89 protein-coding genes and 2 tRNA genes are annotated in these 84972 nt (G+C 67.7%); 33 read left to right on the forward strand and 58 right to left on the reverse strand.

The features are described from left to right. Positions 1–234: 234 nt before the first annotated feature. The 41 genes from LRF89_RS06515 to LRF89_RS06715 all read right to left on the reverse strand — a co-directional run bounded on the left by LRF89_RS06515 (position 235) and on the right by LRF89_RS06715 (position 46192). Entirely contained in the window at positions 235–870 is a 636-nt protein-coding gene (locus LRF89_RS06515; protein ID WP_443134960.1) for an outer membrane beta-barrel protein, read from the reverse strand. A 454-nt stretch (positions 871–1324) separates the two neighbouring features. Continuing rightward, a complete protein-coding gene (locus LRF89_RS06520) occupies positions 1325–16462 on the reverse strand; it encodes an N-6 DNA methylase (protein WP_238636783.1) in 15138 nt (5045 codons plus the stop codon). A gap of 2 nt (positions 16463–16464) precedes the next feature. Then, entirely contained in the window at positions 16465–18234 is a 1770-nt protein-coding gene (locus LRF89_RS06525; protein ID WP_238636784.1) for a hypothetical protein, read from the reverse strand. A gap of 12 nt (positions 18235–18246) precedes the next feature. Continuing rightward, positions 18247–19101: a hypothetical protein gene (locus tag LRF89_RS06530; protein ID WP_238636785.1), complete on the reverse strand. Its 855-nt coding sequence runs from the start codon at positions 19099–19101 to the stop codon at positions 18247–18249. Then, positions 19098–19724 carry a hypothetical protein gene (locus LRF89_RS06535; protein WP_238636786.1) on the reverse strand — a complete coding sequence of 209 codons (627 nt, stop codon included), beginning with the start codon at positions 19722–19724 and terminating at the stop codon, positions 19098–19100. The genes LRF89_RS06530 and LRF89_RS06535 overlap by 4 nt, the downstream gene beginning before the upstream one ends. Before the next feature lie 78 nt (positions 19725–19802). Further along, positions 19803–21530 (reverse strand): phage tail tip fiber protein, encoded by a 1728-nt coding sequence (locus LRF89_RS06540; RefSeq protein WP_238636787.1) that lies wholly within the window; start codon positions 21528–21530, stop codon positions 19803–19805. Then, on the reverse strand, positions 21527–23422 hold the full coding sequence (locus tag LRF89_RS06545) for a hypothetical protein (RefSeq protein ID WP_238636788.1): 1896 nt from the start codon (positions 23420–23422) through the stop codon (positions 21527–21529). The genes LRF89_RS06540 and LRF89_RS06545 overlap by 4 nt, the downstream gene beginning before the upstream one ends. 11 nt (positions 23423–23433) lie before the next feature. Next, positions 23434–23979 (reverse strand): hypothetical protein, encoded by a 546-nt coding sequence (locus LRF89_RS06550; protein ID WP_238636789.1) that lies wholly within the window; start codon positions 23977–23979, stop codon positions 23434–23436. Between the two features lie 12 nt (positions 23980–23991). Next, positions 23992–24441 (reverse strand): hypothetical protein, encoded by a 450-nt coding sequence (locus tag LRF89_RS06555; protein WP_238636790.1) that lies wholly within the window; start codon positions 24439–24441, stop codon positions 23992–23994. Then, positions 24441–25964, reverse strand: a complete 1524-nt coding sequence (locus tag LRF89_RS06560; protein ID WP_238636791.1) for an FN3 domain-containing metallophosphoesterase family protein — start codon at positions 25962–25964, stop codon at positions 24441–24443. Before LRF89_RS06560 ends, LRF89_RS06555 begins: the two co-directional genes overlap by 1 nt. A 2-nt stretch (positions 25965–25966) precedes the next feature. After that, positions 25967–27139, reverse strand: coding sequence for a fibronectin type III domain-containing protein (locus LRF89_RS06565; protein WP_238636792.1), 1173 nt, complete (start codon positions 27137–27139; stop codon positions 25967–25969). A gap of 107 nt (positions 27140–27246) precedes the next feature. Continuing rightward, the gene (locus LRF89_RS06570) at positions 27247–27516 is read right to left on the reverse strand and encodes a hypothetical protein (protein WP_238636793.1); all 270 of its coding nucleotides are present in this window, start codon (positions 27514–27516) and stop codon (positions 27247–27249) included. 2 nt (positions 27517–27518) lie between these two features. Further along, the gene (locus tag LRF89_RS06575; protein ID WP_238636794.1) at positions 27519–27887 is read right to left on the reverse strand and encodes a phage tail fiber protein; all 369 of its coding nucleotides are present in this window, start codon (positions 27885–27887) and stop codon (positions 27519–27521) included. Positions 27888–27899: 12 nt separating this feature from the next. Continuing rightward, complete coding sequence (locus tag LRF89_RS06580; protein ID WP_238636795.1) at positions 27900–28565, reverse strand: phage adaptor protein; 666 nt, start codon at positions 28563–28565, stop codon at positions 27900–27902. Beyond that, the gene (locus LRF89_RS06585) at positions 28558–29235 is read right to left on the reverse strand and encodes a phage adaptor protein (RefSeq protein WP_238636796.1); all 678 of its coding nucleotides are present in this window, start codon (positions 29233–29235) and stop codon (positions 28558–28560) included. The genes LRF89_RS06580 and LRF89_RS06585 overlap by 8 nt, the downstream gene beginning before the upstream one ends. A gap of 4 nt (positions 29236–29239) precedes the next feature. Continuing rightward, positions 29240–29629 carry a hypothetical protein gene (locus LRF89_RS06590; protein ID WP_238636797.1) on the reverse strand — a complete coding sequence of 130 codons (390 nt, stop codon included), beginning with the start codon at positions 29627–29629 and terminating at the stop codon, positions 29240–29242. Between the two features lie 48 nt (positions 29630–29677). After that, positions 29678–30079: a hypothetical protein gene (locus LRF89_RS06595; RefSeq protein WP_238636798.1), complete on the reverse strand. Its 402-nt coding sequence runs from the start codon at positions 30077–30079 to the stop codon at positions 29678–29680. Between the two features lie 60 nt (positions 30080–30139). Further along, positions 30140–31384: a N4-gp56 family major capsid protein gene (locus LRF89_RS06600; protein ID WP_238636799.1), complete on the reverse strand. Its 1245-nt coding sequence runs from the start codon at positions 31382–31384 to the stop codon at positions 30140–30142. Positions 31385–31402: 18 nt separating this feature from the next. Beyond that, entirely contained in the window at positions 31403–32494 is a 1092-nt protein-coding gene (locus tag LRF89_RS06605; protein ID WP_238636800.1) for a hypothetical protein, read from the reverse strand. A gap of 117 nt (positions 32495–32611) precedes the next feature. Further along, positions 32612–34759 carry a portal protein gene (locus tag LRF89_RS06610; protein ID WP_238636801.1) on the reverse strand — a complete coding sequence of 716 codons (2148 nt, stop codon included), beginning with the start codon at positions 34757–34759 and terminating at the stop codon, positions 32612–32614. Between the two features lie 6 nt (positions 34760–34765). Beyond that, a complete protein-coding gene (locus LRF89_RS06615; RefSeq protein ID WP_238636802.1) occupies positions 34766–36211 on the reverse strand; it encodes a terminase large subunit domain-containing protein in 1446 nt (481 codons plus the stop codon). Then, positions 36180–36773: a terminase small subunit gene (locus tag LRF89_RS06620; RefSeq protein WP_238636803.1), complete on the reverse strand. Its 594-nt coding sequence runs from the start codon at positions 36771–36773 to the stop codon at positions 36180–36182. The genes LRF89_RS06615 and LRF89_RS06620 overlap by 32 nt, the downstream gene beginning before the upstream one ends. A gap of 47 nt (positions 36774–36820) precedes the next feature. Further along, positions 36821–37180 (reverse strand): hypothetical protein, encoded by a 360-nt coding sequence (locus tag LRF89_RS06625; RefSeq protein WP_238636804.1) that lies wholly within the window; start codon positions 37178–37180, stop codon positions 36821–36823. Continuing rightward, positions 37177–37764 (reverse strand): hypothetical protein, encoded by a 588-nt coding sequence (locus LRF89_RS06630; RefSeq protein ID WP_238636805.1) that lies wholly within the window; start codon positions 37762–37764, stop codon positions 37177–37179. The genes LRF89_RS06625 and LRF89_RS06630 overlap by 4 nt, the downstream gene beginning before the upstream one ends. Beyond that, the gene (locus LRF89_RS06635) at positions 37757–38008 is read right to left on the reverse strand and encodes a hypothetical protein (protein WP_238636806.1); all 252 of its coding nucleotides are present in this window, start codon (positions 38006–38008) and stop codon (positions 37757–37759) included. Before LRF89_RS06635 ends, LRF89_RS06630 begins: the two co-directional genes overlap by 8 nt. Continuing rightward, positions 38005–38499 carry a transglycosylase SLT domain-containing protein gene (locus tag LRF89_RS06640; protein WP_238636807.1) on the reverse strand — a complete coding sequence of 165 codons (495 nt, stop codon included), beginning with the start codon at positions 38497–38499 and terminating at the stop codon, positions 38005–38007. The genes LRF89_RS06635 and LRF89_RS06640 overlap by 4 nt, the downstream gene beginning before the upstream one ends. Positions 38500–38600: 101 nt before the next feature. Then, the gene (locus LRF89_RS06645) at positions 38601–39170 is read right to left on the reverse strand and encodes a hypothetical protein (protein ID WP_201169691.1); all 570 of its coding nucleotides are present in this window, start codon (positions 39168–39170) and stop codon (positions 38601–38603) included. Further along, complete coding sequence (locus LRF89_RS06650) at positions 39167–39556, reverse strand: hypothetical protein (protein ID WP_201169692.1); 390 nt, start codon at positions 39554–39556, stop codon at positions 39167–39169. Before LRF89_RS06650 ends, LRF89_RS06645 begins: the two co-directional genes overlap by 4 nt. Beyond that, entirely contained in the window at positions 39553–39768 is a 216-nt protein-coding gene (locus LRF89_RS06655; RefSeq protein ID WP_201169693.1) for a hypothetical protein, read from the reverse strand. Before LRF89_RS06655 ends, LRF89_RS06650 begins: the two co-directional genes overlap by 4 nt. Continuing rightward, the gene (locus tag LRF89_RS06660) at positions 39768–40130 is read right to left on the reverse strand and encodes a nuclease domain-containing protein (RefSeq protein WP_238634737.1); all 363 of its coding nucleotides are present in this window, start codon (positions 40128–40130) and stop codon (positions 39768–39770) included. Before LRF89_RS06660 ends, LRF89_RS06655 begins: the two co-directional genes overlap by 1 nt. Continuing rightward, positions 40130–40576 (reverse strand): hypothetical protein, encoded by a 447-nt coding sequence (locus LRF89_RS06665; RefSeq protein WP_238634736.1) that lies wholly within the window; start codon positions 40574–40576, stop codon positions 40130–40132. Before LRF89_RS06665 ends, LRF89_RS06660 begins: the two co-directional genes overlap by 1 nt. Continuing rightward, a complete protein-coding gene (locus LRF89_RS06670; protein ID WP_238634735.1) occupies positions 40573–40764 on the reverse strand; it encodes a hypothetical protein in 192 nt (63 codons plus the stop codon). Before LRF89_RS06670 ends, LRF89_RS06665 begins: the two co-directional genes overlap by 4 nt. Before the next feature lie 5 nt (positions 40765–40769). Further along, on the reverse strand, positions 40770–41222 hold the full coding sequence (locus LRF89_RS06675; RefSeq protein WP_238636808.1) for a hypothetical protein: 453 nt from the start codon (positions 41220–41222) through the stop codon (positions 40770–40772). Between the two features lie 114 nt (positions 41223–41336). Then, a complete protein-coding gene (locus tag LRF89_RS06680; protein WP_201169703.1) occupies positions 41337–41837 on the reverse strand; it encodes a hypothetical protein in 501 nt (166 codons plus the stop codon). Beyond that, positions 41834–42133, reverse strand: a complete 300-nt coding sequence (locus LRF89_RS06685) for a hypothetical protein (RefSeq protein ID WP_238634733.1) — start codon at positions 42131–42133, stop codon at positions 41834–41836. Before LRF89_RS06685 ends, LRF89_RS06680 begins: the two co-directional genes overlap by 4 nt. Further along, positions 42130–42510 carry a hypothetical protein gene (locus LRF89_RS06690; RefSeq protein WP_201169709.1) on the reverse strand — a complete coding sequence of 127 codons (381 nt, stop codon included), beginning with the start codon at positions 42508–42510 and terminating at the stop codon, positions 42130–42132. The genes LRF89_RS06685 and LRF89_RS06690 overlap by 4 nt, the downstream gene beginning before the upstream one ends. Further along, positions 42507–42821: a hypothetical protein gene (locus LRF89_RS06695; RefSeq protein WP_238634731.1), complete on the reverse strand. Its 315-nt coding sequence runs from the start codon at positions 42819–42821 to the stop codon at positions 42507–42509. Before LRF89_RS06695 ends, LRF89_RS06690 begins: the two co-directional genes overlap by 4 nt. Continuing rightward, positions 42818–43723, reverse strand: coding sequence for a toprim domain-containing protein (locus tag LRF89_RS06700; RefSeq protein ID WP_201169711.1), 906 nt, complete (start codon positions 43721–43723; stop codon positions 42818–42820). The genes LRF89_RS06695 and LRF89_RS06700 overlap by 4 nt, the downstream gene beginning before the upstream one ends. Continuing rightward, on the reverse strand, positions 43720–45255 hold the full coding sequence (locus tag LRF89_RS06705) for a DEAD/DEAH box helicase (RefSeq protein ID WP_238636809.1): 1536 nt from the start codon (positions 45253–45255) through the stop codon (positions 43720–43722). Before LRF89_RS06705 ends, LRF89_RS06700 begins: the two co-directional genes overlap by 4 nt. Further along, entirely contained in the window at positions 45249–45788 is a 540-nt protein-coding gene (locus LRF89_RS06710; protein WP_238636810.1) for a hypothetical protein, read from the reverse strand. The genes LRF89_RS06705 and LRF89_RS06710 overlap by 7 nt, the downstream gene beginning before the upstream one ends. 185 nt (positions 45789–45973) lie before the next feature. Then, positions 45974–46192: a YdaS family helix-turn-helix protein gene (locus LRF89_RS06715; protein WP_238634728.1), complete on the reverse strand. Its 219-nt coding sequence runs from the start codon at positions 46190–46192 to the stop codon at positions 45974–45976. A gap of 301 nt (positions 46193–46493) precedes the next feature. Here LRF89_RS06715 and LRF89_RS06720 point away from each other — a divergent pair, with 301 nt between their 5' ends. The 16 genes from LRF89_RS06720 (at position 46494) to LRF89_RS06795 (ending at position 54467) form a co-directional block, all read left to right on the forward strand. Continuing rightward, positions 46494–47060: a LexA family protein gene (locus LRF89_RS06720; protein ID WP_238634727.1), complete on the forward strand. Its 567-nt coding sequence runs from the start codon at positions 46494–46496 to the stop codon at positions 47058–47060. A 197-nt stretch (positions 47061–47257) separates the two neighbouring features. After that, complete coding sequence (locus tag LRF89_RS06725) at positions 47258–47569, forward strand: hypothetical protein (protein WP_238636811.1); 312 nt, start codon at positions 47258–47260, stop codon at positions 47567–47569. A 78-nt stretch (positions 47570–47647) separates the two neighbouring features. Then, on the forward strand, positions 47648–47872 hold the full coding sequence (locus LRF89_RS06730; RefSeq protein ID WP_238636812.1) for a hypothetical protein: 225 nt from the start codon (positions 47648–47650) through the stop codon (positions 47870–47872). Continuing rightward, complete coding sequence (locus LRF89_RS06735) at positions 47869–48006, forward strand: hypothetical protein (protein ID WP_238636813.1); 138 nt, start codon at positions 47869–47871, stop codon at positions 48004–48006. Before LRF89_RS06730 ends, LRF89_RS06735 begins: the two co-directional genes overlap by 4 nt. Further along, entirely contained in the window at positions 48003–48305 is a 303-nt protein-coding gene (locus LRF89_RS06740; protein WP_201169728.1) for a hypothetical protein, read from the forward strand. Before LRF89_RS06735 ends, LRF89_RS06740 begins: the two co-directional genes overlap by 4 nt. Next, complete coding sequence (locus LRF89_RS06745) at positions 48302–49102, forward strand: ERF family protein (protein ID WP_238636814.1); 801 nt, start codon at positions 48302–48304, stop codon at positions 49100–49102. Before LRF89_RS06740 ends, LRF89_RS06745 begins: the two co-directional genes overlap by 4 nt. After that, positions 49099–49809: a YqaJ viral recombinase family protein gene (locus LRF89_RS06750; protein ID WP_238636815.1), complete on the forward strand. Its 711-nt coding sequence runs from the start codon at positions 49099–49101 to the stop codon at positions 49807–49809. Before LRF89_RS06745 ends, LRF89_RS06750 begins: the two co-directional genes overlap by 4 nt. Continuing rightward, entirely contained in the window at positions 49809–50531 is a 723-nt protein-coding gene (locus tag LRF89_RS06755; protein ID WP_238636826.1) for a putative quorum-sensing-regulated virulence factor, read from the forward strand. The genes LRF89_RS06750 and LRF89_RS06755 overlap by 1 nt, the downstream gene beginning before the upstream one ends. Positions 50532–50543: 12 nt before the next feature. Further along, positions 50544–51578: a DUF1351 domain-containing protein gene (locus LRF89_RS06760; protein WP_238636816.1), complete on the forward strand. Its 1035-nt coding sequence runs from the start codon at positions 50544–50546 to the stop codon at positions 51576–51578. Further along, positions 51575–51907, forward strand: a complete 333-nt coding sequence (locus LRF89_RS06765) for a hypothetical protein (RefSeq protein ID WP_201169739.1) — start codon at positions 51575–51577, stop codon at positions 51905–51907. The genes LRF89_RS06760 and LRF89_RS06765 overlap by 4 nt, the downstream gene beginning before the upstream one ends. Before the next feature lie 14 nt (positions 51908–51921). Further along, positions 51922–52404: a single-stranded DNA-binding protein gene (ssb, locus tag LRF89_RS06770; protein WP_238636817.1), complete on the forward strand. Its 483-nt coding sequence runs from the start codon at positions 51922–51924 to the stop codon at positions 52402–52404. 26 nt (positions 52405–52430) lie between these two features. Next, complete coding sequence (gene dut / locus LRF89_RS06775) at positions 52431–52883, forward strand: dUTP diphosphatase (RefSeq protein ID WP_338018513.1); 453 nt, start codon at positions 52431–52433, stop codon at positions 52881–52883. Continuing rightward, entirely contained in the window at positions 52880–53017 is a 138-nt protein-coding gene (locus tag LRF89_RS06780; RefSeq protein WP_238636819.1) for a hypothetical protein, read from the forward strand. The genes dut and LRF89_RS06780 overlap by 4 nt, the downstream gene beginning before the upstream one ends. 219 nt (positions 53018–53236) lie before the next feature. Further along, the gene (thyA, locus tag LRF89_RS06785) at positions 53237–54055 is read left to right on the forward strand and encodes a thymidylate synthase (RefSeq protein ID WP_238636820.1); all 819 of its coding nucleotides are present in this window, start codon (positions 53237–53239) and stop codon (positions 54053–54055) included. Positions 54056–54057: 2 nt separating this feature from the next. Further along, positions 54058–54285, forward strand: coding sequence for a hypothetical protein (locus LRF89_RS06790; RefSeq protein WP_238636821.1), 228 nt, complete (start codon positions 54058–54060; stop codon positions 54283–54285). Beyond that, positions 54282–54467: a helix-turn-helix transcriptional regulator gene (locus tag LRF89_RS06795; protein ID WP_201169749.1), complete on the forward strand. Its 186-nt coding sequence runs from the start codon at positions 54282–54284 to the stop codon at positions 54465–54467. The genes LRF89_RS06790 and LRF89_RS06795 overlap by 4 nt, the downstream gene beginning before the upstream one ends. Here the strand turns inward: LRF89_RS06795 and LRF89_RS06800 are convergent. Beyond that, entirely contained in the window at positions 54464–55435 is a 972-nt protein-coding gene (locus tag LRF89_RS06800; RefSeq protein ID WP_201169751.1) for an integrase, read from the reverse strand. The genes LRF89_RS06795 and LRF89_RS06800 overlap by 4 nt on opposite strands. Positions 55436–55547: 112 nt before the next feature. Continuing rightward, positions 55548–55624, reverse strand: a tRNA-Met gene (locus LRF89_RS06805). Positions 55625–55809: 185 nt separating this feature from the next. On the opposite strand from LRF89_RS06805, the gene LRF89_RS06810 reads away from it, so the two are divergent. Continuing rightward, entirely contained in the window at positions 55810–56157 is a 348-nt protein-coding gene (locus LRF89_RS06810; protein WP_201169752.1) for an HPF/RaiA family ribosome-associated protein, read from the forward strand. Between the two features lie 63 nt (positions 56158–56220). Here the strand turns inward: LRF89_RS06810 and ychF are convergent, their stop codons facing one another. From ychF to LRF89_RS06850, 8 genes are all read right to left on the reverse strand, one after another. Continuing rightward, a complete protein-coding gene (ychF, locus tag LRF89_RS06815; protein WP_238636822.1) occupies positions 56221–57312 on the reverse strand; it encodes a redox-regulated ATPase YchF in 1092 nt (363 codons plus the stop codon). A 68-nt stretch (positions 57313–57380) separates the two neighbouring features. Continuing rightward, on the reverse strand, positions 57381–57965 hold the full coding sequence (gene pth, locus LRF89_RS06820; protein ID WP_201169756.1) for an aminoacyl-tRNA hydrolase: 585 nt from the start codon (positions 57963–57965) through the stop codon (positions 57381–57383). A gap of 7 nt (positions 57966–57972) precedes the next feature. Then, the gene (locus LRF89_RS06825; RefSeq protein ID WP_201169758.1) at positions 57973–58602 is read right to left on the reverse strand and encodes a 50S ribosomal protein L25/general stress protein Ctc; all 630 of its coding nucleotides are present in this window, start codon (positions 58600–58602) and stop codon (positions 57973–57975) included. Between the two features lie 25 nt (positions 58603–58627). Next, positions 58628–59566: a ribose-phosphate diphosphokinase gene (locus LRF89_RS06830; RefSeq protein ID WP_201169835.1), complete on the reverse strand. Its 939-nt coding sequence runs from the start codon at positions 59564–59566 to the stop codon at positions 58628–58630. A gap of 57 nt (positions 59567–59623) precedes the next feature. Beyond that, positions 59624–59698: transfer RNA gene (locus LRF89_RS06835), tRNA-Gln, on the reverse strand. Positions 59699–59710: 12 nt separating this feature from the next. Next, positions 59711–60577, reverse strand: coding sequence for a 4-(cytidine 5'-diphospho)-2-C-methyl-D-erythritol kinase (ispE, locus tag LRF89_RS06840; RefSeq protein ID WP_201169760.1), 867 nt, complete (start codon positions 60575–60577; stop codon positions 59711–59713). Beyond that, positions 60570–61181: a lipoprotein insertase outer membrane protein LolB gene (gene lolB / locus LRF89_RS06845; RefSeq protein ID WP_201169761.1), complete on the reverse strand. Its 612-nt coding sequence runs from the start codon at positions 61179–61181 to the stop codon at positions 60570–60572. The genes ispE and lolB overlap by 8 nt, the downstream gene beginning before the upstream one ends. Further along, positions 61171–62562 (reverse strand): tetratricopeptide repeat protein, encoded by a 1392-nt coding sequence (locus LRF89_RS06850; RefSeq protein ID WP_238636823.1) that lies wholly within the window; start codon positions 62560–62562, stop codon positions 61171–61173. The genes lolB and LRF89_RS06850 overlap by 11 nt, the downstream gene beginning before the upstream one ends. 100 nt (positions 62563–62662) lie before the next feature. On the opposite strand from LRF89_RS06850, the gene hemA reads away from it, so the two are divergent. Both hemA and prfA read left to right on the forward strand, forming a co-directional pair. Next, positions 62663–64012, forward strand: coding sequence for a glutamyl-tRNA reductase (hemA, locus tag LRF89_RS06855; RefSeq protein ID WP_201169763.1), 1350 nt, complete (start codon positions 62663–62665; stop codon positions 64010–64012). Continuing rightward, entirely contained in the window at positions 63933–65024 is a 1092-nt protein-coding gene (gene prfA / locus LRF89_RS06860; RefSeq protein WP_201169764.1) for a peptide chain release factor 1, read from the forward strand. Before hemA ends, prfA begins: the two co-directional genes overlap by 80 nt. 24 nt (positions 65025–65048) lie before the next feature. Here the strand turns inward: prfA and dksA are convergent, their stop codons facing one another. The 3 genes from dksA to clpX all read right to left on the reverse strand — a co-directional run bounded on the left by dksA (position 65049) and on the right by clpX (position 68018). Next, positions 65049–65483, reverse strand: coding sequence for an RNA polymerase-binding protein DksA (gene dksA, locus LRF89_RS06865; protein WP_201169766.1), 435 nt, complete (start codon positions 65481–65483; stop codon positions 65049–65051). Positions 65484–65592: 109 nt separating this feature from the next. Then, entirely contained in the window at positions 65593–66669 is a 1077-nt protein-coding gene (locus LRF89_RS06870) for a 3-deoxy-7-phosphoheptulonate synthase (RefSeq protein ID WP_201169768.1), read from the reverse strand. 89 nt (positions 66670–66758) lie between these two features. Continuing rightward, the gene (clpX, locus tag LRF89_RS06875; RefSeq protein ID WP_201169771.1) at positions 66759–68018 is read right to left on the reverse strand and encodes an ATP-dependent Clp protease ATP-binding subunit ClpX; all 1260 of its coding nucleotides are present in this window, start codon (positions 68016–68018) and stop codon (positions 66759–66761) included. Between the two features lie 89 nt (positions 68019–68107). On the opposite strand from clpX, the gene LRF89_RS06880 reads away from it, so the two are divergent. Genes LRF89_RS06880 through LRF89_RS06890 form a run of 3 tightly spaced genes read left to right on the forward strand, consistent with a single transcriptional unit; the run spans position 68108 to position 69980 of the window. After that, positions 68108–68368, forward strand: coding sequence for a Trm112 family protein (locus LRF89_RS06880; protein WP_201169773.1), 261 nt, complete (start codon positions 68108–68110; stop codon positions 68366–68368). A gap of 26 nt (positions 68369–68394) precedes the next feature. After that, entirely contained in the window at positions 68395–69240 is an 846-nt protein-coding gene (prmC, locus tag LRF89_RS06885; RefSeq protein WP_238636824.1) for a peptide chain release factor N(5)-glutamine methyltransferase, read from the forward strand. Next, positions 69237–69980, forward strand: a complete 744-nt coding sequence (locus LRF89_RS06890; RefSeq protein ID WP_201169776.1) for a molybdopterin-synthase adenylyltransferase MoeB — start codon at positions 69237–69239, stop codon at positions 69978–69980. Before prmC ends, LRF89_RS06890 begins: the two co-directional genes overlap by 4 nt. Before the next feature lie 7 nt (positions 69981–69987). Here the strand turns inward: LRF89_RS06890 and hslO are convergent, their stop codons facing one another. From hslO to gatC, 4 genes are all read right to left on the reverse strand, one after another. After that, the gene (hslO, locus tag LRF89_RS06895) at positions 69988–70878 is read right to left on the reverse strand and encodes an Hsp33 family molecular chaperone HslO (protein WP_201169778.1); all 891 of its coding nucleotides are present in this window, start codon (positions 70876–70878) and stop codon (positions 69988–69990) included. Next, a complete protein-coding gene (gatB, locus tag LRF89_RS06900) occupies positions 70875–72314 on the reverse strand; it encodes an Asp-tRNA(Asn)/Glu-tRNA(Gln) amidotransferase subunit GatB (protein ID WP_201169779.1) in 1440 nt (479 codons plus the stop codon). Before gatB ends, hslO begins: the two co-directional genes overlap by 4 nt. A gap of 80 nt (positions 72315–72394) precedes the next feature. Further along, positions 72395–73849 (reverse strand): Asp-tRNA(Asn)/Glu-tRNA(Gln) amidotransferase subunit GatA, encoded by a 1455-nt coding sequence (gene gatA, locus LRF89_RS06905; protein WP_201169780.1) that lies wholly within the window; start codon positions 73847–73849, stop codon positions 72395–72397. 16 nt (positions 73850–73865) lie between these two features. Continuing rightward, complete coding sequence (gene gatC, locus LRF89_RS06910; RefSeq protein WP_201169782.1) at positions 73866–74153, reverse strand: Asp-tRNA(Asn)/Glu-tRNA(Gln) amidotransferase subunit GatC; 288 nt, start codon at positions 74151–74153, stop codon at positions 73866–73868. A 119-nt stretch (positions 74154–74272) separates the two neighbouring features. Here gatC and LRF89_RS06915 point away from each other — a divergent pair, with 119 nt between their 5' ends. The 11 genes from LRF89_RS06915 (at position 74273) to lipB (ending at position 84967) form a co-directional block, all read left to right on the forward strand. After that, positions 74273–75316: a rod shape-determining protein gene (locus LRF89_RS06915; protein WP_201169784.1), complete on the forward strand. Its 1044-nt coding sequence runs from the start codon at positions 74273–74275 to the stop codon at positions 75314–75316. An 85-nt stretch (positions 75317–75401) separates the two neighbouring features. Next, positions 75402–76289 carry a rod shape-determining protein MreC gene (mreC, locus tag LRF89_RS06920; protein WP_201169837.1) on the forward strand — a complete coding sequence of 296 codons (888 nt, stop codon included), beginning with the start codon at positions 75402–75404 and terminating at the stop codon, positions 76287–76289. After that, entirely contained in the window at positions 76286–76777 is a 492-nt protein-coding gene (gene mreD, locus LRF89_RS06925; protein WP_238634710.1) for a rod shape-determining protein MreD, read from the forward strand. Before mreC ends, mreD begins: the two co-directional genes overlap by 4 nt. Positions 76778–76810: 33 nt before the next feature. Further along, positions 76811–78736 carry a penicillin-binding protein 2 gene (gene mrdA, locus LRF89_RS06930; RefSeq protein ID WP_238633320.1) on the forward strand — a complete coding sequence of 642 codons (1926 nt, stop codon included), beginning with the start codon at positions 76811–76813 and terminating at the stop codon, positions 78734–78736. Then, positions 78733–79863 (forward strand): rod shape-determining protein RodA, encoded by a 1131-nt coding sequence (rodA, locus tag LRF89_RS06935; protein WP_238633319.1) that lies wholly within the window; start codon positions 78733–78735, stop codon positions 79861–79863. Before mrdA ends, rodA begins: the two co-directional genes overlap by 4 nt. Before the next feature lie 16 nt (positions 79864–79879). Then, complete coding sequence (gene mltB, locus LRF89_RS06940) at positions 79880–80866, forward strand: lytic murein transglycosylase B (RefSeq protein WP_238633318.1); 987 nt, start codon at positions 79880–79882, stop codon at positions 80864–80866. Further along, entirely contained in the window at positions 80863–81915 is a 1053-nt protein-coding gene (locus LRF89_RS06945; RefSeq protein ID WP_238636825.1) for a septal ring lytic transglycosylase RlpA family protein, read from the forward strand. The genes mltB and LRF89_RS06945 overlap by 4 nt, the downstream gene beginning before the upstream one ends. A gap of 74 nt (positions 81916–81989) precedes the next feature. After that, entirely contained in the window at positions 81990–83168 is a 1179-nt protein-coding gene (locus LRF89_RS06950; protein WP_201242975.1) for a D-alanyl-D-alanine carboxypeptidase family protein, read from the forward strand. A gap of 3 nt (positions 83169–83171) precedes the next feature. Continuing rightward, positions 83172–84038: a D-amino acid aminotransferase gene (locus LRF89_RS06955; protein ID WP_201242973.1), complete on the forward strand. Its 867-nt coding sequence runs from the start codon at positions 83172–83174 to the stop codon at positions 84036–84038. After that, positions 84035–84301: a YbeD family protein gene (locus LRF89_RS06960; protein ID WP_201169802.1), complete on the forward strand. Its 267-nt coding sequence runs from the start codon at positions 84035–84037 to the stop codon at positions 84299–84301. The genes LRF89_RS06955 and LRF89_RS06960 overlap by 4 nt, the downstream gene beginning before the upstream one ends. Positions 84302–84313: 12 nt before the next feature. Further along, positions 84314–84967, forward strand: coding sequence for a lipoyl(octanoyl) transferase LipB (lipB, locus tag LRF89_RS06965; RefSeq protein WP_201169804.1), 654 nt, complete (start codon positions 84314–84316; stop codon positions 84965–84967). Positions 84968–84972: the final 5 nt, after the last annotated feature.

Here is an 84972-nt window from a genome sequence, read left to right on the forward strand (position 1 = left end):
TTCGCCCCTCGGTAGCCGAGCAGCCCGGCCTTTGCCTTTCACCTACCCTAATGCTGGTTGGGGTCGAACTCCGCGACGGCGAACGCGACACCAACATCCCAACTCGCTTCGTCTGGAGCCACACCGAGAGCTAGGTCGATACCCGACGTTCCATCAGCCACGTTGCAGGACACCCGCGACCCGATGCACGAGTACTGCTCGAGCACCACACCCGCTTGACAGATAGACCAGCGCTCACTGCCAGAAGTAGATGTAAGAGAGCGAGACTGTATCTGCGTCATCACTCGTAGAAAAATTAAGCGAGGCCGTATGATTCGCGGTGAACCATGCACGTGCCCGAGCCCCAAAGGTCGTCTCACTGTCATCAAGTGTGGAGTCACTAATAAAAGGGTTAAATTCAAATTGCCCTAAGTTACCCGGAACAGCCCAAATCCGAGCGCTAACCCCATACCCCAAACCGGAGTCATCGTCATCGTCACAGAATTGCCCCCCGTTCACATTATCCACGCAAGCTTCAAACTCTGTGGATAGAAGCTCAGCTTGAAAGACCAGATCTGCCCTTCGATGTAGCTGGACGGGAAATCCGCCACCGATGGATAAAGTGGTTACTTCAATGTCCGACTGAGACTTATCCTCACTGCCAGCGGAAACAGAACCTTGGACATATGGGCCACCGTTGATTTGATAAGTCCCCTGGAAACCGGCCACACTTATGCTACTGTACGAATCACCTAAAATTACAAAATCTTCGTCGAATCTTGTCTCTCCCACGGAGACCCCTAGAGATGTGTATGGGAAGGCCGTTTCGCTATGTGCCACCTGAGTAGCTGTCACCGCACATAGCGCAAAGGGAGCGATTAGTCTTTTCATTGTATTTCATGCCTCCGATAAAAGAGCCCAGAAAAAAAGCTGCCTAAACCGGAGAAAGCGCCAAGGGCCTCAAACCCAGAAGGCCCACAGCCGCGCGCCAGTTGCATGCAGCTCCTCCTTGACATTTAGCTACCCCATTTACTATCCCACCCTATCCATGAGCCTAAGCCAGCGGATTGAATCAGCGCAAGCTGCCCTGCGCCCGCACTGGCATGTGGACACAAGTCGATTAGACGCCAAGACGCCCATATAGGCTCTCATGACCGTTCTACGGCGCCGATGTGTCTTCCCGTAGAGCCTCTTATGTGAAAGTCTCCGCGGCGGTTCCGTCTTAGAGGCCTGGCTTGTGGGAGGTTCGTGCCTCTAACCAAAGCCCCTTGCCCTAGCAGGCCCGCTGCTGGGGACGGTGGCCTCGCGGGACGCAGAGCCCGCTGTGGCCGTGCCCGCAAGACCTTCAGCGCGGGGCAATCGCCGCTGCCGTACTGGACAAATGGTCCGTCTTCACCTCAATACGCCTCACTGCTCGGTTATATGCCGGATAGCTGATTGCGTTCCGCCGATAGTCGCGTTCCAGCGCTCGACGTTCGGCGTGAAGCGCGCGCCGGCGTTGGTCGATCTCCATGCTTCGGAACCAGTACCCGAGGTCCACATCGTGCCCGCGCGCCTTGATGCCGACCCCGGAGGCGAGAGACTGAGGGATACTCGCCGGGCGGTCGAGAAGGTCGCGCTCGCCGCGCAGTGCGGACATGAGCGAGGCATTGTGCCAGGAGCCTGGGATGTACGCCCCACTCGGCACGTAGGCACGCCACAAGTAGCCTATGCGCGCATTGAGCCGGTCTTGCCAGTCCGAGGCGAGCGGGTCGTAGATTTCCTGCCCGGTGAAGTTCTGCTTGTTCAGGTATAGCTCGAAGCCGATCTGGAGCGGGCCACCCATCTGCAGCCAGGCCGGTACGCCGGTGACGCCCTGCTGGGTGTCGAAGACATCGCCAGCCGGCACCCAACGCATGATGTCGATGTACATGGGGTTGTCGTACTGATCGCGCCACGGCAGCCGCACCATGCGGTTCCAGCCGATGTCCGTGAACGGGATTGAGGCCCAGGTCATGCCTTGGACCTCGGGGCGCATCGTGCGCCGCTCCTCGTCCTCGTCGCCGGGCTCCAGCTCGAAGGCAAGCAGGTTGGTCAGGTAACCGATAGTGATGTACTTGGCGAGCTTCCAGGGCCGGTGGGCGATGGCCGTGGCGATGGCCGGCGCCGCGCGGTAGGTGTAGCTGATAAACGGCAGCACACTCTGCCGGGCGGCGTTCACCCAGGGGGCGCGGATGTTGTAGTCGAGGAATTGCACCCGCGCCTGCCGGGCCGCCTCGGGCGCATCCATGCCCATGCCGCGCAGGCGCATGTATGTCCCCATGCGGAAAATCTCATCCTCGACCTGGTAGAAGTCCACCATGCGCCGGTCGGCCTTTTTCACCCCGTCCCACAGCCGGTAACCAAGCTGGGAGAGGAAGCGCACCCGGCCACCCATCGACTCCTCACCGCGCCGGGCCTCGGCCAGCATCTCATCGACGATGGGCGCGAGCACATCGCGCTGGATCTCCTGGTGGACGAAGGTGCCGCCGAAGGCGCCATGCTCACGCGCCTCCTGGTACATGGGCCCCTTGTGCGCGAACTCCCGGATCCCCGCGGCAAGGTCACGCACACGCACGTCGATCAGGTCCATGAGCCCGAGGTTCGACATCACGTTGTTGACGTGGACCACGGGCGAGCGGGCGGTCTTGTTCAGCTTCCAGTGGGTCAGCAGCTTCCGCCACGTCCCCGGCGTCTGCATGATGTCGAGCTCGTTGAGGTCGCGCCAGATTTCCGGGCGGACGTACATGCCGGCCAGATCACCCCACTTGAACGCCTTGGCGCCCTTGGCCACCCGAGTCTCGGGCACCCGCACCCAATCGACGCCCACGAACGTCGAGAGCCGCCGCGCCTCCTCGGCGTTGACGATCTCCGCCGCCTCGCCGGTCTCGGTGGTGGGTTCCATGGTGGCCCAATCCGGGTTCTTGGCGATGTCGGAGAAGAACCGGGCGCTGGAAATATCGTGCGCGAGAAGCTGGAAGCTCTTGATGAGGTTGTAGCGCACGTCGAGCACCTGGCCCATGTCCTCGCGCTCGGCCCGGGTGAAGTCGCGCCGGAGGATCAGCTTCTCGCCCCGGGTACCGGCCACCTCGAAGGTGCCGCGGTTCTCCCAGGTGTCAAAGCGCGCCGGAAGCTCCCGGTCGGCGGGCCAGAATACGCGCTCGCGCACGCGGCGCTGGGCCGGCTGCGCCGGGTCCATGCCGGTGAGCGGGTCCATGCCCTCGGGCGTGTGCTCCAGGCGGTCGAGCATGACCCACTCGGTGCCGACCAGGTGGGTGTCGGCCTGGCCAGGACGCAGCTTCCGCCCCCACCAGTCGCGGGGCACGTTGCGAAGCAGTCGCTCGGTGGTGACCTCCTCCTTGAGCCCGCGCATCCGCAGCGAGTCGCCGCCGATCTTCTTGCGGTGCTTGCGCTGCGCCTGGTGCATCCACTTCGGAAGCCCCGAGAGTTCCGCCTCGTGCTTCTGGTAGCTGCGGTGCAGCCAGTCGGTGATCGCGCTATCGGCCTTCATCAGCCCAAGCTCGATCATCTGCCCGGTCAGGTCATCCAGGGCGGCACGGATCGGCACCGAGAGCGATTCCAGCGCCTCGGTCGGCACCTCGCCCTCATCGAGCACGCGCTGGAGCACCAGGCGCTCCTCGCGGCTGAGGTCGGCCTTCTGGATCTGCTCGACCAGCCCCTCCATCTGCCCGAGGATCCGCCGGCTCTCCGACTCCCGGGCGGCATCGCGCTGGATGAACGACTCGGGCACGCCGTAGCGGTCGATGAGCCCGGCCCGGGCCCGCTCCACCAGCGGGTGCAGCCAGCGCCCGAACGTGCCCTCCGGGTCCACCGTGCGCTCGTGGAGCGTCTTGCGGATCTGCTCGGTCAGTTGCACACCCGGGCGGAAGCGGCCGTACTCATCCGTGCTGCCGGTCAGGTCGAAGACCGCGCTGAACATACGATCCACCGGGGCGCCCTTGCGGATGCCCTCGCTGACCTGGCGCTGCCGGTCCAACGCCTCGGTGCCCTCCTGGCCGCGCCGGGCAAAGGCCGCCTCGCCGGCCATCTGATCCGGCGTCTGCGCCTCCAGGGAGCGGTGAGCCCGGCGCAACAGGGCCCGCAGGTCCGCGTCGTTGAGTCGGATGGTCAGCCCGAGCCCGCGCAGCCACTCGCGCAGTGCCGCCACCGCCCGCTCGATGATGCCGGCGTGGGTGCCATCCTCGGCCATCTGCGCCAGGCGCTCCTCGGCGATGATCGCCCGGTGCGTGGCGTTCTGCGGATCGAAGGTGCCAGGCTGGAAGTAGCTGTCGATGATCGACTGATTGCCCTTCACGCCGCCGGTGGCCGCCCACACCTGATTGAGAACCGGGCGGATCCGGGTGCCGAGAAGGTTGCGCAGCCCGTAGTGGCCGACCGCCTCGTGCAGCAGGGTCCGCTCCAGGGCTTGGGCGCTGTCGTGGCGATCCGCCACCAGGTAGATCACCCCGCGGTAGTAGACCCCGCGCATATCCTCCAGGGCCCCGGCCTGCTCGGCCAGCGCATGGATGTCGCCGGGCAGATCGCGCACGCTCTGCACCGTCTCCAGGCGCGGGCCGTCCCACCCGGCGCTGACCGCGGCAACGTGGCGCCGGGCCTGCTCGACCAGGAGCCCTTGCCCCGGGGCCGAGGACCGCGCAAGGCTCGGGCCCTCGGCCCAATCGCGCAGCGCCCCCAGGTCCACGCCTTCCATCTCGTGCCCGAGCGCCATGTCATCGACGCGCAGGCGGACATCGCCCGGCGTGCCGCGCTCGATCATTTCGGTGGCCATGCGCCGGATCTGCGCCCGCCCACGGCCATAGGGCGCCAGGGCCGGCGAGCCGCTGATCCGCACCTCGTGCGCATCGCCGTAGCGGACGTAGCGCAGGGTGTCGTCGGCGTCGTAGGCGTCCATGTCCACCACAACCATGCTGTGATGCCAGTCCGCCTCGTCGCCCTGGCGCTGCGTGTAGTGCTCCGACGGGCCTTGCCGCGGGACCATGCCGATCCAGGGGTCGTGGTAGGGGCCGCGGGCATACCGCTCCTCGCCTCCACCGGCCTGCCCGGCGTCCTGGCTCTCGCGGGCAAGTTCCGCCTCGATGGCCCGCACCTGGGTTTGCAGGTCTTCCAGGCGCTCGGCGCCGTCGTACTCCTGGCCCAGCCGGCTCTCGTACTCCCGAATCTCCTGCTCGGCCTCGGCGATGCGCTTGCGGTGGTGCTCGATCTCCGACTCGAACCCGCGAAGCTGATACTCAAGCGACTGGACCAGCCCCCGGGCCGAGCCGGTAACGCGCACGTCGGCCGAGTAGTCGCCGGCACGCTTGAGCCCCACGTCGGCGAACCGCTCGTGGGTGCCCCACACCGTCGCCATGATGTCGAAGCCGCCGATCTCGCCGATCTTCTTCGGCGGCGCCATGCCCTGCCCCTGCTTCAACTCCTCGATGCGCTGGAGCATCGCCTGGCCGGCCTCCAGGCGGTCGGTGAACGCCTGATCGCCGACCTGGGCGCGGAACGCATCGCCGGTGGTGTCCTGGCGCTGGGCGATGTCCTGCTCGATGCGCGGGATCCGGTTCTCCGAGGCTTGGCGGCTCATCTGCGCGCGGTTGATCCGCTGACGGATCCCCGACTGCTCACGCTGGTGCGCGTCCTTACGCCGCTGCTCGCGCTCAAGGTCTTGGCGCAGTTCGGTGAGCTGCATCACCCGCGGGTCGGCCGTCGAGAGCGCCTTGGCCTGCTCGTACTGGCTGGCTTCGCCCAGGTCATCCATATCGCGCAGCGTCGGGTCGCCGCGGAAGAACGCCTCGATGAAGCGCGCCTTGCGCTCCATCATCTGCCACATGGTTGCGTCGTAGGTGCCCTTGGTCGAGTAGTCGTGAATCTCGATCTCGGGGTTCATGTTGCCCTGGCGGCGAATCCGTCCATTGCGCTGCTCGTCGTCGGCCGGGAACCAGAGCGGGTCGAGGTTGTGGACCGCGTAGAGACGGCGCTGGGCGTTCACGCCCGTCCCCATTTTGGCCGTCGAGCCGATGAGCACGCGGACCTTGCCCTCGTTCATGTCGTTGAACAGCCGTTGCCGCGCCGCGTGGCTCTTGTAGTCGCGGATGTCGGCGATCTCCGAGCGCGGCACCCCGCGGCGGGCCAGTTCGGCGCGGATGTAGTTCGGCACCGACAGTCCCCGCTTGCCCGATAGCCCCAGGTCGGCAAAGACCATCTGCGTGGCAGGACCGGCATCTACCGGGTTCTCGCTGTAGCCATCGGCGCGCGGCTCGTAGAACGGCTGTGCGCCCGTGCGGTGGTAGACATCGGCGACGTTCTCAACCAGAAGGTTGAGCTTGCTGCCCGGATCCTCGCTCAACTCGGGGTCGGCCAGGCGCATGTCGATGGCAGCATGGCGACCATCGCCAATGATCGACAGCAGGATGTCGTCGCCTTTCTCCGCCGGCCCCTTGCGGTTCTCGATGGCCTTCATCCGCGCGGCGAGCTTGTCCTGATAGTCGATCAGGGCCGCGGAGCGTTCGGCCAGGTGCATCTGCCGCTTGCCCCCGCGCAACCGGGGTCGGGTGACGTACTGTGCAAGCTGCTCACTGGTCACCACGTCCATGTTCTGCCGAACCATTTGCGACAGTTCCGGGACGTTGACGAACTTGGCAAAGCGCGTCACCGACTTGTAGTTGCCGGCGGCGTCCTGCTCCAGTTCGGTGGCCGTGTCGCCGAAGGCGCCGGCCCAGGCGTCGAAGTGCGACAGCCCGCGCGCCTCCAACTCCTGCGGCTGGAGATAGCGGCTGATCGTGTAGAGTTCGGCCATGGTGTTGGTCACGGCCGTCCCCGAGGCCAGCACGAGGTTCTGCCCCGGCTTGACCCCCTCCAGGTACCGGCTCTTGGCGTACAGATCCCACGACGCCTTCGAGCCTTCGGAGGTAATACCTTTGACGCTGGACATCTTCGTGGCGAAGTCCAGCTTGCGGAAGGTGTGGGCCTCGTCCACGAACAGAAAATCCACCCCCATCTCCTCGAAGGTGAATACCTGATCGGTGGCCTTATCCGCCTTGCCGGTAAGCCGCTGCTCCAGGCGCTCGATCTGCTTTTGCAGCCGCCCTCGGGTGATGCGGTTATCGGCGTCCTTGTCCATCTGCTCCAGCAGTTCGCGGTAGTCGTCCAACTGCTGCTGGATCAGGCCGTCCTGGAACTCGTCGCTCATCGGGATCATAAAGAACGACGAGTGGGTGATGATGATGGCGTCCAGATCTTCGTTCGCCACGTTGGCGATAAACTGCTTGCGCCGGTTGGTGTGAAAGCGCCGCTCATCGGCCACGGCAATGCGCGCCGTCGGGTACTGCTCGTAGAACTCCTTGGCGAACTGCCCGAGCATGTGGTTCGGGACGACGTACATGGGCTTGTTCACCAGCCCGAGCCGGCGCATTTCCATCCCCGCGCCGATCATCGCCGAGGTCTTCCCGGCGCCGACGCCGTGCGCCATGTAGGTGTTGCCCGACTGGATGATCCGCGCGATCACCCGCTTCTGGTGCGGCCGCCACTGCCAAGCGGACGAGACGCCCGGCGTAGTCAGATAAGAGCCGTCGTACTCGCGCACGACCGTCGAGTTGAACTGCTCGTTGTAGATTTCGGCCAGTTCCGCCGCTCGGCCCTCGTCCTCCCAGGCCCAGGCGGAAAACTTCTCCTTGATCCCCTTGAGCTTGTCCTGTGCCGCTTGGGTCGCCGCCGAATCAACCCACTTATGCTCGCTCCCATCGGGTAACTTCTCTTTGCGAACAATCTGCGGCGTGCGCCGGTTTGCCGCGTGCTCGATCAGTTCGGTGGCCGACAGATCCGCCGTCCCCCATTCGGATGTAGCGGCCGCAGACGCCTTATCGCCTCGGATCTCCCAATAGGCGAGCTTCGGCGTGTAACGCGCGGTGAGCGTGCGAAGCCCGAGCGCCTCGGTAGCGAACTGCTCTAACACCGGCTCGGGGATCCACGGAGCGCCCAGGGCGGCGTTGATTTCCGAGGGCGTTAGATCGACCGGCTGCACCGCCTCCAGGGCGGCGACGTTGCGCTCGAACTCGGGGTTTTTCGCCGCCGCCGCCTCGGCCTGGCGCAGCTTCTCGCGCACGTTGCCCGAGAGGTACGCATCGCGCAGGACGTAGGTATCTTCGGTGCCAGGGAGCTTGAAGATGCTCTCGCCTAGTTCCTCGATGGTCTGCGTCTGCGATTTGCCCGCAAGTGCGGCGATCTCCGGGATGTCGAGCCGACCCTTGCGGTTGAGCACATGGAGCATCGCATCGTTGACCGAGCGGATCTCGGGCGCGCGCTCACGGGTGATGATGTCCTCGAAGAAGATGCCGCTCTTGATCGCCTCGCCGGTTTCGTCGTTGTATTCCTCGATGGCACGCAGCCGGTAGTTCTCCGGGTCGTCCTTGAACGGGTCGATGTTCTCCCGCTTCTCGATGACCGTATCCTGCACGCTATCAGGATCGAAGCTGCCCTCATCGAAGGTGCGCCCCTCACGCTCGGCCGCCTCGCGGGCGGCCTGGCGTGCCGCGGCGATCTTGGTCAGGGAGGCCCCCTCGGCAATCATCCCCGAGGGGTCGAAGTCGCCCTCAAACCACGGCTCTCCGGCGTAACGGGCTTCCTCGCGTGCCTCCGCCCGGGCCGCTTCCTTCTGAACGAGGGTCGCTCGGCGCGTCTGGCGTTCGAGCTTGTTGATCGGCCCGAACCGCTCTACGAAGGCATCGTAGGCTTCGTTGAGACGCTGACGGGCGACCTTGGCGTTTTCCTTCTGCCCGGCCAGATCCGCGGCGTAGACCGCGCGCAGGGCATCACGGATGGGGACCAGGCCGCGGATGCGCTCGATATGCGTCTTAGGAAGACCGGACGACTGGCCCTTGCCGCGGGCCTGCACCGGCACACCAACGCCATCGTTCAACTGCATCAGCCGCTCGCCGTCGAAGTAGAACGAGCCGTCCTTCTTCTGATCGGTGCCGAAGTCGATCTCCGCCCGCTCGGCCTGGGTGGCCTCCTCGGCCATGACGTTCTCGGGGAACTGCTCGATGGCCCGCTCCAGGGCCTTGTCGAGAGACTGGCCCTTGATCCCGCGCACGGCGTAGCGATTCTCATAGAGCGGATCGAAGAAACCCTGCTCGCCGAGAATCATGTCCGGGTTGTCGGCGAAGTAGCGGCTCATCCGCCCGGTGATCGACTGCCCGTGTTTGTTCGGGAGCGTGACCTCAACCGTCTCCGTCCAGCTACGATCCCCGGCCGGCTCCCCCTCCAGGCGCTTGCGCAGCACCACGATGTCGGTGGTGACCGAGGTGTGGGCGGTCTTCTCGAAGGCGGCACCCGGCAGACGGATCGCGCCCACCAGATCGGCCCGATCAGCCAGGTACTCGCGGGCGCTGGCGTCGGCCTTGTTCATGGTCCCGGCCGACGTGACGAAGGCCAGGAGCCCACCGGGGCGCACCGCATCGAGGGACTTGGCAAAGAAGTAATCGTGCAGGAGGAACCCTTGCGGGTATCGGGAATCGCTGCGGATGGGGATGTCGGCAAACGGCGGGTTGCCGATCACCAGATCGAAGGTATCCCGCGGCAAGGGGGCCCGGGTGAAGTCGTCCTGGCGCACGCCCCAGCGCGGGTAGAGCGCCCGGGCGATGCGCGCGGTGATGTGATCGAGTTCCAGGCCGGCGTAGTGCGTGCGCGCCGCCACGTCGGCGGGCATGGTGGCGGGGAAGTTGCCGACACCCATGCCCGGCTCGAACACCTGGCCGCCGTCGAACCCGAGCCGACGGACCAGATCCCACATGCCCCGGGTGACCGTCTCCGAGGTGTAGTGGGCGTACTGCAAGCTGCGCTCGGCGGTGCGGTACTCGGTATCGCTCAGTAGCTCGCGCAGTCGGGTGCCGATGTCCCGATAGCCCTTGGCGTACTCGCCCTGGGCGTCCGGGAACGCCCCCTTGAGCCCACCCCAGCCGATGTAGCGGGCAAGCTGCGCCTGCTCCTCCGGTGTGGCCGGCCGACCCTCGGCCTCAAGGGCCTGGATCAGTTCGATGGCGGCGAGATTATCCCGCGCCTTCTGCTTCGGGCCGCGGGTTTCCTGGAGCCCGCCGGGCTCTACGGTAAAGTTCTGTGGATCTCGTCCGGGTCGCTCTCGAACTCGATGAACGTCTCGCGCACGATCTCCTCGGCCTCCCTCTTGTAAGGCTGCTTCACTGCCCCGCTCGGATACTTCGGCGCGTTGGCGGTCAGTTCCCGATACATCTCGTGCGCCAGCTTCGAGACCTTGCTCAGATGCTCCTCCATCTTCCCGGAGCGCATCAACTCCCGGTACTGCTGCGGTGCCCGCTCCTCCATCGCCCGCAGATACGGCATCTTGATCTCCATGGCCCTGCTCCTCTTGCAGATCCCGCGCAAAGCGCAGGACGTAAGGCTTGATCCCGGTCCCGAAATTATCGAGCACTGCGCGGATGAACGCACGCAGATCCTTCCCGGCAGCCTGGAAGTCGCGGAGCATCGCCTGGAAGTGCGGCTTGGCCTGCTGGTAGGTGTTCTCATCGAAGGACAGGCCGGAACTCAGACGGCCGGCCTTGGCCCCGAACAGTGCGGCAAGCCCCGATACCGCCTCCTGCCCGGCGCTGGATAGATTCCCGCCCATGCTCTTGGCGATCTCCGCGGCCGTGCGCTCGACCGACTCCTGCTGCTCGGCGCGGGCCTGCTGCTTGCGCGGGCGCTTCTTGCCGTCGGGCTTCTCGGCCGTCTTGGCCCGGGCCCCCTGGGGGCGCTCGGTCTGCGCGGCACCGGACTCCGCGGCCACCTCATCGAACAGCGCCGATAGCTCGGCCTCGTCCATCCCGGCAAGCTGACCGGCCAGGGAGTCGGCGGGCTCGGCGGTCTGATCGCTGCGCACCCACGCCTTGAACCCCTCCAGGTCCATCGCCTCGATAGACCCAAGCCCCTGCCAGCCCGGCTCGTAGTTCGCCAGGTAGCCCTCACGGGCGGCCTGCTCGTTCGGGTAGCCGAGCATGACCTTGTGCTCGTCGAAGGCGCCGCTCTGCGGGTCCACCTGGTTGACGATGAACACCGGCAGGCTCGGATCCTCGGCCTGTCGCCCGAGGAAGACATCGACGTGATCGCCGTCCGCCCCCTCGCTGCGCCGGATATAGCCGTAGTGGTCGGCCATGGTGGTTTCCCACCGGGTGCCGTCGGCGGCCGTGCCGCTGCGCGTCGAGCCGCGGGGGTTCTCAATGCTGATCTCCAGACCGTGCAGCGATACCTGGCCCTTGCGGTAGTTGCCGGCCTCGGCCTGGGCCTCGCTCGGGTCGGTGTCGGTCTCGGCGGCCGCCTGATCGACCCGCGACGGCGACTCCTGCTCCAGTTGCCGGGCAAGCGTCTCGACTTCGCTCTGGCTCAGATTGCCCGTGAGCACGAGGCCCCGGCTCGGTTTCAGTCCAGCACGCCGGGCGAGTTCGACGCGCTCGCTTGGGCGCATCTGATCCAGGCGCGTGCGCGGGGAATCCTCGCTGTGGTCGCGCTGTATGAGCGGGCGCAGCCGCTCCAGAACCTCGGATCGGATTTCCTCATGCCCCTGGCGACTGGTCGAGAGCGGATCCGCCTCCCCTGCCTCCTCGGCGATTCGATGGCGATGATCGCGCGACATCCGCCGCCACCGCGAGCGCAACCAGTCCCCCTCAGCGGCCTGTGTCTCTCGCTCCAGCGCCTCGGTATCCCGATCCTGGTTCTCACGTCGCACTTCTTCGGTAAGTTGCTGCCTTAGTTCCCGCGCATGGTCATGTTCTTTCTCGCTATGTTCGGCGACTAACCTACGGCCCTTCTCATCCGAGACACTATCGCGGTCGGTGAAGAACAAAGACAGTTCGAGTTCCTGGCGAACCTGCGGGTCACTGGCACGTTCCATCTGCTCACGCAGACGGCGAGCGACCTCCCGCTTGATGGCACGGGTGCGCCGGCCGGATTCAAACTTTTGATCGGTCAGCGCCAATTCTTCGGAGGATAGAAGCCGCTCCTCCTTTTGCCGCCGGCTTTCCTCCTTGTCCTCGACGGCCTGTTCCCGGCGACTCTCACGCTGGGCACGGACATCGGAAAGGTCTTCGTAGGCCGCCCACGCCTTGGCGGGAACGTCGAGCCCGAACTCACGGGCAGCGAGTACCCGGCGCAAGTGGGCCGGAGTTTCGCCGATCTCGCCGCGGTCGAAGTAGCCGGCGGCGACCTCACGGTTCAGGTTGTAGCTGTCCTGGACGTTCTGATCGCCGCGGGCTTCCAGGAACTCCTCCAGGCCCTTCTGCCAGTCGTAGGCCCCGGTGTTGCCGGTGTCGTGAAGCAGGGAGCGGACCTTCTTCGGGAAGGCGCCGGGATGCTGCCGGAGTAGACCCTGCTCCCGGGCGTCCGCCACGCTCAGTTCGCCGGCATCGTAGCGCCGGGCGATCTCTGCGCGCTCGGTGAGGGCCGAATCCGGGTTCTCGCGGCGCCACTGCTTCACGCGCTCGCGGATCTCGGCCACCCGGCCGTTCTTGGCCAGACCCAGGGGCGCGAGGATCTGCTCCTTGATCGTCTTGCCGGTGAGCCGGTCCACCCCCTCGTCGATCCGACGCGCCGCCTCCAGGGCTTTCTCTGCGCGCTTGCGGGCGTCCCCCTTCGACTCGTTCGAGCGCGGCAGCGGGGCGCCGAGTGCGCGAAGGATATGCCGCGGCTGCTGCTCATCAATGGCCGCGGCCTGCGCCTCATCCCGGGCCCGGGTGAGCGCATCCTCGTTGAGCACGATCAGGGTGCGCGGGAGCCCTTCGGAGCGAATCAGGTTGTAGACATCCAGCGAGCCCTCCACCGTCTCGAAACCGCGCTCGGGGAAAGCGATGGCGTCGTAGCCCTGCTCCTGCGCCTGGTCGATCACCTGCTGCGCACGGTCCCGGCCACGGGGCATCTGCTCGACCTGCATCACGCGGGCATCCGGGTCCAGGCGGAAGGTCAGCACCGAGCCGCGCGCGTCATCGGGCGGAATCCGCGATGCTTGCAGCTCCCGCTTGTTCTCGGCCCACTGGCCGAACAGTTCGGCGGCCCGGCGGCTCTCGGTCAGGTAGAAGTGATCGCCCTGGTCAAAGGCGTTCATGCCGACGCCGGAACCGGAGCGCGCGGCGTCGAAGCGGTCGAAGTCGATGCCGGCGGCGGTGCCGTGGTACAGGTCACCGTCGAGGCCCAGGGCCCTCGCCGTGTCCTCGGCGTCCTGCGCTGCCGCGGGCTCGGCGGCCGGCTGCTCGGCGGCCGGTTGCTCGGCGGCCGGTTGCTCGGCGGCCTCCACCGGCTGCTGCCGCTCGGCGGGGAGAGGCCGCGCACCCGGGTCGATGATCTCCTCACCGGCCTGGTTGACGTACACCCCGTCCTCGTCCTCCAGGGCGCGGACCAGTTCGCCGTCGGACGCCTCGTGCGTCGGCGTGAAAGGCTCGCTCGGGGTGGTCGCGGCCGGCTCCGCGGCGGGCTGGGGCTCCGGCGTCGGCTCGGCCACGGCCTCCGGGGACGGCTCGGCGGTGGACTCGGCCGGGGCGTCGGTCTGCGCGCTCGGCTCGGCCTCCGGCGGACGAAGCGCCCAGGCGCCCTCGCCCACTTGCTCCGGGGTGTGGTCGGTGAGTTTGCGGCTGCGCGCGGCGGCACGGGCGGCGGCCTGCGTCGGGTACGGGCTGCCGTCGGCCTTGTAGACCAGTTCCGGGGCGGCCGGGGCGTCGGCGATGTCGGTCTGCGCCTGCGAGCCATCGAACAGCGCCCCCTCGCCGGCACCGGCCGGGACGTGGCCGGCCTCACCGCCGGATAGGCGCTCATCGACGGCGCGCTGCTCGTCGTGAAGGCGCTGTTGCTCCTGCGTGGCGCCACCGATCATGTCGGTCTGCTCGGGCGCCGGAGCCTCGGCCGGGGCCTCGCGCTGCTCGGGCACGGCCTGGCCCAACAGGTCGGTCTGCCCCTCGGCAACCGGCCCCGGGGGCTGCTGCTCCTGCGCCGGTTCCTGCGCTGGCGCCTCGCCCTGCGTTTCCTGGAGAAGCGTCTGCCGCAGTTCGGGGTCGGTGTGCCACCGCTGCCACCGCTCGCGCTCGGCCTCCAGGGAGCGCAGCCGCTCGCGGGCGCCGGTTTCATCCTGCACGTCGATCCCCAGCTCGCGGGCGCGCTGCGGGTTCTTCGACGGGTTGCGCAGAAGCCGGATGTCCTCGCTGATCTCCCGCTGCCGAGCGGCGGCCTTCTTCGCCAGTTCCTCGGCCTGGCGCATGGCCGAGTCATCGAGGCCGAACATATCCACCTGCTCAGGCCCGCGCCCCTCGGCGCCCATGGCCTGAACCGCCTGCATCATGGATGTGGCCGTCTCGATGTTCTCGCCGCGCTGAATCCGCTCGATGCCGAGCGCCTGCAACCGCTCGTCGTTGGGCGCTGCCCGGGCTACCGCTGCCGCTTGCCGGTCCCCGATCTGCTCACCCTGGTGTAGTTGATAAAGGGTGTCCGATCCTTGGGACGCGATGGTGAATCCATCTCGGCCCTTAGCGCGTTCGAGTAAGCCTCGGCGTTGCGCTTGCGCCTCATCCGTTCCGCGTTGCTTGAAGTACGCCGCATAGTCGGCAACCTCCCCTTGTCCGTCGCGGATGTTCATTTCCGCATCCGCGACCATGGCATCCTCGCGCGAGAAGCCGTCGGCCTCGCGCACCACCTGCGCCGGGATGGTCTGCTCCCCGGTGCGCCGGGCCAGATCCAGCCGGTGCCGCCCGGTGACGACCTCCCGGCGGCCGTCCTCGCGCTCCCACACCAGGATCGGCGCCGTGCCCAGGCGCTCATACTGGCCGCCCAGGGGCTCAACCACCCCGGAATCATCGGCCCCGCGCTTGAATTGTGGCACGTCCTCGGAGAGTTCGAGTTGCGCGACCGGAATCTCCTGCGTCGGGTACTCGGCCCCGGTGTCGTCGGCCGCCGTGGTGGGCGCGGGCTCGGGCCGGCCTTCGGCCTCTGCCTCCAGGCCCAGGTCCACCCCGTCCTGATCCTGGCCGTAGGCTTGCGGGTCAGCGATGAAGCGGGCGTCCTCGGCCGCCGGCTGCTCCACGTCCATCGGCGTCTGCGCCATGTCAGCATCGGCCGGCGCCTCGGGCTCGACGCGCTCGAACCGCTCACCTTCCGGCTGCTGCTCCTGGCCGTAGAGCGAATCGAGCGGGGCATCCTGCTCGGTGTCACGGGTGGCCGACGGGGCGCGCGCACCGCGGCGCTGGAGCGGGAACAGGAGGGCCTGGAGGGCTGCGGCGCCAACGGCCGCCGTCTCGCCGCGCTCGGGCACCTCGTCCCATATCGGGTGATCCTCGTCGTACTCGCGGCGCAGAAGGTTCTGCAACAGCGCGCCGGCGTTCTCCACGGTGTACTCGGTGGCGCCAGCCTCACCCATCCGGCGCATCAGGTAGGCGCTGGCCGACGGGCGCATCGACTCCGGGATCCGGCGCAGAATCGGCCCCAGGGAGAGGATCTGCACGATACCCGGCAGACGGCCCTCCGCGGAAAGCTCCAGGGCGTACTCATCGTCAATGCCCAGCTCGGCCGCCCGCTCCGGGTTCTCCTCCATGAACTGCTTGACGTTCTGGTACGCCTCGGACTGACCGGCCGCCTGCGCCGAGAGCGCCGGGGCGACGTACTGCGCCCCGCCCCGGGTCATACCCGCACCCCTGCCCGCCACGGCCAGGCCGGCGTAAAACGCCAGCGAGCCGCCACCCTCGGCCGCTTGCTGCACGAAGCTCTGCTCATAGGCCGGGTGCGGCGCCAGGCGCTCCCGCACGCCCTCGGAGAAGAACTCGCCGGCCCGGTACAGCCTGCCTTCCTCCACCGGGCGATCCGGGCCAACCCCCCGGCGATGCTCCATCCGGTCTGCATCAAGCTGAAGGCCCTTGAGCGTCTCGCCCAGGGCGCCCGTAGCGCCACGGGCCACGGCCTTCGGCGCCTCGACCAGATGGCCGGCGACGGTGCGCTCGGCGGCATGGCGCTCGGCCACGGCCTTGCGATGCACCGACTCATCCAGGCCACGCATCAGGTCCGACCAGTCCTCGGGGGCGCTCGGCTGCGCGGTGGGCTCGGGCTGTGCGCTGGGCTGCGGCTGCGCGGTGGGCTCGGGCGGCGCTGACGGATCCGGGGTGGCCGCCTGGGTGGGGGCCGGCGCAGGCTGTGCCGGGGCGCCGGCGGTCACCGGCTGCGGCAGCTTCGCCAGCGTCCCCTCCACCTCGGCGGGATCGACGCCAAGACGGGTGATCTGCTGCCGGATCTGCGTCGGGCTCAGGCCCTCCTCGGCCAAGCGCGTGACCAGGCGGGATTTGCGCTCCGGGGACCAGCGTGGGACTTGAGCACGGATCCGCTCAAACGTGCGCTGGCTATCCTGCGCCGCCATGACCGCTCTGCCGTCCAGGGCACGCTCCTGGTCCGTGAGCCCCCGATTCTTCCACCCGCCCTCGAACTGCGCCATGCTTACTCGGTCCCCCCCGTTGTCCGGCGTGCCAATTCACGCAACCGGCGCATCAGCGCCGCATCGACCTGATCCTCATGCTCCAGCGCCCAGCGGATCGTCTTGCCCAGGGCATCCCGGCTCGGGGTCCGCCCCTGAACGACCTCCTCGATGGTCGCCGCCACATCCTCCGGCGGGGCCTCGGCCCGGCGCTGGAACAGCCCGGCGACGTTCTGACGAACGCCCTCGACGGTCTCGTAACCCCGCCACCAGGCATCGCCGGCCTTGCCGATGCCTTCGCGCAGCCCAGCGGTATTCCGCTGGTACATACCGTCGGGGTCGGTGTAGTAGTCCCGGGCCGTTTGCATGGAATCGCCCACCGCATCGAGCGCCCGATTCCGAGCCTGGACGGCGGCGCTGTCGTTGACCCGCACCGGGTTATTGGAGATTGTCTCAGGGCGTTCGAGACCCATCCCCAACTGATCCCGCGGCAAGATGGGCCCGCCGGCCATGCCCTCGCCGAACGCGAGCCCCGTGCGCTGATCCCGGTAGGGGAGCGCGTCGGCCGCGCCCGGTCCTTGCTCTGCCTGCTGGCCACGGGGCATCTGCTGCCCCTCGGAGGGCGTCTGTTGCCCCCCGGGGGTCATCGGCTGACCGGGGGCCTGCCGGCCTTCGCCCTGGCTGGCGTACATTTGCGCCAGTTCCGCACGCAGACGCTCGGCCTCCTCGGCCTGAATCTCCTGCGCTCGGGCCTGGATCGTCTCCTCATCAATCTGGTTGCGCCCCATGCGCTTCCACTCACCGCTCTCGCGCATCTCCTGCTCGATGCGCTCGGCCGCCGCCTCCTGCGCACGGCGCGGGTGCAGAAGCGGGTAGTCGCCCGAGAAGGCGAGGCGGGCCGAGGCGTTGCCAACCTCGTGCGGAGGCATCAGGTGCCCGCCCTCGGCCTCCTGGCGGTAGACGTTCAGCGCCGCATCCCGCGCCCAGCTCTCGACATGGGCCACGTTCGGGTCGCCGATGAACTCCTCGCCCACCTGGCGGCGGACGTAGTTGTTCACCTGCTGGCCGATGGTGTCGTAGATCCGGTTGTAGTCGGTGCTGCCCGGGGTCAGGTCCAGCCCGGAGCCGCCGGCGCCCGTGCCCGAAGCCCCGGGTTCGTCGAGTTGGTAGAGCCGCCCATCCGGGCCACGCTGCACCCAGCCAAGCTCCTCGTGGCGCATCGGCTCGCTGAACTGCGAGCCCTGGCTCATCATTTCCCGGTGATCGGCCACCGGATCCCCGGTGCGCTTATCGAAGTACACCCCGTCGCGGTACTCCAGGTCCGGCTCCGGGGCCTCGACCCCGGCAAAGCGCGCCACGTCCTCGGGCCGGAAGCCCAGCACCTGATCCTCGGCCTGTGCCGAGGGCTGACCGTCCTGCGTCCACAGCCCGGCAGTGCCGGTGTGCTCGGAGCCGATCAGAAGCGACCACTCGCCATCGTCGGACACCTGCGCCGCGCCAATCGGGTGGCGCTTCTCATCCAGGTGCAACGCCGTGCGAAAGACCTCCGGGTTCTGCTGGACGATGCGCGTAGCCATCGCCTCGTCACCGGATTGCATCGCGCCGTAGAAGTCCCGAGCGGTGCGCTGCATCTGCGCACGCTGGTGCTCGGCCATCTGCTGATCGTGGACCTGCTGCGCGCGCTCATTCTGCGCCCGTCGCAGACCCGCGATCTCGCGCTGGTTACGAAGCTGCGCGCCGGTGCTCACCCCCTGGGTCAGCCCTTGGGCCATGCCGCCGAAGAATCCAGCCATGATCGCGTTCCTCTATTGGTACTGCTGCTGCCAGGGGGAGAGCCCAAACCCGGTGGAGGGCGTGCCGTGGGCGTGGGTGGCGACCTGTGCGTTGCTCATCGGATTCGGTTGCCAAAGCCCGGCGGTGTTGCCCGAGGCCGGGGCTGCCGTCGGTGCGGCGCTGGGGGTGTATGGGACGCTCCCACCACCACCGCCACCGCCCATGGCGGCACCGCCAATCGACGCGCCCGCCATGGCGCCCGCCGGCCCACCGACCATGGCGCCTGCGACACCGCCTACGACCGTGCCGATCATCTGTCCGGTGCCCGCAGCCCGCGCGTCCGCCGATCCTGCCTCCGCCTGGTGCATCGACGCCGTGTTCTGCTTCGCACTCACCCGCCCGGCATGGGCTGCGTCCGTGGCCGAGTGCGCCATCGAGAATCGCTGCGAGCCCATGCTCATCGCCCCACCGCGCAGCGCATCGGTGCGCGATTGCGCCCGCTCATGCTCGGCACGGCGAGCTTGATTGACGGTGCCGGCGGTGGCCGTCGCCTCGGCAAGTCCGGCCCGCCGGTCCATGCCCTGAAAGCGCCCGGAACTCGGGTCGATGCCGAAGGCGGCCATGCGCCGGCGCTCATCCTCGCGCTGGCGCTCGAACTGCTGCGAGACATCGGCCGCGGCCCGATCCGTGACGCCTGCGTAGTCGGCATGGGCGCCACGCTCGGCCTCGGCGATCATCCGGTTCTCCAGGTCGCCGTAGAGGTCGTTGTACTCGTCCATCTGCCCCTGGGCCCACTTGAGCCGCTGGGCAGCCAGCTTGTTGGCTTGCTCCTGGGCCTCGCGCATCCGCCGCCGCTCACGCCGGGCCGCGCTGCGTCCTCCGCTCATGCTGTCACCTCGATTGGTTCAACCCGGCCGGGCTGGATCAGGTAGAACGCCCCGTCGCAAAGGACGATGGCGGAATCGTGCGTGGATCGGTGGACCTGGACCATCGGCGCCTCGTGAACCGCTGCCCACTCGTTGTAGAGCGCCGCCCCGCGCAAGGCGCCCCCGGCATGGGTCAGCCTACACAGCGCACCGAGCATGATCCCCAACGGGCCGTCGAGCCCCGAGGCCGCTCGCATCCAACGCTCCAGGCGCCAGGGCCAGTCCTGGATGTTGAGCGCGGTGTAGACCTCGCCCTCGTGCTCGTAGAGCCGCTGCATCCCGCTCTTGGCGGCCATGTGCAGCGTCGGGCGGTTGTCCGCCTCGACCTTGCCAAGCAGTCGCGAGTAGCCCAGGGCGCCGAAGGCGTGCGCTTGCCCCAGGCGCACCGCCTCGGCCTTGTCCGAGCAGCGGCGGGTGAGCAGGTTGTGAACCTGCGCACTGGAATCGCTGATCCGGTCGATGGCGAAGAATCCGGTGATCTCTCCGCCCTCATAGACCCCCAGCACCGTGGTCGCCGGGTCGCTCAGGTAGGCGTCCCAAGCACTGCCTTGGCCGCAGCGGCCCGCGACCTCGGAGCTGTCCATGATTTTCTGTATGTGCCGTGGGTCCGTTGTCTCATAAACGGATTGGGTCAAGATCGTTTCCCTCAAAAGCGCGCGCACTTATCGTTTCAGCCCCGTCGCCGTCATCGTGCCGCCCCGATTTTCAAAGGCCATATTCGAGCCCGTATACCGGGCCTGGACCGTATAGGTATTCGTCCCGGTTCCCGGGCTTTTATCAAGGTACGAAAGACTCATTGGACCCAATCCCTGCGAGAAGATATACAGGTAGCCAAGGGAGTGGGCCCACGTCACATAACTGCCGACGTTGCCCCAGCTATGCACCGTGCTCCCGTTTTTCAAAAGGCGGGCCTGCACGCGGCCTATGCTGGTGCTTCCCTGGCTGAATGAGACATACCATTGGCTGCTATCTACAGGAATGTCCGCGCCGAATAACATGGCCATTACGTCAATACGCGCCGGCTGCCCCTCGGAATTGAGATTCACACTGCCGAGTTCGCGCCAGGAAGTGCTCAGGTTCCTTGCGGTTAGATTGGAACCCTCCGTAATAACGACATTGTTGCCGCCGAGGGAGAGGATATTATCAATATCCGCCGAGGTCGCATGGATATTGCCCCGAAAATACCCATTCATAAACTCAGCGGTACCGTCACGCCGAATCCTGAAACCGGAGTTTCCGGGCGCGAAGTTGTCACTCTGGATGGCGTTCTCAACGCCAAGATCCCATACGTTCAGGTCGCCGATGTACGCCTCGGTCGCCTCCAGGGAATCGGCAGCGATCTGATCGACCGCGGCCTGCTTGATCTGCGCGTAGCTGATCGAGGCATCCTTGATGACGGCCTCGTTCAAATAGACCGTCCCGCCGTCCACGATGAAGGGAAAGACCTTGCCCTCCTGGCTGTAGTCCACCGACGGGTGGCCGAGCCACAGGCGGTCCACGTTGAGCCCGAAGGTCACCGCATCGCCGTCGGCCTCCAGGCCGATGCCGCCGACCACCGGCGTACCGTCGCTGGTAGTCTGGAGGCGAAGCGTCCACTGCGCGTTCACGTCCTCGCCGTCCACAGTGACCTTGGCCCGCTCCTCGATGGCCGCCTGGTTCTCGCCGACGCTGGCTGAAACCTGCGTGATGTCCTGGGCTAGCGCCTCATCGGCCTCAATCCGCTCCTCTCGCTCATGGGCCACCCTGGCGTTGACCGAACCCTCCATGTCGCCGTCGATCAGGTCGATGCGCTGGTTCAGGCTGTCGTAAAGCTGGGACTCGGTGATCTCGCCGGTGAGTTGCTCCAGGAAGTAGTCGGCGTCTCGGGCCGTCTCGGCCTGGCGCGACTGCGAGAACGGGCCCCGAACCCCAGCCAGGGAGACGTTGCGGGCCCAATAGTAGCCGCTCCAGCTACTCCCCACGATGTCGGTGTGAATCCGGGAGAACTGCACCCCGACCATGACCGCCTGGCCGATGTCGTTGACCTGCGCGCGCCAGATTTCAACGTGGGAGTGGTTGCTGTACTGCGGCCGCCCCCAGGTGAGAATGACGCGGGTAAACGCGGCCTGCGCCTGGAAGTCAGCCACCCGCGGCGGCGTGGTGACGTTCGGCGGCGGCTCGACCGGCTCCAGGGTGCCGCCGGCGCCGACGCCCCCGCGCAAGCCCTCCTTGAGTTTGGCAAGCCCCATCTCCACCAGGTCACGCCGGGTCAGCTTGGCATCGAGCGGGTCGCCCCGCTGGCCCTCGCCAAGCTCGATGACCTGCTTCACCGCGTCAAGGAACTGGCGTTCCGACGGGCTGGCGTCAGTGGGCACGCTGGGAAGCTGGGTGGTCTTGGTCGGCTTGCTCATTGCGCCAGCGCCTCCATGCTATCCCCGAAGGCGACCTCATCCACCGTGTCGGTGCCGGCAACCTCCCACTCGAAGGTTCGCGCCAGGTATCCTCCCGGCAAGGGGAAGGGGTCGGGGTCGGTGACCGTATGCTCGTGGACCGGCTCGCCGTCGGCGAACAGGCGAAAGGTGGTGTTCTTGTAGCTGGACGCGATCACCTGCGCGGCGCCAGCGTTGGCCGGCAGCGGGACCGGGAACTGCGCCGAGCGGTAGTGCATCGGCATCCGCGCATCGGCGCTGTCCCAGCGCTGGATCATCCCCTCGGGGTCGAGGAGGTAGAGCCCGTCATCGAGCGGGTCGCGGTGCCCGGCGATGGCCTCCAGGTCCAGGTCGATAAAGCCAAGCTCCGGTTGCCGCGGGTCGAAGATGAACCCGCCGCCGTCGTAGAAGCCGACGTAGCGCCCGCCCCACTCGAAGGCGCGGATCGTCTCGGGCTTGTACGCCGCCCACTCGCGCTCGGTGATGTGCTGATGGGTCAGCAGTTCGGCGCCACGGGTGCTGATCTGCACCAGGCCGGCCGGGGAGGCGTAGACGCAGGCGTAGCCGAACGAGACCATCGACGCCGCCGAGGCGCACGACTCGTTGACCTCCAGGCGCCGGGCCTGGAGTGCGCGCGGGTCGGAGCCGGTGACAAGATACGGCCGCCCGGCCGTGGCCACGGCAATGGAGACATCGAACACCCCAAGCGCGGTGATCGGCTCGTCCAGACTCAGGCTGTATTGCTCGGGCCAGGCGTGCGGGCGGTACGGCTCGCTGGCGTAGAGCCGGTTGTCGGTGAACCCGAGCATGAAGCCGCCCGGGTGCGTGTCGAACCCGCGCAGCCCCTTCGGCGGCGGATCCCAGGCCGTGCTCTCCAGCGCCGTACCCAGGACCGTGCTCCACACCGTGTCGGTGAAGCTCTGATCGGAGAGTTCCACCTCGGCGACGAAGCGAAACTCCGCCCCCTGGTTGCCGGAGGCCGTGCGGTAGATGCGCCGGCGCTCGATCAGCCGCCCGGCGCCCTCATCGACCGAGAGCGGGGGAAGCTCGATCTCCACCGCCTGCGTGGCGCCGACCGTGATCTGCACCGGGTCCGATGTCGGCGGCCCCTCCTCGCCAAGCTCGGTGACCAGGGTGTGCGTGTAAAAGCGCACCTCCTGCCACTGCTCCGGATAGAAGGGGCGGAACGTGCCGGAGACGAACGCGCTGTAGGCCACGTTCTCGGCGTCGGTGTTGTTGAGCGTGAAGGTGGTCTCATCGAGCACCCGGATCTGGAAGCCGTCGAGGTGGTTCAGGTACTCGGCCAGGTGGTTCTCGCCCTCCTCCTCATCCGGGCTCTGCGACTCGATGTCAAAGCGCACCACCTCGCCGTCCTCCAGGCCGTGCTCGCCATCGGTGACCACCCGGATGGGCCATTCCCGGTGGATCTGCGCAATGGCCACTGTGGGCGGCTCGACGGCGCTGACGGCTAGCTCATTGCTCGGCGCGGGCACGCCCAGCCGGTAGCTCGTCACCGGGTACTGCTCACCGCCCTGGTAGACGGCCGGCGTGTAGGTGTAACGCGGCTCGTCATAGCGCGGGTCGCCGGCAAAGTAGATCCGCTCCCATACGTCATCGTTGAGCGGGCCAGGGGCCACGTCCACGCGCCCCGGAAAGCGCAGCCAGTAATCCTCGCCGCCGACGCGCCAGCGGTAGATCGTGCCGACCGCATGGCCGGTTAGATCCGCCGATTCCACCGGCTCGGGCTTGCGCAGGGGGCGCAGCGCGCCGCTGTCCAGGTCGCAGTTGCGCGCTTCCTGGGCCTGCCCCGCCTCCAGCAAACGGGCCGAGCGCCGCGGCCAGGAGCCCCGGAAGAACCGTGTGCGATGCTGCATCGTGATCCCTCTTAGAACCGGGCCGGCGCCGTGCGGATCGGATCGGTGGTGAAGTTGCGGGCGCGCTCAAGCTGAAAGCGCGAGAGGTGGTCGCGGTAGAGCGCGCGGTAGTGCATCCCAAGCTCTGGTGCGCTCCACTCCACCCCGGGCATGACCAGCAGCCGCGCCTTGGCCCCCGCGGCAATGGCCTCCGCGCCCCGACTCAGCAGCCAGCCGGGCACCTCGTTCGCCTGCTCGGCAAGGCCCAGCAGCACGTCGGCGGTGTGCGCCCACTCGCCGCCCTCGGGCTCGACGCGCTTGGGCGGGGCGAAGCGCGCCGGGACAGCCTCGCCGTCCTGATCCCGGGCATGGACCAGGGCCAGGGCCACCGAGCCCTCCAGGGGCTCGAACTCGTAGACCCCATCCCCGGCCGGCGTCAGCGTCAGGCGGACCTGCCAGCCCCGGCCGTCGCGCAGCCACTCATTGAGCGCGTGGCGCACCGCGTTCAACGCCACGACCTTGGGGCAGCCGGGCGCCTCGGGCAGCACGTCCCGCAGCAGCGTGTCGATCTTCTCCATGGGGAACCCCGGTCAGTTGGTGACGGCCGCGGGCCGGTAGATGAAGCCGTACAGGTAGGCAACCCGAACCGTAGCCCGGGTGTGCGCGCGGCCCCGGGCGGTGACCACCGACCCCAGGGCCTCCAGGTGGGCGCTGGCTTGGCCGCTCGTCTGCGTTTGACCTGTCGCGGATGCGTGGTGGAACCGGGCGAATAGGTCCGCATTGGCACGAGCGACCGTCTGCGCCCGCCCCGTGGCTGCGGCATTGTGGAAGCGGGACACCAGATCGGCGTTAGCACGCGCGACGGTTTGCGTCCTGCCGGTGGCGGCCACGGGCAGGAATCGCGGCGCGGTCAGTTCCGCAGCCGCCCGGGCGCCGGTCTGCGACACCCCGCGGGCGGAAACGTCATGGAACGGGACGACCTCCAGTGCCCGCCAGGCCAGGCCCTCCGCCGTGGTCAGCGCCCCCCACTGCATCTGCATCAGACTTCCTCCACCTGGGCCGGGCCGTGGGCGCCGTTACCTGCGCCGTCGGTGACGACCAGGTAGACCGTCTCGCCTGCCGCCACGCCTTGAAGGGGCACCGTGAGCCGCGATTCGCCGTCGAGGTCTGCGGTGCCCTGCGCGAGCGGCGAGCCGAAGGTGCGCGGGTCCGTGTCGAGGAACACCGCGTAGTAGACCTCGGCGTTGGCGGGAGCGCCGGAGAGGGTGGCACGGAGCCCGGCCGCGAGGGCCGACGTATCCACGGGGAAAGTCGTCGCATAAAGCTCAACGCCAGATGCGTTTACTGTGCGGACCTTGATCTCCCCCGGCAGCACGTCGATAGTGTGGTATTGATCCTGGTTTTGGCTTTCCTCCAGGAACCAGTGCAACGACGCATCCTCGCCACGGCCTGACCGATACCCTTGGCCGAACTCCACGTACCCCCCTTCCTGCTCGATGATCCAGCCGTCGTCGATCTCGAAGGAATCGACGGTCCCGGGGTCTTGATCGACGACGCCCAACGGAACAGTTCGGGTTCGGTAATGGATATGCCCGACAATCCCACAGGCCGTTTTCGACTCGATCAGCTCGCGCATCCAGCTCCGGCGAACGTTGTCTTGCAACGCCATGTCTGTCCCTGACCTGACATCCGCCGCCATCGACGGGCTATGGTGGATCGCCACGCCAGGGGTGTCCTTGTCGAGCGTGGCCCGCAGCCAGTCGCCTACCTCCACGACCGGAGAGGCGTGCGAGTCCAAAACGACGACCTGAAAGTAATCGCCGAGCTTGATATAGCCGTAAGGCTTTTGCTCGGGTTCGGTGTGGAGCATCGACCGGAAGAAAACCGGGAAATATTGGCTTTCCCAGCTAGAAGACCCTCCCCCGGAAGTGCTGTGCCCTCCTACGTCGTGGTTGCCTGGGGAGTTGACGACCGGAATCATCGTGCCACTATGCAGAACGCTCAAGTAGTCCCGCACGAAGTTGATCCAATACTGGCCGTTCTCAAAGCTCGGGCTCTCCTTAAAAGAGCTTACCAAGTCGCCGGCAAAAAGAACGGCGTCGGGCTGTTCCGTTACGAGGCGCATCATTCCGCCGGGGGATTTCATGCCCACAGGGACGTGAATATCGGACGTTGCGACGAACCGAACGCCGCTCGCCGGAAGCGCAGCAGGGAGCGTCTTGACCGGGTGAGGGGTGTGCTCCCCTCTGCTGCAATCCAGCTTCAAGGAGTAGGTGGTCCCGGGTGCTAGCCCGTCGAGAGTCGCGTGGTAGATCCACTCGGGGCGCGAGGGAACCTGGGTTCCCTGGACCTCGACGGACCCGCTCAAGTTGCTTGGATCAGTCCCGTAATGAAGGGTGTACTGCTCCCCGTCGCCGATGGCGTCCACCCATGACACCATGATCTGCGTCGTTGGATCGCCCATGAGTTGTGCGTAAACATACACGGAATCGGCTAGGCTAGACTGCTCCTCCGAAGCCGTATATGAGTTCTCCACATAACCAGGCTCGACGTAGAAGGGCATGGCTAGTTCTTCCACTCCGAAGTGAAGCCGTAATAGCTCTCGGCCCACGCGACCATCGCGTCGATTTCATCGAGCGAGAAGTCGCCTTTTTTCCACGCCAAGAAAGCGATCTGGCCGTTGAAGTGGCGGTGGTTTTCTTCGGTGCTTCCCATGTAGAAGTTGCTTCTTGTTGAGGAGCTTTGGCCGAATGGGTTGTCTGAATCCTCTAGGATTTCGTGCTCCAGGGTGTTGATCCTGACGTTTCGCTCAACGATCCAGTCGCCGTCCGCGGTGTTACGGCCGGCGGTCACGATCAAATAGTCTTCGTTGGGCGCATCTGCAAAGTTAACCGAGCCAACAGACCACCCGTTCAGGTCTCCGCCCATATTCCAGAAGGTGGGCACTCCCCCTTCCATGATCCTCTCGGCGTTGTGTGGGCTGTGGTTGTAAGCCTTCAATACTACGAACATAGAGAACCCGCGTGTCATTTCCCCCGGGGAAACAAACAGCGCCCCGCTCCCAAACTCAACAGCAGCCCGCCCGTTGAGGTCCGAGTTCTTATTGAGAACGGGCGGGCCGAAGTCGTATCCCTCGTCATCGGGCACCGTTGCGTGGTGCCCGTTGCCCGACAAGTCATCCCACTGCTCGACCGCCGTTCCGTTTTCCTGGTCGATGGCGTCAGCCCAAAACGCGAAGCGCCAGTCGATATTGGCAATATCCTCGGGAAGCTCGGCTGTGCTGGGCTCACTCGGCTCGCTCTCCCCGCCCGGCGTGACCAGCTTCGACGCAGACCAGTCGCCCGCGCCTTCGCCATTGACGGCCCGCAGCCGAACCTCATACTCCTGATCGTCGGTCAGGCCGGTGATGATGAAGCTGCCGGTGCCAGAAATGCCCGCCGACTCGGCGCCACCCTCATCCAGGCTGTACTCAATGCCGGTGATCGCCGGCTGCGCGTTCGGGAGCGTGGACACCGTGACCTCGACCTCGCCCTCAAGCCCGGTGGGCTCAACGCTCCAGTAGTTGCTGCCAAACGTATCAGGCACACCATCCTCAACCGGCTCGGTTCCGCCGCCGTTCTTGAGCGCCTGAATCTCGTCCCAAAGCGCGAGGAAGTTGTCGTCCACCTCCGCCGCGGTCAGCGGCTCGTTCTTGGTCGTCCAGCCGTCTCGCTCGCGAACTCGCAGATGCTTCGTCATCGCTGCCTACCCTCTGTCCTGCCAGCAGGCCGACCAGTCGGCCGCCGGGGTCGATTGCTGATTCATGGTGGCCGCCACTGCCAGGAGTATCCCCAGGGCCGTGACCGTCACAGCTCAAACCTCCGCGTCCATCGAGCCCGCCCGCGCACCCGACGCTCCCAGCGGACGTGCGTATAGCCCAGCGCACGCAGCGCTTCGGCCAGCGCCTCGCGCTGCCCTTCGCCGGGCAGCTCGACCGAGCCGGTGAGAACCGCCGTGCCCGGATGCTGTGGGTCTGGCACTGCCATACAGGCCCAGGTGTAGGGGTCGCCGTACCCCATCCCCGGCGGGTGCGCCCGCAGCAGGTGGCCCGTGATCGGCTGCGCGCTCACGTTCATCGCTAGTCGATCTCCATGGACAGGTCGCCGGCCGGGAACCGGATCGCCTGATCGCCGGCGGGCACCTCCCGCGGCTCCTCCAGGGGGATGATCTCGCTCAGTCGGTTGCCGCCGGTTTCGCTGTCGTAGATCGCGGCGGCATCCACGGTGCCCCAATTCGCTTGGGGTTCATCGAACTCCACGGCGCTGGAGTTCCTGACGCGCCGGCCACCGCCTGGGGCGCTCTCCGGGGCGGAGAAGGTGACCGGCTTGCGCGCGTACCCGCTGGCGCTGACCTCGCTCGTGCCGTTGAACACGGCGACGTAGCAGTTGCCGTTTCGGAAGACATGGTTGAGGGCCATATCGCGGGAGTGGTCGGAGAATCCGCTCATCGTGCTGCCTCGTCAGGATTGGGCCCGCTGATGGGGCTCTTGGGTGCGGGGGTCCACGCGCTGGGAGGTCGGTACCTTCTCGCCGAGCGCGTGGTAGAACCATTCGTAGTGGGCTTGAGCCTTCTGCTCGATGCCTGGGCGGGTGTCTTTGAGCCATGCGCGGTAGAGCATCCAGTGGCGCAGCGGCTCGCGGTAGTGGCTGGGCATCTGCTCCAGGGTCGGGTATTCGCCGACCTCGAAGGCGGGGGGCTGCTGGATGTAGACGATCTGGACGCGGGTGCCCGAGCGCACGGCGGGCACGGTGTGGAAGACCCGGGGCTGGCGCTCATCCCACAGGTAATGGTCCACCTGATCGGCCTCGGGGCGGCTGCGCCAGGCCGGGTCGAAGCGGGCCAGGGTCGCCCCATCGACCCGCGTGATCGCCTCCCCGGGAAGGCCCTGGTCCACGTTCGCGGTGACCTCCATGAGCCGCACGCCATCCTCGGGGATGTGGTGGGTCACGCCCCGCTGCAAGGCGACCGAGGCGATGCGCTGGAACGCCTCGGGGCGGACCAGGGCAAGCTGGTCCATGGCCGCCCGGAGCATTTCCGAGAAGTGCTCGTCGGTCCACGCCGGATAGTCCGGGTGCTCCTGCAGGTCAAGTTCGACGCTGCGAACCAGCGACCCGGTATCAAGCATGGCCGCTGTTCTCCTCCATCCGCTGCTGCGCCTGATCCGGGTGCAGCTCGAACAGCGCATCCGAGCGCCCGGTCACCGCCGCGCGGAACTGCTCGTAGTAGATCGCGGCCACTTGCAGGTTCGGCGTGCTCGATTTGGCGTGGGCCCGGGACATGACGTAGTAGAAGATCGGGGTCTGGAACACATCATCCAGGCCAATCGCCTGCTGGGTGCTGGTCACCTCAGCCGGCGAGGCGGCGTAGACGATTTCCAGGTACGAGGCCGGATCCGGTTGCCCAGGGGTGACGTAGAAGGTCTTGGGATCCCGGTCATCGAACATGAAGTGTTTGACCTCGGCGCTCGTCGGCTCGGTATGCCAATCGGGGCGAGTGGCATCGAGGATGTAACGACGCACCGAGCGAACAGCGCGACCGGGGGTATCGCCATTACTGCCCATGTTGCGCACCACGTCGATCAGGGTCATGCCGTCAGACGGCAGCCGCTGCCGAGTGCCCGGGGTGAGCTTCACCACGTCATTGATGGCGTTGGCCGCCGGCTTGAGCATGACGATCTCGCGCTGGGCGTCGGAGAGGTAGGTAAGCAGGTCTTCCGGGGTCCAGCGCACGCCGGTGTCGTCGTGCAGCGTGCGTGCCGCCCGGTTGAGGATCATTTCAGCGGTCACCGTCGGCATCGCCTCAGCCCTCCGTCTCCAGGCGGCGGATCTCCTCGGCGAGCGACTGTGCCGAGCGGCGCTTGTCGAGCTTCACGCCGTGGCGCTGCTCGGCGTACTCGGCGAGCACGTCGCGCGAGAGTTTGCGAAGCGGGTAGAACTCGCCGCGGACCTCGACCATCAGGTCTTCCTCGCCCCCGCCGTCCTCCTCGCCGCTCTCCGGCTCCTGGGCCGGCTTCTGCCCGGCGTCGGTCACGCCGCTGATTAGGGCGTACTGATCCGGGTGGCGCTTGAGCATCCGCTCGGCGATCTCCTCCTCGACCTCCTGCACGTCACCCGGCCCGGACCAGAACACGCCGCTGCCGTAGAGCCGGTCCCGGTGGGTCGGCTCCCGGCCGATGTACTTCACCTTCATGGGGCTATCCTCCGGCGGGGCGGCGCGTGGCCGCCCCGGATTGCGGGGTTACTTGCCTTGCCAGTCGTAGGTGGCGACGACGGTGATCTCCCCGTCCACGCTGGCGCCGAGCGAGGCGATGATGTCGCAGACCTCCTCGACCACCTTGGGGGCGTGGTTCGAGTCGGCACGGATGCGACCGGCACTGGCCAGGGACTTGGAGCCGGTGAAGTAGGTCGCCTCGGTGTCGTTCTCGGTCATGTAGCCGAACGAGGCGCTGGCCCCACTGCCGCAGGCACCGTGGACCACCATCAGATCGAGGAGCCGGGTATGGGCCGGCAGGCGAATGAAGTGGACGGTATCGCCGCTGGAGCCATCGACGTTAAGGGTCGCGGTGGCCGTGGCGGTGTTGCCGTACTCACCGGCATGGATGATGTCGGTGTGAAGCTGCTCGAAGTTGATGCGAGCCATGATTCAGTCCTCCAGGGATTCAGGGAGAGGGGACGGCGCTGGGCCGCCCCCGTGGCCGGCTTAGGCGTTTGGATCCGGCGCGTAGGAGTCCACGGCGATCACGCCGTGGTCAGTCATCAGGCCGGTGTCCTGGCGCTTGAAGCGGACCTTGGCCTTGCCGCCCATGAACGCCATGGAGACCTCCATGCCGTTGTCGTGGTCCACCTTCTCCTCGTGCCAGTTGGCGTGGTAGCCGCTGGTGCCGTGGTTGCCATACGCCTCGGCGAGCGCCTGGGCGCCGAGCAACAGGGCTCGGTCCACCGGCGCGGCCGCCTCGTTCTGGACCACGGTGCCGCTGGAGTTGTGGCTCTTGACCGGCGTGCCCTGGTAGAAGCGAACCGCGCGGTTGTGCTTCTTCACCAGGATCCCGTTCCACATCCCCGTCTCGCCGAGGAACAGCGGGTGGTTCCAGCCTTGGCTGCGGGCGTGGGCGTTGGCGATGAAGGTGCGCCAATCATTGCCCGACGTGCTCTGGAGGAACTGGTACCACTGCCGGCTGGAGATCGTGAGCAGGTAGAGCGGGTTGTCGTCGGCCTGCGGATCCATGTTGCCGCTGGCGTCCTGCAGGCGGATCGGCTGGAGCGGGAACACATCGTCATCGAGGGTCGCCCGGAGCATGTCGATGGTCTCCAGGGTGATGATGTTCGTACTCCCGATCTGGCTCACGTTGTCCGCGCTGCCGGCGCAGAAGTACCGGCCGTAGGACGGCGGCGCCACGTCGTTCACCACGATGTCGGCGAACTCCTCGTGGCTCTCCTTGGGCACGGCCCAATCAATGCCATCGTCGTCGCCGCGGGCACCGGCCAGGTGGACGTGCGCAAGCTGATCCTCCAGCCGTGCGCCGTAACCGGCCAGGTTGGCCTTGGCGATACCGCGAAGCTGGTGCACGGTGCGCTTTTGCGTCATGCGACCGCCGGTGTCCACGCCGGCCCGGTACTGGTCGATGCGCAGGTCCATGGAACTGAACGTCAGGTCCATCATGCGCCCGGCGAGCTTGCGATCCCCCATCGTCGGGCGGCCGGTGATGATGTTGAAAAGATCCACCGAAACCTGGTCACCGGCGCTGGTACTCAGGTCACGGATCTGCACGATGGGGTAATCCGGGCTGGTTTGACCCTTGAGCTTGGACTCCGCCCCAGCCTGCTTGGGCGCGGGGCCGGTCAGCCGGCGGCGGAACGACGGCCGGCGCTGGGTCTCAGCGAAGGCCGCAACGGAGTAGAGCTTCTTCGCCAGCGGAGAGCCGACGGGGATGTTGGTACGAGCCATGATCTTCGTCCTCGACTACTAGAGCCGGGATAGGAACTCCTCGCGCTGGGCATCGGTCATCCGGTCGAGCTTCTCGGCAAGCTGGGTTGCCGACATGCGCTCGACTTCCTCGGACTCACTCACCCCCGCGGCAGCGCCGCCCGGCAGGTCAGATAGAGAGTTGGGAGTGTTGTCGCTCGCGCGTTCCGCCTCTTGCAGCCGGCGGGCGGCAGCGGCGGTCACGTCCTCGGTGTTGGGCTGCGATGCAGTGGAGACGCCGAGCATCTTGACCACCTCGCGGAAGCGATCCTCCAGCGAGTAGTCCTGATATTTGGGGTTGGCGCGAAGCTGCTCATCGAGGGCCACAGCGGCGGCGTAGCGCGGGTCGCCGCTTTGCTCCCATTCGATGAGGACCGGCTTGCCGTTGGCATCGGTGACCGCGGCCTTGGCCTGATCGACCTCGGCCTGGATCCGCTGCTGCTCGGTCTGCTGCACGCGCTCCTCGGCCTGCTGGTGGCGACGCTCGATCTCCTCGCGGAGCTGCTGGTTCTGCCGGTAAAGCACCTCCAGCGGCTTCGCCAGTTCGTCGCCGTAGTCGCGCCGGAACGCCTCCAGGTCCAGTTCCTCGGTGCCGCCCTTCTCTCCACTATCGGGGGAGCCGCCGTCTTGCTGGGGGGCAGCCTGGGCACCCTGTGACGGGGCCTGGCCCTGGCGCAGTTGCTCCAGCTCTTGCCGGAGCCGTTCAGCCTCGCGCTGGTACTCGGTGGCTTGCTTGCGCGCGCCTTCGAGCACCGAATACGGGATCTCGTGCCGGCCATCCCGCGTCTTGACTACCCGCTCGGGCTCATCGTCCGCGCCGGTGTTCTCGCCCTGGCCCTCCTGCTTCTGGGCCTTCGGGTCGTCTTCGCCCTGCTTGGACTGCTGCCCGCTATCCGCCACCGCGCCCGTTTGGTCCGCGGCCGGTTCGCCGGCATCGCCCTCGCCCTTGGCACCCGTGCCGGCTGGTTGGCCCGCATCGTCGCCTTGCTCGTCGAATTCGCCTTCGAGTTCAGCGAGGATCCGGTCGATCTCCTGCTCATCGTTCGGGATACCGTCGGGGTTGCTCAGGTAGTCGTCGGTCTGTCCACTCATCGCGTCGTCTCTCCTATCGCCTGGAGTTGCGTGGTCGGGGACTGTCGTGCCCCTAGAACGAAAAAGCCCGGCTCAGAGGCCGGGCGATTCGGTGTGCCGCGTCTACTGCGGCGAGGGTTATGGTGGGCCGTGTCGTGACCCGTCCGATGTCTGTAGCGCTGCCGCCTGCTCCTGCTCCTCCCGGCGCAAGCGGGCCCCGCGCTCGAACAGGTCGGCGTGCTGGGCGGCCTCGGCGCGCATGTCCTCGTGACTGCCGCGCTCGATCTCGCTGATGGTCTTGGCGGTCTGCGCGGCCTGGTGTTCGGTATCGACGCCGGCAGTCTTCTGCGCCATGGCGATGGCGCGCTGGGCGTCGGCCATGGCCTTCTCGGCGCGGGCCTCCAGGTCGCGGACACGGGCCTCGCGTTCGCGTAGCTCCAGCTCGGCGGCCTGCTGCTGCATCTCGGCCTGGCGCTGCTCGGCCTCGGCCTGCTGCTGCGCTTGAAGGGCCTCCTCCTCGGTCTGCGGCTGCTTGCTGCCGCCGCCCATGCCGGTGACCGCGCGGATGCGCTCGACGAACTCCTTGCGGTTGGGCAGGTCGGATGCCTCGATGATGATGTCCATGACCGCCGCCTGTAGCTCCGGCGGCAACGCCTGCGTCAGTTCCATCATCCGGGCGAGCAAGTGCTGTCGGTACGTCGTGCTGCTGGGGGTCTCGTCGAGTGCGACCTGGGTGCGCAGCTTGAGGATGTCATTGGTTCGGTACTCGTAGCCGAGCTCATCGTGCTCCGGGTGATTCAGGAGGACATCCTTGACCTCGCCGGTGACCGACTCGACGCGCACCGGCACGTCGGTCTTCTCGCCCAGGTCTTCGACGAGCATCGACATGAGCAACTCGGCGGCCAGACGCCGGCCGTCCTGGTAGTTCTCAATGATCTTGCCGAGCACCTGCTGGCCCTGCTCGACCAGGCTCTTGATCGCCTCGCCCGACTGCCCGGATCCGGCGCCGCGACCCATCATCTCGTGGAATAGGCCCGAAGCGTCCTGGATGTTCTGCTTCGCCTCCTGCATCACCTCGAACTGCTGCGGGTTGAGCCGCGCGTCGGTGTCCACGTTGAACCCATTGGCGTTCTGCCGGCTCGGGTTCGTGATGATGTAGGCGTCAGAGCGCGCGACCTCCTGCGCCGCCTGGGCATGGTCGTCCACCGCATCCCGGTCGGCGATCACCCGGCGGGTGGAGAGGTTGTAGAGCATCTTGCTGCGCCGGGCGTTGACCTCCTCCTGCGGGGATTTCATCGCGCGGATCAGCCCGTAGGGGGCGCCGCTGCGATCCTCCCGGTAGCCGAAGAACGGCACATAGGGGAAGTGACCGTGGGTGTACGGCGAGGGGCGGTCGGCGAGCTGGTGCGGGCCCAGGTAGTAGGCCACGCGCAGCCGGAAGGAGCGGGCTTTGCGCGGGGCCACGAGACCCGCGGCAACGGCGTTCAGGTGTCGGCGGTCTTCGCGGTTGAGTTCCACCACCCGGCCATCGGGCAGGTCGAGCACCCACATATCGGTGTGGACGCGGTACCACACTTCGTAGAGCGCGAGCCGGTGGCGCTCGGTGTCCAGCCACTCCTCCTCTTGTAGCGAGGTGGTCTGCTCGATCTCCCAGGAACGGCCAAGTGAGACATCGACACCGTTCGGGTCATCCCACGCCGGGCGCTGGGCGACCGACTGGCGGATCAGCCGCTTGTGCCGCGGGAAGTGTCCCTCCAGGTCGTCGGCGTCGTACCAGCGTTTGCGCACCAGGTACCGGGCGTCCCGGAGCATCGGATCGCGGGAGCGGTAGTCGAACCAGATTTCGTCGCGGTGGACGGCCTGCACGCGGTACGGGTACTTGAACGGGTCGGACTCGCGGCTGACCTCCAGCCAGCCGATGCCGACCTTCACTTGCGATTCGTGGGCCTCCGAGCACCCGGTGTTGAAGCGTGCGAGGCGCACGGCCTCCTGGAGTTTGACGTTCAGGGCCTCGGCCACCTCGGTGGCCTGGTCGTCCTCGCCGCGCACGATGGGGTCGGTGCGGGTGCGCGCCTCCAGGCCGAGCACGGTGTCGATGGTCGGGCGAATCAGGTTCACGACGATGGGCGCGATGCCCAGACCGCGCATCCGCTGCATGGTTTCGGTGTCGAGCTGATTGCCGTCGTAGAAGTCGGCCTCGCGCGCGGCCTCGGCACGCCATGCGGGCTCATAGCGCAGGTCGGTGAGGATCTGCTCGATGCGCTCGCGGGGCAGTGGCTTGGTCATAGCGGGTCAGACTCTCCAGTCAGGTGCCGGGCGGGCGACGGTGGTGCCGGCGGATGCGGACGGCGGCTCGGCGTGGCGGAGCATCATCATCGCGTAGCGGGTGGCGTCGATGAGGTCGTCGCGCTCCTTGACGATCTTCCCGTCCTTGCGGTGGTAGAGGCGGAACTCCTCGAACCAGTCGGTGAGGTGCGAGAACACCTTGAACCGGCCGGTTTGCATCCTATCGAGCATTTCCGCCAGGCCGGCCTCCACGCTCGTGCGCGAGAGCCGGGTGTCGTCGCGGGTTTCCGGGAACACGGCGTGAGTGGGGAGGAGATTCAGCCCTTGCTCGCGGTACTGCTGGGCAAGCTGCACGCCGGAGCCCTTTTCCGTCTGATACCCGTCATGCGGCCAGGCCCACGGCAAGCGCGCCCCCCACGGCTTGAGGGCGGCGGCGTGGATCACCGGCGTGGCCTGGCTCTTTCGGTAGCAGTTGGTGACGTAGATCGTGTCCGAGTCGCGGTCCCATGCGATCTTTGCACCGGCGGTCGGGTGGTCCCAGCCGAAGTCGATGCCGCCGATCACCGGCCAGATGGCAGGCACCGTGAACGGCTCCACGCTGATCTCCTCCTCGGCGATGGGGAAGATCCGCCCGGAGCCGAGGGTTGGGATGCCGTGGGCGCGAGCCTCGCGCTCGTGCGCCGGGAACGAGGCGATGATCCGCTCGCGCTCCTCGGCGTCGATGTGTTCGGCGTCATGGATGGTCATGTTCGTGTCGTGGCGCTGATCGGAGTCTTCCATCAGATACCTCGACACGACCGACGACATGCCCATCAGCGGGGTGAACGAGAGCGCGACGATCCCTCCCGTGGCGATGGTCCGCGCCAGGCCCTCGTCGTAAATGTCCTCGGGCGGTTCTTCGTCATACCAGACGAAATCGACCGGCGGGCCCTGCCACTTGCGCCGGCCCTGGGCGTAATAGCGAAACCGAAGGAAGGAGTAGCCGCCGCTTGCGTGCTTCACACGGATGTAGTCGTAGAGGTGGCTGACGCCGGCGGCCATGCCGTAATCGCTGGTCAGACACCGCTTGGGGACCAGTCCCGTGCCCTCCTCGCCCGGATGCCCAAGAAGTACGCGCTGGCCGTTGTCGCGCGTCGTCTCGCCGGTCTCACCACTCGCCCACACCACTACCGGGCGATCCCAGCGCCGGCCGGGCCACCAGTCGGGGTACTCGCCGGTGAGGTGATAGGCGACCTCCGCACCCGTGGCGTAGGTCTTGCCCTGCTGGTTGCCTGCCCGTAATAGCCTTTCGCGGAAGCTCGCCCCGGCGGCGTGGAACTCGCGCTGCTTGGCGTAGGGTCGGTAGTCGGCCAGGCGCTCCTGGGCAAGCTCCTCGTCAATCTGCGCGAGGATCGCGCGCCGCTCCAGGGGCGACAGGCCCTCAATGAAGCTCGGGTCGAGAACCTGCTGCATCGCTGCCCTTGTTCACTGACGTCTGCTCGGCCCGCTGCTCGGCGGCCTTCACCTGCTCACGCAGGGCCTTGAGCGTGTCGCGGTCCAGGGTGCCAAACATGCCCCGCTGCTCGTTGTCGGCCTTGTACCCACCGACGTGCTTCATCAGCTTGTCGAGGGCCTGGTTCTTGTCGATCAGCCGGTACTCGAGCACCTGCGCCTCGCTGCCCGGGATGGCGCGCACCTTCACGCGGGAGAGCGCGGCAGCGGTGTGGTCGTCCAACTCCTGGACCGGCTTCGGCGAACCGTCCTCGCGGAACAGCTTGCGCGGGTCAGCCATCGCCACTCGGGCCAGCTCCTCGATCACCCGCTCGGCGGTGATCTCCAGCTTCTGAGCCCGTTGGCTTTGGCCTTTGTCGATTTCCGCACGCACCCAAGGTTTTCCAAGCAGTTCCGGGCCTATCCGCGATGCGGTCTTCTCGCTATAACCGGCGCGTACCGCCGCTTTCGAGGCATTGGCGTCAATCAGGTATTCCTTCACGAACCGACGCTGCCGGTCGGTAAGCCCGGAGGTTTTGCCCATGGTTTCGATCCTGCTTCTATGGAGCCGCACAAGAACCGCACCGGCGATCAGTGGCCGCGTTGCTCCAAAACCTGCTCTGCCGCCTCTTGCGTGTGCTTATATACAGCACCGGAGATTTGCGCACGGTGGTACTCCGTAAGCCCCCACATGACGATGCCGATTAGGAAAGTGGCGCCTCCGCCGACCACGGTGACCACCTTCCAACCACCGGTCCCGTAGCCCTTACGGAACGCTAGATCGTCTCGCAGCGCGTCGAGTTTCCCGCCCAGCGTCTCGCCCATCCGGTCTACCTTGGACTCGATACGGTCCTGGCCTCTCTCCAGTGTCGCCACCCGGCCCTCAACCTGCCCCAACTCGCGGTGCAGGTTGACGTACAGTTCCGTGTTGGTCTGATCCGGCTGACTCATCGGTCTTCAATCAGGCCCACGATCCGCGGCAACCAGTAACTGGCATGTTCTTCCCGCCAGGCGGTGTGCCCAGTCGTATCGTTCTCGCGCTCGGTGTCGATGCTGACCACGCGGAAGTCGGCAATCTGGGGCCCATATCGGCCCATCGCCCCCCAGTGGTGACGCCAGGCCCAACTGACCGGATTGACCCAGGCCCAGAGCCGCGCCATCTGCACTGCGAAATCGCGCCGGTTGTAAAGGACCGTGATGCTCCGGGCGCCGGGGCCGAACTCGGCGTACTTGGTGAGCGCTGGCTGGATCAGCAACATGCGGTCGCACTTCATCCCCGCCTCCAGGGCCTCCCAGCAGACCAAGGCGCCATTGGAGAATGCGACGACGTGATCCTCGGGGCCGATCTCGGTAGCCAGGTCGTGCCCAGCTCGACGAGAGCGCCGGCGCGTCGTCAGCGGGCCCACCCAGCCGTAGTCGTGGATCACGGCCTCGCAACCAGCAGCGATCAGTTCGGCGGTCAAGGCGTCCCAACCCGAAGCGTTCTTGTTGAACGCCCCGTGGACGAGGTGGACCACGGATCCGCGCTTACTCATCGCAGTTCACCCTGACGCTGTGCGGGGCCGCGGCGGCGTTAGCGCGCTGGCGAAGCGCCTGGCGGTCTTGCTCGCTGGTCGCCTGGCAGTAGTCATGCACCGCCTTGCCGACGCGCTCGGCGGCCCGGTCACCCCGCTCGGTGATGGCCGCGCAGCCAGCCATCACGGACACCATCAAGCCGATGACGGCGGCCATGACGAGAAGCAGCCGCCCGTGCCCGAGCCCCTGGTATCGTTCGATCATTCCTCCCACCCCGCCTGGATCAGTCGGTCCACGTATTCCTGGTTGACGTAGCGCCCATCGGTCGTGCGCGGGCTGCCGGCGTTGTAGGCCGCGGCAACGCCCGTCCAGCCGTGCTGATCCCCGAAGCGCCGGTACAGGCGCACCAGGTACTCGCACCCGTGTTCGAGGTTGGTCTCCGGATCACAGAGCGCGGAGAGGAAAGGCCCCCTGAACCCGATCTCGCGCGCGGTGGCGCCCATGATCTGCATAAGCCCCCAGGACGTGCGCTGCCCATACGACTCGGTGGGGCGCGAGACGCCGGGGGGCGCGTAGAATGGCCCGCCGCGGTGGGGCCCGTTGTGGCGCACATCCCACAGCCAGCGGTAGTTGGCCTCCATGCGCATAGCGTAGGGGTTGCCGGCGCTCTCGACCTCGATGATCGCGCGCAGCAGGCGCACAGGGATCCCGTACCGCTCCGAGAACCGGGCGGTAAGCTGGTCGATGTCGTGCATGTGGGGGGCACCGGGGGGCAGGAATAAAAAAACCCGGCGATCCGCGAGGAAGCCGGGCTTGCTTACACCAATGGCATGGTAGTTATCAAGACATAGTATTGTCAGACCTGCTGCGCGTCAATATCAGGCAGCCGACTATCGAGCACCGCAGCCACCCTTTTGAGTCCTACCGCCTCCCAATCGTCGATCTGGTCGTGCGCTGCCTGCACCACCCGCCGGTAGTTCGGCCAAGACTGTCGCGGGAACCCCACCTTGCGCGCGTAGTCCGCGGGGCGCAGGCGCGGGTTGCCGAGTCCGGTCCACCGCTTATCCCCCATCGCCGCGAGCATCAGCGACTCCAGGCGATCCGCTGCCACCTTGAGCCCGGGAATCCGCTCCCGCACGGCGAGGGTCAGCAGGTCGTGCAGCCGGAACACGCCCTCATCGGACACCCATTCCGCGGCCGGCTCAGCGTAGGCGATGTAGAGCCACAGCCGGGAGGGCTCAGGGCAGTCATCCACGGCCGCGAGCACCCGGCCACAGTCGATCCCATGGGCAACGGCCCCCGCCGTGCTGGTCGCAGGCGAGAAGTCGATCCGGCAGCGGTAGCGCATCTGATCGGATTCTGGCGTCTGCCACCCGTGGAGCGTTGCGATGGTGATGGCCAGCTTGGCGCTGTAGGTCCGTATCACGCCTCTCCCTCCCCCTCTACGGGCACAATCTGAACGCGGGTCCACCCCTTCTTCCTCGGTGCGAACGTCGGCTCGGCGGTGAGTCTCACGATGCACTGCGGGTCGTCGTCTTCGATGATCCCCAGGCCGTGCGGGTTGCGCTTTGTGGGGCGAACGAGGCAGTCGAGCAGCGGCTTGAGCCCGCCGTAGAGCCCGTCCCAATCCGGCAGCCGCTCGCTGTAGCGCTGGATGTGAACCTGGCAGCGTGCGACAGGCTGCGCCGGCGGCGTCACGGCTGCGCGCACCATCCAGGCCACGGCTTCGGTGTGCCGGCGCCGGTCGCGCCAGTGCATCCGCTGCCAGCGGTTGAGCAGGATCGTCGGCTCCGGCAACTCGAAGTCGATCATCCGTCACCCTCCGCGGCCCGGAACCCGCGGCAACGCCGCCCCCGGGCCGGACGCCTGAGCCCCTTCTTGCACTCGGTCACCAGCTCGCCCCATGCGCTGCCGAGGTCTCGGGCGTAGAGGCAGATTTCGCACTGGCGCTCGCGGATCTGCATGGCATGAACGGCCTGCTCGACGGAATCCAGCGCGTCTCGAGGTACATGACGCCGACTCATCAGAATCCCTCCTCATCGACGCGCGGCAGGGCGAATCCCTCGACGCGCAGCAGCCCCATTTGCAGCCAGATCGCCCGGGTCCGGGCCGCGGCCAGGATCCAGGCGCCGAAGATCGCACCCGGGCCCAGGTGATCCGGGCACGGCACCCGGCCGTCGAGCACGTCATGGCAGGCCGAGCAGCAGAACGCGCCTTCGAGGTCCGAGCCTTTGGTCGCCATGCCCCCGTTGCCCAGGGGCGGGTGGGCAAGCACCACGGTCTCGGGATCCCAAGAGCACACGCCGGGCAGCCGAAGCTGGCATTGCTGACCTCGGGCGGAGTCGCGGAGCCTCTTCGAGCGCACCGGCGGCGTTTTCTGGAGCATCACGCAAGTTCCCTCCCCGCCCAATCCGGCTCGGTCAGCCCCATGCCCAACCCCGTGAAGTGCTGGTAAACGTCATCGAGGTACTGACGCTTCTCAGGCACCGTCATCAAGCGGGTCACCGGAAAGTCGATGGGCACCTGCATCAGCAGCAGCTTCATTTCGTACTCAAGCGGGCGCACCACCCGGTCGTACTGCTCGCGGAAGTCCTCGTGAGCGGCCCTGAGAATCGGCACGCCGAAGTGCAGCTTGCAGAACGCCCGGTACTCCTCGGCGCTTTGATCCCCCTGCTCCTCGGCCTCGTTCATCCACAGCCGCTGCAGGCGGTTTTGGTTCAGTGAGCGTGGCGCCCCTTTGCTCAGACTGGCTGTGAAGGGCGGCTTGCGGCTCTGGATCAGGGCCATGAGCCGCCGGCGGTCGTTCTCGTCCCGGACTGCGATCTGCGTCATCGGACATCCCCCGTCAGCCGGGTCCGGGTGCGGTACCGGATCCAGTCGCGCACCGTGAAGTAGTGGTAGCCCAGGCGCTGGGCGATCTCGACGGTGCTAAGGCCCTGCTCGTGTAGAACCCTGGCCCGCTCAACGATCTCGTCAGTTGCCCGAGCCCGAGGGTGTCGCTCACCGTGAGACATCGGCATAGGGCTCACACCTTGTTCCAGGGGCGCATCGAGGCAGCCCACTCGGGGTTCGGGAACACGCCCATGAAGCGATACCCGCGGTCGTCGATGGTCACCAGCGCCGGCGGCTTGCACAGCGGCCAGCGCACTTGGCGGACCAACCAACGCCCAGCCATATGCGCCTCATCGCTCAACGACTCGCCGCCGAGCTGGTACCCGGCGTCGATCCAGGGCTTGCGGTTGGTGATCAGGAATGCCCCGGCGGCGTGCCGGCGCATCCACCGCTTCATCGCGCGCCGGCCCCCGAGCTTGTGGCTGCGCGAGGAGTGGATCGCCACCTGGTACCCCTCACCGAGCGCGTCGAGGATGAACTCAAACGCCCCGGGCACCGGACCATCCGGGATCACGCGACCCCCCTGCCAGCCGCTTTCATAGCTATGGATGACGCCATCGAAGTCCAGGCAGATGATCGGCTGCATGTCAGTCATCCCCCGTGCCCATCAGCCATACCAGCGCATCCATCACCCCGCGCACCGTGACCACGAATGCCACGACCACGGCCGGAATCATTGCCACCCACATAGCTGCTGTACTCATGCGACCTCCTTGTTCGCTCGCGCGAGGATCTTTCCGGCGCTCACCACCCAGCGAGCGCCGTACCCAAAATCCCGTTGTTCGCCGATCTCGCGGACACGCTCGCTACTGATCGGCGGGTAGACGGTGCAGACATCCGGCCAGGCGATCTGGACCAGGACGTAATGAACTCCGGGGCGCAGATGCTCGGCGTTGAGCTTGAGCATCGGGTCGGCCCCGGTGTAGGTCGTCGCCTTGACCTCCAACTGCCGCCCGTCGCGGGCGGTCAGGTCGGCGGCGTGCCCATCGCCCTGCGGGCGGACGGTCTGATCGACGCGGGCCCCGTAGACCCGGGCCGCAGCCAGTTCGGAGAGCACGCCGGCAAGATGCATCCCATAGGGACTAACCTTGGCCGCCTGGAATCCGACCGGACCGGCCTTGGTCGCCAGGCGTTGCGCGGCCAGCGTCGAGGCGAAAGCCACCTCGGCCGGGGTCAGGCGCACCGCGGTTGGCGCGATCACCGCGCACCGCGTGCGGCAGACTCCGCCGCCAGGGCGACGTAGCCCACGTCATCGAGATAATCGTCTTCGCGGTACTCGCCCTGGGCGCCGCGGACCTTCTTGAGCACCGACATGAACTCCCAGCCCTCGGTCTCGGCCATGTACCCCCGGGCAAGGATCCGCGCCCCGTAGATCGTCCAGAACGCATCGACGGCGGCGGCCATCGACCGCTCCCCGTTCTCCTGGTCCCGGCTCTTGCCGCGCTGATTCATCACCTCACCAGCCCGGGCCAGGTAGTCTGAGGCGGTATTCGTCATCGCCCCTTCCTCCCCTGCCAGCCCTCGCGTACCGAGCGCTCCAACGCCGCGGCGGCCGGCTCGCCGTAGATCGAACGGAACCGCTCCAGTGCCTTCCGACGCTGCTCCCGTGTTGGTGCGTGGAGAATCTGCGCCGCCTGCTCGCGCAACGGGGCCGCGCACGGCCCGATGACCTGCTCCCGGTACGTCGCCACCCGGGCCGCCCCGCCGGCGGTACCCCCGACCTCTCGCACCTCGACCCGGGTGCCGACCTCGTGCCCGTCCTGCTCGGCGTAGGTCATCCGCCCATCGAATGCCGCTTGGAGTTCGGCCAGAACCGGATCCTCGATCAGTGCCGAGAGAGCCTTGCGGTTGTGTTGCCGGATGTCCTCGATCACAACGCCACCTCCCGCAGCAAGCGCATCCACTTGGCCAGGAACCAGTCACCGCCCTGGCTCGACGGCCTCGGGAAGACCTGGTGGGGCTGGAACTCGCAGAGCAGCCAGACCCGCGGGGCGCGCAGCCGGATATGGGGCGCATCCGGGGCCTGGCAGATATGGAAGAACGGCCGGTGCGCGTAGCCGCGCTTGCGCCCGCCGTCCACCGCCTCCTGCCAATCGCCGAGCTGATAGCGATGGCTGCGGCAGAAGTAGAGCGGCGCGTAGCCGTCCCCCATCCGCCGCATCAGCTTGTAGCCAAGCTGGATCACTCCGCCTCAACCTCCCGACGCGCATGCAGCACGTCGTTCCAATCAGTGCCCGGCACGGGCGGGAAATGGACCTCGACATCGAAGCCCGTGAGAACCAGACGGTGCGCCAGGCCATAAGCCGCGGCGTGACCGGCGTAGTTGTGGTCGTGGTCGGCGTAGATCCGCACCGACCGCGTGCCGGCCGGCGGGGTCCAGGACTTCATCAGGGCGGTGTTGATGAGCGCCCACACCGGGACGCCGTGGAGCATCTTCGCGGCAATGGCCGACTCGATCCCCTCGGCAACACCGAGCACCGGCCCAGGTGGGTAGAGCGGGATCGACGCCCCGGCGAGCGAGCCGGACTTGCTCGGCAGGATCTTCCGCGGCTCCATGCCCGAGAGCTTCTGCCCGCCTTGCAAGTAGGTGACGTGGTAGGTCTCGAAGGCTCCGTCGCGTAGCACGGGCGCGCACATCGCCGGGTAGTGGCCGATCACTCGCTGATGCTCGTCGTAGTAAGCCAGGGAGCGGTGCCACCGCAGCCCAGGGGCCATTTCCAGCCCCCGGCTCTCCAGGTACCGACTGCGCCCGCTGTGCTCCACCTCCCGCTGCAACCGCTCGGCGCGGGTTGGCTTGCGCCGGGCCGGGATCGGCCCGGCGCCGATCACCTGTTCGATACGCTCCGCCGCGGCCTTGAAGTCGAGCCCCAGGCGACACATCACCAACTGCACCCCGTCTCGATCCCCGTTCGAGCAGTGGCAGAAGAAGCTGCCCGAGCCGTGATGATCGGAGAAGCGGTACTTCGGCTTATCGTCCGGGCGGCAGGGGCAGCGTTGGTGCTTGCGGCTCTCGATCCACTGCGGGCCCAGGATCTCGCTGATGATTCGCTCCCACTGCCCGCGGCAACGCTGGCGAAGGTCGCTCATACCGTCACCCCCGCCTGCTTGGCCTTGGCCTTGCCTTTGGCGAATGCGATCTGCCGGCTCTTGACCCAGGAGAGCATCGCCGGGCCCGGCTCACGCGGGGCGACGTTGCGCAGGCTCGGGTGGTTCGGCCAGGTGCCGAACTTTTCCTTGAACTTGTTGGCTGCCCAGCCGTCCTTGTAGCCGCGTTGTTGCGCCACCCCACGCAGTTCGGCGTAGAAGCGGGCTTGCTCGACCAGGCGATCCCCCTGGGCTTGCTGCTTTGTGCGCCCCTGCTCGTCGGTCTCGAGCAGATCACCCTCGACGAACGCGACCTCGCGGCGCTTGCGCGGCGGCTCCCACCCGCACGCAGGACAGTCTCGGCGGTGCTCGTAGACCAGCGAGCACTCGCCGCAGGTGATCGGCTCACTCTCCTTCTTGCGCCGGCTCACGACCCGATCCTGGACCCGCTCGGCGCCCGAGAGCGTCCACTCCACAGGGTCCGATACCCGCCCCAGGGTTCGGCGCACGCCGCCGTGGTCGATCACGATGGCGTCCTCCTTGCCCGGCGCGGGGCGCAGCACCCGGCCTACGGTCTGGTGGTAGCGCACGAGGCTTTTGGTCGGACGGGCGAGGACGACGCAGGAGAGCGCCGGGGCGTCGAAGCCGAAGGTGAGCACGTCCACGTTGACGACCAACTGGCTGGCGCCGCTGTAGACCCGCTCTGTGACCGCATCGCGCTCGGCGCGCTGCATCCCGCCGTGGATGTAGTCGGCCCGGACGCCGACATCACGGAAGCGGTCACGCAGGCTCAGGGCATGGGCCACCGAGTTGGCGAAGACGACCGTCTGCCGATCCGGGGCGATCCGTCCCCACTGCTCCACCACGTCACCGACCATCTTGGGCGTGTTCCACCGCTGCTCGATGCCGGCTGACTCGAAATCGCCGCGGGCCTGCTTGAGCCCGGACAGATCAGCCGGGGTCGGCTCGAAGTAGCGCGCCGGCACCAGGTAACCGTCTTCGGTGAGTTCCTGCACCGTGGCCGCTTGGATGATCTGCTCGTAGAGCATCCCCAACCCCCGGCCGTCACCGCGCGCCGGGGTGGCGGTCAACCCGAGGATGATGGCGTTCGAGTAGTGCTCGCGGAGAATCCGCAGGTAGGTCGGAGCGACGGACAGGTGCGCCTCATCGACGATCACCAGATCGGCGCCTGGGGCCCGGCCGATGCGCCCCTTGTCGAGCCAGGAGCGCAGCGTGTCCCAGGAGCAAATCTGCGCCGGCTCTTGCGGGCACCGCCTCTGACCGGCCATGACGATGCCGTGAGGCACCTGAGCCCGGCCGAACGTGGCGCTGGCCTGTCGGATCAGCTCGCGGCGCGGAGCGAAGAACGCCACACGGCGGCCCTTGGCAACAGCCCCCGCGGCAATGGCCGATGAGATCATCGTCTTGCCGGAACCCGTGGGGCTGCTCAGGATCAGCGCACGAGAGCCGGCACTGATGGCCCGGCGCAAGCGGTCGATGGCCTGGGCCTGGAAGGGACGGAGGCTGCTCACCATGGCACGTCCTCCTCCGAGGCGAAGCCCCCGCGCGCATCCTCTCCCCTATCTACTACCTCTATATCCCCCTTCCTATTGCCGGGGGAGTTCTTTTCTGTGTCTGAGTCTGTATCTGCCTCTGTATCTGGCCCGTTTCGGGAACGTTTCTGTAACGTTTCACCCGTTTCACTCGAAGCCTTCGCCCGCTTGTTTGCCCGGTGCGCCTGGACCCGGGCGGTGCTGTTGTCGCTCTTGTACTGGCGCTTGTGCCAGCCAAGGGGCTGCCAGTTCTGGTCAATCAGCCCGACCTCACGCAGCCGGCGGTTCAACTCACCCAACTCTCGGACCTGGAGCCCGAGCTTGACGGCCAGCTTGCGCTCCAGGAGTTCCGCGTCGGTGTTCTGGTCGAGGATTCCCTTGCCCTTGCAAGCCAGTAACGCGACGTAGTGCCAGCGATCCTCGAACGCGAGTAAGCGCAGCTTCTCGTCGTCCACGATCTCGGTGTAGAGGCGGAACCAGGGCAGGGATTGGTTGCTGTTCTTGTTCTTGGCCATCAGCGTTGCTCCCCGCTGCTGACGGCGGTTTTTACCGGGTTCGACTTCGCTGTCTGCACTAGGTGCTTGCCGATGCTGTCCGTGAGTGTCATGCTCAAATCCTCAACTTAAGGGTTGATCCAGAACCCCGGCTCATGGCCCGTCACAGCCGCCGGGGTTCTTTTTTTGCCCTACTCATTGCCCATTCACCGCTGGGCCACCCCTCCCTCCTTTGCTGCCTCGCTCCGGTGTGGTGATGTGAAAACATCCGGCCTGAGCTCCTCGGCGGTCACTGCCCCGCTGGTCAGGCGCTCGATCACCCGGCACCGCTCGGCGGAGACACGCCGTATCCCGTACATCCAGTGCTTGACGGCGCTAACGCTGACGCCGATTTCGCGCGCCAGGCGTGCGAGCGTCGTTCTCACTGGCTCGTCCTGCCCGTACACCCACGCTCGTAGATCCATACCCTAAAGGTACTCGCAGTAGCGCACCAAGGCAAGAACGGGGAGCAAATGTCACAGGCGCCAAGCGGGCGCAGACCAGTGGAAAGATCGAGCGGCTTGTCTAAACTTGAGGCGCAAGGGTACATTGAGTACACACACCCCTTGCACGGGCAATCCGCCCAAAAGAAGGGGGGAGGGAAGTGAAAAAATCCGCGCGCGATGAACTAACGAAAAGGTAAGAGCTGTGTCTGAAAACTCTTGGAGGGAGCGAGCACGCGAACGGATGCGTGAGCTGAACCTAACGACGGACGACCTCGCGGCTGCGCTAGGGGTTACCCGCTCGGCGGTCGGCCACGCACTCCGCGGACGCACCCGGATCAACACCGACCAACTGCTCACCCTCTCCACAACCCTGGAGTGCTCCCCGACTTGGCTGCTTATCGGCGACCAACATGGAGCGGAACTAGACCCGGGCATCACCCCCCTCTACCAGTGGGAGGTTGCCCGTCAACTAGGTAAAGGAATGAAGCCTGATAACGACAGCGTTGTGGACTGGTTGCCATCGCCGGATCCACACCGGACTTACATTGCCTTCAGCGTGCCTCACCTAATCTCGGTGGCCGATCACTTTGCCGAAGGAGACCGAATTTACATCGATGTCGACCTCGAACCCGAGCACATGCGGTTTGTACTTGCCCTGATTGACGGAGAACCGATGATTCGTCGCTACCTCAAAGAAGGGGGGCAAGCCTTCCTCGCGCCCACCAACCCGAACTGGCCTGCCCAGCCAACCCCGGCCGAGCAAGCCGAGATCATCGGCGTTATCACGCAGCGAATCCAAAAGCTTTAGCTCCCCTGCCCCCTCCGCAAGACCACCGAGCCTCGTGACTGCGACACCCTGACACATATACTTTTGTTCATTCAGCCCTGATGCCCGGCGCGCACCGCCGGGCTTTTTTTGTCTGTCTGTGTGACAAATAGTACTTGCAAGTGGTACCGCACCTGTCTACTCTTTGAGGTACAGAATGTAGCTCAGGAGCGTCCGTCATGTACCGCCTCCCCGGACACACCGACCCGATTGACCTTGCCGAGCGGGTCCATGCGCACCGCGAGGGACTGATCTGCGCCCGTGAGGACGCCATCGACCGCCGGGCCGCCGAGCACATCCAGGACGCCGAGAACGGGCGGCATGACCTGGAACTGATCGAGTACGCCTTCCAGCACGACCTGGAGCACCGGCTGTTCCGTGCCCTGCGCAAGTCCGCCCTGGCCGGGCATGAGCCGGCGCGTACCGCCTACTACGACCTGATGGACCGCTGGGCCCGCGAGCAGGTCGAGGACGAGGACCGCGAGCAATGAAAGACGCCATGGGGGCCGTGCTCGCTGTCACGGCGCTGATTCTTCTGATGGGCCTGGAAACCGCCCTGGGAGGGTGACATGGACGAGAAAACGGCCGACGAGGTTATCGACCGGATCTTCGCGGCGCGCATGGCCCTGGCCTGTGCCGAGTTGGACGAGTCGGCGCAGGTGTTGGCTTCGGTGATCGGGGGGCTGAAAGCGGACCTCGCCACGGTGGCGACAGCGCCCAACGCACAAGGTGCGCTTCTCAGCATCGCGCATCGCCTAGAAGCGCGCGCGGCAGGGCTGGAGGAAGGGCAATGAGCGCCCCGTTCACGGAGGGCGTCCGCGCTCGCCAGCGCGGTGAGGAGAGCAACCCGCCGGCCGAGCCCGAGGCGCGTGAGCAGTACGAGGCGGGCTACGTCGCCGCCGAGGACGTAGAGGAGCTAGGGCTGTGAAAGACACCCCTGCACAGACGATGACGCCATCCGTCCGCGCCGCGGTGATCCGGGAAGCGCGCCAGCGCACCCGCGAGTCCTTGCAGGTGGCCCTGGCGAGCCTGGATGAGCACGAGCGCGATGCACTGGCCGACGCCCTCGCAACGTGGATCACCGAGCGCACGTTTTGCGCCACACCCGGCGAGCGGGCGATCAACGGCATGGTCACCGACGCCCTGGAGCGCCGGGGGATCGACATTTGGGAAGGGCCGATTGGCCCGACTGTAGAGCGGGGCGACCCCGCTGAGGAGGAAGCGTGAGCGACAGCACTGCCATTGAGCACAACCGGGAGTCTGTGCCGGCACGCTCTGGGGCACCCGACAACGGGAGCCTGGTTCAGAACATCATCCGCGCGGCATCCGACCCGTCAACCGACGTGGAGAAGATGGAACGCCTCTGGTCGATGTACGAGCGGATCGAGGCGCGCAACGCCGAGGCCGAGTTCAACCGCGCGATGTCCCGCTGCCAACGCCAGATGGGGCGGGTCTCGGCTGACGCCAATAACCCGCAGACCCGTAGCCGCTACGCCACCTACGCGCGGATGGATGCCGCCCTGCGCCCGATCTACACCCAGGAGGGCTTCTCGCTGTCGTTCGATACCGAGGCGGTGCAGGACGGCTGGGTGCGCGTGCTCTGCTACGTCTCGCATGAGACCGGCCACACCCGCACCTACCGGGTGGACATGCCCTCGGACGGAATCGGTGCCAAGGGCAACGCCGTGATGACCCGCACCCACGCCAGCGGATCCGCGATGAGCTACGGGATGCGCTACCTGCTCAAGCTGATCTTCAACGTCGCCATCGGCGAGGACGACGACGACGGCAACGCCGCCGGCAACCCGCCCCGCCCTGTTGCCCAGGGCAGCCAGACCGTCACCGCCGAGCAGCTTGCCGCCATCGAGGGTGCGCTGCGTCGCTGCCCCGAGGGCACCCAGGGCCGTGTGCTCAAGAGCATGAAGGTCGAGCGCCTGGCCGACATCCCGGCCTCGACTGTGCCCACCGTACTCAAGCGACTGGAACTGACCGCGAAGCATCACAGCCAGGAGGCATCCCAATGATCGTCCACGACGTGGAACAGGGCACCCCCGAGTGGCACCGCGCCCGCGCTGGGGTCATTACCGCAAGCCGCTTCGCCTTGCTGCGCGAGCGGATGAAGACCGGGGCGAACAAGGGCGACTGGAAACAGGATGCACGCAAGTACGCGATGCGCCTGGCTATCGAGCGGATCACCGGCTGGCCGCTGGACGTGGACGAGTACCAGCCCTGGCAGGCCGAACGTGGTCACCGGCACGAGGAGGAGGCGCGGGAAACCCTGTCGCTGATCCTCGGCGCCGACATCGAGCAGGTCGGCTTCGTCACCACCGACTGCGGCCGCTTCGGATGCAGCCCCGACGGGCTGATCGGCTCGGACGGGGGCGCCGAGTTCAAGGCGTTCCTCGACCCGACCAAGATCATGGCCATGTGGCTGGACGACGACTTCTCCGAGGTCCGCGACCAGGTGCAGGGGTGCATGTGGATCTGCGAGCGCGACTGGTGGGCGATCTTCCCCTACCACCCTGGCCTGAGCCCGAAGCTCCACCGAGAGCACGCCGATCAGGAGTACATCGACGCCCTGATGGCCGACCTGATCGCTTTCGATTCCCTGGTGGAGTCCTACCGGACCCGCTTGGCGGATGACAACACCCCCGAGCCGCAGGGAACGGTCGCCCCGGAGAGTGAAGACGGAGAGAACGTCGTGGGCATCTTCGAGGGAGGCAGCGCGTGATGCAGCACGTTTTTCGGGTGGTGGATCTGGAGACCACCGGGGTGGACCCGGAGCGCGACGGGATCTGCGAGTTCGCCTCGGTCGATGTCCTGGTCGACACCACGACCGGGGCGACCGAAGTGATCGGCTACTGCCAACAGATCACCGACCCGGGGCAACCGATCCCCGCCTCGGCCAGCGCCATCCACCACCTCACCGATGACGACGTGGCCGGCGCCCCGTCCCCGCTGGACTGGCTGGAGCGAGCCGCCGAGCACCCGGGGCCGCTGGTCGCGCACAACGCCGACTTCGAGCAGGCGTTTTTCGAGCGCCACGGGATCAACAACGTCTCCTGGCTCTGCACCCAGCGCCTTGCCAAGCATCTGCTGCCGGGCCTGGAGAGCTACGCGAACCAATACCTGCGCTACCGCCTGGGCCTGTCTGCCCCGGGGGCGAAGGGGATGCCAGCGCACCGGGCCCTGGCTGATTGCCACGTCACCGCCGCGCTGCTCGGGAACCTTCTTTCCCGAGACCACGGCTGCCCGAGCTTAGGGGCCCTGATCGAGTACGCCACCCAGCCGGTGACGCTGGAGCGAATGATGTTCGGCAAGTACCGCGGCCGGCGCTGGGACGAGGTGCCGACCGACTACCTGCGCTGGATGCAGCGCCAGGAAAGCGGCTGGGACCAGGACACCGAATACACCCTGGAGCTGGAACTACAAAACCGCTGCGTCACGGTCTGAGGAGGCCGCGTCATGCAAAAGATGATCGAGATTCAGGCCCAGCCCGGGCTCATCCAGGTCAACTATGAGCAGCTTGAGGCCGCCCTGGCCGAGCGCCTAGAGCAGTACCGCCAGGTGGTCTCACCCGACGGGGTGAAGGCGGCCAAGGCCCAGGCCACCGAGATCAACGCGCTCAAGAAGACCCTGGCCGAGCGCCGGCGGAATGCGGCCGACGAGGCGCGGCAGCCGATCACCGAGTTCGAGCGCCAGATGAAGGCCCTCGAACAACGCTGCGAGGAGGCCCGGCAGGATCTACTCGAGCAGGTGCGCCAGTACGAGGACCAGACCCGCGAGCGGGCCCGCGCCCTGCTGGAGAGCCTGCGCGATGAACTCTGGCAGTCGGAGGGAGTGACCCCCGACTACCGCACCGCCGACTACGAGGATCCGATTCTCCTCTCCAGCGTTACCCCGAAAGGCGCGCTGACCAAGGCGGCACGGGAGAAGCTACACGAGCGGGTGCGCGAGGACCGCAACCGCGAGCAGATGGTCACCACCAGGCTCCTCGAACTGGAGGCCCGCAGCTACCGCGAGGGCCTGCATGCCCCGCTGACCCGGGAGCACGTCGAGCACGTCCTGACCGCCGCCGAGGACGAGTACGAGACCGCGCTGCGCAAGATCCTCGACCGCGAACTGGAGCGCCAAGAGCAGGCCGCCCGACGGCAACGCGAGCAGTGGGAGCGCGAGCAGGCACAACAGGCCCGGCGCGAGCGGGGCGCTGAACTGGAGCGCACCGTCCGCGACGAGGCCCGCGCCCATGAGGCCGCCCAGGCGGGTGAGTCCCCGCAGCCGACCAACCCCGCCCCCGAACCGCAGGCGCCCCCAGCGCCAACCGAGAACGGGAAGGTCCGCTACTCCGTGCTCGCCACCTTCTACATCGAGGTTTCGCCGCGGGTGAAGCGCGCTGCCATCGAGGCCGAGTGCCGCCGGGTCATGGAGCGCGCCGGCGTCACGACCCTACAAAGCGTCCAAGCGCTTCCCATCAACCAAGTCGAGGAATCGTTGACGTGAAGAAGCTGCTCATCGGTATGGCACTGGCGTTTGCGGTGACTGCCACCCAAGCCAGCGAGGACTGCGAAGCGGTCCACGAGTTCGCCTTCCAAGTGATGAAGGAGCGACAGGTCGGGCAGACGATCACCAGCGTCATCGGCCAACTGCCCCGAGCGGTCGATCCGTCGGTGTGGGGGCTGATGACGATGATCGTCTACGAAGCCTACGAAATGCCACGGAACCTGAGCCCGGACTACCAGCGCGCAGCCGCGACCGAGTTCGCAGCCAACTGGTATCTGCACTGTATCCGCGTAACCGAACCCGGCGCCCTGCCGGGGACGACCTACTAATCGAGGGACGAGCAATGGCAGAACGCGGCGTTAACAAGGCGATCCTGATCGGCCGATTGGGGCAAGCCCCGGAGGTGCGCCACACCGGCAGCGGCACCCCGGTCGCCCAGGCATCGCTGGCAACCAGCGAATCCTGGAAGGACAAACAGACCGGCGAAGAGCAGCAACGCACGGAATGGCACCGGCTGGTGTTCTGGCGCGGTCTCGCGGAAGTCGTCGGAAAGTACCTGAACAAAGGGGATCGGATCTACGTCGAGGGGAAACTCCAGACGCGCAAGTGGCAGGACCAGAACGGCCAGGACCGCTACACCACGGAGATCGTGGTCGATCAGATGCAGATGCTCAACACCCAGGGCCAAGGCAGCCAAGGTGGCGGCGGTGGGTATGCCCAGCGGCAACAGCAACCGCCCCAGCAGCCGGCGAACGGCGGCGGCGGCGCTCCCACCGACTTCGATGACGACATCCCGTTCATGCGGGTGGACTGGAGGGTGTTCTGATGCTCGCCCTCCACAGAAGCTGCTCAGTGCAGCACATCATCCTGGACCCGCGGCTGCGTGAGGATCGCTACCGCCTGCACCGGGCTACCGAGCAGGCGGCAGGGATCGACGTGCGTGCCTGCCTCGACGAGCCTCTGACCCTTCGCCCGGGGGCCAAGGAGCTGTTGCCGCTGGGCTTCGCGCTCAACATCGACGACCCCTGGGCGTGTTCTCTCCTCGTACCGCGCAGCGGCCTCGCCCATAAGCACGGTCTGGCGTTAAGCAACGCGGTCGGCGTGATCGACAGCGACTACCAGGGGCAGGTCTACGCATCCGTCTACCACACCGGGGCGCCGGAGAAGGAATACACCATCGAGCCGATGGAGCGGATCGCGCAACTGGTCTTCGTCCCGGTGTTCCGGGTCGATCTTGTGGAGGTCGCCGAGTTCGCGCCAACCGAGCGCGGCACCGGTGGTTTTGGCTCATCGGGTGCCGTATGAACCGGCGGCCCACTCGCACCCCGGACGAGGACCGGGCACTCCTGGAGCAATCACTGACCGATCAGGCCCGGGCGCTAACGCGCTCGCGCCTGGCGCGCAACGAGGCCGAGGGACGCCATGACTCCGACGATTGATCCTGGCCGCCACGGTTGCCACTCCGATCTGGCGCCGCGCAAGCGGCTGCCGGCCTGGAGTGTCACCACACGATGCGGCGCTTGTGCCGGCCGCGCGTTCATGGACGAGGAGCACATCCTTCGCCGCTGCGATGGTTGCTCCTACCGCTTCCACATTCCGCACGAGAGTGGGCGATGCCGCGCCCTGATGATTGCTCGTCCAGAGCAGGAGCCGAACCGATGACCGACACCGAGAGCACCAAGGTCGTGAGCGCGCACGACATCACCTACCTCGGGCTGCTGCACCGGGTGCTCCACCAGGGCGAAGACTCCTCGGACCGCACCGGCGTCGGGACACGCTCGATCTTCGGGGAGCAGCTTCGATTCGACCTAGCCGAAGGCTTCCCGCTGCTGACCACAAAGAGAGTGTGGTGGCGTGGGCTGCGCGAGGAACTGTTCTGGATGCTGCGCGGGCAGACCGACCTTCACGATCTGCCCGAGGACGTGCGCAAGCTGTGGTCGCCCTGGGCAAAGGCCGGAATGCTCGGGCCGATCTACGGCGAGCAGTGGCGCCACGCCCAGGGCTTCGATCAGATCCAGTACATCGAGAACATGATCCGCACGGAACCCCACTCCCGCCGGATTATCCTCTCGTCCTGGCGCCCGGAGGCGATTCACCTGATGGCCCTGCCGCCGTGCCATGTGCTGATGCACTTTCGCGTGCTCAGCGGCCGGCTGCACTTGCAGCTCTACCAGCGCAGTTGTGACTACTTCCTCGGCGGCGCTTTTAACCTCGGGGCCTACTCACTGCTGCTGTCGATGATGGCCAAGGTGACCGGGTATCCGGCGGGCGTATTCACCTGGACGCTCGGCGACGTGCATCTGTACCACAACCACTTCGCACAGGCCCGGCGGCAACTGACTGCCCTCGCCGCACCGGCCCCGCGCGTGGACCTGGAACCGGCCGCCTCGGTGATCGACTACGCCGAGGGCAGCGCGGCGGTAGAACTCCACAACTACACCCCGGCCGAGCGAATCCCGGCGCCGGTGGCGGTGTGAGCATGGACGAGAACATCAAGCTGCACGGTTTATGGGAACAGGCGGAATGGCGCTGCGCCTGGGAATCGGCCCTGCGCTTCATCCACGAGGACGGGCCCGGGCTCTACGGCCGAAGCCAGGCGGTCACCTACGAGTACGACGGCGACGGCGAGGACATCGCCATCTGCGTCTGGCGCAACAAGCACGGGCTCAATGCAACGCGCGTGTCACTACAGGGAGAAGGGGCATGAGGCAGGTTCTTTATATCGACGACGTGGCCGAGCGGATGGGGATGTCCCGAGACGCCTTGCGATCCGCGGTCAAACGCGGCTATGTCCCGCGGCCCGGGCGGATCGGTAGACGCTGGGCCTGGGATCGGCAGGAGTTCGAGGGGTGGCTATCGGAGCATCTGCGGCGGACGCGGTGCGCCTAATCCATCTTGCGCGCCAGGTCGCTCGCCCGGTGGTTCGCGTAGCGCCTCAACGTCTGCATCGACTTGTGTCCGGTGATCGCGGATACCTCGGTGAGCGAAAACCGGCCCGACTCGACCAGCCGCGATGTCGCCTCATGGCGCAGGTCGTGGAAGGTAAAGCCCTCGACCTCTGCCGCCCGGCGCAGACGCTTCCAGGCCGAGCCGATGCCATCGGCGCACCACGGCCAGACCGCACCGTCGATCCGACGCGGTATTGACTCCAGCGCCGCCACCGCCGCCCTGGACAAAGGCACCTCGCGCGGTTCGTTGGTTTTGGAATCCGGCACGCGCACTACCCGAGCGCGCAGATTCACGTCCGCCCAGCGCATCGCGGCGATCTCGCCGCGGCGCATCCCCGTCTCCAGCGCCACGGTCAGTAGGGCGTCGAATTGCGGGGTGGCGTGCTCACGCAGCCGGCGCTCCTCCTCCGGCTGGAGCCTGCGATCCCGGGCTTGCCCCGGGGAGGGCCACCAGATCGACTCGGTGGGATCACGCAGCCCCTCCATGCGCCACTCGCTGCGCGCTACCGTGTAGAGGTGTGAGAGCAAGGCCAGATCGCGGCGCACGGTGCCCGAGGAGACATCCTCCAGGCGATCATCACGCCAGCGCGCCACGTCGGAGCCGCGCAGGTTGATGAGGGCGTAAGGCGCTAGGCCGGATCGCAGCCACAGGCGGATCCTGCCACGCTCCTGGCTTTGGGATTTCTTGCGCGGGATGACCTCGCGCTGGTACCGATCCAGTGCCTCGGCGAGTGTGGTGCGCGCCGCCTCCCGGGTGTCGATCCACTCGCCGCGGTCCATTTCCGATTCCTGGTCACGGACCCAGCGTTGCGCGTCGGCTTTCGTCGGAAAAGACTTGACCAGCGGCGGGTATCCCTGCCGCCGGATTTGTGCTTGCCAGCGTTTGCCGCGCTTGATGATGGTGGCCATAGGAGGATCATGCCACCACCGCCACTGCGATAGCTAGCTCGCTCCGAGTGCAGCAGTAGTGCAGCAGTTGGCGTTTTCGGAGCGGGGTTGGTGCTGTAAGTATCTGATTTTCTGGTGGCTATGGGTGGAGTCGAACCACCGACCTTCGCATTATGAGTGCGACGCTCTAACCAGCTGAGCTACATAGCCACGTGGCACCGCATATTCTCCGAGCCCGCGCTGATCGTGTCAAGGCTGCGGCCGCCGTGTGCCGGGGCCCTTGGTACGCTGGGCCGGTTCCGTCAGAATAAGTGCCGGGGCGCCCGGACGCGGCAGGTCCGTGCTGTGCGCCAACGACGATCCACCACGAACGACCTGGAGGAGATTCCGCATCCATGCAGATTCAGATCAATCCTGGCGCCGGCGTGCACGTCTCAGACGCGCTGGAAGAAAGCATCCGTGAGGCACTGGGCGCAGTCGACCGGCGCTTCGGGGAGCAGTTGACCCGCATCGAGGTGCACTTCCAGGACATCAACGGCCCCAAGGGCGGGGTCAACAAGCATTGCCGCATCGAGGCCCGCCCCCGTGGGCTGGATCCAGTGCTGGCGGAGAACACCGCCGATGATGCCTACGACGCCGCCCGCGGCGCGGCCAAGAGGCTTGAGCGGGTACTTGAGGGCCGCCTGGGCAAGCTCGCCGACAAGCAGCGCAAGGCCGACCGGAACGCGGAACGGCCGGAGTAAGGCTTTCGGGCGCGGCGGCGGCTGCTGCGCCGCGCCCGCTTTGCCGTCCCGAGGCGGGCGGTGTCAGACGTTGAAACGGAAATGCATCACGTCTCCCTCGTTGAGGACGTACTCCTTCCCCTCCAGCCGCCAACGCCCGGCATCCTTGGCACCCTGCTCGCCGTTGTAAGCAATGTAGTCGTCGTAGGCGACCACCTCGGCCCGTATGAAGCCGCGCTGCATGTCGGTGTGGATGCGGCCGGCCGCCTCGGGGGCGGTGGCGCCGCGGCGCACGGTCCATGCCCGGACCTCCTTCTCGCCAGCGGTAAAGAAGGTCTGCAGACCGAGTAGGTCGTAACCGGCCCTGATCACGCGGTTGAGCCCCGGCTCCTCGAGCCCGTACTCGGCCAGGAACTCGTCGCGCTCCGCGTCATCGAGCACGGCCAGCTCGGCCTCGATGGCGGCGCAGACCGGCACCACCCGAGCACCCTCGCTCTCGGCCAGGGCCTGGACGTCGGCCAGCAGCGGATTGTCGCTAAAGCCGTCCTCAGCCACGTTGGCGATGTACATCAGCGGCTTGAGGGTGATCAGGTGGTAGCCTTGCAGCTGCCGGCGCTCCTCTTCGCTGAATGCCTGGGTCCGCAGCGGCTGCCCCTCGTCGAGGGCCTGGCGGGCTCGCTCGAGTAGATCGCGCAGGCGCACCGCCTCCTTGTCACCACTCTTGGCGGCCCGCTCCTGGCGCTGCAGCGCCCGCGAGACGGTGTCCAGATCGGCCAGCGCCAGCTCGGTGTGGATGGTCTCGGCGTCGGCCCGCGGGTCGACGCGCCCCTCGACGTGGTGGACGTCCTCGCTCTCAAAGCAGCGCAGGACCATGGCCACGGCGTCGGTCTCGCGGATATGGGCGAGAAACTGGTTGCCCAGCCCCTCTCCGCGGGAGGCGCCGGAGACCAGACCGGCGATGTCCACGAACTCCATGGTGGTGGGGATGGTGCGCTCGGGGCGCACCAGCTCCGCCAGCCGGTAGAGCCGCGGATCGGGGACGGCGACGATGCCGACATTCGGGTCGATGGTGCAGAACGGGTAGTTCTCTGCCGGGATGTCGTTCTGGGTCAGGGCGTTGAACAGCGTCGATTTGCCGACGTTGGGAAGCCCGACGATGCCGCAGTTAAATCCCATGGCGCGATCCTGAAAGCGGTTGGGTGACTTGGAGGGCGCGTACAGGCCGGCGGGCCGGCCCGTCTCCCCTAGGCGTGGAGCTGCTGGCAGGCGCGGTCCCACTCCCCGGCCAGCAGACGCGGTATCTCGTCGGCGGCGTCGTCGATGGCCCGTTCGAGCAGGCGCAGCTCGTCGGGGGCCGGACGGGAGAGGACGTGCGGGACCACCTGGTCCTTGTGCCCCGGGTGACCGACGCCGATGCGCAGCCGGGCGAATTCGGCGGTACCGAGGGTCGACTGGATGTGGCGCAGACCGTTGTGCCCGCCGTGCCCGCCGCCCCGCTTGAGCCGGACGCTGCCCGGTGGCAGGTCGATCTCGTCGTGGGCGACCAGGATCGCCTCGGGCGGGATCTTGAAGAAGTTCGCGAGCGCACCGACGGCCTGACCGCTGTGGTTCATATAGGTCATCGGTTTGACCAGCCGGCAGTCGTAGCCGTCGATGAGCACACGGGCACAATCGCCGCGGAACTTGGACTCTTCCCGCAGCTCGCCCCCGTAGCGACGGACCAGCTCATCAACAAGCCAGAACCCGGCATTGTGCCGGGTTCCAGCGTACTTGCTGCCAGGGTTGCCGAGGCCAGCGATGAGCCGGAAATTGCCTTCCCGGCCGGCCACTTCGGCGTTACTCGGACTCGGAGGACTCGGCCTCGTCGCCGCTGCTGGCGCCTCGCGTCTTACGAGTTGCCTGAACCGAGACCACAGGCGCATCGTGCCCCTCGCCCTGTTGCAGCGCCGCCGACTGGACCCCCTCGGGCAGCGTCAGCTCACTGATGTGGACCGCCTGGCCAACCTTGAGGCTGGAAACGTCGATATCGATATGCGGCGGCAGATCCTTGGGCAGGCAGACCACCTCGAGATCGAGCAGGTCGTGGTGGAGCACGCCGCCCTTCTTCACGCCCGGGGACTGCTCCTCGCCGTGGATGTGCAGCGGCACATGCACGGTGATCGGCTGGTCATCGCGAACGCGCTGCAGGTCGATGTGCTGAACCAGCGGTTTGAACGGATGGCGCTGCAGATCCTTGACGATGGCCTGCTCGGTCTCAGAGCCCATCTGGACCTGCAGGATCGTGGAGAAGAAGGACTCCTCCTCGAGCAGCCGGTAGAGCTGATCGTTCTCGAGCGCCACCGGTTGCGGCTCTCTGCCGGCACCGTAGACGACACCCGGGACGCGCCGGGCACGACGCAGACGGCGCATGGCGCCGCGGCCGGTCTCCGTGCGCGGATGCGCGTCGAGCCTCATTTCCACCGTCATGATTGGTTCCACTCCTGGTTGGGAATCACTCCACGAAGAGCTCGCTCACCGACTCGTCGTTGCTGACCCGACGCATCGTCTCGGCGAGGATCTCCGCGATACTCAGTTGTCGAATCTTCGGGCACGCGGCCGCTTGCTCGCCGAGCGGGATGCTGTCGCTGACCACCAGCTCGTCGAGCTCGGAGGCCGCGATCTTATCCACTGCGCTGCCCGAGAGCACCGGGTGGGTGATGTACGCGACCACCTTGCGTGCGCCCCGCTCCTTGAGGGCGCCGGCAGCCTGGCAGAGGGTGCCGGCGGTATCCACGATGTCGTCGACGATGATGCAGGTCTTGTCCTGCACATCGCCGATGATGTTCATGATCGAGGACTCGTTGGGCCGTGGACGGCGCTTGTCGATGATGGCCAGCTCGGCATCGTCGAGCCGCTTGGCCACCGCCCGCGCCCGGACCACGCCGCCAACATCCGGCGAGACCACCACCTTGCGCGGGTAGAGCTGACGCCAGATGTCACCGAGCAGGATCGGCGAGGCGTAGACATTGTCCACGGGGATGTTGAAGAACCCCTGAATCTGATCGGCGTGCAGATCCACGGTCACCACCCGGTCGTAGCCGGCAGCCTGCATCATGTCCGCGACCAGCTTGGCCGAGATGGGCACGCGCTGAGAGCGCGGGCGCCGGTCCTGCCGGGCGTAGCCGAAGTACGGGATCACCGCGGTGACGCGCGCGGCCGAGGAACGGCGCAGCGCGTCAACGATCGCCAGCAACTCCATGAGGTTGTCGTTGGCCGGCTGACAGGTGGACTGCACGACGAAGACGTCCTTGCCGCGGACGTGCTCGTTGACCTCCACCATGATCTCGTCGTCGCTGAAACGGCCGACCACCGCGTGCCCGAGGCGGATCTTCAGATGGGCAGCAATGGCCTCCGTCAGTTGCGGGTTGGAGTTCCCCGCAAAGACCATCATGGGTCCGTTTACTTGCACGGCTAGACGTCCACCTTACAACTCGGTGTGTAGCGGATATGGCTGGGGCGGCAGGATTCGAACCTGCGAATCCCGGTACCAAAAACCGGTGCCTTACCGCTTGGCTACGCCCCAGTTGTTGACAGGTCAGCCGGGGTGAGCCGCCGCCGCCAGCGCAGTGTGCAGCGGAGACCGTTCCACGGCCCGAGCGACGAACCCGGACCACCTCCCGGGCAGGCGCTCTAGGGCAGCTTGCGCTGGCTCTTCGGCCTGGAAGCCGACGAAACAGCAGCTGCCGGTGCCACTCATTCGCGCGTCGCCGTGCCGGGCGAGCCACTCGAGGGCTTCAGCCACCGCCGCCCAGCGGCCCCGGACCACCGGCTCGCAGTCGTTGCGAACGGCGCCGGCGCGAAGGTCGGCTATTGTGATCGGAGACGTATCGCGTGTCAATTCCGGTGCGCCAAAGACTTCGGCGGTGGAGATGCTCGCCCCCGGATCGACCACCAGGTACCAGCGGTTGCCCCCCGGCTCGGCGGGCATCGGTCGCAGGTGCTCGCCCACGCCTTCCCCCCAGGCACTGCGCCCACGGACGAACACCGGCACATCGGCGCCGAGGGCCAGACCGAGGCCCGCGAGCGCCTCCTCGCCCAGCCCGGCCCGCCACAGGTGGTTGAGGGCTACGAGCACCGTGGCGGCGTCCGAGGAGCCGCCGCCAACCCCGCCCCCGGCCGGCAGGCGTTTGTCCACATGGATATCCGCGCCGTACCCGCAGTCGGTGGCCACCTGCAGCGCGTGAGCGGCGCGCACGGTCAGGTCGTCCTCCGGGGCGACCCCGGGCAGATCGCTGCAACGCACGATGTACCCGTCGGAGCGCGGGCGCAACCAGATGCGGTCGCCATAGTCGAGCAGCTGGAAAGCCGTCTGCAGCTCGTGGTAACCGTCGGCGCGCCGACCGAGGACGTGAAGGAAGAGGTTGATCTTGGCCGGCGCCGGCCACACGCTCCACTCAGCCATCCCCGCGACTCCACCCCGACAGCGCCACCCGCATCTGCGTCGAGCCACTATGTAGATCCACGCGGCTGGGCAGGTCCATACCGTCCACTTCGGTCCAGCCCTGGAAGTCCACCTCCCAGCCGGCCTGCTCCAGCCGGTCCGGCCGACCGGCGCGATCCAGACTCAGCTCGTCCACCCCCAGGCCCGCGGCCGGACGGCCAACGATCCAGTCGCGCAGTGCAGTCACCGGCAGCCGGTGGCCGGTCTGCGCGGCCAGCAGATCCTCCGGGCTCTGCGCCGTGGCACTCTGCCCGGCGCCGTCGCGCAGGGTCACCTGACCCGGCTGGCCTTCGATGCGCACGGCACCGGCCCCGAAGGGCCCGGAGAGGTTGATGGTGTAGGACTCGCCCCGCTGCTGCCAGCGCAGGGAGAGGCTGACCGCCTCGCCGTCGGCGCGCAGGGCGGCGCGCCCCCTCACCGACCAGTCGCGCAGCTCGGCGCGCTCCTCCAGGAACGCCTCGTAATGCGCCTGCCGCTCGTCCTCGGGGACGAGCAGCGCGCAGCCCGAAAGCACTCCGACCGCCAGCAGCCCGGCAAGCAGCCGCGCCCCCCATCTACTCGTCATCCAGATCCACCTCGAAATCCTCCAACGTCCGCTCCAGAACCCGTCGGCCGCGTTCGGCGTCCAGCGCCCGGCGCCAAACCTGGCGCGCCTGCTCTCGCTCGCCGAGCTCCCAGAGCACCTCGCCCAGGTGGGCACCGATCTCGCCGTGGGGCTCCTTCTCGAAGGCGCGGCGCAGATAGTCCAGCGCGGCCTCCGGATCTCCCTCTCGGTAGAGCAGCCAGCCCTTGCTGTCGAGGAAGGCGGCGTTGTCCGGCTCCTGCTGCAGCGCGCGCTCGATCAGCTCGCGGGCCTCGGCCAGATCGCGCTCGGCATCGACCAGGGTGTAGCCCAGGGCGTTCTGGGCGTGGGCGTCGCCCGGATCTGCCTCGAGGACCCGACGCAGATCCTCCACGGCGCCGTCCACATCCCCGGTCTCCGCACGCACCAACCCGCGCCCGTATAAGAGGTCCTGATCGTCGCCGTCCGCCTCCAGCCCGCGCTGGTACGCGCCCAGCGCTGCCTCCGGTCGTCCGGCCTCGCGCAGCAGGTGCCCCTCCAGCAGCGCCGTGCGCGACGTCAGCGCCGGCTGCGTCTCGCGCACCCGCTCCAGGTGCGCCAGCGCGTCGTCGGTCTCCAGGGCGCCGGCGTGCCCGGCCTGGAAGGCAACCCGCAGCAGGGTCGCCCCGGCCTCGCGATCCGCTGGCGCGAGCTCGAAGGCCCGCGCGGCCGCCGCCACCGCCTTGTCGTCATCGCCGGCCCGCTCCGCCGCCGCGGCCAGAACCCGGTGCGCCTCTGGCACGTCGGCGTGGACCTCGGCCAGCTCGGCCAGCACGCGTGCAGCCGCTTCGGCGTCGGCCCCATGCCCGAGGAGCATGCCGAGCTGCAGGAAGGCCTGTCCCGCTGTCCCCGGCCAGCGCTCGATGGTCTTCTCCAGCTCTTCGCGCGCGGCAGTCTCGTCACCCCTGCGCAGGGCCAGCAGGCCGAGCAGCTGATGGGCCTCGACCCGCTCCGGGGCAAGCTCCCGCCAGCGCTCGGCGGCCTCGCGGGCCACGCCCTCCTCTTCGAGGACAAAGCTCAGCTGCACCGCCCGTTCGGCCACGCGCTCGTCGCGGCTGACTGCCATGGCCCGGGCGTAGTGGCTCAGGGCCTGGTCCAGCCGATCCCGGCGCACCGCGATCTCTGCAGCTAGCACATGGCGGATGGCCTCATCCCGTGGCGAGGGCTCCCACGGCTCGGCCTCAGGGGCCAGGGCAGCCGTCGGCGCTTCAGCGGGGGGATCGGTATCGGGCTGGGGGCCGGCACACCCGACGACCAGGGCGCAGACGGCCAGCGCGACACCAGGCCGCAGGCGGCGAAACGCCGGACAGCGGCCGCCCCTGGAGAATTCGATCGGATCGGGCATTTTTTCCGTGGGCGAGACGCTTTACCGAAGCGTCCGCATTTCGTAATAATCCGGGTTGACGCCTGATGGTGCCCTAACGAAGCCTAATGACGCCAGTCTCATGCCATTATTTGCAATTGGACTCAATCACGATAGTGCGCCAGTAGCAGTCCGTGAGAGCCTGGCGTTCAACGCCGAGGCCCTCGGGGACGCCCTGCAGAGCGCCCGCAGCGAGACCGGTGCCGACGAGGTGGCAATCCTCTCCACCTGCAATCGCACCGAGATCTACATCCGGCTGCCGCATACGGACCCCGAGGTGGTCATTGGCTGGCTGACCCGCCACCAGCGGGTGGATCTGCGCAAGGTCCGGCCCCACCTTTACGTTCGCCGCAGCACCGAGGCCATGCGCCACCTGATGCGGGTCTCGGCGGGGCTCGACTCCCTCGTCCTCGGCGAGCCGCAGATCCTCGGCCAGGTCAAGGACGCCTACCACAAGGCGGCCAGCGCCGGCTGCCTCGGCGCGGTGCTCGAGCGCCTGTTCCAGCACGCCTTCTCGGTGGCGAAGCAGGTGCGCACCGACACCGACATCGGCTCCAACCCGATCTCGGTGGCCTTCGCCGCCGTGACCATGGCCAAGCAGATCTTCGACGACTTCCCCAAGCGCACCGCGGTGCTGGTCGGCGCCGGCGAGACCATCGAGCTGGTCGCCCGCCACCTGGCACAGCAGGGGATTGGCCAGGTGCTCGTCGCCAACCGCAACGTCGAGCGCGCCAAACGACTGGCCGAAGCCCACGACGGCGAGGCCATGAGCCTCAACGACCTGCCGCGCCGTCTCCCCGAGGCCGACGTGGTGGTATCCTCGACAGGCAGCTCATTACCCATCCTCGGCAAGGGCACGGTCGAGCGGGCGGTACGCGCGCGCCGGCACAAGCCGATGTTCATGCTCGACCTGGCGGTACCGCGGGACATCGAGCCCGAGGCCGGCGAAATGGACGACGTCTACCTCTACACGGTGGACGACCTGCGCGGGGTAGTGGCCGAGAACATGCGCTCGCGCCAGGACGCCGCGACCCAGGCCGAGGCCATCGTCGAGCAACAGGTCCGGCACTATCTCGAGTGGCGCCGCGCCCGCGACGCCGGCGAGGCGATCCGTTCGTTCCGCAACCGGGCCGAGAGCTACGCCCGCGCCACCCGGGCGCAGGCGGCGCGGCAGCTCTCCCGCGGCGAGGACCCCTTTGAGGTGATCGAGTGGTTGACCCACACGCTCACCCGGCGGCTGGTCCACGCCCCCACCGTTGGCCTGCGGGCCGCCGCCGCCAGCGGCGACCGCACGCGGATCCAGCACGCACTGGAGACCCTGGCCATCGACCAACAGCTGGTAGAGAGGTCTAGTGAAGGCGACGATTCGCAACAAGCTGGAGCGGATGGCGGAACGGCACGAGGAGATCGGCGCGCAGCTGGCGGATCCTGATGTCGTCGGCGACCCGTCGAAATTTGCCGAACTTTCCCGCGAATACGCCCGGCTGGAACCCGTCGTCCAGGACCTGAACGCCTACCGCGAGGCGGCCGATGCGGTCGCCAACGCGGAGGCGATGCTCGACGACAGCGACGCCGAGATCCGCGCCATGGCCGAGGAGGAGGCCGACGAGGCGCGCCATCGGCTCGAGGAACTCGAGGGCCGGCTACAACGGCATCTGGTGCCCACCGACCCCGACGACCAGCGCAACGTCTTCCTCGAGGTGCGCGCCGGTACCGGCGGCGACGAAGCCGCGCTGTTCGCCGGCGACCTGCTGCGCATGTACCTGCGCTACGCCGAGCGCCAGGGCTGGAAGACCGAGATCCTATCCGCCCGCGAGGGCGAGCATGGCGGCTACCGCGAGGTCATTGCCCGGGTCAGCGGGCGAAGCGTCTACGCCCGCCTCAAGTTCGAGTCCGGCGCCCACCGCGTCCAGCGGGTACCAGCCACCGAGTCCCAGGGGCGGATCCACACCTCGGCGTGCACGGTGGCCATCCTGCCCGAACTTGACGAGGTCAGCGGCATCGAGATCAACACCGCCGACCTGCGGGTGGATACCTTCCGCTCGTCGGGCGCCGGCGGCCAGCACGTCAACACCACCGACTCGGCCGTACGCATCACCCACCTGCCCACCGGGCTGGTGGTGGAGTGCCAGGACGAGCGTTCGCAAAACAAGAACCGCGCCAAGGCGATGGCGCTGCTCCAGGCGCGCCTCAACGAGCAGGAGCGGGCCCGGCAGCAGTCGGAGCGCAGCGAACAGCGCCGCCTGGCGGTGGGGTCGGGGGATCGCTCAGAGCGGATCCGGACCTACAATTTCCCGCAGGGCCGGGTGACGGACCACCGCATCGGGCTGACGCTCTACAAGATCGAGCAGATCATGGAAGGGGGGATGGATGAACTCCTGGATGGACTGATCCAGGAGCACCAGGCCGAAGCCCTCGCCGAGATCGCCGAGGACTCCGGCTGATGAAACCGCGGCGCAGCGCGTGATCTAGGCCACGCGCTGGCGCTCGCGGATCTCCTCCAGCGACTTGCAGTCGATGCACATGGTCGCTGTCGGGCGCGCCTCAAGCCGACGCAGGCCGATCTCGACCCCGCACTGCTCGCAGTAGCCGTAGTCGCCCGTGCGGATGCTCTCCAGCGCCTGATCGATCTTGCGGATCAGCTTGCGCTCCCGGTCCCGGGCCCGCAGCTCCAGGGCAAACTCTTCCTCCTGGGTCGCCCGGTCCGACGGGTCGGCGTGGTTGTTGGCGTCGTCGCGCATGTGGTGAACGGTGCGCTCCACCTCCTCCTGGAGTTCGCGCTTCCACGCCAGAAGCAGCTGTCGGAAGTGCTCCAGCTGCTCGTCGCTCATGTACTCTTCGGTCTCGCCGGCCTGATACGGCTCAAAGCCCTTGACCGGCATCGCGTGTCTCGTCGGAGCCATACCGCGTCCTCCTCCCTTTGCGGCCCTCGCCGCCCTCAGCGAAGCGCTCGGGCTGTGCTCGCCAGAGCACTAGCCCGAGAGAAATACATCAGCATTTGCGCAGAGTCAACTACAGCAGTGCGCGCTCGCGCAGGCTGCCGCGCAGCTGCCCTGCGGCCTCCCGGAGGACCTGTTCGGTGGTCTCCCAGTCGATGCAAGCATCGGTGATGGACACCCCGTAGTCCAGCGTGCCCGGGTCGGCACCGAGCTTCTGGCTGCCCCATCCGATATTGCTCTCGAGCATCACCCCGACGATCGAGCGGTTGCCCTCGCGGATCTGACGGATGACATCCTCGAGGACCATCGACTGCAGCGCCGGGTCCTTGTTGGAATTGGAGTGGCTGCAGTCGACCACCACGCGCTGCGGCATGCCGGCCTTCTCCAGAGCCTGTTCGCAAAGGCGGATGCTCACCGAGTCGTAGTTCGGCTGCGAGCCGCCGCGCAGCACGACATGGCCGTACTGGTTGCCGCGCGTCCGGATGACCGTGATGCGCCCCTCCTGATCGATGCCCAGGAAGCTGTGGGGCGACGCTGCCGATTGCAGGGCGTTGATCGCCACCGTCTGGCTGCCGTCGGTGGCGTTCTTGAACCCCACCGGAGTGGAGAGGCCGCTGGCCAGCTCGCGGTGGGTCTGGGACTCCGTGGTGCGGGCGCCGATGGCGGTCCAAGAGACCAGATCGCCGTAATACTGCGGCGCGTAGGGGTCGAGGGCCTCGGTGGCCGTGGGCAACCCCATGGCGGCGATCTCGCGCAGCAGCTCGCGCCCCATGCGCAGACCCTTGTCAATCCGGAACGAGTCGTCCATATCCGGATCGTTGATCAGGCCCTTCCAGCCCGTGGTGGTACGCGGCTTCTCGAAATACACCCGCATGACCACGTAGATGTGGTCGCTGAGCTCATCGTGCAGCGCCTTGAGCCGCCGCGCATAGTCGAGCGCCGCCTCGGGGTCGTGGATGGAGCACGGCCCGACCACGGCGAACACGCGCTGATCCTTGCCATCGAGGATATCCCGCAGGGCCTGACGCCCCTCCAGCACGGTCTGCCGGGCGGCATCCGTCAGCGGGACCTCGGCCTTGATCTCAGCCGGAGTCGGAAGACGCTCACCGTTGGCTACGTTGACGTCGTTGACGTTATCGCTCTCTTGCATGTCGGTCTCGAGTCGCCCCGCCCGCCGGCGGGTGGTGAATGGCTAGCCGATCAATAGTAATCGCGCTTGACTCAGACCATCAAGGAGCTTTAGACCGCGTGCCGCACCGCGGCCCGCCAGTAGTAGCCGGGCGAACCGCCGTGCACGGCGGCGGCGTCGATGACCAGCCGCACCACCTCGCCGCCGGCAGCGGGGACGGAGAACATCGGCTCGAGGAGCACCTCCTCGAGCACTGCACGCAGGGCGCGGGCCCCGGTGCCCCGCGCCTGCGCCCGCCGCGCCACCGCCTCAAGGCCGTCGGCGGTGATCTCGAGCTCACAGCCGTCGCGGGCGAACAGGAGCTGGTATTGACGGATTAGGGCGTTGCGCGGCTCGGTCAGGATACGGATTAAGTGCTCGGTGGATAGCGGCTGCAGGCACTCGACCACCGGCAGGCGACCAACCAGCTCGGGGACCAGGCCGAAACGCTGCAGCGCAGCGGCGCGATGGGCCATGGGCGCCGCCGGGCCAGTGGCGGCAGCGGTGAAACCCGCACCCGGGCGCTCGGCGGCGAGGGCCTCCAGGCCCTCGAAGGCGCCGCCGCAGATGAACAGGATCTGGCCGGTATCGACGGTAACCGGGCTGCCCTGGCACCCGGCGCTGGAGACCGTCACCCGGCGCCCTTCGAGCAGCTTGAGCAACGCCTGCTGCGCCCCCTCGCCGGCCAAATCGGGTCCGCCTTCGACCCCACCCCGGGCGGCGAGCTTGTCGATCTCGTCGATGTAGACAATGCCCCGCGCAGCCCGCTCCGGATCGGCGTCACAGGCCGCGAGCAGCCGCCCGATCACCGCTTCGACATCCTCGCCGGCGTAGCCGGAGGCGGTCAGCGTGGTGGCGTCAACGCTCACGAAGGGGACCTCGACGCAGCGCGCCAGGCACTCGGCCAGGTGGCTCTTGCCGGTGCCGCTGGGGCCGACAAGCAGGATGTTGCTCTTGCCCAGCTGCACCGACTCGCCGCGGGCGGCAGCGACCAGGCGTTTGTAGTGGTTGTAGACGGCGACCGAGAGGACCTTCTTGGCCTGCTCCTGACCGACGACGTAGTGATCCAGATAGCGGCGCAGCGACCGGGGCACCGGCAGGGAGGCGAGGATCCGCTGCTGCCGGCGCTCGCGATCGGCCTCCAGCGCTTCGTTGCAGCTGGCGATGCAGTGCTCGCAGATAAACGCCGCCTCGCCGCCGATCAGCGGCCCGGCGACCTGCTCATCGTGCCCGCAGAAGGAACAGCGCCGCTCGGTCTCCTCTGGCACACCCGGGATGCTCTCGGGGGCCTCGAGCCAGGCACCGGACACATCGCCACACCATCCCGGCATTGCACTCTCCCCGCTGCTCGTTTGCCATAGGCCTCACCCTGTTCCAACGGCAGGCCAGCAGGAACCTTGAGAGTGGTATACTCCCGTCCATGGATCGCAAACTACTCGACATCCTCTGCTGCCCGATCACCAAGCGCCCCCTGCAGCCGCTCTCGGCGCAGGAGCTGGAGGCGCTCAATCGCCACATCGCCGAGGGGCAGGCCCGCTACCTGGACGACACGGTGGTGGACGCGCCACTGGACGAGGGCCTGATCACCGACAACGGCAGCCGTATCTACCGGGTGGATGACGGCATCCCGGTGATGCTCGAAGAGCGCAGCATCCCGGGCGCCACCGCCGGGCGCGGCTGAGCGGCGAGACCCCTGCGGGAGGGCCGGTGAGCGAGGCAGGGCGGAGCATCGGCCAGGCGCTGCGCGAGGGCATCGATGCGCTGCGGGCGTCGAGCGCGTCGGGGCGGCTTGATGCCGAGCTGCTTCTCGCCGAGGTCCTCGGTGTCGGCCGCAGCCACCTGTTCGCCTTCCCCGAGCGCCCGGTCCCCACCGCGACCATCGACGCCTACCGGAACCTGCTCACCCGTCGGGCCGCCGGTGAGCCCGCGGCCTACCTGCTGCGCCGCTGCGAGTTCCGCGACCTGTCGCTGACGGTGACCCCGGCAGTCCTTGTGCCCCGCCCCGAGACCGAACACCTGGTCGAGCAGGCCCTGGCTTGCCTGCCCGCCGGGGGCAGCCTGCTCGAGCTGGGCACCGGCAGCGGCGCCATCGCCCTGGCGGTGGCCAGCGAACGCCCCGACGCCCGGATCACCGCCACCGAGCGCAGCGAGGCTGCCCTGGCCGTGGCGCGGGAGAACCGGCAACGCCTGGGACTGACGAGCGTGGAGCTGATCGCCGGTGACTGGGACGAGGGGGTGCCGGCCGGCCCCTTCCAGGTCATCGCCAGCAACCCACCTTACGTCGAGACCACCGCTCCGGAGTGGACCAACGGCGGCCTCGGGCACGAGCCGCGCGAGGCGCTGGCCGCCGGCTGCGACGGGCTGGCAGCTATCCGCAGCCTGCTTGCACCGGCTGCCGGAGAGCTGGCCCGGGGCGGCTGGCTGATGCTCGAGCACGGCGCTGCCCAGGGCGAGGCCGTGCGCGGGCTGTTCGCCGCCGCCGGGCTGGAACAGGTGCGCACCGAGCGCGACCTGGCCGGACTCGAGCGACTGACGCTGGGGAGACGACCGTGAACGACGAGCAGCTGCTGCGCTACAGCCGGCAGATCATGCTGCCGGAGCTCGATATTGCCGGGCAGCAGCGCCTGGCCGGCAGCCGGGCGCTGATCGTGGGCGCCGGCGGGCTGGGCTCGCCGCTGGCCCTCTACCTCGGGGCCGCCGGGGTGGGCGAACTGCGCATCGCCGATGACGACACCGTGGACCTGTCCAACCTGCAGCGCCAGATCGCCCACCGCCACGACGCCATCGGCCAGCCCAAAGCGACCTCAGCGGCGCGGGCCGTCGCCGCTCGCAACCCGGAGATCACCCTCTCGCCGCTGCAGGAGCACCTCGAGGGCGGGCGCCTGAGCGCTGAGGTGGCCGCTGCCGACGTGGTCATCGACGCCACCGACAACTTCGCCACCCGCTTCGCCCTCAACGCCGCCTGCGTGGCGGCACAGCGGCCGCTGGTCAGTGCCGCGGTGATCCGTTGGGAGTTGCAGGTCACCGCCTTCCGCCCCGGCGGACGACCCTGCTACCGCTGCATCTACGCCGAAGGGGATGAGCCGCAGCTGACCTGCAGCGAAAGCGGGGTGCTCGGCCCCCTGCCCGGCGTGGCAGGGACCCTCGAGGCGGTGGAGGCGATCAAGATCCTCTCCGGCGCCGGCGACCCCCTCTTCGGCCGCCTGCTGCTGATCGACGCCCTGCGCATGCGCCTGCGCACACTGACCGTGAACGCCGACCCCCACTGCCCGGTCTGCGCCGACGCGGCGTAGACCCCAGTCAGTGGTAGCTATCGCTGCCCGGGGCAGCGTTGGCGTCGCTGAGCACCTGCGCCACATCGACCCGGTCGTAGCTGTAGGTGGCGCCGCAGAACTGGCAGCGCACCTCGACCACACCCTCCTCGGCGAGCACCTGCTCGACCTCCTCGCGGCCGAGACCGCGGAGGATGGAGGCGATGCGGCCGGCCGAGCAGCGACACCGGAAGGCGAGCGTGCGCGGCTCGAAGACGCGCACGGTCTCCTGATGGAAAAGCCGGTGCAGGACATCGTGCGCCGGCCGCTCGAGCAGCTCGCGATCGGTCAGCGTCTCGGCCAGGTAGCCGATGCGATCCCAGGCGTCGGGATCCGCCTCGGTGGGCTGCGTGCCGCCACTGGCGGGCAGCCGCTGGTGCAGCAGCCCACCGGCCCGCCGGCCGTCGCAGGCCAGGTGCAAGCGGGTGGGCAGCTGCTCGGAATCCCGGAAGTAGGCTTCCAGCGTGGCCGCCAGACCACCGTCATCGATGCCGACTACGCCCTGATAGCGCTGCCCCTCCTCCGGCTCGATGGTGATGGCCAGGCGGCCGCCGGCGCACAGCTCGGCGAGGCCGCCGCGGGCGGGTTCGCCCTCGTAACGGGCGGTTCCGCGGAGGGTCCCGTCGGAGGCGTCCACCTGGGCCAGCAGCATGGACACCGCCGCGCCCTCGCCCCCCTCGACCTGGAGGCTGAGCACACCGTCGGAGCGGATGGTGGCACACATCAGCGCCGCCGCAGCCATGGCTTCGCCGAGTAGACGCGCCACCGCCGGCGGGTAGTCGTGGTGCTCACGAACGGCGGCGAACACCTGATCCAGCTGCACGATCTCGCCGCGTACGTCCGCGTTCTCGAAGATGAAGCGTTGACTGGCGTCGCTCACGATCCGTCCAGCTTTCTCTTGAGTAGCTCGTTGACCTGCTGCGGGTTGGCCTTGCCGCCGGAGGCCTTCATGACCTGCCCGACGAAGAAGCCGAAGAGCTTCTCCTTGCCCGCACGGTACTGCTCGAGCTGCTTCGGGTTGTTGGCGATGGCCTCGTCGACTAGGGCCTCGATGGCCGAGGTGTCGGTGACCTGCTTGAGGCCCTTACTCTCGATCACCTCGTCCGGCTCGCCCTCGCCGGCCCACATGGCCTCGAAGACATCCTTGGCGCCACGGCTCGAGAGGGTCTCGTCCTCGACCCGGGCCACCAGCTTGCCGAGCATCTCCGGGGTGACCGGCGAGTCGCCGATCTCCCGACCATCCTTGTTGAGGTAGGCGAGCAGCTCGCTCATCAGCAGGTTGGCAGTGCGCTTGGCGAAGCCGCCGGACTCGCTGACCGCGTGCTCGAAGTAATCGGCCATGTCCCGGGTGGCGGTCAGCACGCCGGCGTCGTAGGCCGGCAGGCCGTACTCCTCCTCGAAGCGCCGGCGCTTCTCGTCCGGCAGTTCGGGCAGGGTCTCGCGCACCTCTTCGACCAGTGCCGAGTCCACCTCCACGGGGAGCAGGTCCGGCTCCGGGAAGTAGCGGTAGTCGTTGGCCTCCTCCTTGGTGCGCATGGAGCGGGTGACGCCCTTGTCGACGTCGTAGAGGCGGGTTTCCTGGACGACTTCACCGCCGGACTCGAGCAGATCGATCTGCCGCTCGACTTCGTACTCGAGGGCCCGCTCGACGAAGCGGAAGGAGTTGAGGTTCTTGAGTTCGGCGCGGGTGCCGAAGGCTTGCTGCCCGGCCGGACGCACCGAGACGTTGGCGTCGCAGCGGAAGGAACCTTCCTGCATGTTGCCGTCGCAGATCTCCAGGTAGCGCACCAGGGCGTGGAGCTTCTTCATGTAGGCGGCGGCCTCGGCCGGCGAGCGCAGATCCGGTTCCGAGACGATCTCCATCAGCGGCGTCCCCGCGCGGTTGAGATCCACCCCGGTCATGCCGTGGAAATCCTCATGCAGGGACTTGCCGGCATCCTCCTCGAGGTGGGCACGGGTGATGCCGATGCGCTTGCCGACGCCGTCCTCGAGTTCGATGTCCAGCTGACCACCCTCGACGATGGGCAGGTCGTACTGCGAGATCTGATAACCCTTGGGCAGATCGGGGTAGAAGTAGTTCTTGCGCGCAAAGACCGACCGCGGCGCGATGCGCGCCCCGACGGCCAGGCCGAACTTGATGGCCATGCGCACCACCTCGCGGTTGAGCACTGGCAGCACCCCGGGCATGCCGAGGTCCACCGGACAGGCCTGGGTGTTCGGCTCGGCGCCGTAGGCGGTCGGCGCGCCGGAGAAGATCTTGGTGCGGGTCGCGAGCTGCGCGTGGATCTCGAGACCGATGACGGTTTCCCACTTCATGGGTGCGGTCGCTCCGTAGGCTTTGGGCGCGTCGAGCGGACGCGGGCGTTGGTTCCAGGGTATCCGGGGTCGCCCCGCATCTACTCGAACCCTTCAGGGACCTGCTTGTGCCAGTCCGTAACCTGTTGGTACTTGTGCCCGACGTTCAGCAGCCGGGCTTCGTCGAAGTAGCCGCCGATCAGCTGCAGCCCCACGGGCCGGCCGCGCGAGAAGCCGGCGGGGACCGACAGGCCGGGCAGGCCGGCGAGGTTCACCCCGAGGGTGTAGATGTCGGAGAGATACATCTGCACCGGGTCATCGGCGCGCTCGCCCAGATCGAAGGCCGGGGTCGGCGAGGTGGGGCCGGCCAGCACGTCGACCTGCTCCAGCGCCTGGCGGAAGTCGTCCGCCACCAGGCGGCGGATCTGCTGCGCCTTGCGGTAATAGGCGTCGTAATAGCCGGCGGACAGCGCGTAGGTGCCAACCAGAATGCGGCGCTGGACCTCGTCGCCGAAGCCCTCGGCACGGCTGCGCTTGTAGAGATCCTCCAGATCCTGCGGGTCAGCGCAACGGTGGCCGAAACGCACGCCGTCAAAGCGCGCCAGGTTGGACGAGGCCTCGGCCGGCGCGATGACGTAGTAGGCCGGCAGGGCCAGCTCCATGTTGGGCAGCTGCACCTCGACGAGTTCGGCGCCCTCGCCCTCAAGCACCTGCAGGGAGGCCTCGACCCGGGAGCGGACGTCGGGATCGAGCCCCTCGCCGAAGAACTCCCGCGGTACGCCGATGCGCAGCCCCTTGATTGAGCGGTTGAGCGACTCGCTGTAGTCGGGCACCACATGGTCGACGCTGGTCGAGTCGCGCTCGTCCAGGCCGGCCATCGGACCAAGCAGCAGCGCCAGGTCCTCGGCAGTGCGTGCGAACGGCCCGGCCTGATCGAGGCTGGAGGCGAAGGCCACCATGCCGTAGCGCGAAACGCGGCCGTAGGTGGGCTTGAGTCCGCAGATCCCGGAGAGTGCCGCCGGCTGCCGGATCGAGCCGCCGGTGTCGGTCCCCGTGGCAGCCGGGGCCAGGCGCGCCGCCACAGCGGCGGCCGAGCCGCCGGAGGAGCCGCCGGGGACCGCGTCCAGGTCCCAGGGGTTGCGCACCGGACCGAAGTAGCTGGTCTCGTTGGACGACCCCATGGCGAACTCGTCCATGTTGGCTTTGCCGAGCATGACCACGCCGGCCTCGGCCAGACGCCGCACCACGGTGGCGTCGTACGGCGCACGAAACGGCTCAAGCATGCGCGAGCCGCAGGTGGTCGCCACCCCGTCGGTACAGAAGATGTCCTTGTGGACCAGCGGCACGCCGGTCAGTGGCCCGGCCTCGCCGGCGCGCAGCCGGGCGTCGGCGGCGTCCGCGGCAGCTCGGGCCTGCTCGGCGGTGACGGTGATCAGGCTGTTGAGCCCGGGGTCGTACGTCTCGATGCGCTTGAGCAGGGCATCGGTGAGTTCACGGCTGGAGACTTCTCCGGCGTGCAACGCCGCGGAGATCTCGGCAACGGTCTTCTGGTGCATGGGTGTTCGGCTTCCGTTACTCGACGACGCGGGGGACGAGGTACAGGCCGGCCTCGACGGCCGGCGCCCCGGACTGATAGTGATCGCGCAGGTTGGGCTCGGTGACCTCGTCCGGGCGCAGGCGCTGCGTGGCATCCCAAGGGTGGGCCATAGGCTCGACGCCCTCGGTATCGACGCTTGCCATCTGCTCGACGAACTCCAGGATCCCCGTCAGGTCGCGGGCGTACCCGGAAACCGCCCCGTCGTCGATCCGGATGCGGGCCAGGTGCGCGATCTGCTGCACCTCATCTGCCTCGATGGCCATAGAGCCTTTCTCCCCATAACTGGCGCGATAGCAACCGTAAAACCTACCATAGCCCCGAGCTTGCCCAAACCCCGGGGCACTGCTAGATTGAGCCACCTTCGACCTTAGGAACGCTGGGCATGTTTAAGGGTATCCGCGGACTCTTCTCCAACGATCTATCCATCGATCTTGGCACGGCCAACACGCTGATCTACCTGCGCGGTCAGGGCATCGTCCTGAGCGAGCCGTCGGTGGTCGCCATCCAGCAGGATCGCGACGGCGGCAGCAAGCGCATCGCGGCGGTCGGCGCCGAGGCCAAGCGCATGCTCGGGCGCACCCCGGGGACGATCCGCGCCATCCGGCCCCTGAAGGACGGCGTCATCGCCGACTTCACGGTGACCGAGAAGATGCTCCAGCACTTTATCAAGAAAGTGCATGAGGCCCGCTTCTTCAAGCCCAGCCCGCGGGTGCTCGTCTGCGTGCCGTGCGGCTCCACGCAGGTCGAGCGCCGGGCCATCCGCGAGTCGGCGGCCGGCGCCGGGGCGCGTGAGGTGCACCTGATCGAGGAGCCGATGGCGGCGGCGATCGGCGCCAACATGCCCGTCGACGAGGCCAGCGGCTCGATGGTGCTCGATGTCGGCGGCGGCACCTCGGAGGTCGCGGTGCTCTCGCTCAACGGCATCGTCTACTCCGCCTCGGTCCGCCTCGGCGGCGATCGCTTCGACGAAGCCATCGTCAACTACGTCCGTCGCAACTACGGGATCCTCATCGGAGAAGCCACCGCCGAGCGCATCAAACAGGAGATCGGTACCGCTTTCCCCGATACCGAGGTCAACGAGATCGAGGTCCGCGGCCGCAACCTGGCGCAGGGCGTGCCGCGCAGCTTCACCCTGAACTCCAATGAGATCCTCGAGGCGCTCCAGGAGCCGCTGTCCGGGATCGTCTCGGCGCTCAAGACCGCTCTGGAACAGACGCCGCCGGAACTCGGCGCCGACGTTGCCGAGCGCGGTATCGTGATCACTGGCGGCGGTGCGCTGCTGCGCAACCTCGACCGGCTGATCATGGAGGAGACCGGGCTGCCGGTGGTCGTCGCCGACGAGCCGCTGACCTGTGTCGCCCGTGGCGGTGGCCGGGCCCTGGAGCTCATGGACGAACGGGGCGCCGATCTGTTCGTCAGCGAATAGACGAACCACCGCAGCTGCAAACCCGGGTGGGGCCTGCGTTAGACTGGCAGGCTCCGCAAGCTGACGCTGCGAGGCTCGGTGAACCATTAAGCCGTTATTCACACAGGGTCCGTCGGCCACCGTGCGCCTGGTGCTGCTGGCCACGGTCTCGATCCTGCTCATGAGCCTGGACCACCGCGAGCACCTCGTCGAGCCGGTCCGCGAGACCGTCTCCGGGGTGGTGTATCCGCTGCGGTTCGTCGTCGACGCCCCCTTCTCCATCGCGGAACGGGTCTCCGAGCGGCTGGCCACACGCCATCAGATCATGGAGGAAAACCGCCAGCTGCGCGACCGGCACCTGGCGTACCAGGAGCGGCTCCAGCGCATGCAGGCCCTGGAGCGGGAGAACGAGCGCCTGCGCGAGCTGCTCGGCTCCTCGGAACGGCTCGAGACCGAGGTGGCCATCGCCGAGCTGATGCGCGTCGAGCTCGACCCCCACACCCACCTGGTCGAGATCGACCGCGGTGCCAGTCAGGGGGTGTTCGTCGGCCAGCCGGTCCTGGATGCCAACGGGGTCATGGGCCAGGTGGACCGGGTCGGACCCCGCTCGGCCAGCGTGCGGCTGATCTCCGACCCAAGCCACGCCATCCCGGTGGAGAACCATCGCAACGGGCTGCGCACCGTGGCTCTGGGCAGCGGCGACCCGCAGCGACTGGAGCTGGCCAACGTGCCGGGCAACGCCGACATCCGCGAGGGTGATCTGCTCACCGCCTCCGGGCTTGGCGGCGCCTTCCCACGCGGCTACCCGGTCGCCGAGGTCACCTCGGTGGAGGTGGAGGCCGGCGAGCCCTTCGCGCGGGTGACCGCCCGGCCGGCCGCGGAACTCGACCGCAGCCGCAAGCTGCTGCTGGTCTCCGTGGCCGACGACCCGGATACGCCCGGCGCCGAGGACGACGCCGGGGCCGCCGACGACAAGAGCGAGGACGAGTCTTGACGGGTCATCGGCCACGCAATGGGGGCGGGGTGATCCTGCTCAGCTTCATCATGGCCCTGATGCTGACCATCGTACCCATGCCGGGCTGGGCGCAGGAGTTCCGCCCGGAGTGGACGGCGCTGATCCTGCTCTACTGGAGCCTGGCGTTGCCCGAGCGCGTGGGCGTCGGCGTCGGGTGGCTGGCCGGGCTGTTCCAGGACGCCCTGCTCGGGACCCTGCTCGGGCAGCACGCCCTGGCCTTCGCCCTGATCGCCTTCCTGGCGCTGCGGCTGCACCAGCACCTGCGCCTGGTGCCGGTCTGGCAGCAGGCGCTGGTCGTGCTCGGGCTGCTGCTGGTGGCGCAGTTGGTGATCCTCTGGATCAACGGCATCATCGGACGGCCGGCACCGGACTGGCAGGCGTGGGCTGCGATCCTGGTTGGCGCTGCCATCTGGCCGATGGTCTTTCACATCATGAGGGGGGTGCGGCGCCGCTTCCAGGTGCAGTGACACCGGCGGGAACGGCGGGCAATGAGGTAGCTGGTGAGCCTTTCCATTCGCGATCAGCAACAGGACGCCTCCAGGATCCGGCGACGGATCGTGGTGGCCGGCGTGTTGTGCATCCTCGTGGTCGCCGGGCTGATGACCCAGATGGTGCGCCTGCAGGTGGTCGATCACCATCACTACGCCACCCTCTCCCAGGAGAACCGCATCAAGGTCAACGCGATCCCGCCGAGTCGCGGCCAGATCCTCGATCGCAATGGCGCCATCCTTGCGGAAAACCGCCCCTCTTACCAGCTGGTGGCGACCCCGGAGCGCGTCCCGGACATCGACACCATGCTCGACGAGGTCGGCGAGATCATCGAGATCACTGAGGCCCAGCGCGAGCGCTTCCTCAACCGCCTGAACAACTCCCGTCACTTCGAGGCCCTGCCGCTGCGCACCCGACTGGACGAGGAGGAAGTGGCCAAGCTCGCCGTCCACCGCCACCGCTTCCCCGGCCTGGAGGTGGATGCCCGGCTGGTACGCCACTACCCGCAGGGCCAGACCGGGAGTCACGCCGTGGGCTACGTCGGGCGCATCACCGCCCGGGACCTGCGCCGCATCGACCGCACTGCCTACCGCGGGACCAATCACATCGGTAAGAGCGGGATCGAGCACGCCTACGAACAGGTCCTCCACGGTGAGGTGGGCGTCGAGCGTGTGGAGACCAACGCCGCCGGCCGCGTGCTACGCACCCTCGACCGCCACCCGCCGCGATCCGGCGACGACCTCATCCTGACCCTAGACATCGATCTGCAGGACGCCGCAGAGCGCGCCCTGGGCGATCAGCGCGGGGCGGTGGTGGCCCTGGACCCGGACAGCGGCGACATCCTGGCCATGGCCAGCCGTCCGCACTACGACCCCAACAAGTTCGTCCGCGGCATGAGCCGGGAGCGCTTCCAGGAGCTGGAGGACACTGGCTGGCAACCGCTGATCAACCGCCCGATCCGCGGGCTCTATCCGCCGGCCTCCACCATCAAGCCCTTCGTCGGCCTGGCCGCCCTGGAACATGACGTCATCCGCCCGGATACTGAGATCCACTGCGACGGCAGCTATCACGTGGAGGGCCGCGACGAACCCTTCCGCTGCTGGCGGGACTGGGGGCACGGGGATACCGACTTTGTCCGGGCGGTGGCCGAGTCGTGCAACGTCTTCTTCTACGACACCGCCTTCCGCCTCGGGATCGATCGGATGTCCGCGTTCCTCGAGCCGTTCGGCTTCGGCACGCCGACCCGGGTGGACACCTCCGGCGAACGCAGCGGGATCCTCCCCAACCGCGACTGGAAGCGCCGTGCCCTGGGCGGCGGCTGGTACCACGGCGAGACCGTGATTACCGGCATCGGCCTGGGCTACTTCAGCACCACGCCCATGCAGCTGGCCCGGGCCACCGCCATCCTGGCGAACCAGGGACGCATCGTCGAACCGCGCCTGGTCCAGACGATCCGCGATGGCGAAGCGGGACACGAGTCGCGAACCGCCGCTAGCACCCCCCAGGAACGCATCGAGCTGAACGACCCGGAGCACTGGGAGCTCACTACCGAGGCCATGCGAGCCGCCGTCGAGCACCCCCGCGGCACGGCGCGGCTGATCGGCGACGATCTGGACTACAGCCTGGCCGGCAAGACCGGTACCGCGCAGGTCACCGAGAGCCGCGAGGACGACGACGAGGAGGAGATCCCCGAGCATCTGCGCAGTCACGCCCTGTTCATCGGTTTCGCGCCAGCGGAGGATCCGGAGATCGCCGTGGTCGTGGTGGTCGAGAACGCCGAGGGCGGCGGCGGTGCCGCAGCGGCCCCGGTGGCCCGCGCCGTTACCGATGTCTGGCTGACCGAAGATTACGCCTTCCTCGAGGACCTGGAGGCCGGCCGCATCGACGAGAGCGAGGTCGAGGACGAGGAAGAGGCCCCGATGGAGCTGATGCCATGAGCACAAGCGCCCTGCCCGGCAGCCAGGGGGTTGGTGTCCGGCTCTCGTTCCTGCAGTCGCGACTACACCTCGACGGGGTGCTGCTGACCGCGTTGGCCGCTGTCGCCGCCTTCGGCGTGGCAGTCCTATACAGCGCCTTCGGCGAGGACTGGGACCAGACCCGGAACCAGGTCATCCGCGTCTCCTTCGGCTTCCTGGCGCTATTCGCCTGCGCGCAGATTCCGCCGCGCACCCTGCGCCGCTGGGCACCTTGGGTCTTCGGCGTGGGCATGGCGCTGCTGGCCGCGGTGATGGTCATGGGCGTCATCGGTCAGGGGGCGCAGCGCTGGATCGACCTCGGCTTCATGCGCTTCCAGCCGGCCGAGCTGATGAAACTGGCCCTGCCGCTGATGCTCGCCTGGCTGCTGGCCGATCACGACATCCCGCCCCGCCCGCGGCGCGTGATGCTGGCGCTGGTGCTGATCGCCGCGCCGGTCGGGATGATCGCCGTCCAGCCGGACCTGGGCACCGCCGTGCTGGTGGCGGCCTCAGGCTTCTTCATCCTCTTCCTGGCCGGCCTGGGGTGGCGGTGGATCCTGGGCGGCGTCGCCGGAGCCGGCGCCGCGGCACCGCTGCTGTGGTTCTTCGTCATGCACGACTACCAGCGCGCCCGGGTACTGACCTTCCTCAACCCCGAGAACGACCCCCTCGGCGCGGGCTACCACATCATCCAGTCGAAGATCGCCATCGGCTCCGGCGGGCTGTTCGGCAAGGGCTGGCTCAACGGCTCCCAGGCGCACCTGGAGTTCATTCCTGAACGCCACACCGACTTCGTGCTGGCGGTGGTGGCCGAGGAGTTCGGCCTGATGGGCGTGGCGCAGCTGCTCGCCGTCTATCTGATCATCGTCGGCCGCGGCCTCTACATCGCCGCCCGCGCTCAGGACAACTTCAGCCGTCTGCTCGCCGGCAGCATCTCGCTGACGTTCTTTATCTACGTCCTGGTCAACGCCGGGATGGTCTCGGGGCTGCTGCCTGTGGTCGGTCTGCCGTTGCCGCTGGTCAGCTACGGCGGCTCGTCACTGGTGACCATCATGGCGGCTTTCGGTATTCTCATGGCCATTCACACCCACCGTCGTCTCTGGTCGTGAGGGCCTGCAGCCGGTCATGAACCAACGCCTCCGTCACGCCACCGTGGCACTGCTGTGCGCCAGTGCGCTGCTCGGCACTGCCACCGCCACCACCACCGAGCGCGAGCGTTTCGCCGATCAAGTGGCCGAGCGCCACGACCTGGACGCCGAGCACCTGCGCGCGGTGCTCGCCGCCGCCGAGCACGATGAGCGGGTGCTCGAGCGCATCGCCGCCCCGGCCGAAGGACTCCCCTGGCACGAGTACCGCGGGATCTTCCTCACCGAAGAGCGCATTGCTGCCGGCCGCGACTACGGATCCGAGCACCGCCGAATGCTTGCCGAGGTCAGCGACGAGCACGGCGTGCCCGAGCCGGTGATCCTGGCCATCCTCGGCGTGGAGAGCTACTACGGCCAACGCCGCGGCGACCACCGGGTCCTCGACGCCCTGAGCACGCTGGGCTTCTCCGACCACCCGCGTGCCGGCTTCTTCCGGGACGAGCTGGAGGCCTACCTACTGCTCAGCCACGAGAACGAGTGGGACCCCACGGAGCCCACCGGCTCCTACGCCGGCGCCCTGGGTAAGGCGCAGTTCATCCCGTCGAGCTACCGCGCCTACGCCGTGGATCAGGACGGCGACGGGCGCCGCGACCTGATCGACAACCCGGCGGATGCCGCCGGCAGCGCCGCCCACTACCTGGCCCGGCACGGCTGGGAGCCCGGCGCGCCGGTAGCCCGCCGGGTGGAGGCCGAGGGCGCAGACTGGCAGCAGGCGCTGGCCGACACCAACCGCCCCGTGCCCGCCCGAAAGACCGTCGCCGAGCTGGAGGCGCTGGGGGTCGAGGTGCCGGAGTCGCTCGACGGCGACACCCCGGCGGCGCTCATCGAACTTGAGGGCGAAAGCGGCCCGCAGCTGTGGCTGACGCTGCAGAACTTCTACGTCCTGACCCGTTACAACCACAGCGCCCTCTACGCCATGGCCGTCTACCAGCTGGCCGAGGCCATTGCCGGGGGGCAACCCGAGTGAGGCCGCTTGCCACGGTGCTGCTCACTACGGCCAGCGGCGTAGCACTGATCGCCGGCTGCGCCGCCCCGGAGCGCGACCTGCCACCGCCCCGTCCGGATGAGGACCCGGCCGAACGGGTTGCCACCGACGGGCCCTCGGATCGCGACCCCGAGGAACTCGCCCGCCTGCCCGACGCCGTACCGCAGGACGTGCCGCCGAGCCGCTACGGCAATCCCAACCAGTACGAGGTCTTCGGCGAGACCTACCACACCATGAGCCGGGAAGAGGCCGAGGGCTTCACCCAGCGCGGGCGCGCCTCCTGGTACGGGACCAAGTTCCACGGCCGGCGCACCTCCAGCGGCACCCCCTACGACATGTACGCCATGACCGCCGCCCACCGCGAGCTTCCGCTGCCCACTTGGGTGGAGGTCACCAACCTGGAAAACGACCGCCGGGCGGTGGTCAAGGTCAACGACCGGGGCCCCTTCGTCGACCCCGACGAGCGCATCCTGGATCTGTCTTATGCCGCCGCGGTGCGCCTGGACGTGGCCGATCAAGGCACGGCCCCGGTGAAGATCCGCGTGGTGACCCCGGACGATCCGCCGCGGGACAAGGCCGACAACACGGATGCCGAGGTCGGCGATGCGCCGGCGGTGGAGACCTTCGGCGTCGACGATGAACGCGAGCCCGATCCCATCGAGGAGCTGATCACTGCACGGGAGGAGCGCGAGGACGAAAACGACTCCGGCGACACGCCCGCCTCCGCCGGCATCCCGGCAACGGTCCAGGTGCGCACCGCCGACCGCCTGCTGGACGAGGCCGGGGCGATCCAGCCGATCGCCATCCATCTGCAGACCGGCGTGTTCGGCCAGCGCGAGAACGCCGAGCGAATGCGGACCCGGATTCGCGAACTGGACCCGGAAGCCGAAGTGGCCGTCGAGGAGATCGATGGGGCCGAGGGGCCGCTGCACCGCGTTCGCCTGGGGCCGCTGGAGAACCTCGCCGACGTGGACCGCCTAGAACGGACCCTGGAGGAGGCGGGGATCGATCACTACCGCATCACCCCGTAACCCCCCCGCCCCCACCCGCAAACGCGTTACAATGAGAGCTCGTTGTGCCATCCGTCGAGACCGCCGCCATTCCGATGATGAGACGAACCCTCCTACGACTGCTCGTCCCCGCCCTGCTGACCGCCGGGCTCCTTCCCATTGCCACCGCCGACGACCGCTGGGGTACGCCCATCGTCGAATCGGTCCCCACGCCATCGCCGCCGAGCATCGGCGCACCGAGCCACCTGCTCGTCGACATGCACAGCGGCTACATCCTCGCCCACCGCGACCCCGAGGAGAGCTGGGAGCCGGCCAGTCTGGCCAAGATCATGACCGCCTACGTGGTCTTCGAGGAGCTCGCTGACGGGCACATCGGACTCGAGGACAAGGTTACCGTCAGCGAGAACGCCTGGCGCTCCAGCGGATCGCGGATGTTCCTGGAGGTCGGCAACGAAGTCACCGTGGCCGAGCTGCTGCAGGGGCTGATCGTGCAATCCGGCAACGACGCCGCCGTGGCGCTGGCCGAGCACGTGGCCGGGGACGAGGACACCTTCGCCCAGGTCATGAACCAGTACGCCAGCCGCCTGGGCATGGAGAACACCCGTTACACCAACGCCACGGGCATGCCCCATGAGCAGATGCGCACCACGGCCAGGGACACGGCGCGCCTGGCCCGGGCCATGATCGACGACTTCCCCGAGTTCTACGACTGGTACTCGCAGCGCTCCTTCGAGTACGCGGGGATCAACCAGCACAACCGCAACCGCCTGCTCTGGCGCGACGAGACCGTCGACGGGCTGAAGACCGGCTACACCAGCTCCGCCGGCTACAACCTGGTCACCTCCGCCGAGCGCGGGGGCATGCGCCTGATCTCCGTGGTCCTCGGTACCGAAAGCGAGGATGCGCGGGCCCAGCAGAGCCTGCAGCTACTCAACTACGGCTTCCGCTTCTTCGAGACCCACCGCCTCTACAGCGCCGGCGAGCAGCTGACCGAGGCGCGCGCCTGGATGGGCGAGGTCGACTCCGTGGCCCTGGGCATCCCGGACGATCTCTACGTGACCATCCCCCGCCAAGAGTACGACAACCTCACCGCCTCGGTAAGCGTCGACGGCCAGATCCGCGCCCCGGTGGCGGCTGGCACGGAGATTGGCACGCTGAAGATCGAGCTTGCCGGCAGCGTGATCCACGAGGAGCCGCTGATCGCCATGGAGGACGTCGAAGAGGGGGGCCTCTGGCGCCGCATGATCGACCAGGTCTGGCTGCAGTTCGAGTAGCCGATGGGCAATCCGGCGACCTGCTACCTCAACGGCGAGCTGATGGCGCTCGCCTCGGCGCGGATCTCGCCCCTGGATCGCGGCTTTCTTTTCGGCGACGGGGTCTACGAGGTGATCCCCTGCTACGGTGGCGTGCCCTTCCGGCTCGATGCGCACCTGCGGCGGCTGGCCAACTCACTGGCGGCCATCGACTTGGCCGATCCGCTCTCCCCAAGGGGCTGGACGGAGGTCTTCGAGCAGGTCTGCCGGGCTAACGGCGGCGGCGATCAGTCGCTCTACCTCCAGGTCACCCGGGGCTGCCCCGAGCGGCGCACCCACGAGTTCCCCGGGCGCAGCGAGCCGACCGTCTTTGTCATGAGCTCACCGCTGCCGGCGGCCGGTGCCTTTGCCGACGGGCTGCACGCCACCCTGCGCGAGGACCTGCGCTGGGCCCGCTGCGACATCAAGGCGGTAGCCCTACTGCCCAATGTGCTGCTGCGCCAGGAGGCCATCGCCGCCGGCGCCGACGAGGCCATCCTGCACCGCGATGGACAGATCACCGAGGGTGCGGCGAGCACGGTCTTCCTCGTCCGCGACGGCGAGCTGGCGACACCGGCGCTTCACCCCGGCCTGCTCCCCGGGATCACGCGGGAAGTAATCCTCGAGCTGGCCGAGCAGCACGGGCTACCCTTTCGGTGTCGCCCGATCGGCCTGGACGAACTGCGGTCGGCGGACGAAGTCTGGCTGTCGAGCGCCACCAAGGAGGTCGCCCCGGTGCTGCGCATCGACGGAGACCCGGTGGGCAACGGCAGCCCCGGGCCGGTGTTCGCGGCCATGCGGGGCTGGTTCACCCGACTGCGTGAGGCAACCGCCCGCGGGAGGCAGCCATGAGCGAATTCAACGCCGACAATACGCCCCTGGAGTTCCCCTGCCGGATCGGGGTCAAGGCCATGGGACACGCCGGCGCCGACCTGGCCACGCGCGTCGAGCGCATCGCCGCCGGCCACGCTACGATCCTCGAGGTGCGCACCACCGGCAGCCGCACCGGCCGCTATGTGTCGGTAACGGTGACCATCGAGGCCCACAGCCGCGACCAGCTCGAGGGGCTCTACCGCGAGCTCAATGCCGATGACGCCATCATGGTGACCCTCTAGGAGGCCGCCCTTTTGCCCTGCGCCCTCGAACACATCCATACCCGCTACCTGGGTGAGCAGCCTTACGAGGCCACCTGGTCCGCCATGCGCACCTTCACCGACGAGCGCAGCGCCGCGACGGCCGATGAGCTCTGGCTGCTCCAGCACCCGCCGGTCTACACCCTGGGCCAGGCGGGCCGCGCGGAGCACATCCTCGATGCCGGCGAGACGCCGGTGGTGCGCACTGACCGCGGCGGCCAGGTCACCTGGCACGGTCCGGGGCAACTGGTTGCCTACCCCCTACTCGACCTGCGGCGCTGGAACCTGGGGGTACGCACCCTGGTCCACGCCCTGGAGCAGGCGGTCATCTCGCTGCTCGCCGCCTACGGGGTCCCCTCAGGCCGCCGTGAGGACGCCCCGGGGGTCTACGTGGAGGGGGCCAAGGTAGCCGCGCTGGGGATCCGGGTCCGCCGGGGCTGCAGCTATCACGGGCTGTCGCTGAACGTCAGCAACGACCTAAACCCCTTCCAGCGCATCAACCCCTGCGGCCATGCCGGTCTGCCCACGACGCGGCTGCGTGACCTGGGCATCACCACGTCGCTGGACCGGCTCGAGGTGGAACTGGGCATCTATCTGCTGCAGGCCATCGACGCCGCCTCCCGCGAACCCCGCCAAGAGCCCGCCTGAGGGTA

This window comes from Halorhodospira sp. 9621 (assembly GCF_022228055.1).
Lineage (GTDB): Bacteria > Pseudomonadota > Gammaproteobacteria > Nitrococcales > Halorhodospiraceae > Halorhodospira > Halorhodospira halophila_A.

Bases quoted from the DNA above. Each gene is read 5' to 3' on its own strand.
- LRF89_RS06515 (WP_443134960.1), bottom strand. From the start codon at position 870: ATGAAAAGACTAATCGCTCCCTTTGCGCTATGTGCGGTGACAGCTACT.
- LRF89_RS06520 (WP_238636783.1), bottom strand. From the start codon at position 16,462: ATGGCGCAGTTCGAGGGCGGGTGGAAGAATCGGGGGCTCACGGACCAG.
- LRF89_RS06525 (WP_238636784.1), bottom strand. From the start codon at position 18,234: ATGGCTGGATTCTTCGGCGGCATGGCCCAAGGGCTGACCCAGGGGGTG.
- LRF89_RS06530 (WP_238636785.1), bottom strand. From the start codon at position 19,101: ATGAGCGGAGGACGCAGCGCGGCCCGGCGTGAGCGGCGGCGGATGCGC.
- LRF89_RS06535 (WP_238636786.1), bottom strand. From the start codon at position 19,724: ATGGACAGCTCCGAGGTCGCGGGCCGCTGCGGCCAAGGCAGTGCTTGG.
- LRF89_RS06540 (WP_238636787.1), bottom strand. From the start codon at position 21,530: ATGAGCAAGCCGACCAAGACCACCCAGCTTCCCAGCGTGCCCACTGAC.
- LRF89_RS06545 (WP_238636788.1), bottom strand. From the start codon at position 23,422: ATGCAGCATCGCACACGGTTCTTCCGGGGCTCCTGGCCGCGGCGCTCG.
- LRF89_RS06550 (WP_238636789.1), bottom strand. From the start codon at position 23,979: ATGGAGAAGATCGACACGCTGCTGCGGGACGTGCTGCCCGAGGCGCCC.
- LRF89_RS06555 (WP_238636790.1), bottom strand. From the start codon at position 24,441: ATGCAGATGCAGTGGGGGGCGCTGACCACGGCGGAGGGCCTGGCCTGG.
- LRF89_RS06560 (WP_238636791.1), bottom strand. From the start codon at position 25,964: ATGCCCTTCTACGTCGAGCCTGGTTATGTGGAGAACTCATATACGGCT.
- LRF89_RS06565 (WP_238636792.1), bottom strand. From the start codon at position 27,139: ATGACGAAGCATCTGCGAGTTCGCGAGCGAGACGGCTGGACGACCAAG.
- LRF89_RS06570 (WP_238636793.1), bottom strand. From the start codon at position 27,516: ATGAACGTGAGCGCGCAGCCGATCACGGGCCACCTGCTGCGGGCGCAC.
- LRF89_RS06575 (WP_238636794.1), bottom strand. From the start codon at position 27,887: ATGAGCGGATTCTCCGACCACTCCCGCGATATGGCCCTCAACCATGTC.
- LRF89_RS06580 (WP_238636795.1), bottom strand. From the start codon at position 28,565: ATGCTTGATACCGGGTCGCTGGTTCGCAGCGTCGAACTTGACCTGCAG.
- LRF89_RS06585 (WP_238636796.1), bottom strand. From the start codon at position 29,235: ATGCCGACGGTGACCGCTGAAATGATCCTCAACCGGGCGGCACGCACG.
- LRF89_RS06590 (WP_238636797.1), bottom strand. From the start codon at position 29,629: ATGAAGGTGAAGTACATCGGCCGGGAGCCGACCCACCGGGACCGGCTC.
- LRF89_RS06595 (WP_238636798.1), bottom strand. From the start codon at position 30,079: ATGGCTCGCATCAACTTCGAGCAGCTTCACACCGACATCATCCATGCC.
- LRF89_RS06600 (WP_238636799.1), bottom strand. From the start codon at position 31,384: ATGGCTCGTACCAACATCCCCGTCGGCTCTCCGCTGGCGAAGAAGCTC.
- LRF89_RS06605 (WP_238636800.1), bottom strand. From the start codon at position 32,494: ATGAGTGGACAGACCGACGACTACCTGAGCAACCCCGACGGTATCCCG.
- LRF89_RS06610 (WP_238636801.1), bottom strand. From the start codon at position 34,759: ATGACCAAGCCACTGCCCCGCGAGCGCATCGAGCAGATCCTCACCGAC.
- LRF89_RS06615 (WP_238636802.1), bottom strand. From the start codon at position 36,211: ATGCAGCAGGTTCTCGACCCGAGCTTCATTGAGGGCCTGTCGCCCCTG.
- LRF89_RS06620 (WP_238636803.1), bottom strand. From the start codon at position 36,773: ATGGGCAAAACCTCCGGGCTTACCGACCGGCAGCGTCGGTTCGTGAAG.
- LRF89_RS06625 (WP_238636804.1), bottom strand. From the start codon at position 37,180: ATGAGTCAGCCGGATCAGACCAACACGGAACTGTACGTCAACCTGCAC.
- LRF89_RS06630 (WP_238636805.1), bottom strand. From the start codon at position 37,764: ATGAGTAAGCGCGGATCCGTGGTCCACCTCGTCCACGGGGCGTTCAAC.
- LRF89_RS06635 (WP_238636806.1), bottom strand. From the start codon at position 38,008: ATGATCGAACGATACCAGGGGCTCGGGCACGGGCGGCTGCTTCTCGTC.
- LRF89_RS06640 (WP_238636807.1), bottom strand. From the start codon at position 38,499: ATGCACGACATCGACCAGCTTACCGCCCGGTTCTCGGAGCGGTACGGG.
- LRF89_RS06650 (WP_201169692.1), bottom strand. From the start codon at position 39,556: ATGATCGACTTCGAGTTGCCGGAGCCGACGATCCTGCTCAACCGCTGG.
- LRF89_RS06655 (WP_201169693.1), bottom strand. From the start codon at position 39,768: ATGAGTCGGCGTCATGTACCTCGAGACGCGCTGGATTCCGTCGAGCAG.
- LRF89_RS06660 (WP_238634737.1), bottom strand. From the start codon at position 40,130: ATGCTCCAGAAAACGCCGCCGGTGCGCTCGAAGAGGCTCCGCGACTCC.
- LRF89_RS06665 (WP_238634736.1), bottom strand. From the start codon at position 40,576: ATGACGCAGATCGCAGTCCGGGACGAGAACGACCGCCGGCGGCTCATG.
- LRF89_RS06670 (WP_238634735.1), bottom strand. From the start codon at position 40,764: ATGCCGATGTCTCACGGTGAGCGACACCCTCGGGCTCGGGCAACTGAC.
- LRF89_RS06675 (WP_238636808.1), bottom strand. From the start codon at position 41,222: ATGCAGCCGATCATCTGCCTGGACTTCGATGGCGTCATCCATAGCTAT.
- LRF89_RS06685 (WP_238634733.1), bottom strand. From the start codon at position 42,133: ATGACGAATACCGCCTCAGACTACCTGGCCCGGGCTGGTGAGGTGATG.
- LRF89_RS06700 (WP_201169711.1), bottom strand. From the start codon at position 43,723: ATGAGCGACCTTCGCCAGCGTTGCCGCGGGCAGTGGGAGCGAATCATC.
- LRF89_RS06705 (WP_238636809.1), bottom strand. From the start codon at position 45,255: ATGGTGAGCAGCCTCCGTCCCTTCCAGGCCCAGGCCATCGACCGCTTG.
- LRF89_RS06710 (WP_238636810.1), bottom strand. From the start codon at position 45,788: ATGGCCAAGAACAAGAACAGCAACCAATCCCTGCCCTGGTTCCGCCTC.
- LRF89_RS06720 (WP_238634727.1), top strand. From the start codon at position 46,494: ATGCGTGAGCTGAACCTAACGACGGACGACCTCGCGGCTGCGCTAGGG.
- LRF89_RS06725 (WP_238636811.1), top strand. From the start codon at position 47,258: ATGTACCGCCTCCCCGGACACACCGACCCGATTGACCTTGCCGAGCGG.
- LRF89_RS06730 (WP_238636812.1), top strand. From the start codon at position 47,648: ATGGACGAGAAAACGGCCGACGAGGTTATCGACCGGATCTTCGCGGCG.
- LRF89_RS06735 (WP_238636813.1), top strand. From the start codon at position 47,869: ATGAGCGCCCCGTTCACGGAGGGCGTCCGCGCTCGCCAGCGCGGTGAG.
- LRF89_RS06750 (WP_238636815.1), top strand. From the start codon at position 49,099: ATGATCGTCCACGACGTGGAACAGGGCACCCCCGAGTGGCACCGCGCC.
- LRF89_RS06755 (WP_238636826.1), top strand. From the start codon at position 49,809: ATGCAGCACGTTTTTCGGGTGGTGGATCTGGAGACCACCGGGGTGGAC.
- LRF89_RS06760 (WP_238636816.1), top strand. From the start codon at position 50,544: ATGCAAAAGATGATCGAGATTCAGGCCCAGCCCGGGCTCATCCAGGTC.
- ssb (WP_238636817.1), top strand. From the start codon at position 51,922: ATGGCAGAACGCGGCGTTAACAAGGCGATCCTGATCGGCCGATTGGGG.
- LRF89_RS06780 (WP_238636819.1), top strand. From the start codon at position 52,880: ATGAACCGGCGGCCCACTCGCACCCCGGACGAGGACCGGGCACTCCTG.
- thyA (WP_238636820.1), top strand. From the start codon at position 53,237: ATGACCGACACCGAGAGCACCAAGGTCGTGAGCGCGCACGACATCACC.
- LRF89_RS06790 (WP_238636821.1), top strand. From the start codon at position 54,058: ATGGACGAGAACATCAAGCTGCACGGTTTATGGGAACAGGCGGAATGG.
- LRF89_RS06795 (WP_201169749.1), top strand. From the start codon at position 54,282: ATGAGGCAGGTTCTTTATATCGACGACGTGGCCGAGCGGATGGGGATG.
- LRF89_RS06800 (WP_201169751.1), bottom strand. From the start codon at position 55,435: ATGGCCACCATCATCAAGCGCGGCAAACGCTGGCAAGCACAAATCCGG.
- LRF89_RS06810 (WP_201169752.1), top strand. From the start codon at position 55,810: ATGCAGATTCAGATCAATCCTGGCGCCGGCGTGCACGTCTCAGACGCG.
- ychF (WP_238636822.1), bottom strand. From the start codon at position 57,312: ATGGGATTTAACTGCGGCATCGTCGGGCTTCCCAACGTCGGCAAATCG.
- LRF89_RS06825 (WP_201169758.1), bottom strand. From the start codon at position 58,602: ATGACGGTGGAAATGAGGCTCGACGCGCATCCGCGCACGGAGACCGGC.
- LRF89_RS06830 (WP_201169835.1), bottom strand. From the start codon at position 59,566: ATGATGGTCTTTGCGGGGAACTCCAACCCGCAACTGACGGAGGCCATT.
- ispE (WP_201169760.1), bottom strand. From the start codon at position 60,577: ATGGCTGAGTGGAGCGTGTGGCCGGCGCCGGCCAAGATCAACCTCTTC.
- lolB (WP_201169761.1), bottom strand. From the start codon at position 61,181: ATGACGAGTAGATGGGGGGCGCGGCTGCTTGCCGGGCTGCTGGCGGTC.
- LRF89_RS06850 (WP_238636823.1), bottom strand. From the start codon at position 62,562: ATGCCCGATCCGATCGAATTCTCCAGGGGCGGCCGCTGTCCGGCGTTT.
- hemA (WP_201169763.1), top strand. From the start codon at position 62,663: ATGCCATTATTTGCAATTGGACTCAATCACGATAGTGCGCCAGTAGCA.
- dksA (WP_201169766.1), bottom strand. From the start codon at position 65,483: ATGGCTCCGACGAGACACGCGATGCCGGTCAAGGGCTTTGAGCCGTAT.
- LRF89_RS06870 (WP_201169768.1), bottom strand. From the start codon at position 66,669: ATGCAAGAGAGCGATAACGTCAACGACGTCAACGTAGCCAACGGTGAG.
- clpX (WP_201169771.1), bottom strand. From the start codon at position 68,018: ATGCCGGGATGGTGTGGCGATGTGTCCGGTGCCTGGCTCGAGGCCCCC.
- LRF89_RS06880 (WP_201169773.1), top strand. From the start codon at position 68,108: ATGGATCGCAAACTACTCGACATCCTCTGCTGCCCGATCACCAAGCGC.
- gatB (WP_201169779.1), bottom strand. From the start codon at position 72,314: ATGAAGTGGGAAACCGTCATCGGTCTCGAGATCCACGCGCAGCTCGCG.
- gatA (WP_201169780.1), bottom strand. From the start codon at position 73,849: ATGCACCAGAAGACCGTTGCCGAGATCTCCGCGGCGTTGCACGCCGGA.
- gatC (WP_201169782.1), bottom strand. From the start codon at position 74,153: ATGGCCATCGAGGCAGATGAGGTGCAGCAGATCGCGCACCTGGCCCGC.
- LRF89_RS06915 (WP_201169784.1), top strand. From the start codon at position 74,273: ATGTTTAAGGGTATCCGCGGACTCTTCTCCAACGATCTATCCATCGAT.
- rodA (WP_238633319.1), top strand. From the start codon at position 78,733: ATGAGCACAAGCGCCCTGCCCGGCAGCCAGGGGGTTGGTGTCCGGCTC.
- mltB (WP_238633318.1), top strand. From the start codon at position 79,880: ATGAACCAACGCCTCCGTCACGCCACCGTGGCACTGCTGTGCGCCAGT.
- LRF89_RS06950 (WP_201242975.1), top strand. From the start codon at position 81,990: ATGATGAGACGAACCCTCCTACGACTGCTCGTCCCCGCCCTGCTGACC.
- LRF89_RS06955 (WP_201242973.1), top strand. From the start codon at position 83,172: ATGGGCAATCCGGCGACCTGCTACCTCAACGGCGAGCTGATGGCGCTC.
- LRF89_RS06960 (WP_201169802.1), top strand. From the start codon at position 84,035: ATGAGCGAATTCAACGCCGACAATACGCCCCTGGAGTTCCCCTGCCGG.